Source organism: Burkholderia catarinensis, from assembly GCF_001883705.2.
GTDB classification, from domain to species: Bacteria; Pseudomonadota; Gammaproteobacteria; order Burkholderiales; family Burkholderiaceae; genus Burkholderia; species Burkholderia catarinensis.
The window spans coordinates 167,692-282,055 of the sequence record NZ_MDEQ02000005.1; the positions used below are offsets into that span (position 1 = coordinate 167,692).

The 114,364-nt window shown below is 68.3% G+C and carries 98 protein-coding genes and 1 pseudogene (2 of these 99 running past the window's edge); 51 read left to right on the forward strand and 48 right to left on the reverse strand.

What is annotated here, in order from left to right; genetic code table 11:
* Both BFF94_RS09940 and BFF94_RS09945 read left to right on the forward strand, forming a co-directional pair.
* Positions 1 to 940, forward strand: partial view of a purple acid phosphatase family protein gene (locus BFF94_RS09940; protein WP_128845451.1) — the 3' portion only. 746 nt of this gene lie to the left of the window's left edge; only the last 940 of its 1,686 coding nucleotides appear in the window; its start codon lies off the left edge, out of view; it ends in the stop codon at positions 938 to 940.
* Positions 941 to 1,041: 101 nt separating this feature from the next.
* Positions 1,042 to 1,323, forward strand: a complete 282-nt coding sequence (locus tag BFF94_RS09945) for a hypothetical protein (RefSeq protein ID WP_128845463.1) — start codon at positions 1,042 to 1,044, stop codon at positions 1,321 to 1,323.
* A 56-nt stretch (positions 1,324 to 1,379) separates the two neighbouring features.
* Here the strand turns inward: BFF94_RS09945 and BFF94_RS09950 are convergent, their stop codons facing one another.
* Both BFF94_RS09950 and BFF94_RS09955 read right to left on the reverse strand, forming a co-directional pair.
* Positions 1,380 to 2,012 (reverse strand): LysE family translocator, encoded by a 633-nt coding sequence (locus BFF94_RS09950; RefSeq protein ID WP_128845449.1) that lies wholly within the window; start codon positions 2,010 to 2,012, stop codon positions 1,380 to 1,382.
* Positions 2,013 to 2,138: 126 nt separating this feature from the next.
* Positions 2,139 to 3,035, reverse strand: a complete 897-nt coding sequence (locus BFF94_RS09955; RefSeq protein WP_128845447.1) for a LysR family transcriptional regulator — start codon at positions 3,033 to 3,035, stop codon at positions 2,139 to 2,141.
* Positions 3,036 to 3,467: 432 nt separating this feature from the next.
* Between BFF94_RS09955 and BFF94_RS09960 the strand changes: the two genes are divergently transcribed.
* Both BFF94_RS09960 and BFF94_RS09965 read left to right on the forward strand, forming a co-directional pair.
* On the forward strand, positions 3,468 to 4,316 hold the full coding sequence (locus tag BFF94_RS09960; RefSeq protein ID WP_128845445.1) for a sulfite exporter TauE/SafE family protein: 849 nt from the start codon (positions 3,468 to 3,470) through the stop codon (positions 4,314 to 4,316).
* A 125-nt stretch (positions 4,317 to 4,441) separates the two neighbouring features.
* Positions 4,442 to 4,579, forward strand: coding sequence for a hypothetical protein (locus tag BFF94_RS09965; protein WP_158062035.1), 138 nt, complete (start codon positions 4,442 to 4,444; stop codon positions 4,577 to 4,579).
* Between the two features lie 159 nt (positions 4,580 to 4,738).
* Here BFF94_RS09965 and BFF94_RS09970 read toward each other — a convergent pair whose 3' ends face one another.
* Positions 4,739 to 5,698, reverse strand: a complete 960-nt coding sequence (locus BFF94_RS09970; protein ID WP_164497752.1) for a LysR substrate-binding domain-containing protein — start codon at positions 5,696 to 5,698, stop codon at positions 4,739 to 4,741.
* 112 nt (positions 5,699 to 5,810) lie between these two features.
* Between BFF94_RS09970 and dsdA the strand changes: the two genes are divergently transcribed.
* The 3 genes from dsdA (at position 5,811) to BFF94_RS09985 (ending at position 8,045) form a co-directional block, all read left to right on the forward strand.
* Positions 5,811 to 7,127 (forward strand): D-serine ammonia-lyase, encoded by a 1,317-nt coding sequence (gene dsdA / locus BFF94_RS09975; protein WP_128845461.1) that lies wholly within the window; start codon positions 5,811 to 5,813, stop codon positions 7,125 to 7,127.
* A 72-nt stretch (positions 7,128 to 7,199) separates the two neighbouring features.
* On the forward strand, positions 7,200 to 7,457 hold the full coding sequence (locus BFF94_RS09980; RefSeq protein WP_128845441.1) for a hypothetical protein: 258 nt from the start codon (positions 7,200 to 7,202) through the stop codon (positions 7,455 to 7,457).
* A gap of 288 nt (positions 7,458 to 7,745) precedes the next feature.
* The gene (locus BFF94_RS09985) at positions 7,746 to 8,045 is read left to right on the forward strand and encodes a DUF4148 domain-containing protein (protein WP_128845439.1); all 300 of its coding nucleotides are present in this window, start codon (positions 7,746 to 7,748) and stop codon (positions 8,043 to 8,045) included.
* A 98-nt stretch (positions 8,046 to 8,143) separates the two neighbouring features.
* Here the strand turns inward: BFF94_RS09985 and BFF94_RS09990 are convergent, their stop codons facing one another.
* The 3 genes from BFF94_RS09990 to BFF94_RS10000 all read right to left on the reverse strand — a co-directional run bounded on the left by BFF94_RS09990 (position 8,144) and on the right by BFF94_RS10000 (position 11,324).
* Positions 8,144 to 9,919, reverse strand: coding sequence for a GGDEF domain-containing protein (locus tag BFF94_RS09990; protein ID WP_128845437.1), 1,776 nt, complete (start codon positions 9,917 to 9,919; stop codon positions 8,144 to 8,146).
* A complete protein-coding gene (locus BFF94_RS09995) occupies positions 9,916 to 11,046 on the reverse strand; it encodes an extracellular solute-binding protein (protein ID WP_128845435.1) in 1,131 nt (376 codons plus the stop codon). The genes BFF94_RS09990 and BFF94_RS09995 overlap by 4 nt, the downstream gene beginning before the upstream one ends.
* A gap of 137 nt (positions 11,047 to 11,183) precedes the next feature.
* The gene (locus BFF94_RS10000) at positions 11,184 to 11,324 is read right to left on the reverse strand and encodes a hypothetical protein (protein ID WP_158062032.1); all 141 of its coding nucleotides are present in this window, start codon (positions 11,322 to 11,324) and stop codon (positions 11,184 to 11,186) included.
* A gap of 65 nt (positions 11,325 to 11,389) precedes the next feature.
* On the opposite strand from BFF94_RS10000, the gene BFF94_RS10005 reads away from it, so the two are divergent.
* The 4 genes from BFF94_RS10005 (at position 11,390) to BFF94_RS10020 (ending at position 15,727) form a co-directional block, all read left to right on the forward strand.
* Positions 11,390 to 12,823, forward strand: a complete 1,434-nt coding sequence (locus BFF94_RS10005; RefSeq protein ID WP_128845433.1) for an aminotransferase-like domain-containing protein — start codon at positions 11,390 to 11,392, stop codon at positions 12,821 to 12,823.
* Positions 12,824 to 12,915: 92 nt separating this feature from the next.
* Complete coding sequence (locus BFF94_RS10010) at positions 12,916 to 13,305, forward strand: hypothetical protein (protein ID WP_128845431.1); 390 nt, start codon at positions 12,916 to 12,918, stop codon at positions 13,303 to 13,305.
* Between the two features lie 203 nt (positions 13,306 to 13,508).
* Positions 13,509 to 15,293 carry a nitrite/sulfite reductase gene (locus BFF94_RS10015; RefSeq protein ID WP_219139266.1) on the forward strand — a complete coding sequence of 595 codons (1,785 nt, stop codon included), beginning with the start codon at positions 13,509 to 13,511 and terminating at the stop codon, positions 15,291 to 15,293.
* Complete coding sequence (locus BFF94_RS10020) at positions 15,290 to 15,727, forward strand: DUF934 domain-containing protein (RefSeq protein WP_128845459.1); 438 nt, start codon at positions 15,290 to 15,292, stop codon at positions 15,725 to 15,727. Before BFF94_RS10015 ends, BFF94_RS10020 begins: the two co-directional genes overlap by 4 nt.
* Positions 15,728 to 15,809: 82 nt before the next feature.
* Here BFF94_RS10020 and BFF94_RS10025 read toward each other — a convergent pair whose 3' ends face one another.
* From BFF94_RS10025 to BFF94_RS10040, 4 genes are all read right to left on the reverse strand, one after another.
* Positions 15,810 to 17,090 (reverse strand): virulence factor family protein, encoded by a 1,281-nt coding sequence (locus BFF94_RS10025; RefSeq protein WP_128845429.1) that lies wholly within the window; start codon positions 17,088 to 17,090, stop codon positions 15,810 to 15,812.
* Positions 17,087 to 19,681 carry a bifunctional lysylphosphatidylglycerol flippase/synthetase MprF gene (gene mprF / locus BFF94_RS10030; RefSeq protein WP_219139267.1) on the reverse strand — a complete coding sequence of 865 codons (2,595 nt, stop codon included), beginning with the start codon at positions 19,679 to 19,681 and terminating at the stop codon, positions 17,087 to 17,089. Before mprF ends, BFF94_RS10025 begins: the two co-directional genes overlap by 4 nt.
* 425 nt (positions 19,682 to 20,106) lie before the next feature.
* Positions 20,107 to 20,541, reverse strand: coding sequence for a hypothetical protein (locus tag BFF94_RS10035; protein ID WP_128845427.1), 435 nt, complete (start codon positions 20,539 to 20,541; stop codon positions 20,107 to 20,109).
* Between the two features lie 80 nt (positions 20,542 to 20,621).
* Positions 20,622 to 21,536, reverse strand: a complete 915-nt coding sequence (locus BFF94_RS10040; RefSeq protein WP_128845457.1) for a LysR family transcriptional regulator — start codon at positions 21,534 to 21,536, stop codon at positions 20,622 to 20,624.
* Between the two features lie 95 nt (positions 21,537 to 21,631).
* On the opposite strand from BFF94_RS10040, the gene BFF94_RS10045 reads away from it, so the two are divergent.
* Together BFF94_RS10045 and BFF94_RS10050 are read left to right on the forward strand one after the other, a co-directional pair.
* Positions 21,632 to 22,069: a GlcG/HbpS family heme-binding protein gene (locus BFF94_RS10045; protein ID WP_128845425.1), complete on the forward strand. Its 438-nt coding sequence runs from the start codon at positions 21,632 to 21,634 to the stop codon at positions 22,067 to 22,069.
* 4 nt (positions 22,070 to 22,073) lie between these two features.
* Entirely contained in the window at positions 22,074 to 22,850 is a 777-nt protein-coding gene (locus tag BFF94_RS10050) for an SDR family oxidoreductase (protein ID WP_219139268.1), read from the forward strand.
* A gap of 49 nt (positions 22,851 to 22,899) precedes the next feature.
* Here BFF94_RS10050 and BFF94_RS10055 read toward each other — a convergent pair whose 3' ends face one another.
* From BFF94_RS10055 to BFF94_RS10070, 4 genes are read right to left on the reverse strand one after another with little or no spacing between them, the layout of a single operon-like run.
* Positions 22,900 to 27,087, reverse strand: coding sequence for a bifunctional nitrate reductase/sulfite reductase flavoprotein subunit alpha (locus tag BFF94_RS10055; protein ID WP_219139269.1), 4,188 nt, complete (start codon positions 27,085 to 27,087; stop codon positions 22,900 to 22,902).
* Positions 27,088 to 27,103: 16 nt separating this feature from the next.
* Positions 27,104 to 27,448, reverse strand: a complete 345-nt coding sequence (gene nirD, locus BFF94_RS10060; RefSeq protein WP_128845422.1) for a nitrite reductase small subunit NirD — start codon at positions 27,446 to 27,448, stop codon at positions 27,104 to 27,106.
* A gap of 38 nt (positions 27,449 to 27,486) precedes the next feature.
* On the reverse strand, positions 27,487 to 30,084 hold the full coding sequence (nirB, locus tag BFF94_RS10065; RefSeq protein ID WP_128845420.1) for a nitrite reductase large subunit NirB: 2,598 nt from the start codon (positions 30,082 to 30,084) through the stop codon (positions 27,487 to 27,489).
* Between the two features lie 21 nt (positions 30,085 to 30,105).
* Complete coding sequence (locus tag BFF94_RS10070) at positions 30,106 to 31,431, reverse strand: MFS transporter (RefSeq protein WP_128845417.1); 1,326 nt, start codon at positions 31,429 to 31,431, stop codon at positions 30,106 to 30,108.
* 631 nt (positions 31,432 to 32,062) lie between these two features.
* Between BFF94_RS10070 and cobA the strand changes: the two genes are divergently transcribed.
* The 7 genes from cobA to BFF94_RS10105 all read left to right on the forward strand — a co-directional run bounded on the left by cobA (position 32,063) and on the right by BFF94_RS10105 (position 38,098).
* A complete protein-coding gene (cobA, locus tag BFF94_RS10075) occupies positions 32,063 to 32,839 on the forward strand; it encodes a uroporphyrinogen-III C-methyltransferase (RefSeq protein WP_219139270.1) in 777 nt (258 codons plus the stop codon).
* A 165-nt stretch (positions 32,840 to 33,004) separates the two neighbouring features.
* On the forward strand, positions 33,005 to 33,601 hold the full coding sequence (locus tag BFF94_RS10080) for an ANTAR domain-containing response regulator (protein WP_128845413.1): 597 nt from the start codon (positions 33,005 to 33,007) through the stop codon (positions 33,599 to 33,601).
* Positions 33,602 to 33,606: 5 nt separating this feature from the next.
* Positions 33,607 to 34,659: a CmpA/NrtA family ABC transporter substrate-binding protein gene (locus tag BFF94_RS10085; protein WP_219139271.1), complete on the forward strand. Its 1,053-nt coding sequence runs from the start codon at positions 33,607 to 33,609 to the stop codon at positions 34,657 to 34,659.
* 111 nt (positions 34,660 to 34,770) lie between these two features.
* Positions 34,771 to 35,370, forward strand: a complete 600-nt coding sequence (locus tag BFF94_RS10090) for a uracil-DNA glycosylase family protein (protein WP_128845897.1) — start codon at positions 34,771 to 34,773, stop codon at positions 35,368 to 35,370.
* 61 nt (positions 35,371 to 35,431) lie between these two features.
* On the forward strand, positions 35,432 to 36,211 hold the full coding sequence (locus BFF94_RS10095; RefSeq protein ID WP_219139272.1) for a YkgJ family cysteine cluster protein: 780 nt from the start codon (positions 35,432 to 35,434) through the stop codon (positions 36,209 to 36,211).
* Positions 36,212 to 36,331: 120 nt separating this feature from the next.
* A complete protein-coding gene (locus BFF94_RS10100) occupies positions 36,332 to 37,273 on the forward strand; it encodes a helix-turn-helix transcriptional regulator (protein WP_089442303.1) in 942 nt (313 codons plus the stop codon).
* 126 nt (positions 37,274 to 37,399) lie between these two features.
* Positions 37,400 to 38,098, forward strand: a complete 699-nt coding sequence (locus BFF94_RS10105) for a fumarylacetoacetate hydrolase family protein (protein ID WP_219139273.1) — start codon at positions 37,400 to 37,402, stop codon at positions 38,096 to 38,098.
* 56 nt (positions 38,099 to 38,154) lie between these two features.
* On the opposite strand, the gene BFF94_RS10110 is transcribed toward BFF94_RS10105, so the two are convergent.
* The 3 genes from BFF94_RS10110 to BFF94_RS10120 form a co-directional block, all read right to left on the reverse strand.
* Complete coding sequence (locus BFF94_RS10110; RefSeq protein WP_128845900.1) at positions 38,155 to 38,700, reverse strand: DUF4303 domain-containing protein; 546 nt, start codon at positions 38,698 to 38,700, stop codon at positions 38,155 to 38,157.
* Positions 38,701 to 38,826: 126 nt separating this feature from the next.
* Positions 38,827 to 40,038: an MFS transporter gene (locus BFF94_RS10115; RefSeq protein WP_128845903.1), complete on the reverse strand. Its 1,212-nt coding sequence runs from the start codon at positions 40,036 to 40,038 to the stop codon at positions 38,827 to 38,829.
* Positions 40,039 to 40,277: 239 nt separating this feature from the next.
* Positions 40,278 to 41,864 carry a trypsin-like peptidase domain-containing protein gene (locus BFF94_RS10120; RefSeq protein WP_219139274.1) on the reverse strand — a complete coding sequence of 529 codons (1,587 nt, stop codon included), beginning with the start codon at positions 41,862 to 41,864 and terminating at the stop codon, positions 40,278 to 40,280.
* Between the two features lie 328 nt (positions 41,865 to 42,192).
* On the opposite strand from BFF94_RS10120, the gene BFF94_RS10125 reads away from it, so the two are divergent.
* Entirely contained in the window at positions 42,193 to 42,525 is a 333-nt protein-coding gene (locus BFF94_RS10125) for a GNAT family N-acetyltransferase (RefSeq protein ID WP_246637266.1), read from the forward strand.
* 387 nt (positions 42,526 to 42,912) lie between these two features.
* On the opposite strand, the gene pdxR is transcribed toward BFF94_RS10125, so the two are convergent.
* Positions 42,913 to 44,385, reverse strand: coding sequence for a MocR-like pyridoxine biosynthesis transcription factor PdxR (pdxR, locus tag BFF94_RS10130; protein ID WP_219139275.1), 1,473 nt, complete (start codon positions 44,383 to 44,385; stop codon positions 42,913 to 42,915).
* A 153-nt stretch (positions 44,386 to 44,538) separates the two neighbouring features.
* On the opposite strand from pdxR, the gene BFF94_RS10135 reads away from it, so the two are divergent.
* Positions 44,539 to 45,741: a GNAT family N-acetyltransferase gene (locus tag BFF94_RS10135; protein WP_219139276.1), complete on the forward strand. Its 1,203-nt coding sequence runs from the start codon at positions 44,539 to 44,541 to the stop codon at positions 45,739 to 45,741.
* Between the two features lie 24 nt (positions 45,742 to 45,765).
* On the opposite strand, the gene BFF94_RS10140 is transcribed toward BFF94_RS10135, so the two are convergent.
* Positions 45,766 to 46,242, reverse strand: a complete 477-nt coding sequence (locus BFF94_RS10140) for a DUF3331 domain-containing protein (protein ID WP_128848516.1) — start codon at positions 46,240 to 46,242, stop codon at positions 45,766 to 45,768.
* A 44-nt stretch (positions 46,243 to 46,286) separates the two neighbouring features.
* A complete protein-coding gene (locus tag BFF94_RS10145) occupies positions 46,287 to 47,498 on the reverse strand; it encodes an MFS transporter (RefSeq protein WP_219139277.1) in 1,212 nt (403 codons plus the stop codon).
* Positions 47,499 to 47,710: 212 nt separating this feature from the next.
* On the opposite strand from BFF94_RS10145, the gene BFF94_RS10150 reads away from it, so the two are divergent.
* From BFF94_RS10150 to BFF94_RS10165, 4 genes are all read left to right on the forward strand, one after another.
* On the forward strand, positions 47,711 to 48,451 hold the full coding sequence (locus BFF94_RS10150) for a GNAT family N-acetyltransferase (protein WP_128844835.1): 741 nt from the start codon (positions 47,711 to 47,713) through the stop codon (positions 48,449 to 48,451).
* A 348-nt stretch (positions 48,452 to 48,799) separates the two neighbouring features.
* On the forward strand, positions 48,800 to 49,864 hold the full coding sequence (locus BFF94_RS10155; RefSeq protein ID WP_128844830.1) for a 2,3-butanediol dehydrogenase: 1,065 nt from the start codon (positions 48,800 to 48,802) through the stop codon (positions 49,862 to 49,864).
* A gap of 286 nt (positions 49,865 to 50,150) precedes the next feature.
* Positions 50,151 to 50,807, forward strand: a complete 657-nt coding sequence (locus tag BFF94_RS10160) for a VC0807 family protein (RefSeq protein ID WP_128844828.1) — start codon at positions 50,151 to 50,153, stop codon at positions 50,805 to 50,807.
* A gap of 103 nt (positions 50,808 to 50,910) precedes the next feature.
* Entirely contained in the window at positions 50,911 to 51,777 is an 867-nt protein-coding gene (locus BFF94_RS10165) for a CPBP family intramembrane glutamic endopeptidase (RefSeq protein WP_219139278.1), read from the forward strand.
* 33 nt (positions 51,778 to 51,810) lie between these two features.
* Here BFF94_RS10165 and BFF94_RS10170 read toward each other — a convergent pair whose 3' ends face one another.
* The 5 genes from BFF94_RS10170 to BFF94_RS10190 form a co-directional block, all read right to left on the reverse strand.
* Entirely contained in the window at positions 51,811 to 52,791 is a 981-nt protein-coding gene (locus tag BFF94_RS10170) for an aldo/keto reductase (protein WP_128846617.1), read from the reverse strand.
* A 154-nt stretch (positions 52,792 to 52,945) separates the two neighbouring features.
* A complete protein-coding gene (locus BFF94_RS10175) occupies positions 52,946 to 53,617 on the reverse strand; it encodes a MarC family protein (RefSeq protein ID WP_128846620.1) in 672 nt (223 codons plus the stop codon).
* Between the two features lie 127 nt (positions 53,618 to 53,744).
* Positions 53,745 to 54,545 carry an enoyl-CoA hydratase-related protein gene (locus BFF94_RS10180; protein WP_219139279.1) on the reverse strand — a complete coding sequence of 267 codons (801 nt, stop codon included), beginning with the start codon at positions 54,543 to 54,545 and terminating at the stop codon, positions 53,745 to 53,747.
* 38 nt (positions 54,546 to 54,583) lie between these two features.
* Positions 54,584 to 55,906 carry a phenylacetate--CoA ligase PaaK gene (gene paaK, locus BFF94_RS10185; RefSeq protein ID WP_128846623.1) on the reverse strand — a complete coding sequence of 441 codons (1,323 nt, stop codon included), beginning with the start codon at positions 55,904 to 55,906 and terminating at the stop codon, positions 54,584 to 54,586.
* Between the two features lie 59 nt (positions 55,907 to 55,965).
* Complete coding sequence (locus BFF94_RS10190; RefSeq protein ID WP_219139280.1) at positions 55,966 to 57,522, reverse strand: 3-hydroxyacyl-CoA dehydrogenase; 1,557 nt, start codon at positions 57,520 to 57,522, stop codon at positions 55,966 to 55,968.
* Between the two features lie 550 nt (positions 57,523 to 58,072).
* Between BFF94_RS10190 and BFF94_RS10195 the strand changes: the two genes are divergently transcribed.
* Complete coding sequence (locus BFF94_RS10195; RefSeq protein WP_219139281.1) at positions 58,073 to 59,161, forward strand: calcium:cation antiporter; 1,089 nt, start codon at positions 58,073 to 58,075, stop codon at positions 59,159 to 59,161.
* A gap of 80 nt (positions 59,162 to 59,241) precedes the next feature.
* On the opposite strand, the gene BFF94_RS10200 is transcribed toward BFF94_RS10195, so the two are convergent.
* From BFF94_RS10200 to BFF94_RS10215, 4 genes are all read right to left on the reverse strand, one after another.
* Positions 59,242 to 60,378, reverse strand: coding sequence for a transporter substrate-binding and LysM peptidoglycan-binding domain-containing protein (locus tag BFF94_RS10200; protein ID WP_128844236.1), 1,137 nt, complete (start codon positions 60,376 to 60,378; stop codon positions 59,242 to 59,244).
* A gap of 20 nt (positions 60,379 to 60,398) precedes the next feature.
* On the reverse strand, positions 60,399 to 61,169 hold the full coding sequence (locus BFF94_RS10205; protein ID WP_128844233.1) for a hypothetical protein: 771 nt from the start codon (positions 61,167 to 61,169) through the stop codon (positions 60,399 to 60,401).
* A gap of 657 nt (positions 61,170 to 61,826) precedes the next feature.
* A complete protein-coding gene (locus BFF94_RS10210; protein ID WP_128844231.1) occupies positions 61,827 to 62,738 on the reverse strand; it encodes a LysR family transcriptional regulator in 912 nt (303 codons plus the stop codon).
* A 147-nt stretch (positions 62,739 to 62,885) separates the two neighbouring features.
* The gene (locus BFF94_RS10215) at positions 62,886 to 63,854 is read right to left on the reverse strand and encodes a LysR family transcriptional regulator (RefSeq protein ID WP_128844228.1); all 969 of its coding nucleotides are present in this window, start codon (positions 63,852 to 63,854) and stop codon (positions 62,886 to 62,888) included.
* A 367-nt stretch (positions 63,855 to 64,221) separates the two neighbouring features.
* Between BFF94_RS10215 and BFF94_RS10220 the strand changes: the two genes are divergently transcribed.
* The 4 genes and pseudogenes from BFF94_RS10220 to BFF94_RS10235 all read left to right on the forward strand — a co-directional run bounded on the left by BFF94_RS10220 (position 64,222) and on the right by BFF94_RS10235 (position 66,949).
* Complete coding sequence (locus BFF94_RS10220; RefSeq protein WP_219139282.1) at positions 64,222 to 65,397, forward strand: HPP family protein; 1,176 nt, start codon at positions 64,222 to 64,224, stop codon at positions 65,395 to 65,397.
* A gap of 125 nt (positions 65,398 to 65,522) precedes the next feature.
* Positions 65,523 to 65,936: a MarR family winged helix-turn-helix transcriptional regulator gene (locus BFF94_RS10225; RefSeq protein WP_128841369.1), complete on the forward strand. Its 414-nt coding sequence runs from the start codon at positions 65,523 to 65,525 to the stop codon at positions 65,934 to 65,936.
* Between the two features lie 66 nt (positions 65,937 to 66,002).
* Positions 66,003 to 66,209: pseudogene (locus BFF94_RS10230) on the forward strand (chloride channel protein); the annotation flags it as partial.
* A gap of 404 nt (positions 66,210 to 66,613) precedes the next feature.
* Positions 66,614 to 66,949 carry a hypothetical protein gene (locus BFF94_RS10235; protein WP_021162025.1) on the forward strand — a complete coding sequence of 112 codons (336 nt, stop codon included), beginning with the start codon at positions 66,614 to 66,616 and terminating at the stop codon, positions 66,947 to 66,949.
* An 87-nt stretch (positions 66,950 to 67,036) separates the two neighbouring features.
* On the opposite strand, the gene ppnP is transcribed toward BFF94_RS10235, so the two are convergent.
* Together ppnP and BFF94_RS10245 are read right to left on the reverse strand one after the other, a co-directional pair.
* Entirely contained in the window at positions 67,037 to 67,357 is a 321-nt protein-coding gene (gene ppnP / locus BFF94_RS10240; protein ID WP_006478890.1) for a pyrimidine/purine nucleoside phosphorylase, read from the reverse strand.
* Between the two features lie 182 nt (positions 67,358 to 67,539).
* A complete protein-coding gene (locus BFF94_RS10245; RefSeq protein ID WP_128841370.1) occupies positions 67,540 to 68,442 on the reverse strand; it encodes a LysR substrate-binding domain-containing protein in 903 nt (300 codons plus the stop codon).
* 182 nt (positions 68,443 to 68,624) lie between these two features.
* On the opposite strand from BFF94_RS10245, the gene BFF94_RS10250 reads away from it, so the two are divergent.
* From BFF94_RS10250 to BFF94_RS10260, 3 genes are all read left to right on the forward strand, one after another.
* Positions 68,625 to 69,809: a M20 aminoacylase family protein gene (locus BFF94_RS10250; RefSeq protein ID WP_128841371.1), complete on the forward strand. Its 1,185-nt coding sequence runs from the start codon at positions 68,625 to 68,627 to the stop codon at positions 69,807 to 69,809.
* A gap of 42 nt (positions 69,810 to 69,851) precedes the next feature.
* Positions 69,852 to 71,171, forward strand: coding sequence for an MFS transporter (locus BFF94_RS10255; RefSeq protein WP_128841372.1), 1,320 nt, complete (start codon positions 69,852 to 69,854; stop codon positions 71,169 to 71,171).
* 231 nt (positions 71,172 to 71,402) lie between these two features.
* Positions 71,403 to 71,945: a cysteine hydrolase family protein gene (locus tag BFF94_RS10260; protein ID WP_128841373.1), complete on the forward strand. Its 543-nt coding sequence runs from the start codon at positions 71,403 to 71,405 to the stop codon at positions 71,943 to 71,945.
* An 84-nt stretch (positions 71,946 to 72,029) separates the two neighbouring features.
* On the opposite strand, the gene BFF94_RS10265 is transcribed toward BFF94_RS10260, so the two are convergent.
* The 6 genes from BFF94_RS10265 to BFF94_RS10290 all read right to left on the reverse strand — a co-directional run bounded on the left by BFF94_RS10265 (position 72,030) and on the right by BFF94_RS10290 (position 78,733).
* Positions 72,030 to 73,136 carry a porin gene (locus tag BFF94_RS10265; protein ID WP_128841374.1) on the reverse strand — a complete coding sequence of 369 codons (1,107 nt, stop codon included), beginning with the start codon at positions 73,134 to 73,136 and terminating at the stop codon, positions 72,030 to 72,032.
* 63 nt (positions 73,137 to 73,199) lie between these two features.
* Positions 73,200 to 73,619 (reverse strand): DoxX family protein, encoded by a 420-nt coding sequence (locus BFF94_RS10270; RefSeq protein WP_128841375.1) that lies wholly within the window; start codon positions 73,617 to 73,619, stop codon positions 73,200 to 73,202.
* A gap of 204 nt (positions 73,620 to 73,823) precedes the next feature.
* Positions 73,824 to 75,101: a c-type cytochrome gene (locus BFF94_RS10275; RefSeq protein ID WP_128841376.1), complete on the reverse strand. Its 1,278-nt coding sequence runs from the start codon at positions 75,099 to 75,101 to the stop codon at positions 73,824 to 73,826.
* A gap of 2 nt (positions 75,102 to 75,103) precedes the next feature.
* A complete protein-coding gene (locus tag BFF94_RS10280; RefSeq protein ID WP_128841377.1) occupies positions 75,104 to 76,723 on the reverse strand; it encodes a GMC family oxidoreductase in 1,620 nt (539 codons plus the stop codon).
* A complete protein-coding gene (locus tag BFF94_RS10285) occupies positions 76,723 to 77,229 on the reverse strand; it encodes a sugar dehydrogenase complex small subunit (RefSeq protein ID WP_128841380.1) in 507 nt (168 codons plus the stop codon). Before BFF94_RS10285 ends, BFF94_RS10280 begins: the two co-directional genes overlap by 1 nt.
* 343 nt (positions 77,230 to 77,572) lie before the next feature.
* The gene (locus tag BFF94_RS10290; RefSeq protein ID WP_128841378.1) at positions 77,573 to 78,733 is read right to left on the reverse strand and encodes an RNA-guided endonuclease InsQ/TnpB family protein; all 1,161 of its coding nucleotides are present in this window, start codon (positions 78,731 to 78,733) and stop codon (positions 77,573 to 77,575) included.
* 112 nt (positions 78,734 to 78,845) lie between these two features.
* Between BFF94_RS10290 and BFF94_RS10295 the strand changes: the two genes are divergently transcribed.
* The 3 genes from BFF94_RS10295 to BFF94_RS10305 all read left to right on the forward strand — a co-directional run bounded on the left by BFF94_RS10295 (position 78,846) and on the right by BFF94_RS10305 (position 88,038).
* Complete coding sequence (locus BFF94_RS10295) at positions 78,846 to 84,881, forward strand: alpha-2-macroglobulin family protein (RefSeq protein ID WP_219139283.1); 6,036 nt, start codon at positions 78,846 to 78,848, stop codon at positions 84,879 to 84,881.
* Positions 84,882 to 84,891: 10 nt separating this feature from the next.
* Complete coding sequence (gene pbpC / locus BFF94_RS10300) at positions 84,892 to 87,135, forward strand: penicillin-binding protein 1C (protein ID WP_219139284.1); 2,244 nt, start codon at positions 84,892 to 84,894, stop codon at positions 87,133 to 87,135.
* Between the two features lie 213 nt (positions 87,136 to 87,348).
* Positions 87,349 to 88,038 (forward strand): hypothetical protein, encoded by a 690-nt coding sequence (locus tag BFF94_RS10305; protein ID WP_128844500.1) that lies wholly within the window; start codon positions 87,349 to 87,351, stop codon positions 88,036 to 88,038.
* Positions 88,039 to 88,077: 39 nt separating this feature from the next.
* Here the strand turns inward: BFF94_RS10305 and BFF94_RS10310 are convergent, their stop codons facing one another.
* Together BFF94_RS10310 and BFF94_RS10315 are read right to left on the reverse strand one after the other, a co-directional pair.
* A complete protein-coding gene (locus tag BFF94_RS10310) occupies positions 88,078 to 88,599 on the reverse strand; it encodes a GNAT family N-acetyltransferase (RefSeq protein WP_128844497.1) in 522 nt (173 codons plus the stop codon).
* Positions 88,600 to 88,620: 21 nt separating this feature from the next.
* Positions 88,621 to 89,874 carry a multidrug effflux MFS transporter gene (locus tag BFF94_RS10315; RefSeq protein WP_219139285.1) on the reverse strand — a complete coding sequence of 418 codons (1,254 nt, stop codon included), beginning with the start codon at positions 89,872 to 89,874 and terminating at the stop codon, positions 88,621 to 88,623.
* Positions 89,875 to 90,263: 389 nt separating this feature from the next.
* On the opposite strand from BFF94_RS10315, the gene BFF94_RS10320 reads away from it, so the two are divergent.
* On the forward strand, positions 90,264 to 91,124 hold the full coding sequence (locus tag BFF94_RS10320) for an urea carboxylase-associated family protein (RefSeq protein WP_128844492.1): 861 nt from the start codon (positions 90,264 to 90,266) through the stop codon (positions 91,122 to 91,124).
* A 78-nt stretch (positions 91,125 to 91,202) separates the two neighbouring features.
* Positions 91,203 to 91,877 (forward strand): GntR family transcriptional regulator, encoded by a 675-nt coding sequence (locus BFF94_RS10325; protein WP_128844489.1) that lies wholly within the window; start codon positions 91,203 to 91,205, stop codon positions 91,875 to 91,877.
* A 67-nt stretch (positions 91,878 to 91,944) separates the two neighbouring features.
* Here BFF94_RS10325 and BFF94_RS10330 read toward each other — a convergent pair whose 3' ends face one another.
* The 5 genes from BFF94_RS10330 to BFF94_RS10350 all read right to left on the reverse strand — a co-directional run bounded on the left by BFF94_RS10330 (position 91,945) and on the right by BFF94_RS10350 (position 97,562).
* The gene (locus BFF94_RS10330; RefSeq protein WP_128844486.1) at positions 91,945 to 92,343 is read right to left on the reverse strand and encodes an ectoine synthase; all 399 of its coding nucleotides are present in this window, start codon (positions 92,341 to 92,343) and stop codon (positions 91,945 to 91,947) included.
* Positions 92,344 to 92,404: 61 nt separating this feature from the next.
* On the reverse strand, positions 92,405 to 93,742 hold the full coding sequence (locus tag BFF94_RS10335) for an amidase family protein (protein WP_219139286.1): 1,338 nt from the start codon (positions 93,740 to 93,742) through the stop codon (positions 92,405 to 92,407).
* 34 nt (positions 93,743 to 93,776) lie between these two features.
* The gene (locus tag BFF94_RS10340) at positions 93,777 to 95,279 is read right to left on the reverse strand and encodes an amino acid ABC transporter permease/ATP-binding protein (protein WP_128847093.1); all 1,503 of its coding nucleotides are present in this window, start codon (positions 95,277 to 95,279) and stop codon (positions 93,777 to 93,779) included.
* A gap of 102 nt (positions 95,280 to 95,381) precedes the next feature.
* Positions 95,382 to 96,224: an ABC transporter substrate-binding protein gene (locus BFF94_RS10345; protein ID WP_128847090.1), complete on the reverse strand. Its 843-nt coding sequence runs from the start codon at positions 96,222 to 96,224 to the stop codon at positions 95,382 to 95,384.
* A 441-nt stretch (positions 96,225 to 96,665) separates the two neighbouring features.
* Positions 96,666 to 97,562 (reverse strand): glutamate/aspartate ABC transporter substrate-binding protein, encoded by an 897-nt coding sequence (locus tag BFF94_RS10350; RefSeq protein WP_128847087.1) that lies wholly within the window; start codon positions 97,560 to 97,562, stop codon positions 96,666 to 96,668.
* A gap of 422 nt (positions 97,563 to 97,984) precedes the next feature.
* Between BFF94_RS10350 and BFF94_RS10355 the strand changes: the two genes are divergently transcribed.
* The 4 genes from BFF94_RS10355 to BFF94_RS10370 all read left to right on the forward strand — a co-directional run bounded on the left by BFF94_RS10355 (position 97,985) and on the right by BFF94_RS10370 (position 103,941).
* The gene (locus BFF94_RS10355; protein WP_219139287.1) at positions 97,985 to 99,643 is read left to right on the forward strand and encodes a S8 family peptidase; all 1,659 of its coding nucleotides are present in this window, start codon (positions 97,985 to 97,987) and stop codon (positions 99,641 to 99,643) included.
* A 508-nt stretch (positions 99,644 to 100,151) separates the two neighbouring features.
* Complete coding sequence (locus tag BFF94_RS10360; protein ID WP_164497733.1) at positions 100,152 to 100,310, forward strand: hypothetical protein; 159 nt, start codon at positions 100,152 to 100,154, stop codon at positions 100,308 to 100,310.
* 47 nt (positions 100,311 to 100,357) lie between these two features.
* A complete protein-coding gene (gene mgtA / locus BFF94_RS10365) occupies positions 100,358 to 103,120 on the forward strand; it encodes a magnesium-translocating P-type ATPase (RefSeq protein WP_128843206.1) in 2,763 nt (920 codons plus the stop codon).
* A gap of 77 nt (positions 103,121 to 103,197) precedes the next feature.
* Positions 103,198 to 103,941, forward strand: coding sequence for a transporter (locus BFF94_RS10370; RefSeq protein ID WP_128843207.1), 744 nt, complete (start codon positions 103,198 to 103,200; stop codon positions 103,939 to 103,941).
* Between the two features lie 68 nt (positions 103,942 to 104,009).
* On the opposite strand, the gene BFF94_RS10375 is transcribed toward BFF94_RS10370, so the two are convergent.
* Both BFF94_RS10375 and BFF94_RS10380 read right to left on the reverse strand, forming a co-directional pair.
* Positions 104,010 to 104,294 (reverse strand): transcriptional regulator, encoded by a 285-nt coding sequence (locus BFF94_RS10375; protein WP_128843208.1) that lies wholly within the window; start codon positions 104,292 to 104,294, stop codon positions 104,010 to 104,012.
* A 71-nt stretch (positions 104,295 to 104,365) separates the two neighbouring features.
* Positions 104,366 to 105,241 (reverse strand): LysR family transcriptional regulator, encoded by an 876-nt coding sequence (locus BFF94_RS10380; protein ID WP_128843209.1) that lies wholly within the window; start codon positions 105,239 to 105,241, stop codon positions 104,366 to 104,368.
* A gap of 51 nt (positions 105,242 to 105,292) precedes the next feature.
* On the opposite strand from BFF94_RS10380, the gene BFF94_RS10385 reads away from it, so the two are divergent.
* The 6 genes from BFF94_RS10385 to BFF94_RS10410 all read left to right on the forward strand — a co-directional run bounded on the left by BFF94_RS10385 (position 105,293) and on the right by BFF94_RS10410 (position 109,881).
* Positions 105,293 to 105,637 carry a hypothetical protein gene (locus tag BFF94_RS10385; protein ID WP_128843210.1) on the forward strand — a complete coding sequence of 115 codons (345 nt, stop codon included), beginning with the start codon at positions 105,293 to 105,295 and terminating at the stop codon, positions 105,635 to 105,637.
* Between the two features lie 252 nt (positions 105,638 to 105,889).
* On the forward strand, positions 105,890 to 106,984 hold the full coding sequence (locus BFF94_RS10390; protein ID WP_128843211.1) for a serine hydrolase family protein: 1,095 nt from the start codon (positions 105,890 to 105,892) through the stop codon (positions 106,982 to 106,984).
* A gap of 42 nt (positions 106,985 to 107,026) precedes the next feature.
* Complete coding sequence (locus BFF94_RS10395; protein WP_128843212.1) at positions 107,027 to 107,260, forward strand: DUF7661 family protein; 234 nt, start codon at positions 107,027 to 107,029, stop codon at positions 107,258 to 107,260.
* An 89-nt stretch (positions 107,261 to 107,349) separates the two neighbouring features.
* Positions 107,350 to 107,793: a MarR family winged helix-turn-helix transcriptional regulator gene (locus BFF94_RS10400; protein ID WP_128843213.1), complete on the forward strand. Its 444-nt coding sequence runs from the start codon at positions 107,350 to 107,352 to the stop codon at positions 107,791 to 107,793.
* 67 nt (positions 107,794 to 107,860) lie between these two features.
* Entirely contained in the window at positions 107,861 to 108,424 is a 564-nt protein-coding gene (locus BFF94_RS10405; protein ID WP_128843214.1) for a cysteine hydrolase family protein, read from the forward strand.
* Positions 108,421 to 109,881, forward strand: coding sequence for a DHA2 family efflux MFS transporter permease subunit (locus BFF94_RS10410; RefSeq protein ID WP_219139288.1), 1,461 nt, complete (start codon positions 108,421 to 108,423; stop codon positions 109,879 to 109,881). Before BFF94_RS10405 ends, BFF94_RS10410 begins: the two co-directional genes overlap by 4 nt.
* Before the next feature lie 46 nt (positions 109,882 to 109,927).
* On the opposite strand, the gene BFF94_RS10415 is transcribed toward BFF94_RS10410, so the two are convergent.
* Entirely contained in the window at positions 109,928 to 110,581 is a 654-nt protein-coding gene (locus BFF94_RS10415) for a LysE family translocator (protein WP_219139289.1), read from the reverse strand.
* Between the two features lie 42 nt (positions 110,582 to 110,623).
* Between BFF94_RS10415 and BFF94_RS10420 the strand changes: the two genes are divergently transcribed.
* Positions 110,624 to 111,499, forward strand: a complete 876-nt coding sequence (locus BFF94_RS10420) for a LysR substrate-binding domain-containing protein (protein WP_219139290.1) — start codon at positions 110,624 to 110,626, stop codon at positions 111,497 to 111,499.
* A gap of 12 nt (positions 111,500 to 111,511) precedes the next feature.
* Here the strand turns inward: BFF94_RS10420 and BFF94_RS10425 are convergent, their stop codons facing one another.
* Entirely contained in the window at positions 111,512 to 113,230 is a 1,719-nt protein-coding gene (locus tag BFF94_RS10425; protein ID WP_219139291.1) for a SulP family inorganic anion transporter, read from the reverse strand.
* A 493-nt stretch (positions 113,231 to 113,723) separates the two neighbouring features.
* On the opposite strand from BFF94_RS10425, the gene BFF94_RS10430 reads away from it, so the two are divergent.
* Positions 113,724 to 114,364, forward strand: the 5' portion of a protein-coding gene (locus BFF94_RS10430; RefSeq protein WP_128843937.1) for a mechanosensitive ion channel family protein. Its footprint extends 601 nt past the window's final position; the window shows 641 of its 1,242 coding nt (coding positions 1–641); the start codon lies at positions 113,724 to 113,726; the stop codon falls past the right edge of the window.

The window sequence follows — 114,364 nt, forward strand, 5'->3', positions numbered from 1 at the left end:
CTCGTATCTCGCGCGCTATACGCTGCCCGAGAACGGCACGCGCTTCCCGGGCCGCTGGTACAGCTTCCGCGTGAGCTCGGTGCTGTTTGTATCGCTCGACGCCGACGACATCGTGTACCAGGACGCCGCCGCATTCGTCGGCGGCCCGGCTCCGCTCGTGCCGGCCGCGAGCACGGGCCACCCGCCGATCGAACCCGGCACATCGTTCTACGTGCGCGGCTACAGCAACGGCGAGCAGACGCGCTGGCTCGAACACACGCTGCGCCATGCGTCGCATGACGACGACATCGACTGGATCGTCGTGCAGATGCACCAGGACGCGCTCAGTTCGTCGAAGACGGGCAACGGCTCCGACAAGGGCATCCGCGAAGCGTGGCTGCCGCTGTTCGACCGCTACGGCGTCGACCTCGTGCTGTGCGGCCACGATCACGACTACGAGCGCAGCTACCCGGTGCGCGGCTGCAATCATCGCGCGGGCGTCGACGCGGCGACCGGCGAAGTGGTCGAGACGCTGCAGCCGCGTCCGGTCGGATCGAACGACCCGGACCGCACGAAGTTCGACACGAGCCACGGCACGATCCACCTGATCCTCGGCGGCGGCGGCACCAGCGCGCCGCTCGACGTGTACGGCGAGAACCCGTCGACCGGCTTTGCGCGGGCGAAGGTGTTCACGAAGCCGAACCGGCCGGTGCCGGGCACCGCGCCGAACACGTTCGTGCGCCAGCCGGCCGATGCGCTCGAGGATGCGATCTGGTCCGCGCGCCGCGATACGGGCACCGGGTACGGGATCGCCGTGTTCGATCACGACCCGGGCAAGCCGGGCGAGCACACGACGATCACGATGCGCTACTACCACGCGCCCGGCGCCGACCAGCACCCGACCGCGGAGTACGAGCTGTTCGAGACGATCGAGCTGAGCAAGAAGCGGCACGAGCGGTGATCGGGCGGGCGCCCGCTGCGGCGGGCGCCTGTTGCATTGCCATCGACGGATGGGATGCCATTGCCCTAGACTGCCCGCGTCGCACACACCAGCCCAGGAAGATGAGTTTCGAATACCGCATCCACACGATCCCGTCTGCCGGCGCATTCGATGCAATCGCGCGAGCGCTACGGCAAGCGCACGGCGACATCGCCGTCGATCCGGACCGGCGGCAACTTGAAGTTCGGGACGACACCGGCGGCTGGCCGGTGATCGGCCTGTCGACCGACGAAGACGGATTCTTCCTGGTCACGACGCTCGGGCCGACGCGGGACGCCATGCTCGACTCGATCGGACGCGCATTGTCGGCGATCGGCGCAGCATGGCACATCGACGACGCATGACGCAGACGAAACGCGGGGTCGCTGCCGGCCGTGCTGCAAACCGCCAGCCACCCGCTCTAGCCTCCCGACTCGAGCGCGATACGCACGGCCAGCCCGGCCAGCACCGTGCCCATCAACCAGCGCTGCACCGACGCCCAGACCGGCCGGCCCGCGAGAAAACCCGCGATGGAACCGGCCATGCAGGCAATCAGCGCGTTGACGCTGACGCTCACCGCGATCTGCACGCAGCCGAGCGCCAGCGATTGCGCGAGCACGCTGCCGTGTCCCGGTGCAATGAACTGCGGCAACAGCGACAGATACATCACCGCGATCTTCGGATTCGCGAGGTTCGTGACGAAGCCCATCGTGAAGAGCCTGACGCGGCTGTCGTGCGGCAACTGCCGGACCTGGAACGCGGAGCGACCGCCCGGCTTCAGCGCCTGCCACGCAAGATACGACAGGTATAGCGCGCCCGAAAAGCGCAGCACGTCGTACGCATACGGCACGGTCAGCACCAGCGCGGTGATGCCCAGCGCCGCGCAAAACATGTAGAAAACGAACCCCAGCGCGACGCCGCCGAGCGACACCAGCCCGGCACGGCGGCCCTGGCAGATCGAGCGCGAAACCAGGTAGATCATGTTCGGTCCGGGCGTCAGCACCATGCCGAGCGATACGAGTCCGAACGCAAACAGGGTGGGCAAGGCCGGCACGGCTATCTCCTTCGCGGCAGCGCAGTCGGGGAAACGAGGTCAGAACAATATATTGCATCTCGACTGCCATCAGCATGAATAAACTGCAAGCCGCCCATGAGCGCCGTTCATCGCGCCGGCCGCTCGTTACCTGCCCTTTTTCGCGCGTGTCCGGATCGCCTTCCCTGCGCTGGCTCGTTGCGCGTCGACGAGCCGCACGAATGCATCGGCGACCGCGTTGCCGGCCGTGTTCCATGCCAACCGCACGGAGCGATGCAGCCTGGGCGACAGTTCCAGCACGCGGCCGCCGAACGGCGTGTACGTGAGCGTGATGCGCGGAACGATCGACACGCCCATGCCGGCCTCCGCCATCGACAGAATGGTGCGCATCTCGACCACGTTGAACGCGGCCCGAAGCGGCGCGCCGCCACGCGCGAAGTAATCCGCGATCACCGGCCCGCATCCTCCCTTCGAAAAAATGAACGGCGCCGCGGACAACTGTTTTGCTGACACGCTCTTGCGGCCGGCGAACATGCCGTCTGCCGCCACCGCGACAAAATCCTCGTCGAGCAGCGGCAGATTGTTCGCGAACGTCTTCGTGCCCGCCACCACGCCGACGTCCGCGGTACCGTCTTCGATCCACCCTTCGACCTCGCTGTCCGTGCCTTCGAGCAGCACCGCCGATACGCCCTGGTGCATCTCCTTCAACGCCTCGAGCGCGGGGACGACGAACGCCAGCGAGACGCTCGGCAGCGACGCGACCACCAGCTTTCCTTCGAGCTTGCCGCGCGACAGGCTGAACTGCTGGCGCAACATCTGCGCTTCGCGCACCACGTTCTGGACGTAAGGCCACAGGCGTTCGCCGGCCGCCGTCAGCACGACCGGCTGCCGGTCGCGCCAGAGCAGCTTGACCTGCGTGATGTCCTCCAGTTCGGTCAGCGCATGACTGATCGCGGATTGACTGCGGCTGAGCCGGTCGGCCGCGGCCGTGAGCGAGCCGAGTTCGACTACGGCGGCCAGTGCCTGCAGCTGGGCAAGCGTCATCGAATCTCCTTGTTTCGGGATATGTAGGCTTCGCATGATACGGTGATGCATCATGAATTATATTGAATCAAGGCAGAGCGGCGGCACGGCAGACGGTGCCGCGCGTGGCCTCTGCGCTGCCTAGTCGTCAAGCCGAACGTCCTCGGCGGCGCTCGGGTAAGATGCACGCTCGATCCGACGCGTCGCTTGCATGCGCACCCGGCCGGCGGTCGAGCATTCATGTTGAATCACGCCGCCGCGTTGCTCATGCTGTCCGGCGCGACCTGCCGGCGTGAATCCGGGCCGCGCACCCGCCGGCCGCACACAAGGCGGCGCCATGCGATCGGACGACCGGTTCACGCCAGACCAAAACGAATGCGTGCAAAGCGCACGCGACCGCAGCGGGTTCCATCGACCGCGCTCGCTGCCGGATATGCCGCGACATGCCACCCCATGATTCATTTCAATCTGACTGAAGGCGTGCTGGTCTCCAGCCTGCAAGGGCTGACTCCGCTCGACCTGGCCGGCATCGCCGTTGCGCTGCTGCTCGGCGGCATGGCCAAGGGGATCACAGGCATCGGCGTGCCGCTGATCGCGATGCCGATACTCAGCCAGTTCCTGCCGATCCGGCATGCGGTGCTGCTGCTGTCGATGCCGATCATCCTCGGCAACATTCCGCAGGCGCTGGAAGGCGGCCAGGTGCTGGCGACGGCACGGAAGATCGCCGCGCCGATCGCGGGCACCGTGATCGGCAATATCGTCGGCGTGGCGATCCTGCTCTCGCTCAATCCGGGTCACGCGCAGGCGGCATCCGGCGCGCTGCTGATCGTGGCCGCGACGCTGATGCTCGCCGCGCCGAAGCTCAACCTGCCGGACGCGTGGCGCAAGCCGGTCGGTTTCGCGCTCGGCTTCGGGGCGGCGCTGATGGAAAGCATCGCGTCGGTTCCGGGCCCGCTGCTTGCCACCTACCTGATTTCGTCGGGCGCGACCGGCCGCGAATTCACGAAGCAGATCGCGATCATCCTGGTGGTATCGATCGTCACGCTGATCACGACGTTCAGCGGTGCCGCGCACGCGAGCGCCGCCGACCTGGCGATCTCGGCGGCGGCCAGCCTGCCGGCCCTTGCCGGCATGTGGCTCGTTCGCCCGCTGCGAGACAAGATGTCGCCCCGGATCTTCAGGATGGTCGTCCTGCTGTTCGTGCTCGCCGCGGCATCGCAGATGATCTGGAAATCGGGCGTGCTCCGGCACGGCGGATCGCACGTCGGTCAGATGGATGGCGCGCACACCGGCAAGAACTAGCAGTCGGCGCGCCGCCATCCATCGCGCATGCGTTCTGAAAGCTGCCAGGCGTAGTATTCGCGCACCCGGCGTATCGCCCCGCCCGACGCTACACCGTGAGACGGCGCGAACGATACGCTGCCGACATGGCTGTTCGCACGCTGATGCCGACGTCAGCGCTGCCCCGTTTTCAGGGACACGAAATGGAAACCTATGTATTGCTGGGCTGTGGACTCGGCCTTGGCCTGTTGATCGCGATCTGGGGCATCTGGTCGCTCAGATAAGCCGCGCAAGCCCCGTCCATGCGCAAGCAATCCGTATGGAGATGGATGGGGAATTGTAGTCTGCGGCGACGTTCTCCACGAATTGATTCGCACTCCGATTCAGCGAGCCGGAAACGACACTTCCACGAGGAAAGTGCCGGATGAATCCGGCGACATCGGTCACCTCATGTGCCGCTTCCCTTTAGAAAGCAGGCGCGACCGGGCATCACCGAATCGCGCGCACTCGGCCTTGAGCCAGTCCGAAAAGGCCACGGTACGCGGATCGTCCGGGTTGCGGGAAAGCAGCATGTAGCGCGCCGGCGCACGCACGTGCATTCCGAAGACATCGACCAGCCGTCCGCTCGCGATCTCGTCATGCACCAGCGCCGCGCGCCCCATCGCGACACCCTGATGGTTCAACGCGGCCGTGATGGCCAGGCTCGAGAAATTGAACTGAGGCCCGTCCAGATGCGCGATCCACGCCGGCCGGATTTCCTCCAGCCACGTGCGCCACTCGACGAATTCCGGTGCGCCGACCCACGGCGCGGCATCGTGCAGCAACACGACGCCGTCGAGCGACTCCCCGCTGGCGAACGACGGATGCTGCGCCAGATATGCAGGCGTGGCGACCGGAAACAGGATTTCGTCGAGGATGACGTCGGCATGCAGCCGACCATATTGCTCCGGGTCGTAGCGCACCGCCACGTCGATGTCGTCGGTCTCCATGGCCTGGCGGTCCAGCACCTGGAACTCGGCTTGCATGCGAACCGACACGCCCGGCTGTTGCCGGTGAAACTCGGTCAGGCGCGGCATCAGCCATTGCAGCGCGAGCGACGGGAGACAACTTACCTGGAGCGGCGCATCCGACATGCCGAGCGCCTGAAGCGTGCGATTGATGTCGATGAACGCGCTCGACATCGTCCCGAGCAGGATCGCGCCCTTCGCAGTCAGCTTCAGCCCGCGCGCCTGGCGCACGAACAGCGGATAACCCAGCCGGTCCTCCAGATGCCGGATCTGCTGGCTCACGGCGCTTTGCGTCAGGTTGAACGCCTGCGCCGTCTTCGTGAAGCTCAGCAGCCGGCCGGCGGTTTCAAAACAGAGCAAGGCACCGAGGATCGAACCGTCCAGTCGCATAGATATAAGTCGAACTAATGCATTCATTAGAAATCGGCGCTTTTGCGCAACTGTCGCGAATCGTAGCATTTCAGGCCTGTATTCCACTCAACGAACACAAGGCCGATCCGTGACCGCCATGCTCCAACCTGCCGATCTATTAGAAAAACTGCAATCACGCCACCCGCTGCTGTGGCTGAACCCCACTGCCGGCAGCCCGTTGCCGCCGGACGCACCCTCGTTCGACGCCATCGCGATGGCCGAAGCGAGGCTGGCGCGATGCGAACCGCTGATGGCCGAGCTGTTTCCCGAGCTCGCGGCAAGTGCGGGAAAAATCGAATCGCCGCTGATGCGTGCGGATAGCTTGCAGCGCGCGTTGTCGCACCCGGCCGACGCGCACGGCACCTGGTTCATCAAGCGCGACGACGCATTGCCGATCGCCGGTTCGATCAAGGCGCGCGGCGGCTTTCATGAAGTACTCGCGCTCGCGGAATCGATCGCGATCGAACACGGGCTGCTCGATCCTGCGGGAGACCGGCGCATCCTCGCGTCGAGCGCCGCTCGCGAGCTGTTTGCCGCGCACACCGTCATCGTGGGCAGCACCGGCAATCTTGGCCTGAGCATCGGTGTGATGGCCGCCGCGCTGGGGTTCGAGTCGGTCGTCCACATGTCGACCGATGCGAAGCCGTGGAAGAAGGCACGCCTGAGAAAACGCGGCGTTCGCGTGGTCGAGCACGACGGCGATTACGCGCAAGCCGTCGCGGCCGGACGATCGCAGGCGCACAATCGCCCACGCTGCCATTTCGTCGACGACGAAGGCTCGCTGATGCTGTTCCTCGGCTACGCCGCAAGCGCCCGGCATCTCGCCGCGCAGCTCGCCGAGTCGGGCCGCAGCGTGGACGCGGCGCATCCGCTCTTCGTCCATATCCCGTGCGGTGTCGGCGGCGCGCCGGGAGGAATCACGTATGGCCTCAAGGCGCTTTTCGGCGAGCACGTGCATTGCTTTTTTGCCGAGCCGGTCGCTTCGCCATGCATGCTGGTCCAGTTGGCCGCCGGTCCCCGGCAGCCGGTGTCCGTCTACGACGTCGGGCTCGACAACCGGACCGAGGCAGACGGCCTGGCCGTCGCGCAGGCATCGCATCTTGTCAGCCCGCTGATGGCCGCCCTGCTGTCCGGCGTCTTCACCGTCAGCGACGAGCAGCTCTACGCGCAACTGCTCGCGGTTCAGCGCGCCACCGGGGTGGAACTGGAGCCGTCCGCCGCCACTGCCGTCGGCGGCCCGGGCTGGCTGACCCGGTCGCCGGTCGGCCGTGACTACGTGCGTCGCCACGCGATCGACCTGCACCGATCGACGCACGTCATCTGGGCGACGGGCGGCTCGCTCGTTCCGCCGGAAGAACACCGCCGCTTCCAGTCGCATGCGAACGCGCTCGCCGGTGCCGCGCCCGGCGCGTGATGCGTGATGCGTGGCGTGATGCGTTCGGCCCCGTGTCCTGCCCTGTTCCCGAAGACGCGTTAGACTGTCCGGATGGAACAATGCCGTTATTGCCAGAGAATCCGCGATGATTGGGATTGCCACGGGGACGAATGCCGCCGGGCAATCGCCAAGGCGCTGCGCCGGCAGCGCGCGGGCCTGCCGATGGTGCCCGATCGCATCCGCAACGAACTGCCGTCCGGCGCGCCGACCCAGCAGGTGATCGCCGTCCTGTCGCGGCAGCGCCTGCGCGCGCGCCGCGGCAACGAGGAACGCCGGGAGCGCAAGGAAATCGACGACGACGGCGTCTGATCCGGCAACCTCGCAGCCCGCCCGCGTCATCCCCGCCCCCGTCTTCGCCCGCCGCCGCCGGGCACCCGCCCGTGCACGCCCTCGGCGCCGCTTGTACCGCCCCCTCTCCATGCGAATCCGGCAACACCGGATAGGGACGGAACACATTTATCGCGAAATTATTGCCTCGGCCGCAACGATCTTTCGCCAAATCTCACGTTTACCCTAGGTCAACCGACGCCTACGATGTAATCAACCGCTTACGACATGGTGTCGAACGCGGAAAGCCAATAAACATCGGAGGTCATCATGAAATCGCTCGTTTCCGCAGTCGTTGCCGCTGTTGCCCTGTCCGCCTCGTTCGGCGCATTCGCACAAAGCACCGTGACCCGCGCCCAGGTGCGCAACGAACTGATCCAGCTCGAAAACGCCGGCTACAAGCCGGCCGTGTCGAGCCCGCACTACCCGGCCGACATCGAGGCGGCACAAGCCCGCGTGCGCGGTGCCGACAATACCGGCTACGGTGCGCAACCGGCCGCGACCGTCGAGGGCGGCGCACCGGCCGCCAAGGTGCAAAGCCCGCGCGACTCGGTCTACTTCGGCCACTAAGCCCGCCGCTGCGCGCCCCGCGCGTAGTCCGCACCTGCAACGAGCCCGTCCCGCGACGGGCTCGTTGCGTTTGCACCGCTCGCGTCGGCAACCACCCGTCACCGGCTGCCGCCCGATGCGACGCAACCGGTTTCGTCCGTCGCGGTGCCGCCGCCGACCAGTTCCTGATAGCGCACGTACGCGCACTGCGCGGACGCCTTCGCCGCGTACATCGCCGCGTCGGCCTTGACGAGCAGTTCCTCGGCCGATGCGCCGTCGGCCGGAAACTCGCTGACGCCGATGCTCGCGCCGACGGCCACGCGCCGGTCGCCGAATTCCAGCTCCTCGGCCATCACGATCTGGATGCGCGACGCGACATCGCCGATCACCGCCGGTGAACGCACGTCCGAGATCAGCACGACGAATTCGTCGCCGCCGAGCCGCGCGACCATGTCGCCGCTGCGCAGCACGAGGCTCAGCCGCTTCGCGACCGCGACGAGCGTGCGGTCGCCGGCCGAGTGTCCGTGCTGGTCGTTGATCTGCTTGAAGCGGTCGAGATCGACGAACATCACCGCCAGCCCCTCGCCCACCGCGTCCGCATGCCGGATCGCGGCATCGAGATGCTCCATGAACAGCAGGCGATTCGGCAGCGCGGTCAGCGGATCGTGGCCGGCGAGGTGCGTAAGCTCCTGCTGCTTCGCGCGCAGCATCGCGACCTGCGTCCGGATCTCGACGCGCATGCTGTCGAAACAGCGCGCGAGCACGCCGATCTCGTCGGCGCGCCCGACCGGCAGCCGTTCGGCGGCCGGATCGTCGAACACGTGCGTCGCGGCGCGCGCGAGCGTCTGCAGCGGCCGCGTGATCGCGCGTGCGAACAGGATCGCGAGCACCACCGCCAGCACGCTCGACACGAGCACCATCCGGACGATCCGCTCGCCCAGCATGCCGGCCGGCGCCAGCACGTCCGCGAGCGGCCGCGCCATCCCGAGCACGACGAAGCGGTTGCCCTCGTCGTGCCCGAACGGCGTGCGCGAAAACGCAAACATCTGCCCCGGCGCCTGTTCGGGCTGCTCGAGGCCATTGAGCGTCACGTTCACGCGCGCGCTGTCGAACAGCGCGCGCGTGACGGCAAAGCGGTCCTGCATCAGCACGCGCCGGCCGCGATCGAAGCCGAACGCCTGCGCCGGATCGGGATGCACGAGGAAATCGCCCCACTCGTTCGCGAGATACACCGCATAGTCCTCCGGCAGATCGCGTTCGAGCCGGTCGAACACGCGCGACAGCTCGACATCGACGACGAGCGCGCCGACCGTCCGGCCCGAGGTGTCGACGACCGGCGTGCCCACGCGCAGGATCGGCAGCCCTTCGGCCGCGTGCGCCTCCGTCTCGTGGTTGATCGCGATTGGCGACAGGTAGATATGGCCGGGCGCCGTCGCGAGCGTATCGAATACATAGGATAACTGCCCTTTTTCCTGGAACGCGCTTTCGGGCAGCACGACGATGCCGTGCGCATCGCGATCGACGCGGACGTGTTCGAGCCCGAAATGCCCGCTCGCGATCAGGCGAACCTGCAGGTATTCCGGATGATTTCTCATGAAGCTGCAGTACACCTGCTCGAGTCGCGTGCGTCGCGCGCGGTCGGGGTTGTCGCTGCCCGCGACGAGCGCGGACGACGGCAACTGCGCGAGCACGAGCGCATCAGCGGCGACGTCGGCGAGCGCGGTCGTGAAGCGCAGCCCGAGCAGTTGCGTCGACATCAGCAGACTGTGCTGCGCCTCCTGCACGAGCATCGCGCGGTTCGCGCGATACGTGTAGTAGCCGGTCGTGCCGGACGCGATCACGCCGATGCACGCGAACAGCACCGACAGCTTCGACGTGAGCCCGAGCCGGATCATTTTCCGAACCACTCCGGCCGGTCGCCCGACACGATGCGGCTCCATAGCGATTCGCGCCGCGCGATGTCCTCGACAGGCTGGAGCCAAACGAGATGCTGGTGCCCGGTGTCGAGGCCCGGCGGCGGCTCGAGCGTGTTCGCGAGCCCCTGGCGGGCGGTCAGCAGCGCGCCGATCGCCGGTTCGAGCATGTAGTTGATCCACGCGAACGCGAGCTCGGGGCGTTGCGCGCCGCGCGTGACGGCCCAGCAGTCGAGCCACGCAAGCGCGCCTTCATCCGGGATCACGTAGCCGACGTCCGCGCCGGCGCGCCGCAACAGCTCGACCTGCTGCGTGCCGTAGTTGCCGAACATCAGCGCCGCGCGGTGCTGGACGAACAGCGCGGTCGCCTCTTCAGGAAGCGTGTAGTACGTCAGCAGGTTGCGGCGCAGTTCGATCAGCTTGCGCGCGACCGTGAGCGTCTGCGCGGGCGACAGGCGAAACGGATCGGGATAGCCGAGCGCCAGTGCGGTGAACGAGAAGTTGTGCTGCGCGCTGTTGAAGTCGAGCACCTTGCCGCGGTAGCGCGGATTCCAAAGCTCCCGCATCGAGCGCGGCGCGGCCGGAACCAGCTTGCGGTCGTAGATCAGCCCCATCGACGAATACGTGAACGGGATCGCGTAGGTCGCGCCGTCCCGCACGAGGCCGCCGATCGTCGCGAGCTGCTGGAAGTTCGGCAACTGCCGCCGGCGGTTCGGGATGCGCGACAGGTCGATCGACGCGAGCAGGCGTTCGTGCGCATAGCGCTGGATCTCTGCCGTGTTCGCGGCCAGCACGTCGTACGGCGGCGGCGCGGCGCTGTGCATCCGCGCCCACAGCGCTTCGTCGGAATCGACGAACGTCACTTCGACACGCGCATGAAACTGCGCCTCGAATGCGCTGACGATATCGCCGTCCGCATAACCGGGCCATGCCAGCACGCGCAGCACGTTGTCGTTGACGGTTTCGGGAGACGCGGCGAAGGCCGGCAGACCGGGCGCCAGTAAGCCCAATGTCAATATGACGAGCAGCCTGAGCACGGCGCCGCGAGCGCGCTCGCGTGCGCCGATTCCCCTGAACAATCGGACCCCGTGTGAATCGCCCGGCTGCATTCGACTTTCCTTTTTCGAGTCGATGCGATATCCCGCAACGAGACCATAAAACGTACGGTCGCGCAATCGGAAGAAGCCGTATACGGCGCGTGCGCAGCGCGGTCAGGCCGGCCCGCTTCCGTGCCGGGAAACGAACGTCAGCGCCAGGCCTGCGTGAATTCCGTGATCACGCGCGACAGGTGCGCCCGCATCGCCTCGCGCACCTGCGTGCGGCTCACGCCCGACACGCGGCGGGCCGACCCGGCCGCGCTTTCCTTTTCGGGCCGCGCATCGGACAATGGCCGCGCCCGCCGGCGCGGCGCCACTCCGGCCCGTGCGCGGTGACGGCGCTGCGCCCTCGCCGATGAAACGCTACGAAACCCTCGCCCATACGATCGCCGACGATATCCGCAACGGCAACCTCGCCGTCGGCACGCGCCTGCCGTCGCTGCGGCAGATCATCGCGCAACATGGCGTGAGCCAGTCGACGGTGTTTCGCGCGTATTACCTGCTCGAACAATGGGGGCTGATCCGCGCGCGCGAACGCTCGGGCTACTACGTCGCGCCGGGCGCAACACCGGAGGCGAGCCCGGCCGCGAAGCGTCGCGCAAGCCGGGCCGGCGCCACGCGCAAGGTCGACATCAGCAGCCTCGTGTTCTCCGTCCTCGATGCGGCCACGCAGCCCGGCATCGTGCCGCTCGGTTCCGCGTTCCCGGCGCCGCAACTGTTTCCGCTGCCGCGTCTCGCGAAATCGCTCGCGCAAGCCACGCGGCTCGTCAGCCCGTGGAGCACGGTCGTCGACCTGCCGCCCGGCAACGAGGCGCTGCGCCAGCAGATCGCGCGGCGCTATCTCGCGACGGGCATCTCGCAGCCCATCGACGAGATCGTCGTCACGAACGGCGCGCTCGAAGCACTGAACCTGTGCCTGATGGCCGTCACGCGGCCCGGCGACGTCGTCGCCGTCGAAGCGCCCGGCTTCTATGCGGCGCTGCAGGCGATCGAGCGGCTCGACCTGCGCGCGGTGGAGATTCCCGTCGATCCGCGCACGGGCCTCGATCTCGATGTGCTCGCGAACGCGCTCGACCGGCACGACATCCGCGCGTGCTGGTTCATGACCAATTTCCAGAATCCGACCGGCGTCACGCTGTCCGCCGAGAAAAAGCGCGCACTCGTTGCGTTGCTCGCGGCGCGCGAGGTGCCGCTGATCGAGGACGACGTGTACGGCGAGTTGCATTTCGGCCCCGACTATCCGCTGCCCGCGCGCGCGTTCGACCAGCACGGCCTCGTGATGCACTGCAGTTCGTTCTCGAAGACGCTCGCGCCCGGCTACCGGATCGGCTGGGCCGCCGCCGGCCGGTTCGCGGAGAAGGTGCAGCGGCTCAAGCTGATGACGACGCTGTCGGCCAGCATCCCCGCGCAGGCCGGCATCGCGAACTATCTCGAACACGGCGGCTACGACCGGCACTTGCGCAAGCTGCGCGGCGCGCTGCACACGCAGCTCGACCGGATGGACGACGCGTTGCGGCGCTGGCTGCCGGCCGGCGTCGAGTGGGTGCGGCCCGAAGGCGGGTATTTCCTGTGGCTCGCGTTTCCCGATGCGATCGACGCGATGGAACTGCATCGCCAGGCGATCGCACGCGGGATCAGCTTCGCGCCGGGGCCGCTGTTTTCGGCCGCGCACGGCTTCGAGCGCTGCGTGCGCGTGAACTTCGGCCATCCGTGGAGCCGCGACATCGAGCGCGCGATCCGCGTGCTAGGCGAACTGGTCGCGGAACCGTCGGTCCGCAAGGCAGGCTGATCGCGCCCGGTGCGCGCTGCCCGCGTCAAGGCCATGCAGGCAATCCGCACGCAGGTTAAATTGCAGGTCTTGCCGCCCGTTCACGATTTTCCATGAGCCAACTGCCCTACCTCGATCACGACGCGCTGTTGAAACTGACGGCCGAAGCGGCGCACGTCACGCAGCCGTGCACGTGCACCAAGACGTCGCTCGCCGGCTGGACGACCCTGCCGCTGTCGCTGCCGGACGCGCAATTGACCGAAGTGGCCACGCTCGCGCCGCCCGGCGATGCCGAGCCGACCTATGCGGAATTTCATCCGGCCGGCACGCGCTATGCGTCGGACGACGCGCCGATCGCGCTGCGCCATTTCCCGTACAACCGCTGCAACGTCAGCCGCTGCCGCCCGTGCGGCCGCCTGTTCCTGCGCTACCAGGAAGGCGGCGGATACTTCATCGACCAGCGCATCCGCGCACTCGATCCGGCGCTCGTCGTCGACGCATAAACCGGCCGCGGGCATCCCCGCCTGAACCGGCCCGCGCCGGCGCCTGCGGGTGGCCGGCCATCTGCTGCGCCTTTTTCGTCCCGATCTGCTGCTTGTCCCGCCGCACCGCGTTCCCTACGCTGTCTTCCGTTGCCTGACACCCGTCGCAACGTCTCTCCGGGCCGCGCGCAATCCGCGCCGCGACTCCTCTCGCGTATCACGTCATGTATCGATATACCGATTTCGACCGGGCGCTCGTGCACAGCCGCGCCGCCCAGTTCCGCGACCAGCTCGAACGCTGGCAGCACGGCACGCTCGGCGAGGACGCGTTCCGGCCGCTGCGCCTGCAGAACGGCTGGTATGTGCAACGCCACGCGCCGATGCTGCGCGTCGCCGTGCCGTACGGCGAGCTGTCGAGCGCGCAGCTTCGCGTGCTTGCGCGGATCGCGCGCGACTACGACGTGCCCGACGACGCCACCTACCGCGCCGCGTGCGACGCGCAGGCGCTGCTCGGCACGTTGCGCCTGCCGACCCGCAGCGCGCACTTCACGACGCGCACCAACGTGCAGTTCAACTGGATTCCGCTGGCGAAGGCGGCCGACGTGATGGACCTGCTCGCGACCGTCGACATGCACGGCATCCAGACGAGCGGCAACTGCATCCGCAACATTTCGTGCGACGAACGCGCGGGCGTCGCGCCGGACGAGATCGCCGACCCGCGCCCGTTCGCCGAAGTGATGCGCCAGTGGACGACGCTGCACCCCGAGTTCGCGTTCCTGCCGCGCAAGTTCAAGATCGCGATCACCGGTGCGGCCGAAGACCGCGCGGCGACCGACTGGCACGACGTCGGGCTGAAGCTCGTGCGCGACGACGCGGGCGAGCTCGGCTTTCGCGTGAGCGTCGGCGGCGGGATGGGCCGCACGCCGATGATCGCGACGCTGCTGCGCGCGTTCCTGCCGTGGCAGCACGTGATGAACTACATCGAGGCGATCGTGCGCGTGTACAACCGCTACGGGCGGCGCGACAACAAATACAAGGCGCGGATCAAGATCCTCGTGAAGACCGAGGGGCAACGCTATATCGACGACGTCGAGGAAGAGTTCCGCCAGATCGTCGTCCTCGACGGCGGCCCGCACACGATCCCGCAGGCCGAGTTCGAGCGCGTCGCCGCGTCGTTCGTCCCGCCGCGGCTCAAGCCGCGCACGCCCGGCGTGCCGGACGCGAATGCGCGCGTGGCCGCGCAGGCGGCCCGCCATCCGGCATTCGCGCGCTGGCTCGCCCGCAATGTCGCCGATCACCGAGATCCGGCGCTGCGCATCGTCACGCTGTCGTTCAAGCGCCGCCTGCAGGCACCCGGCGACGCGTCGCCGAGCCAGCTCGACGCGCTCGCCGATCTCGCCGACCGCTTCTCGGCCGGCGAGGCGCGCGTCACGCACACGCAGAACGTCGTGCTGCCGTGGGTGCACGTCGACGATCTGTTCCTGCTCTGGGAGAACGCGCGCGCGATCGGGCTCGCGAGCGCGAACGTCGGGCTGCTGACCGACATGATCGCGTGCCCGGGCGGCGATTTCTGCGCGCTCGCGAACGCGCGCTCGATCCCGATCGCCGACGCGATCGCCGAGCGCTTCCACGATCTCGACCTGCTGCACGACGTCGGCGACATCGACCTGCACATCAGCGGCTGCATCAACTCGTGCGGCCATCATCACAGCGGCCACCTCGGCATCCTCGGCGTCGACAAGGACGGCGCGGAGTGGTACCAGGTCACGCTCGGCGGGTCGGACGGCTCGACCGCGAGCGGCCCCGCGCGGCCGGGCAAGGTGATCGGCCCGTCGTTCTCGGCGGACGAGATCGTCGATGTCGTCGACGCGATCGTCAACGCGTATCTCGACGCGCGGATCGACGCGAACGGCCGCGGCGAACGATTCATCGACACGGTGCGCCGCATCGGCGCGGAGCCCTTCAAGGCCGCCGCGAACGCCGCGCGTCATCAGGCGGAGCCCGCATGAAGCAAGCGACCTCGAACGCAAACGCACGCATCCGGCTGCTGACGCCGGCCGAACACGCCGGCGGCACGCAGCAGCCCGACGCCGCGACGCTGACGATCGGCAACGACGAGGAGCTGCCGCCGCTTGCCGCGCGGATCGCACAAGCCACGCGCATCGACCTGCAGTTTCCGTCGTTCACCGACGGCCGCGCGTACAGCCAGGCTTACTTGCTGCGCAAACGCTACGGCTTCGCCGGCGACCTGCGCGCAACCGGCGACGTGCTGGTCGACCAGTTGCTGCTGATGGAACGCACGGGGTTTTCGAGCGCCGTGCTCGGCGACGACACCGATCTCGCGGCCGCACGGCGGCAGCTCGACCGGTTTCCGGGCTTCTATCAGCGCGATGCGAGAACGGCAATGCCGCCGCAGGACGCGGCAGCGCAGGCAGAAAATTGAAACGGGCGGCTCGCTGGCCGCCCGTACGATGAACCGGTAGCAAACCGGCGGGCACCCGCCGTCACGCGGGCGCCGCCGGCGTTCAGCGCGCCGCCGCCGGCTTGTCGAACGCGCCGAGAATCTTCTTCTCGAGCGCGATGTAGTCGCGGCCGAAGTGGTGATCGCCCTGCGTCTTGATCACGTCGGCGCCCGTATTCACGAGCGCCGGACACATCGTGTCCGTCTCCTCCGCGCCATAAAAGCACTGCACGAGCCGCGGCGGCACCTTCGCCAGTTCCGGCGCAACCTTCAGCGCGTTGTCGCTCGCGGGCATGCCGAGCCAGCCCGTCACGCGGATCTGGAAATCGGCGGACGGCGCGAAGCCGAGCAGCGACATCACCGTGACCTTGTCGCGCAGGTCGGCCGGCAGCCGGTTGTACGCGAACGGCATCACGTCGGCGCCGAACGAGTAGCCGACCAGCGCCACGCGGTTCGCATGCCAGCGCGCCATGTACGTGCGCATCACGCGAGCGAGATCGCGGCTCACCTGCGCGGGCGGCTTCTCGCTCCAGAAATAGCGCAGGCTGTCGATGCCGACCACCGACACGCCGTCGCGCTGCAGCGCCTCGGCGATCGTCTTGTCGAGATCGCGCCAGCCGCCGTCGCCCGAGATCACGATCGCGAGCCGGTCGCCGCCGCTCTTGCCCGGCAGCTCGACGAGCGGCAGGTCCGACACGTCGAGTTCGTCGCCGCTGCTGCTGTCGCGCAGGTGCGGCGTGACGAGCGACACGAGCTTCGCGGTATCGCCCGCGGCAGCCGTTTCGACGAAGCCCGGCATCGCGCGGCGCACGATCGTCGGATCGGGCGGGCACGGCTTGAAGCGCGGATCGAGCTTCGCGGCCGGGCCGACCGATACGACGCCGGCGATCGTGTTCTCCGGCGCCATCGACAGGATCTGCTTTGCGATCGCACCGCCCTGGCCCACGCCCGCGACGATCGGCGTGAAATAGCGCGACGACTGCGCGAGACGTTCGAGCTGGTGGCTGACCGCCTCGGCGTCGCCGTCGAGGTGATGGCAGGTCTCCTGCTTCGCGGCGAGATTCGCCGCATAACGCTCCGAATCGACGCCGACCGTCATCGCCCCCGCCTTCGCGAGCGCATCGGCGGCCTGCTGATCGGCGGCATTCCAGCCGGCCCCACGCGAGAACAGCACGACGAAGCCGCGCAGCGGCCCGCCGGGTTTGGTCACGGTGACGGGCCCGTAGCGGCCGCCCGACACGGTTTCGGCTTTCACCGCGGCCGGCTGCGTGGCGCACGCGGCGCCGGCCAGCATCATTCCCGCGCAGGCGGCTGCCGCCCGCGCGATTCTGCTCTTCAACATCATGAACGCCGACCTCCAGCCAGCAATGACAGATCCGCCAGCGTGACGAACACGCCCACCGTGCCCGAGGCCGCGAGGTAACGCGGCTCCCAGTGCGGTTCGAACTTGCTCTTGAATGCGCGCAAGCCGCGGAAGTTGTAGAAGCGGCCGCCGAAGCGCCAGACCATCAGGCCGAGCCGGTGCCACGGCGACGGCATCTTCGCCGCCCCCATCCCCGAGAACGGCGCGATGCCCAGGCTCAGCTTGCGGAAGCCCGCTTCCTTCAGATGCAGCGCGAGCTGCGTGAACAGGTACTCCATCGCGTACGGCGACGCGTCCGGCAGATGGCGCATCACGCCGACCGTCGCCTCGGTGTTGAGGTCGGTCGTCATGAACGTGACGAACGCGATCGGCTTGTCGGCCTGCCGCACGAGCATCACCGACTGCGTCGCGAGATAGCCGTCGTGGAACGCGGCGACCGAGAAGCTCTTCTCGCGCGCGTCGCGGCTGTCGAGCCAGCCGTCCGAGATGTCGCGCAGCGCCGGCAGCGCGGCCGGCACATCGCACGGCGCGATCACGTCGACCGTCAGCGCGTCCTTGTCGCCGCGGCGCAGCGCGTAGCGCAGGTGCGACCGGTTCGAACCCTTCAGGTCGAACCGGTCGAGCGCGATATGCGCTTCCTCGCCGAGCTTCATCAGCGTGAGCCCCGCGTCGAGATACAGCGGCAGCGCGTTCGCGCGCACCTGGTAGAACGCCGCGCGGCCGCTGTGCGCGTGCGCGAGCGCAATGAACTTGCCGATCAGCGCCGGCCATTCTTCGCGCGGCCCGACCGGGTCGTGCAGCGCGGCCCACGTGCGGCCGTTCTTCGCGTACATCAGGAACGCCTGGCGCGATTCCGAGAACAGGAACGACTTGTCGCCCATCAGCGCGAGGCCTGCATCGCTGCACTCCTGCGCGCGGATGATCCGTTCGGCGTCGAACAGGTCCTGCGGCACGGGCTTCACGAAACGGCCGGGCGCCGGGCGCAGCAGTTGCCACAGCGCGAACAGCGCGACGAACACGCCGGCCGCGAGCGTCGCGCGCAGCGCACGCGGCGCGCGCTCGTCGAACGAGAAATGCGACCACAGCTCGCGCGTGTACGGCACGTCGCGGAACGCGAAGAACAGCACCCACACGGCCAGCATCAGCACCATCGCCACCGAGACGAACCAGCTCACCGTGAAGCGCTCGGCGAGCAGCGACGAATGTCGGTTGAAGCGGCGGCGGCTGACGAGCAGCAGCACCAGCAGCGTGCCGAGCACGCCGGCCTCGACGAACGCGAGGCCCTTCGCCAGCGACAGCGCGAGGCTCGCGAGCGTCAGCGCAAAGGTCATCCACCAGGCGCCGTCGAGCCGGCGCAGCAGCCCGCGCGCGACGAACAGCAGCGCGACGCCGAGCACGCTGGCGATCACCTGCGAGCCTTCGAGCACCCACAGCGGCACGAGGTGGCGCAGGATCGCGATCCGGTGCCAGAACGCCGGCGTCGCGCTCGAGATCACCAGCATCCCGCCGACCGCGAACGTCACGAGGCTCAGGAACAGCGGTGCGAGCTGCGACACGCGCGCGGCCTGCCGCGTCACGAGGCGCCGCCGCAGCGCGCTGCCCTCGAAGCCGGCCAGCAGGCCGGCCGACAGCACGAGCGGCACGCCGAAGTAGATCGCGCGATACGCGATCAGCGCGGCGACCATCGCGTGCGCGGGCACTTCGCGGCCGAGCGTGAAAACCATCGCGGCTTCGAACACGCCGATCCCGCCCGGCGTGTGGCCGATCATCCCGAGCAGCAACGCCGCCGCGTAGACGGTAATGAAGGTCGGGAAGCCGACCGGCGCGGCCGGCAGCAATACCCACAGCGTCAGGCCCGCCGCGACCACGTCGAGCACCGCGTAGGCGACCTGCGCGACGAGATCGCGCCGCGCCGGCACGTCGAACGACAGCCACTTGAAACGCGTGACGACCGGGCGCGCGGTGTTGCCGCACATCACGGCCAGCGCGGCCAGCGCCGCGAGCAGCGCCGCGCCGGTCCATGTCAGCACGCCGGGTGCGACGTGCAGCATCGCGGCAAGCGCCTGCGGCACGCAGACCATGCCGACCGCCGTCATCAGCACCATCGCGAGCGCCAGCGTGCCGCTCGTGAATACCGTCATCCGGCCGATCTGCGCGGGCGTGACGCCCGACACGCCGTACACGCGGGCGCGAACCGCGCCGCCCGTCAACGCGCCGAAGCCGGTCGCGTTGCCGAGCGCGGATCCGGCGATCGCGCCGATCCACAGCGCGACGCGCGGCACCTTCGCGGCGACATAGCGCAGGCCGACCGCGTCGCGAGCGACGAGCGCGAGATAGCTGAGCGCCGTCGCGGCCAGCGACGCGCCCCACTCGCCGACGGACATGTGACGCAACTGGCGGATCACCGACCGGTAGTCGACGGATTCCGACAGGTGCTGGAAAACCACGATCAGCAGCAGGCCGATGCCGAGCGCGAGCAGCGGCGACAGCACGCGCTCATGGCGGATCAGCGCCCGGGCACGGGCGATCACCGCCGCGGCACGGCCGGGCGAACCAGAGTGGCGGGAAGACATAAGTTATTCAGTGGTGGTGCATAGCGTGTCGCGGCGCAAGGTGGCCATGCGGCGACGAATCGGGTTGTTCTGCGTGGGCGGTCGGCCGAAGACGGGGGCAGGCAGCGCCTGGATCAGAACTTTCAAGTATACGGAATTTATATTACAGAATCTTTCAAGGTCGCTTTGTGCGGTTTTGTGGCCCTTGCGTATCAACAACACATAAAAGCCGACGACCGATTTCGCGCAAGGTGCGCATCATACCGGGAACCGGAACGATTTTTTCATCGGATGAATGACTTGTGATGCATTTGGGAGAAATCTGCCGGACGAAGCGCGGCGGACGAGGACGAAAACGTGACGCGGCGGGTTTTTCGGGGATGGGGACAGGTCAATCCGGATCGCTCGCCTCTCTTTCCGCCGGCGCAGAAGCACACCGCGCCCCATTATTTCGCCCGCTCATGCTCGCCCAATCCGATCGCCTTGTAGTCGTATGTCGGATAGAACTCCGTCCGATAGGCGCCCCAGGCCGTATCCTCGAGCACGCGATTGACCTCGCGCAGCCGCGACGCCGGCAACCGCAGCACGACGATCTGCCCAATTCCCATCGTCACGGTCCAGCTCACCACTTCGACGCCCGGCGGCGGAAACGCCTTGTAGAACCCCTGCTTCGCGAGCTGCGCATTCAGCTCGGCGAGCGGGCGCGACTGGTCGTGCTTGAGGAAAACGGTCAGCAGCACCGCGTCGCCGGGCGTCGCGGCGGCCGTACCGGCCGGCACGGTCGACGTCTGGCCGGCGGCCGGCGCACTGCAGATCGCGGCGGCGGCCAGCGCTGCGGCGATCGCAAGGGTTCGAATCGGGAAATGCGGGAATGCCGTCATGACGCGACTCCATGGCTTCGTGGATGGAGCCGCCATCATGCGCCGCCGTGCGAATCGGCGCCGCCAGCCAACCGACGCGATTACGCCGCGTCCGCGCCGGCGCGCTCGCGCAGCACGTCGATGAACGCGCGCAGCTTGGCCGGCACGTGCTTGCGATTCACGTAGTACAGCCACATCGGCGGCAGCGTGCGGCACGCGCCCGGCAGCACCTCGACGAGCGCGCCGTCGCGCAAGTCCTGTTCGATGCGTTCGCGCATGAACGCAAACGCGATCCCGACGCCCGCGCGCGCCGCGTCGATCACCGCGTCGGCATCGTTCGTCACGAACACGCCTTCCGGATCGAGATCGACGTCGCGACGCCCGTCGTGCAGCAGCCATTTGTGCAGGCGCCCGCTCTCCGCGAACCGGAAACGGATGCAGGCATGACGCTCGAGCTCCGCAATCGACGCAGGCGCGCCATAGCGCGCCAGATAACCGGGCGACGCGACGAGCGCACACGACAGCGCGGGGGCGATCCGCACGCCGATCATGCCCGGCTGCAGCCGGTCGGCAAGGCGGATCCCCGCATCGAACCCGTCCTTCGCGATATCCACCAGCTCGTTCTCGTAGCGGATCTCGAGCCGGACTTTCGGATAGCGCTCGCGGAACGTGGCGAGCACCGGCGCGATCACGCGCTCGCGCGCGAGCGGCAGCGCGGTCACGCGCAACAGCCCGCCAGGCTCGCTGCGCACATCCTTCAGCTCGTCGCGCGCCTGCATGACCTGCCGGTACGCGGGCTCCGTCTGCCGCCAGTAGCGCTGACCGGCTTCCGTCAGGCTCACGCCGCGCGTGCTGCGATTGAACAGCTTCACGTTCAGCTCGCCCTCGAGCTGCCCGATCGCGAGGCTGACGGCGGCCGGCGTCAGGCCCAGCGCGGCGGCGGCCCGCGTGAAGTTGCCGGCCGTCGCGACGGTCATGAACACGTGCAGCCCGGCCATCGGATCGCGTCTTCCCATCATTAAAAAAACTTGAAACTCCTACGAGTGGAATACGGATTCTCCCATATACCGCAACTGCCTACACTGGCGCTGTCTTCCCACCGGAGCCTCGCATGGACTCGCCCACCGCCGCGCTGCCGCTCGCAGCCGCCCGCCGCACGATCGAAGCGGCACTCGCGCATGCCGCGTCGCTGCAGGTCGCCGGCATCGCGATCGCAATCGTCGACGCCGGCGCGAACCTGCTCGCGTTCGTGCGCACCGACGACTGTTTTCTCGGCGCGATCGATCTCGCGCAGCGCAAGGCGCTGACGGCGGTCCGCTTCCGCGCGTCGACCGGCGCGCTCGGCGCGATATCGGGCGACGGTCCGCTGCGCGGCATCGAACACAGTCACGGCGGGCTCGTCACGTTCGGCGGCGGCGAACCGCTCGTCGACGGCAACGGGCGCTGCGTCGGCGCGATCGGCGTATCGGGCGGCAGCGTCGACGAAGACACCGCGATCGCGCAGCACTGTCGCGACCGCTTTCCGGCAACCATCCCCTCCACAAGGTAAGCACATGGCACAGAAACGCATCCTCATCACCGGCGCGGGCACCGGCTTCGGCCGCGAAGTCGCGTTGCGGCTCGCCGAACGCGGTCACGACGTGACGGCCGGCGTGCGCGTCACGGCCGAGATCGACGAACTGGCGGCCGCCGCCGCGCAACGCGGCACCGCGCTGCGTGCGATCAAGCTCGACGTCACGTCGGCCCATGACCGCGCCCGCGCGGCCGATCTCGACATCGACGTGCTCGTGAACAACGCGGGCGTCGGCGAAGCCGGCGCGCTCGTCGACCTGCCGGTCGAGATCGTCCGCGAGCTGTTCGACGTCAACGTGTTCGGGCCGCTCGAACTCACGCAGCAGATCGCGCGCGGCATGCTCGCGCGCAAGCACGGCAGGATCGTGTTCGTGTCGTCGATCGCGGGGCTGATCACGGGGCCGTTCACGGGCGCTTACTGCGCATCGAAGCACGCGGTCGAATCGGTGGCCGAGGCGATGCAGGCGGAACTGGCGCCGCACGGGATTCGTGTCGCGGTCGTGAACCCCGGCCCGTACAGCACGGGCTTCAACGACCGGATGATGGAAACGACGCGGCGCTGGCACGATCCGGCCGTCCACACCGTGACGCCCGAGCGGCTGACGTTCCCGCTCGAGCAGCACGACCCGGAGGAAATGATCGCGAAGATGGTCGACGTGATCGACAGCGACGGCGGCGCGTTCCGCAACCTGCTGCCGACATCGTCGGAAGCGTTCGTGCGGGCCGAACAGGCGCGCGCGTGGGAGCGGCAGCAATAACGAGCCAGCCGCGCGGCGGACGCCGGATCGCAGCCCGCCGCTCGCGCGATCAGTACACGTCCCGCATGTAGCGCCGCGCCTTCGAAAGCCGCGCGACGTAGTCGTTCGCGGCTTCGTCCGACATACCGCCGTGCTCGGCGACGACGGCCTTCAGCGTCGTATCGACGTCCTTGGCCATGCGCGCGGCGTCGCCGCACACGTAGAAGTGCGCGCCTTCCTCGAGCCACGCGAACAGCTCGGCGCCCTGCTCGCGCATCCGGTCCTGCACGTAGATCTTGTCGGCCTGGTCGCGCGAGAACGCGAGATCGAGCCGCGTCAGGAAGCCGCTGTCGTGCATCGCGCCCAGCTCGTCGCCGTAGTAATAGTCGGTCTGCGCGTGCTGCTCGCCGAAGAACAGCCAGTTGCGCCCGCGTGCGCCGCGCGCCTGCCGCTCGTGCAGGAAGCCGCGGAACGGCGCGACGCCGGTGCCGGGGCCGACCATCACGATCGGCACGTCGCCGTTCACCGGTGGCCGGAAATGCGCGGACTTCTGCACGAACACCGGCACGCGGCCGTCGTCCGCGCGATCGGCGAGGAACGTCGACGCGACGCCTTTGCGCGCGCGCCGGCCATTGTGATAGCGCACGGCCGACACGGTCAGATGGATCTCGCCCCGGTGCGCGCTGGGGCTCGACGCGATCGAATAGAGACGCGGCTGCATGCGCTTCAGCATCCCGACCAGCTCCGTGCCCGACAGCTCGACCGGAAACTCGTGCAGCACGTCCGCGAGCTGCTGCCCCCACAGCCATTGCTTCAGGTCGCCCTTGCGATCGTCGCCGAGCAGCGACTTCAGCGCGCCGTTCGCGCTGCGCGACGCGATGAAGGCGAGCGTGTCCGGATGCGGGCGCGTGATGTCGAAGTGACGTGCGAGCGCATCGCCGAGGCGCACGTCGCCAACGCCCGCGACGGACACCGGCGCGTCGGCCTTCAGCGCGGTGACGGACAACAGCTCGTCGACCAGCTCCGGGCAGTTGGTCGGCCACACGCCGAGCGCGTCGCCGGTTTCGTATTCGAGGTTCGCGCCTTCGGTCGACAGCGACACATAGCGCGTGTCCTTCGCGGCGCCCGGACGGTTGAGCCGCAGGTTCGCGACGAGTTTCGACGGCGCCGGATGCGCCTTCGACGGCAGCAGCCCCGACGGGCTCATCCCGCCGGACGGCACCGCGTGCAGCGCGGCATCCGCCTCCTTGATCCGCGCGACGACGCGTTCGAGCCACTGGTCGGCATCGCGCTGGAATTCGACGTCGCAATCGACGCGCGCGCTCAGGCGCGCCGCGCCGAGTTCCGCGAGCCGCGCGTCGAGCCGGCGGCCGTGGCCGCAGAACTGGTCGTAGTTGCGATCGCCGAATGCGAGCACCGCGAAATGCACGCCGTCGAGGCGCGCGGCGCTGCCGGCCTGCAGCGCGTCCCAGAACTCGCTGCCGTTGTCGGGCGCATCGCCGTCGCCGAACGTGCTCGTCATCAGCAGCACGTATTGCGCGCCCGCGAGCGAAGCCACCGGATAGTCGGACATGCACGCGGTGCGGATCTCGAAGCCGGCGTTCATCAACTGCGTCGCGTAATCCTCGGTCAACGATTCGATGTTGCCGGTCTGCGAGGCCCACAGCAGCACGACCTTCGGCCGCGTGCGCACGATCCGCACGCCGCCGGACGCGACCGCGTTGGCCGGCAACGCCGGCGCCGCGCCTTCCTGGGTCCGCGCCGGCGTCGAGCGGCTGAAGAGACCGGCGAGCATCCCGTCGAGCCAGAACCGCACCGCCGGCGCGAGCGGCGCGCCGTCAGGCAGCACGGGCACGCTGCCGTCGCGCCGGCCGGCGCTCGCCTTCAGCCCGCTGACGAAACCGGCCACGTACAGCCGTTCGGTGTCGGTCAGCGGCGGCGGCGCGAGATCGGCGACGCCGAGCGCGGCCGCGAAAGTGTCGATGTCTGCCATGTCGGATTCCTGTGAAGCAGTGGCCTGCACCATCGCCGGCGCGGGCCGCGCGTCGTCGGCGCATGCCTCGGGTCGCGCCGTTTCATCGTCGGCGGACGCGAACGCATCCGTGTCGACGCGCCGCAGCACGACCGCACAATATTTCAGTTCGGGTTGCTGCGATTCGGGATCGATCGCGTCGTTCGTCACCGCGTTGATGCACAGGTCGTCGCCGTACACGTCGTTCCAGTGCATCGGCGCGAAGCAGTTGCCGCGCTGCACGCGCTCGGTCACGACGGCCGGCAGCACCGCGCGGCCGCGCGCCGAACGGATCTCGACGCTGTCCTTCGCGGCGATGCCGAGCGCGCTCGCATCGTCCGGGTGAAGCTCGACGAACGGGCGCGGGTTGAGCTTGTTCAGCATCGCGACCTTGCCCGTCTTCGTCATCGTGTGCCATTGATGCTGCAGCCGCCCGGTATTCAGCACGATCGGGAACGTGTCGTCGGGCAGCTCGGCCGGATCGACATGCGGCCGCGCGAAGAAGCGCGCCTTGCCCGACGGCGTCGGGAACGCGATGCGCGGTGCATCGTTGCCGTCGGCGGCCGGGCGCAGCGTCTGGCTCACGCCGTCGTTCAGGTAGCGGACCGGATGCCGCTCGCGCGCGGTGCCCGGCGCGACCGGCCACTGCACCGGAGCGTCGCGCAGCGCCGCATGGCTCGCGCCGCGCAGGTCGTAGCCCGTCGCCGGATTCGAGAAACGGACGATCTCGTCGAACACGTCGGCCGCCGACGCATAGTCGAACGCGTCGCCGAAGCCCATCGCGCGCGCGACTTCCGTGACGATGCGCCAGTCAGGCAGCGCGTCACCCGGCGGCGCGACCGCCGCGCGCATCAGCGTCATGTTGCGCTCGGAGTTGGTCATCACGCCGTCGCCCTCGGCCCACAGCGCGCCGGGCAGCAGGATGTCCGCGTAGCGGTTGGTCTCGGTATCGAGGAATGCGTCCTGCGCGATCACCAGCTCCGCCGCCTGCAGCCCGGAGATCACGTTCTGCCGGTTCGGCACGGTCGCGACCGGGTTCGTGCAGACGATCCAGCACGCCTTGATGTCGCCGGCCGCCATCCGCGAGAACAGGTCGACCGTGCCTTGCCCGGTCTCCTTGCGCAGCGTGCCGGCCGGCACGCGCCACAGGTTCTCGACGAAGCGCCGGTCGTCGTCGGACAGCACCGAGCGCTGGCCCGGCAGGCCGGGGCCCATGTAGCCCATCTCGCGCCCGCCCATCGCGTTCGGCTGGCCGGTCAGCGAGAACGGCCCGCTGCCGGGGCGGCAGATCCGGCCGGTCGCGAGGTGCAGGTTGCAGATCGCGTTGGTGTTCCACACGCCGTGCGTGCTCTGGTTGAGCCCCATCGTCCAGCAGCTCATCCACTCCTGCGCGTCGCCGATCCATTGCGCGGCCGTGCGGAGATCGGCTTCCGCGAGCCCCGTGATTGCCGCGACTCGCTCGGGCGTGTAGTCGGCGAGGAACGCGGGCATCGCGTCCCAGCCTTCGGTGTATGCGTCGATGAATGCGGCATCGGTGCGGCCGTTCGCATGCAGCAGGTGCAGCAGCCCGTTCGTCAGCGCGAGATCGGTGCCCGGCCGGATCTGCAGGAACAGGTCGGCCTTGTCGGCCGTGCCGGTGCGGCGCGGATCGACGACGATCAGCTTCGCGCCGGCCTTCACGCGATCCATCATCCGCAGGAACAGGATCGGGTGGCAGTCGGCCATGTTCGCGCCGATCACGAAGAACAGGTTCGCGCGATCGAAGTCCTGGTACGAGCCGGGCGGGCCGTCCGCGCCGAGCGACTGCTTGTAGCCGGTGCTCGCGCTCGCCATGCAGAGGCGCGAGTTCGACTCGATGTTGTTGGTACCGACAAAGCCCTTCGCGAGCTTGTTGACGAGGTATTGCGCCTCGATCGACATCTGCCCCGACACATAGAACGACAGCGCATCGGGCCCGTGCGCATCGAGCACCGCGCGCAGGCGGCGCGCGGTTTCGGCGATCGCATCGCGGGCCGGCAGCGGCACGAGATCGTCCTCACGCGCCCGGCGCACGAACGCGCGGTCGAGCCGCCCCGAACGGCGCAGCGCGACGTGCGCCGACGAGCCCTTCGTGCACAGCCGCCCGAAGTTGGCCGGATGGTCGGCGTCGCCGGACACCTTGACGACCTCGCCATCCTCGACGTGCAGCACCATCCCGCAGCCGACGCCGCAGTACGGACACACGCTCTTGACGGGGGTGGCGGTCATGCGCGCTCCGGGACGGTCAGGCCGCGATCCACACGAAACCGTCCTCGACCCGCGACGGATACGCGTTCACCGACTGTTCGGGCGCTTCGAGGCATTCGCCGGTGCGCAGGTCGAAATGCTGCTTGTACAGCGGCGACGCGACGACGACGCGCTCGCCGAGGCTGCCGATCAGCCCGCGCGACATCACGGCCGCGTGCGACACGGGATCGACGTTGTCGATCGCGAACACGCCGCCGTCGGCATGCGCGACATGAAACACCGCGACCTGCTCGCCGTTGACGAGTGCGCACACGCCGGTGTTCGGCACGATGTCGTCGAGCGGGCACACGCGGGTCCAGGACAGCGGAAGACGATCGTTCATGATGGGCTCCTTGGAAAAGACGCTGGTGTCGATCAGGGTCAGGCGGTTGCGGATTCGGTGACGGCTCGCGTCGCGCCAACGGCTACGACGGGGATCGACACGGGTTTGCCGCCCGCACGTTCGCCGGGCATCGCGGGACGGATCTGGCCGCGCGTCTCGACGAATTCGATGGTTGCATCCGGTGCATCGCTGTTCACGAAGTGGCGGAAGCGCTTGCGCGTGTCGGGATCGGTGACGGCCTTCTTCCATTCGCACTCGTAGGTGTCGACCACGTGCTGCAGGTCGGCCTCGAGTTCGGCGCCGATCCCGAGCCGGTCGTGCACGACGACGTCGATCAGGTAGTCGAGACCGCCTTCGAGGTTGTCGCGCCACACGCTGGTGCGTTGCAGCCGGTCGGCCGTGCGCACGTAGAACATCAGGAAGCGGTCGATGTAGCGGATCAGCGTGGCGCGGTCGAGGTCGGACGCGAGCAGTTCCGCGTGGCGCGGCTTCATCCCGCCGTTGCCGCACACGTACAGGTTCCAGCCCTTCTCGGTCGCGATGATGCCGACGTCCTTGCCCTGCGCTTCCGCGCACTCGCGCGTGCAGCCCGATACGCCGAACTTGATCTTGTGCGGCGTGCGCAGCCCCTTGTAGCGATTCTCCAGGTCGATCGCGAGGCCGACCGAATCGTCGACACCGTAGCGGCACCACGTCGACCCGACGCACGACTTCACGGTGCGCAGCGCCTTGCCGTATGCGTGACCCGATTCGAAGCCGGCCGCGATCAGTTCCTCCCAGATCGACGGCAGCTGCTCGACGCGCGCGCCGAACAGGTCGACGCGCTGGCCGCCCGTGATCTTCGTGTAAAGGCCGTACTTTTTAGCGACCTGGCCGACCGCGATCAGCCCTTCCGGCGTGACCTCGCCGCCCGGCATGCGCGGCACGACCGAGTACGTGCCGTCGCGCTGGATGTTCGCGAGGTAGTAGTCGTTCGAATCCTGCAGCCCCACGTGCTCCTTCTTCAGCACGAACTCGTTGAAGCACGACGCGAGGATGCCCGCGACGGCCGGCTTGCACACGTCGCAGCCAAGGCCGTGGCCGTGCTTCGCGAGCAGTGCGTCGAAGGTCGTGATGCGCTCGACGCGGATCAGGTGGAACAGCTCCTGGCGCGAATGCGGGAAGTGCTCGCACAGATGATTGTTGACCGCGAGGCCCTGTTTCTTCATCTCGGCCTTCATGATCTGCGTGACGAGCGGCACGCAGCCGCCGCACGACGTGCCGGCGCTCGTGCACGTCTTCAGCGCGCCGAGGCTCGTCGCGCCGTCGGCCACGGCCGTGCAGATCTGCGATTTCGACACGTTGTTGCACGAGCAGATCTGCGCGGCCGCAGGCAGCGCGTCGACGCCGATCGCCGGCTTTGCGACGCCGTCCGACGACGGCAGGATCAGGAACTCGGGCGACTCGGGCAGCTCGATGCGGTTCAGCATCATCTGCAGCAGCGTGCCGTACTCGGCCGCGTCGCCGACCATCACCGCACCGTGCAGGAACTTGCCGCAATCGGACACCACGAGCTTCTTGTAGATCTGGCGGCGCTCGTCCGCGTACTGGTAGGTACGGCTGCGGGCCGTCGTGCCGTGCGCGTCGCCGATGCTCGCGACGTCGACACCCATCAGCTTGAGCTTCGTGCTCATGTCGGCGCCCGCGAACGCGGCCCCGTCCTCGCCGTTCGTGTCGCCGCCGAGCTGCTTCGCAACCACGCGCGCCATGTCGTAGCCGGGTGCGACGAGGCCGTACACCATGCCGTTCCATGCCGCGCATTCGCCGATCGCGTAGATGTCGGCGTCGCTCGTGCGGCAGGCGTCGTCGATCGCGACGCCGCCCCGCGGGCCGGTTTCGAGCCCGCAGGCGCGCGCCAGCTCGTCGCGTGCGCGGATGCCGGCGGAGAACACGATCATGTCTGCGTCGAGGTGGGTGCCGTCGGCGAACGCCATCCGGTGCGTGCCTTCTTCGCCGTCGACGATCTCGAGCGTGTTCTTGCCCGTATGCACGGTCACGCCGAGCGCCTCGATCTTCGCGCGCAGCATCCGGCCGCCGCCGTCGTCGACCTGCACGGCCATCAGCCGCGGCGCGAATTCGACCACGTGCGTCTCGAGCCCCATGTCGCGCAGCGCCTTCGCGCATTCGAGGCCGAGCAGCCCGCCGCCGACCACGACGCCGCGCTTCGCATGCGTGCCGCACGCCTGCATCGCCTCGAGATCCTCGATCGTCCGGTACACGAAGCAGCCGGCGCGATCGTGGCCCGGCATCGGCGGCACGAACGGGCGCGAGCCCGTCGCGAGCACCAGCTTGTCGTACCCGAGCGTTTCGCCCGACGCGAGCGTGACCGTATGCGCGGCGCGGTCGATCGACGCGACGCACGTGTTCAGGCGCAGGTCGAACTGCGGATGCCGCTCGAAGAAGCCGGGTTCGACGAGCGACAGGTCGTCCGCCGACTTGCCCGCGAAGAATTCGGACAGGTGCACGCGATCGTAGGCCGGGCGCGGTTCCTCGCCGAGCACGGTGACCTGCAGCGCGCCCGCCGTCGCGGCGTGTGCCGCGACGCATTCGAGGAGCTTGTGGCCGACCATGCCGTGGCCGATGACGATGAGTTTCATGATGACGTTTCCTTCGGTCGATCAGTTCGCGACGCCGGCGGCAGCCAGTGCGCGGTCGCGCAGCTCGGCCTCGCGTGCCTTGTGCTCTTCGCTGAAGCGCACGGCCATCGCGCACAGCGCGGTCGCGGTGACGACGAGGCCGAGCAGGCTCAGCGTGTGCTGCACGTCGCCGACGCCCTTCAGCAGGAAGGCCGCGGCGACCGCGCCGACGTTGCCGCCCGCGCCGACGATCCCCGCGACGCCGCCGAGCGCCTTGCGGTCGATGAACGGCACCAGCGCGTAGGTCGCGCCGCAGGCCATGTGCGTGAAGAGGCCGAAGGTCAGCATCGCGACCAGTGCGATGCCGATGCTTTGCGCATGCGAGAACCAGATCAGCCCGAGCCCTTCGCCGATGATCAGCGCGCACAGCAGCGTCGCGCGCACGTCGAGGCTGCGCCGTGCGGCGATCTTGTCCGACAGCCAGCCGCCGAGCGCGCGGGCGAACAGCGCGAGCAGCCCGAACAGGCCGACCGCGAAGCCCGCGTCCTTCAGCGACAGGCTGAAGTGATCGACGTAGTACAGCGCGGCGATGTTGTGGATGAACACCTCGACGCCGAAGCACGCGCCGTACGTGACGAACAGCATCCACACGCGATAGTTGCCGCACGCGGCGAAGAAGCTCGCCCAGCCGCCCTTCTTGCCGCTGTCGACCGTCACGCCTTCCTTGCGCAGCGCGACGACATCGCCCTGCGGGCAATCCTGCGTGAAGCGCCAGTACGCCCAGGCCATCACGAGCATCGCGACGCCCGGCACGACCAGCGCGATGCGCCACGACGAATCCTCGCCGAAGCCGAGCATCAGGCCGGCGGCAACCAGCAGCGGCATCAGCGCCTGCGTCGCGCCCGCGCCGGCATTGCCCCAGCCTGCCGTCGTCGCGTTCGCGGTGCCGACCACGTTCGGCGCGAACATCACCGACGTGTGGTACTGCGTGATCACGAAGCCGGCGCCGATCGCGCCGATGCCGAGCCGGCAGATCAGGAACGACAGGTAGTCGTGCGTGAACGACACGGCGAACACGGGGATCGCGCCGAGCAGCAGCAGGCCGACGTAGACGCGGCGCGGGCCGAAGCGGTCGCACAGCGGGCCGACGAGCAGCCGCACGGCGATCGTCGCGGCCACCGCGGCGATGTTGATGTTGGCGACCTGTGCCGTGGTCAGGTGGAATTCGCGCGCGATCAGCGGCATCAACGGCGCGCAGGCGAACCACGCGAAGAAGCACACGAAGAACGCCATCCACGTCAGGTGGAACGCGCGCATCGGCGCGGTGCGGAAGCTGAAGAGATCGATACGGGTAGCTTTGTCGGTCATGTCATCCGCCAAACGAAAAACGGCGTCCTGCGCACCGGTCTCGTCGAGACCTGATGCGTAGGACGCCGTTGCCCATGAAGCCCGTTGCCGGGCGCGTCAGTAATCGGTACTGCGAGCGAATCGCCGTTGATCCGCCCGAACCAGCTTAGGCAAGCACCGTGCCATGTCGGCCCGCATCGGGCCGCCAGCCCCGCAGCGCAAGGCTCGCCGGGCAGCGCGCAACGCGCTCGGGCGGATGGCGCGCGACGCGTCATGATGCAATCAGGCACGGATGTGGTGCGCTGCAGCACTGTCGCCGTGCGACATCACGATCCGCGCTGGCGAGGCACGATGCATGCCGATGCGGCATCGCGGCTGCCCGCGCAGTGCATCGCGCCGCGCGCCCGCCGCGCCGACGCCGCACGTCATGCCGGTTGGCCCGGATATTGCTGAACCCCATTCATCACACCGGCAACGGCGCCGGTGGGCAGCCTCCGCAAACCATGCCCGTCGTTCACGACAGGCCGATCAGGACAACGGCGTCCTCCCCCCTGCGCGGCACGGCCGAATGCCGGTGCGCTTCGACCGCCCTGCGCCACCGCGCAGACAACGCGCTATCGACCGCCTCGCGCACGCGGTACTGGAACACGACATGACGACTGGCAAAGTCACGCTGCTGGGCGCCGGCCCCGGCGATCCCGAACTCCTCACGCTGAAGGCCGTGAAAGCGCTGGCCGCGGCCGACGTGCTGCTGCTCGACGATCTCGTCGCGCCCTGCATCGTCGAACTCGCGCCGCAAGCGCGCATCATCCGCGTCGGCAAGCGCGGCGGCTGCCGCTCCACGCCGCAGGCGTTCATCGAGAAGCTGATGCGCCGCCATGCGCTGCGGGGCGCGCACGTGGTGCGCGTGAAAGGCGGCGACGCGCTGCTGTTCGGGCGCGCCGGCGAAGAGCTCGCGACGCTGCGCGCCGCCGGGATTCCGGTCGAGATCGTCAACGGCATCTCGTCGGGATTCGCGGCCGCCGCGAGCCTCGGCATCTCGCTCACGCACCGCGAGCATTGCCAGGGCGTCACGTTCGTCACCGCGCACCGCCAGGACCACGGCGAGCCCGACTGGGCGCGACTCGCGGCCAGCGGCACCACGCTCGCGATCTACATGGGAATGAGCCGCGTCGACAGCATTGCGGCGGGCCTGCTCGCCGCGCTGCCGACGTCGACGCCGGCGGCGGTCGTGCAATGGGCCGGCACGCCCGACGAACGCCGCTGGACCGGCACGCTCGGCAATCTCGCGCGCGGCATCGACGAAGCGCGGCTCGGCAGCCCGGCCGTGATCCTCGTCGGCGGGGCGATCGGCGAAGCGGCCGCGCTGGACGCGCCGAACGCGAACGCGAACGCCGCGATCGAAACGACCTTGTCCCGGGCCGCATAGCATGCGCGACGCCGCGCGGCACCGGCCGCCCGCCTTTCATGAAGACAACGGCATCGCTCGCGCGGGCCGCCGTGCCGACACGCGCCGTGCCGACACGATGTTCCCGCGGGGCCGACGCCCCCGATCCGCGCATTGCGTCGCGGTTTCGCCGCCTCCGCTCGCATCATGAGTTCGTCCGTCCCGCCCCCGCGCCTGCGCGTGCTGCTCGTCACCGACACCGACAAGCCGATCGGCGAGCTCGGCGACGCGCTTGCGCGCCTCGGCTACGAGATGCTGAACGACGTCGCGACGCCCGCGCGCCTGCCGGCGGCCGTCGAGGAGCAGCGCCCCGACGTCGTGATCATCGATACCGATTCGCCGTCGCGCGACACGCTCGAGCAGCTCGCGGTGATGCACGCCACCGCGCCGCGCCCCGTGCTGATGTTCAGCCACGACGCCGACCAGGAACTGATCCGCGCGGCGGTCGGCGCGGGCGTCAGTGCCTATCTCGTCGAAGGGCTGTCGGCCGAGCGCCTCGCGCCGATTCTCGAAGTCGCGCTCGCGCGTTTCTCGCACGACGATGCGCTGCGCCGCCGGCTCGCCGACGTTGAACGCGAACTCGCGGAGCGCAAGCTGATCGACCGCGCGAAACGCATGCTGATGGACCAGCGCAAGCTGTCTGAGCACGACGCGTATGCGGCGCTGCGCAAGCGTGCGATGGATCAGGGCCTGCGCATCGTCGACCTCGCGCGGCAACTGCTCGACGCGCCACCCCAATCATGACTGCCATGGATACCTCCTCTCCCGCCGTACCGGAACGCGCGCATCTTCGCCTCGGGTTCGTCGCGCTGAGCGACGCGGCCCCGCTGATCGTCGCGCAGCACCTGAACCTCGGCGCGCGTCACGGCCTCACCCTCGAGTTGAGCCGCCAGCCGTCGTGGGCCGCCGTGCGCGACAAGCTGCTCAGCGGCGAACTCGACGCCGCGCATGCGCTGTACGGGCTCGTCTGCGGGCTGCAGCTCGGCATCGGCGGCCCGCAGGCCGACATGGCCGCGCTGATGGTGCTGAACCGCAACGGCCAGGCGATCTCGTTTTCGCGCGGCCTCGCCGACGCGTTCCGCGACAGCGGCAACGTGCGCGCCGCCCTCGCGACGCTCGGCCGCAAGCCGCTCCTCGCGCAGACGTTCCCGACCGGCACGCATGCGATGTGGCTGAACCACTGGCTCGCGTCGCACGGCGTCGATCCGCTGCGCGACGTGCGCAGCGTCGTGATCCCGCCGCCCGAGATGGTCGCCGCGCTCGCCAATGGCGAGCTCGACGGCTTCTGCGCGGGCGAGCCTTGGCATGCGGTGGCCGAGGCTTGCGGCGCGGGGCGGACCGTCGCGGTGACGAGCGAGATCTGGCCCGATCACCCGGAGAAGGTGCTCGCGGCCCGGCGCGACTTCGTCGCGCTGTATCCGGCAACCGCACGCGCGCTGATCCGCACGCTCGTCGATGCGTGCGAGTGGCTCGACAGCGCCGCGCACCGTCGCGAGGCGGCCGACTGGCTCGCGTCGCCCGACGCGCTCGGCGTGCCGGCCCGGCTGATCGCGCCGCGCCTGCTCGGCGACTACGGCGCGGGGCCGTTCGCCGAGCCGCCGCTGCCGATCCGCTTCCACGACGGCGGCGCCGTGAACCGGCCCGATCCGCTCGAAGGCCGGTGGTTCCTGTTGCAATACCGGCGCTGGGGCATGCTCGACGGAGCCCACGACGACGCGACGATCGCCGCGGCGATCGCGCAAACCGCGTTGTATGATGCTGCGGTCGCCGAAGGCGGCGCACCGGGCCCGTCGCTCGCATGATGCATGCGGCGCGCGCTCCGGCGTCGCGCCACGCCGATCCGGCCCCCGGCGGCTTCCCGCATGCGCCGCCCGGACGACACCGTATTGCCGCTCCGTCCCTGAACCGAATCGATGCCGAAACGAACGCGCGCGCCGCTCGACGTGCTGCTCACCGAAATCCGCGCGTGCCGTGCGTGCGAAGCCGACCTGCCGCTCGGCCCGCGCCCGGTCGTGCGCGCCCATCGCGACGCGCGCATCCTGATCGTCGGGCAGGCGCCCGGCACCAAGGTTCATGCGAGCGGCATCCCGTGGGACGACGCGAGCGGCAAGCGGCTGCGCACCTGGCTCGACGTCGACGCCGATACCTTCTACGACGAGACGCGCTTCGCAATCGTGCCGATGGGCTTCTGCTACCCGGGTCGCGGCGCAAGCGGCGACAACCCGCCGCGCCCCGAATGCGCGCCGCTGTGGATCGACCGGTTGCTCGCCGGGCTGCCGTCGATCCGGCTGACGCTGCTGGTCGGCCAGTACGCGCAGCGGCATTTCCTGCGCGATACGCGCAAGGCGACGTTGACCGACACCGTGCACGCGTGGCGCGACTACGGCCCCGGCGTGCTGCCGCTGCCGCATCCGTCGCCGCGCAACCAGGCGTGGTTCAAGCACCATCCGTGGTTCGACGCCGACGTCGTGCCCGAACTGCGGCGCCGGGTCGCGCCGCTGGCCGCCCGATAAACGACACCACCGGCGGCAGCGCGACGCGTCGCGACACCCCCGATATCCCGATCGAATCCGAATGAACGACACCCCCGCCGACATCGACTTTTCCTGCAACGGCTGCGGCGAATGCTGCCGCGACCTGCGTATTCCCCTGACGATCGACGAGGCGATCGCGTGGCTGCAGCGCGGCGGCCACGTGGAGCTGCTGTGCGATGCGATGCCGTGGCTCGTCGAGCCCGAGCCCGACAACGCGTTCGCCGCGTACAAGCGCGCCCGGTCGACCGCCACGCTCAGCGGCTCGCTGCCGGTACGCGTCACGGTCATGCTCACCGCGTCCCATGCCGGGCCTTGCCCGAACCTGCGCGACGACCTGCGTTGCGCGATCTACGACGAGCGCCCGCTCGTGTGCCGGATCTACCCGGCCGAAGTGAATCCGTTCGTGCCGCTGGCCCCGGGCGGCAAGCAATGCCCGCCGGACGTGTGGCAGCAGGCGCCGTTCGTCCGCGGCGGCACGATCGTCGATGCGGCCACCCGCGAGAACATCGCGCGCTCGCGTGCGGCGAGCGAGACCGAGACGCCGCTGCGGGCGCGGTTGTGCGCGATGCTGGAGATCGACACCGCGGCCGTCGCCAACGAAGGGTTCGCGATTCATGCGCCGCCGGCCGCCGTGCTGCTCGCCGCGCTGACGGACCTGCGCGGGTCGGCACCGGTCAGCGCCGGCGACGCCATCGCATGGACGCTGATCTCGAACCGCGCGACGACGATGGATGCACTCGCTTCGGTCGGCGCGGCGAGCCGGCTCGCCGGCGGCGACGGCCCGCATGCCCGTTATCTCGGCTTCCATCCGGACGCGTGAGCGCCGCGCGGCACGCCGCGAGCGAAACCGGGCAAACGCCATGCGGCCGCGCCCATCCCCGGCGCGCCCGGTTCGCTGTACCATCGCGGCTCAACCGCGTCACGAACAGCAGAATCCTTCATGCCCTCCACCGCCCCGCCGCGCCTGTACGGGATGCCCGAACGCAGCGACCGGCTCGATTTCTACATCCGCGACCAGGCGTCGCGCCAGGCGATCACCGAGCCGCACCGGCACGCGTATTTCCAGATCCAGTTCAACCTCGGCGGCGACACCGAGCAGCGGATCGGCGGCGTCACGCGGCCGTTTCCGCGCGGCGCGCTCGCCTTCGTGCTGCCGCACCGCGAGCACCTGATCCCGCATCCGGAAGGCGCGCACTTCATCGTGATCAACTTCAGCCAGGCATTCCTGCGCGCCGATCTCGACGTCGACCCGCTCGATCTCGAGGACGTGCCCGCGCACCGCTTTCCCGAGCTGACGCCGTTCCGCTTCCAGGAGCATCTCGACTTCATCCTGACCGGCGACACGTACGAGGAAGCGCGCCGCCTCGCGCTGTGCATGCTCGACACCGATCGCGTGCGCACATTCGGCTCCACCACGTTGCTGCGCGGCTACCTGCTGCAACTGATCGGGCTCGTCTGCACGCAGTACGCGGGTGCGCTCGACAAGCTCGCGCAGCGCGGCGCCCAGCGGGCGGGCCGGCGCGACGCGCTCGCGCGCGTGTTGCGGCACGTGCGGGCGAACCTGACCCGCGAGGACCTGACGCTCGCCGCGACCGCCGAGGCCGCGTTCCTGTCGCCCAACTACCTCGCGCACCTGGTCCGCAAGGAAACCGGCAGCACGTTCACCGATCTCGTGACCGAGCGCCGGATCGCACTCGCGCAGTCGCTGCTGGCGCATACGAGCCGGCGCATCGCGGACATCGCGCGCTCGGTCGGCTTCCGCGACGAAGGATATTTCGCGCGGCGCTTCCGTGCGCGGGTCGGCGTGTCGCCGAAGGCCTACCGCGACGCGAACGCCGCGCTGCCGGACGGCGACGATGCGCCGGCGGCGGCCGACGCGTAGTTTTGTCCCGGTAAAACGCAGTTGCGTCGCATCCGGGCGCATGCGCGTCGGGTATCGTTGCACGCATGCCGGCCCGTGCGCCGCACAGGCGCCGGCATCCGTCTTCCTACCGAACGAGGCCATCCGATGTCCGCCTATGTCATCGACGCTGCCGAGCGTCCTTCCGTCGAAGTCGAACAGTCGTCCGCGCGCTTTCCGGTGCGCCGCGTCTTCTGCGTCGGCCGCAACTATGCCGACCACGCGCGCGAAATGGGCGCCGATCCCGACCGCGAGCCGCCGTTCTTCTTTACGAAGCCGGCCGACGCGATCGTCCCGGCAGGCGGCACCGTCCCCTATCCGCCGCTGACGAACGACCTCCATCATGAAATCGAGCTGGTCGTCGCGATCGGCAAGGACGGCCGGTCGATCGACCCGGCCGATGCGCTGTCGCACGTGTGGGGCTACGGCGTCGGCGTCGACCTCACGCGCCGCGACCTGCAGGCCGAAGCGAAGAAGCTGAGCCGTCCGTGGGACTGGGCGAAGGGCTTCGACGCGTCGGGCCCCGTGACCGCGCTGCGCGCGACGGCGGCCACCGGCCACCCGGCAGCGGGCCGCATCTGGCTCGCGGTCAACGGCGAAACGCGCCAGCAAGGCGACCTGGCCGACATGATCTGGGCCGTGCCCGACGTCATCGCGTACGTGTCGCGCTCGGTCGAGCTGAAGGCCGGCGACCTGATCTTCACCGGCACGCCCGCCGGCGTCGGCGCGCTGCAGCCGGGCGACCGCGTGACGGGCGGCGTCGACGGCATCGCGGCGTTCGAGTTCGTCATGGGCGCGAAGCCGTAACGAAGCAGCCATGGCGGCCGCCTCTCCGGGGCCGCCGTGCGACATCCCGATTCCGGTCAGTCGTAACGGCGCAGGAATGCTGCGGCGACGGCCGGCGGATTCAGCACCTTCGCCGATTCGTTTTCCAGCGCCTCGGCCGCGTCGTCGTCGCTGATCGACACGAACAGCGTGATGGCCGCCCGCTCCTCGCCCGTGCCGAACAGGCCGTCGCGATCGAGCAGCCGCAATGCCTCGATCATGTCGGCGTGCAGTTGCCGGGAAAATTCCGCGAATCGCGACCGGACGAACTGCGGGCTCAGCACTTCGTCGGCCAGCCTGCCGCAGATCTCATTGAACGGCGAAGCCTCCGCCGCCGCGTACGCCCACTCGGAAAAGCCCCACACATACCACGGGTCCGGATCGTCGTCCGCGATCGCCTGTTGCGCGCGGACGCGGCGCAGTCCTTCGACCGAATTGGCTGCCGGCACCACCGTCATCGCACCGCTGTCGGTGTACAACGCGAACGCGTAGAAATGCTCGTCCGGGTGCAATGCCCGCAGCGCCCTGAAGGTTGCCCGCGCGGCGTCGGCAATGTCCCGCTGGAAATCTGAAAAATCGCTCATCGCATCCTCGCCCAGTCACCCTTTGCGCTCGTCGGGGAACACGGCTCGCGGATGGTGCGCCGTCTCCCGGCATGCGACGGATTGTCCGTCATTCGGCCGCGCCACGGTACCGGGGCGCACCCGCGTTCACCGTCCGGCGTCCCGCGCATCGAACACCCGCACGCAGACGGCGGCCGCCAGCGCGATCGCCGCCGACAGCAGCATCATCGCGAGCGGCATATAGCCCGCGTTGCCGACGCTCAGCACCGCGCCCGTCAGCGACGACAGCGCCGCGCCGCCGCCGATCGTCATCGCCCCGGCCAGCCCCGACGCGCTGCCCGCCAGCTCCGGGCGCACCGACACCGCGCCGGCATGCGCGCCGGGGTTGGTCAGCCCGTTGCCGATGCCGACCAGCACGCACGGCCCGAACCATGCGAGCGCATGCGTCGCGCCGCCGAACACGAGCAAGAGACCGATCAGCGGGCCCGCGCACGCGACGACCCGCCCGCACAGGATCGTCGTGGCCAGCGCATGGCGGCGCGCGTAACGCGCGGCGAGAAAGCTGCCGCACACGAAACCGGCCGTGATCGTTCCCATGTAGAAGCCGATTTCCGCCGGCGCGATGCCGAATACCGCTTTCGCAGCGAGCGGCGCGCCGGCCAGGAACGCGTAGAACGAGCCCGTCGAAAACGCCATGCAAAGTGCATAGGCCCAGAAACGGCGCGCCCGGAGCAGCGCCGGATACGCGCGAAGCTGCTGCCCCAGGCTCGATGACCGGTTCGTATGGGTTTCGACGAGATCGAACGCACACCAGACGAACAGCGCAATCCCGGCCGCGCCGAGCAGCCAGAAGCTCGCGCGCCAGCCGCCCGTCTGGTCGAGCACGCCGCCGAGCGTCGGGCCAAGCATCGGCGCGAACGCGGCCGCCATCGCCGCATAGCCGATCCGGCTCGCCGTGCGCGCACCGCCGCCGGTGTCGCGGATCGTCGCCATCGACACCGGATAGACCGACGTGATCGCCGCCTGCATCAGCCGGCACGCGAGAAACGCGCGGATATCGGTTGCCATCGCGCAGCCGAGCGAGCCGAGCGCGAATACGCCGACGCTCGCCAGCACGATCGGCCGCCGCCCGAACCGGTCCGACAGCGGCCCCATCACGAACTCGAGCGACGCGGCCACCGCGGCGTAACCGCCGAGCGACAGCGCGACGAGCGCATAGTCGGCGCGCAGGTCGCGCGCGATCGCCGGCAGCGACGGCAGGAACAGGCTCAGCGGCAGCACCGAGAACGCGCACAGCAGGATCAGCGTCGCGTGTCTCGGCGACGCCGGTTCGGCAGCGGTCGACAGGTCCGGTTGCAAGCGGATGCCCTCCGCGCACGCGCCGCACGGCCGTGCGCAATGCAAAAAAAAGCCCCCGAACGAGTCGGGGGCGCATGGGTGCCGGCGCGGTGCCGCTACCGGACCCTGCGCCTGTGGACGACTACGATGAAGCAAGCTGCTTTCATGCCGAATGGCTCCTGAATGCGTGGCTGACTGCGTGACTGACCGCGAGCGATACCGGACGATGTTAGGCGGATGACGCCAACCGCGTCAACGCCTTAACGCGCGCGCACCGACACGAACTTCCGTGCATTGTTGCGCTGGATCAGCACGGCGATCACGCTGCCGCCGTTCGCTTCGAGCGACTGCACGTCGTCCGGCGTCTCGAGCAGCGTGTCGTTGAGCTCCAGCACGACGTCGCCCGGCTGGATGCCCGCGCGTGCCGCCGGGCCGCGCACCGCGTCCACCATCATCCCGACCGCGAGCCCCGTCGAACGGCGCTCGTCGTCGCTCAGCGCGTGCATCGTCAGCCCGAGGCGGTCGCCGCCTTCGCCCGCCCCCGGCCCCGGCCCCGGCCCCGGTCGCGCAGCGGCCTTCGGCGCGGCCATGCCGGCCGGCGCGCCCGCGTTGCCGGCCGCCTCGTCGGCGCCCGTGATCGTCAGCATCACCGGCGCGCGGTTGCGGATCACGCGCAGCGACACCTTCTCGCCGGGCGACAGCGCGGCGGCCAGGTCGTCCAGTTCGACCGAGCGGCCGATCGTCTTGTCGCCCACGCGCACGATCACGTCTCCGGGCTTCAAGCCGGCGGCTGCGGCCGGCGAGCCCGGCGCGACACCGTTGACGAGCGCGCCTGCCGGACGCGGCAGCCCGAATGCCGCGGCCAGCCCGGCGCCGACGTCCTGAACGTCGACGCCGAGTGCATTGCCGGACGACGCGCCCGGCGTCGGCGCCTGAGCCGGCTGCGCCCGCATCTGTGCCTGCTGTTGCGCCTGCAACTGCGCGCGTACCTTTGCCGCGAATGCGATCGGGATCGCGAACGTCATGCTCGCGTAGCGGTCGGCGCCCGTATAGACCTGCACCGCGATGCCGATCACGTCGCCCGCGCGATTGAACACCGGGCCGCCCGAGTTGTCCGGATTCGGCGCGATGTCGGTCTCGAAGAACGGAAACGCGCTACCGTCCGGCAACCGGTGCGACGTTGCGCTGACGATGCCGGCCGTGACCGTGTTGCCCGATCCGTCCGGCGCGCCGATCGTCATCACCGGTTCGCCTGCGCGAACTTTCGACGAATCGCCGATGCGCACGAACGGCAGCTTCTTCGCGTTGACGCGCAGCACGGCGACGTCGCTTTGCGGATCGACGGCCAGGACCGTCGCCTTGAATTCGCGGCGGTCGGTGAGCCGCACCGTCACGTCGGTTGCCTCGTCGACCACATGGGCCGACGTGAGGATCAGGCCGTCGGCGCTGACGATGAAGCCCGAACCGCTGCCGGACACCGCACGGGGCGGCGTCATATCGGGCGCCGGTGCCTGCGGGTCCTGCGCGGGCGGCGGCGCGCCGTGCCGGAAGAACGCGGCGAGCGGATCGTCGGAATCGAGGAGTGCAAAGGCCGGGCCGCCGGTTTGCGGGTCGGGCGTGGCGGCCATGATGGTCACGACCGCCGGACCGTAGCGGTCGACGATCGCCGGAAAGTCGACCGGCATCGCGTAACGCGCGGCGGATGGCCTTGGCTTCATCCCGGGTGACGTAGCGGGCGGCGCGAGGGTTCCGGCCATGGCGGCCGGCGGGGGCAACAAACAGCCGGCAAACACGCCCCCGATCAACGCGGTGCGAAGCACGGCGCGAGCAAGCGTCAGGCGAACCACGGTGCACCTCCCCCGGCAGTCGCGGCGCCAACCTGCGCGAGACGCGCAGGCGCCCGACAAGCACCGGTACACGCATCCATTTATAGCGCACACGCGGGTTGGAACATACGAATCGAAACCCGTATGCCGGGGTGGCACGGTAGCTGCGGAGCCGTGATGGCGTTCGTTCCGAACAAAGTGGGCGGTTCGTCAATCCGCACAAGTCCGATTGTCCCGCGCGGCGTCGTGCGGTCCGGTCCGGTTCGGCGTCCGGCGCATCGGCGGTTGGCGCAATGTAAGCGCGCGTTGCTAACCTTCGCTCTCGGACAAACGGTGAAGGGATGAAGCGATGACAGGCATGGTCGTCCGCAGGGCAGGTGAACCGGACATAGCGGCCCTGATGCAGATCCGCAACGATGCGCACGCTAGGAAGGTGGCGCATCGCGACTACGCGTGGGGCAAGGAAGGCGACGGATTTTCCGAACGGTGGGTGCGCAACAACATCGCCGAAAAGGACGTGTATGTCGTCGAGCAGGACGGCGTTGCGGTCGGAACGTTTTCGCTGCGCCTGGATGTCGACGATCACTGGGGGCCGCAGGAACCGGTCGCCGGTTACGTGCACGGGCTTTGCGTGCGGGACGGCTTCAACGGTCACGGACTCGGCGGCCTCATGCTGGATTGATGCGCCGACAAGGTGAGCAAACTGAACCGGCGTTTCGTCCGACTCGACTGCGCCGCTCACAACGCGAAGTTATGCGCGTACTACGAGTCGCTCGGCTTTGTCCGCGCCGGACTTTACCCGGAGCCGGGACCCGGCGGCCATGTCTGGTCGCTGTACGAAAAACCGGCCTGCTGACGGCTGCGGACTTGCCGCTTCCGACCGTCGAAAGGCGGCATCGCGTCAAAGGTTGGCAGCCTCCTCCACCGCGAACGCCGCAGCCAGCGGCTGCGGCAACGATCTCCGCCGGGAAGGCGGGCAGTTTGCCCTTACCTGTCCTGCGCAACGCTTCCACGGCAGCGAAAATCACCGGCGACGGGTTGGGTTGCCCGCGCGCGCTGCCAGCCGCCGTCAATCGCCGCCCACCCGCTGCGCGATCGTCGACAACATCCGTAACATCGGCTCGAACGCATCGGCCGACGTATTGCCGAAGCCGAGCACGAGCCCGTTGCCCGCCCGTGCCGCGTCGATCGAAAAACCCGACAGCGGGAACGGCCCGATGCCGTGCGCGCGCGCCGCTTCGACGATCGAGCGATCGCGATAGCGCGCCGGCATCCGCAACGCGAGATGCAGCCCGCACGGGCCGCCCTCGACCTGGTGCGGCACGCTCAGGTTGCCGTCGAGCGCGGCGAGCAGCGACCGCCGCCGGTCGCGGTACAACCGGCGCATCCGCCCGAGATGGCGGCCGTATTCGCCCGTCTCGATGAAATCGGCCAGCGCGAGCTGCACATGGCGCGTCCCGCCGCGCAGCATCTCCGGCAACACCGGCCGCACGGCGGCCAGCAGCGCCTCGGGCAGCACGAGAAAGCCGATCCGCAGCGCCGGAAACATCGTCTTGCTGAACGAGCCGAGATAGACAACCGGCGAATCGGGCGCGAGCCCGTGCATCGCGCCGATCGGCTCGCCGGTATGACGGAATTCGCTGTCGTAGTCGTCCTCGATGATCCACGCGCGATGCCGGCGCGCCGCATCGATCAGTGCGAGCCGGCGCGAGATCGACAGCACCGCGCCGGTCGGGAACTGGTTCGACGGCGTCGTGTAGACGAGGCGCGGCGTCCGCTCGCGCCAGTCGTCCTCATCCGCGCGCAGCCCTTCCGCGTCGACCGGCATCGGCACGACGTCGAGGTCGGCCGCCTGCATCGCGGTGCGCGCGCCGCGATAGCCGGGCTCCTCGACCCACACCGTATCGCCCGGGTTCGTCAGCAGCTGCGCGCACAGCGCGATCGCGCCCTGTGCGCCTTCGGTGATCACGATCTGCTCGGGATCGCAGCGCACGCCGCGCGTCACGGCCAGGTGGCGCGCGATCGATTCGCGCAGCGCGCGCTCGCCGAGCGGGTCGCCATACGCGAGCAGGTCGCGGCCGGTGCGACGCATCGCGCGGTCGATCGCGTGCCGCCACGCATCCACCGGGAAATGGGCCAGCGCGGGCACGCCCGGCCGGAAGCCCTCCGATTCGCCGGTGCCGACGAGGCTCGGGCGAATCCGGCCGAGCCGCTGCGCGACGGCCGGCGGCGCGGCCCGCCGGCGCGGCGGCGCCGGCCGCGACAGCCCGACGACGCGCGTGCCTCGCCGGTCGGACTGCAGGAAACCTTCCGCAACGAGCTGCTCGTAGACGGCGGCCGTCGTGTTGCGCGACACGCCGAGCGTCTCGGCGAGCGCACGCGTGCCGGGCAGCCGCGTGCCGGCCGGCATCGCGCCGCCGAGAATCGCGTCGCGCACGCGGCGCAGCAACTGGCGCTGCAGCGAAGGCGCGCCCGGCGTGCGCGCCAGCGGCGCGTCGAGCGGCAGCAACGGCGCGTCGCCGGAAGGAAAGGCAGTCGTCATCGGAACATCGCAGCGTGAAAGTGTCGGAACATGGCGCATGGCTCGTGGCACCATAAATTTGCCGATCCATGGCGCTTCTCATGGTACCTCGCCGCGACTACGATCGTCTGCATGCCGGCATGTCGCCGGCCGCCAACCGAAGCGAGATCGACCTTGTCCACGCTCACCAACGCTTTCCAGCAGCCCATCGGCCACCCCGTTCCCGACTGGTCCGCGCGCCCGCGCCCGGAGCGCATCGTGCTCGAAGGCCGCTACTGCCGGCTCGAACCGCTCGACGCCGAGCGCCATGCGGCCGACCTGTACGCCGCCTACGCACAGGCGCCCGACGGCAGCGACTGGACCTATCTCGCGCACGGCCCGTACACCGACGAGTCGAGCTATCGCGACTACGCGCGCGGCGCGCAGGCGAGCGCCGATCCGCTGCACTACACGGTGATCGATCGCGCCACGGGCCGCGCGGTCGGCACGCTCGCGCTGATGCGCATCGATCCGGCCAACGGCGTGATCGAAGTCGGCTCCGTCACGTTCTCGCCGCTGCTCAAGCGCACGCCCGTGTCGACCGAAGCGCAGTTCCTGCTGATGAAGTACGCGTTCGACACGCTCGGCTACCGGCGCTACGAATGGAAGTGCGACGACCTGAACGCGCCGTCGCGCAAGGCGGCCGCGCGGCTCGGCTTCCGTTACGAAGGCACGTTCCGGCAGGCGATCATCTACCGCGGCCGCAATCGCGACACCGCGTGGTTCTCGATCATCGACGGCGAATGGCCGGACGTCCGCGCCGCGTTCGACGCGTGGCTCGCGCCGGAGAACTTCGACGCGCAGGGCGAGCAGCGCCGGTCGCTCACAGCGATCCGCCACGCGCAGGCGAGCGCCCGCGATGCGGCCGGCCGCGCGAACGACGCGACACGCGTCACGGTGCGCCCGCTCGTCGCCGCCGACGAAGCCGCGTGGCGCCCGCTGTGGGCGAGTTACCAGAAGTTCTACGACACCGCGCTGAGCGACGCGGTGTTCGCGACGACGTGGGGCCGCCTGATGGATCCCGCCGAACCGATGTTCGTGCTCGGCGCCTTCGACGCATCGGGCGCGCTGGTCGGGATCGTGCATTCGATCTACCACCGCTCGTGCTGGACCGAAGGGCCGTACTGCTACCTGCAGGACCTGTACACCGCAGCGGACGCACGCGGGCAAGGCGCGGGCGGCGCGCTGATCGAGGCCGTGTACGAACATGCCCGCAACGCCGGCGCGAGCCGCGTGTACTGGCTCACGCACGAAACCAACACGACCGCGCGCGCGCTGTACGACAAGCTCGCGAACAATGCCGGGTTCATCCAGTACCGGCACGACCTGAAGAAGTAACGTCGGTCCGCCGCCGGCCGATGTTCAGCCACGAACATCGGCCGGATCGCGTGCGTCGTCGTCCTCCGGCACGCCGTCCCGCATCGCGCCCGCCGCACCCGGCACCGATGCCGGGCAGATCATCTCGTCGCCGTTGGCGGGCACGGGCCGCCGTACCGGCCGGAACACCGGCTCGCCCGGCTCGATCGGCCGCCCCGAGATCGCGCAGCGGCCCGGCTGCAACGCGACGCGCAGGCGCCAGCGTTGCTCGCCGTAATGGCAACGGCCGCTCTCGACCCATCGAATCAGCAGCCCCTCGTCGCCGGCCTCCAGCACCGTGACGAACAGTTGCGGCCGCAACGGCGAAGCCGCGGCGTGTTCCGGAACCAGCACGCGGCCGATCGTCACGAGCGGATGCGCGACGCCCCCACCGCGCGACGGCGTCTCATCGTGTTCGCCCGATGCCGGCGCATCGCACGACACGTCTTCTTCGCAGATCAGGCTTTCCATGGTGTTGAGCATGCTTGACGGATTTCCGTGCAGGTTGAACGGCGCCGGCGCCGCGTTCAGCGCCGGCCCATCGGTTCGCGCGGCAGCGACAGGCCGATCGCCGCGCCGGCGACGGCGGCCGCGAGCATCAGCCCGATGCCGCCCGACCAGCCGAACGCGCCGACGATCGCGCCGATCGTCAGCGGCCCGATCACCTGTCCGAGATAGTTGCCCTGCACGACCCAGCCGATGCTGAGCGGCGCCAGCGACGGCGAAGGCGCCGAGCCCGGCGCGCACGCGAGGATCGTCGCGGGCAGCATCCCGGCCATGGCCGAGAAGGCGAACCCCAGCGCGACCGCGAGCGGCGCGGGCGTCGCCGCGCTGAAGAGCCCTGCGCCGGCCGCGCCGATCGCGACCGACGTCGCGGCCATCACGATCCCCGGCCGCGCGCCGCGCGACAGCAGCCAGCCGGCCGTCAGGTTGCCGATCACGCACGCGGCGACGATCGCCGCGCTGATCAGCCCCGCCGCGCCGACCGCGACGCCGAGGCGCTGCATCAAGAACACCGGCAGGAACGTCATCACCGCGAAGAACTGCACGTTGTAGGTTGCGAACCCCAGTGCCAGGAGCGTGGTCGAGCGCGACGCGAGCACGTCGCGCAGCGCGGGCCCGATGCGGGTCGCGGCTGCCTGCCGCGACGGCGCGCCGGCGGGCGTCGTGACGGGTACCGCGGCCGCCGCGACGAGCGTCAGCGCCGCGGCCGCGAGCCAGCCGCTGCGCCAGCCGCCGAGCAACGGCCCGACGAGCATCGACAGCGCCATGCCGGCCGGCATGAAGGTGCTCCACAGGCCGAACGCGAGATTGCGCCGCTCGGGTGGCGTCACGCGATTCAGCACGGCCGGCGCGGCGACCACCACGATCACGAAACCGAGCCCTTCGGCGAAGCGCGTGGCCAGCAGCAGCGCGAAGCTGCCTGCCCATGCACCGGCGACACTCGACAGGCCGAGGATGACGAGGCCCGTCACCAGCAGCAGCCGGTCGCCCCAGCGCCGCACCAGCAGGCCGGCGGCGATCCCGCCGAACACGCCGACGAACGGAAACACCGACATGATCCCGCTCAGCGACGCGAGCGAGCCGCCGAACTCGTGCTGGAGCGACGGCAATGCGATCGTCGCCTTGCCGACGTGCAACGCCGACACGATGCTCGCCAGCACGACGTTCGCGACGGCGGCCCGGTCGCTGCGCGACGGCAGCGCGGCGGCATCGGCCGCGACAGGCGATTCGGTCATCCCTACCCCCGTTGAAACGGCCGCGCGCAACGGGATGTCTCACGCAGCCGCGATCGGACTGGCGCACATGATACAAATTGAAGTTCACTTTAAGTAAAGGGGTAACGTGCGCAACGATCCGTTTCGGCGATCGCGGCAATGAGCCGGCGCGACAGCGACGGCATCCTGATCTAAGCTGTCGGCTTTGCCCCGACAACGCTGCGCACCCGCCCATGCCGACCGCCTCTCCCGCACCGGCCGCCCTGTTCCCGCTCGACGAAGCCTGGTCCGCCTTCTCCCGCCGCAAGGCCGCCGTGCGCACCTTCATCGCCGGGTACTGCGCCGCGCGCGACCAGCGCGATGCGCCGCTGCACGACAGCCCGGACGGCCACGTCGTGCAGTTCGACGGCGACATGGGCCGGCCTGTCGAGCATTTCATGATCGAGGGTGCGCCCGTGTCCGGCGATGGCACGTTTGCCGTCGGCGCGTGGCTCACGCGCTACGGCGCTGCACCACTGGCGCCCGCGCTGCACGGCAGGACGCGCCGGCTGGCGGACGAGCATTTCATGGCCGCCGATATCGGCGTGCTGCAGGGCGACGACGCGCTCGCCCAGGCGCTTGCCTGCGACACGCCGAACGACATCGACGCATTCAACGCCAGCGACGCATTCCCGCCGTTCCAGCCGAATCCGGCCGCATTCCTGTTCGCGCACCGGTTCGGCGGGCAGATCGCGGCCACCGCGCGCTACGGCTTCGCGTCACCGCGCGATATCGTCGTCGACCGCGTCGGGACGGCGCACGCATACCGGCGCCGCGGCCTGGCGACGCAACTGCTCGCCGCGATCGTCGCGCACGCGAGCCAACGTGGCGCGCAGCGCGTGTGGCTCATGTCGACCGAGGCCGGTCGGCCGCTGTACCGCGCCGCCGGATTTACAGCGCTCGCCCCGGTCGCCGTGGACGAAGTCGTCGCCTGAACGCGAATCGAACCACGCCGCCCATTGCCGTTCGTCTCAGGATTCGTCTCATTGCGCTGAGACGAACGTCCCAACGTCTCACCCGATCCGCCGTTTCGCAGCCGCAGCAAACGCCTCGCACGCTTCCTGCCAGATCGTTTCCTGTCGCTGCAAAGCGAAATGGTGCATCGCATCCCGCCCACCCTGTCCGGTCACAACACACCGCGCCGATTCACGCTGGCCCCGTTCCTGCATACCGGTCGATCGCGCAATCGCGCGACGGGCGCACCGGCAGCCATGCCTCGCGCCCGACGACAACCTGACGGAGACAGCAACGTGAGTACACCGGCACCGACCACCGCCCCCAGCATGAAGGCCGCCGTCTGGCATGGCCGCCACGACATCCGCGTCGAACAGGTTCCCGTTCCGGAACGCCCGCCGGCAGGCTGGGTCACGATTCGCGTGCACTGGTGCGGGATATGCGGCTCCGACCTGCACGAATACGTCGCGGGCCCCGTATTCATCCCGGTCGATGCGCCGCATCCGCTGACGGGCCTGAAGGGCCAGTGCATCCTCGGCCACGAGTTCAGCGGCGAGATCGCCGAACTCGGTGCGGGTGTGACCGGCTTCGCGGTCGGCGACCGCGTGACGGCCGACGCATGCCAGCATTGCGGCACCTGCTGGTATTGCCGACACGGGCTGTACAACATCTGCGAGAACCTCGCGTTTACCGGGCTGATGAACAACGGCGCGTTCGCCGAATACGTGAACGTGCCGGCCGAACTGCTGTACAAGCTGCCGGACAACTTCCCGACCGAGGCCGGCGCGCTGATCGAGCCGCTCGCGGTCGGGCTGCATGCGGTGAAGAAGGCCGGCAACATCGTCGGGCAGACCGTCGTTGTGGTCGGCGCGGGCACGATCGGCCTGTGCACGATCATGTGCGCGAAGGCCGCGGGCGCCGGGCGCGTGATCGCGCTGGAAATGTCGGCCGCGCGCAAGCAGAAGGCGCTGGAAGTCGGCGCGAGCGTCGTCATCGATCCGAAGACGTCCGACGCGATCGCGGAAGTCAAGGCGCTGACCGGCGGCTATGGCGCCGACGTGTCGTTCGAGTGCATCGGGCACACGGCCACCGCGAAGCTCGCGATCGACGTGATCCGCAAGGCCGGCAAGTCGGTGATGGTCGGCATTTTCGAGGAGCCCACGCCGTTCAACTTCTTCGACATCGTATCGACCGAAAAGGAAGTGATCGGCTCGCTCGCGTACAACGGCGAATTCGCGGACGTGATCCGCTTCATCGCGGACGGCCGCATCGACGTGCAGCCGCTGATCACCGGGCGCATCGCGCTCGGCGACATCGTCGCGCACGGCTTCGAGGAACTGGTCAACCACAAGGACCGGAACGTGAAGATCATCGTTCAGCCCGCCGTCTCGTGACGGCACGAGCGACTGCGGCGGCCATTCGCGCCGCGGTACGCTTGCCGCTGTTCCGCCGCTGAGCGTCGCCCGCGCACGGGCGACGCGTCTGCCCGCGATTCCCCCGGCGCCTTTTTCTCCTTCCCTGCTGCCGTCGTCCGAAGCGGACCTGATGGCGCGTGCCGGCCGGATACGACACCGCAACCCCGCACGATTCTTCGATATACTGGACCGAACCCTTTTCGGGGCAACCCCGGGCAACCACACCCTTCGCACGTTCGCCCCAACCTGCGTGGAATGGCGCACCGTGAAACCGCGAGCCGGACTGATTCTCGAACTCTTCGTCAACCTGGCGCTGCCGTGGGTGGCCTACCGGGCCGCGCATCCGTATTTCGGCGAAACCGGCGCGCTGTACGCGTCGGCGATTCCGCCGATCATCTGGTCGATCGTCGAATTCATCCGCTCGCGCCGCGTCGACGCGGTGGCGGCCATCGTGCTGCTCGGCATCGCGCTGTCGATCATCGGGATGGCGCTTGGCGGCAGCCCGCGCACGCTGCTGATGCGCGAATCGCTCGCGTCGGGCACGATCGGCGTCGTGTTCCTGCTGTCGCTGTTCCGCGAACGCCCGCTGATCTTCTATCTCGCCCGCGCCACCGTGGCCCGCGAGATGGACGGCGGCGCCGCACATTTCGAAGCGGTCTGGGATACGCAGCCGGGGTTGCGGCAGATGCTGCGGCTGATGACGTTCGTCTGGGGCGCCGTCATGACGCTCGAGATGCTGCTGCGCTGCTGGATGGTCATCACCTGGCCGGTCGAGCGCGTGCTGGTCGTGTCGCCAATCATGGGCTACACGGTATTCGGCTGCCTGCTGCTGTGGACGTTCTGGTACCGGCGGCGGATGCGCGTGCGCAACAGCGTCCACATCCCGGGCCGCGACGGCATCACCGAAACCGCCGGCCGCTGACGCCCGGCCGGCCTGCCGCCCGTTCCCCGCCGGCCCCCGGCGGGGTGTCACGGCGGCTGCTGTATGATGCGCGGCGTCCCGTCCCGCGCACGCCTTTTCCGTCATGTCCCTTTCGCTCCTTCCGTGTGCCACGATCTGGCTCGCCCTGTTCGCGGCCGCCGCATTCGCGTGGGATCGCCCGCTGCACGGCCTCAGCATCGGCCTCGCCGCGCTCGGCTATGCGGGCGCACTGGCGTTCGGCCAGATCGCGCCGGTCACGCTGGTGCCGCTCGCGCTGCTGGCCGCGGCCGCCTGGGGCGTATTGCCCGAGCGCCCGCTCGCGGTGCGCATCGCCGCGCACATCGTCTTTGCGGCACTGGCGATCACGCTGAGCCTGCACCTGATTCCCGGCTTCCATAATCCGCGCGTGATCGCCCCGACGCGCTTCACGCCGGACGCCGTGCCGTTCACGATGTACCTGAATTTCGACAAGCCGCTCGTCGGCCTGTGGCTGCTGTGGGCGCTGCCGTGGGTCGCCCCCGACGTCGCGCCGTCGCGCGCGCTGCGCACCGGCGTGGCGGCGGCCGTCGCGACGGCTGCCGCGTGCCTGGCCGGCGCGCTCGCGTTCGGGATGGTCGGCTGGGCGCCCAAATGGCCGTCGTCGGGCTGGCTGTGGCTCGTGAACAACCTGCTGCTCGTGACGCTCGCCGAGGAAGCGCTGTTCCGCGGCTACGTGCAAGGCGGGCTGACGCGTGCGCTGCGCGCGTACTCATGGGGACCGTGGGCCGCGCTCGCGACCGGCGCGGTGCTGTTCGGCGCCGCGCACGCGGCCGGCGGCTGGCCGTGGATCGTGCTCGGCACGGTGGCCGGCATCGGCTACGGCCTCGCGTACCGACGCGGCGGGCTGCTCGCATCCGCGCTCGCGCATGCGGGGCTGAACGTCGTCCACTTCGGCCTGTTCACCTACCCGATGCTCGCCGCCGCGCACTGAGCGCGGCGCATGGTGCCGCCCGCGATATGCCGCTCAGTTGAACCCGGCGACCGCGTGCGGCACGTACGGGCCTTCGAGCGTGGCGATTTCGTCGTCCGTCAGCTTCAACTGGAGCGCGCCGAGCGCATCGTCGAGTTGTTGCGGCTTCGAGATGCCGACGATCGGCGCGGTGACGCCGCGCTTTTGCGCGACCCACGCGAGCGCGACCTGCGCGCGCGGCACGTTGCGCGCGGCGGCGATCGCCGCGACGGCCTCGACGACCGCCTTGTCCGCATCGGCCGTCGCGTCGTACAGCCGCTGGCCGACGTCGTCCTTCTGCTGCCGTTCCGACGATTCGTCCCAGCCGCGCGTCAGGCGGCCGCGTGCGAGCGGGCTCCACGGAATCACCGCGATGCCCTCGTCCTCGCACAGCGGCAGCATCTCCCGCTCTTCTTCCCGATACAGCAGGTTCAGGTGGTTCTGCATGCTGACGAAGCGGGTCCAGCCGTTCTGCTTCGACGTGTGCAGCGCCTTCGCGAACTGCCACGCGAACATCGACGATGCGCCGATATAGCGCGCCTTGCCGGCCTTCACGACGTCGTGCAGCGCCTCGAGCGTCTCCTCGATCGGCGTGCCGTCATCCCAGCGGTGAATCTGGTAGAGGTCGACGTAGTCGGTGCCGAGCCGCGTCAGGCTCTGGTCGATGTCGGTCATGATCGCCTTGCGCGACAGGCCCGCGCCGTTCGGCCCCGGCCGCATCCGGTAGAACACCTTGGTCGCGATCACGACGTCGTCGCGCTGCGTGAAATCGCGCAGCGCGCGGCCGACGATCTCCTCCGACGTGCCGTCCGAATACATGTTCGCGGTATCGAAGAAGTTGATGCCGGCTTCGACCGCCCGCTGGATGATCGGGCGGCTCTCCGCTTCCGGCAGCGTCCACGGGTGCGTGCCGCGCGACGGCTCGCCGAACGTCATGCAACCCAGCACCAGCTTCGACACTTCCAGCCCGGTCGACCCGAATTTCACGTATTCCATCGCACGCCTCGCCACTCAAGTTGGGATTGCGGCCGGATGCGCGTCGCGCATCCGCCGGACGTCGCATGTTATCCCGCACGGCGCAAACGCGTATGGCACGCGCTCGCGTGCAGGCTGCGGAAAGGACGAACGAGAACGAACGAGGACGAACCGGTTACTTGGCCTGGTCGGCGAGCGGCTGCAGGAACGCGGAGAAACCGGTCAGCATGATCTGCACGCCGATACACAGCAGCAGGAACGCCGACACGCGCTTCGCGACCTTGGTCCCTTCGCTGCCGAGGTAGCGCGCGAGCAGCGCGGAGCGGCTGTAGACCTGCCAGATCACGACCGCGACCAGCACCGAGACGGCGATCGACACGATGCTCGACAGCATGAACTCCGACAACTTGTGCGTGCGGTTCGCGTTCAGCGCGATCGCGGTCGCGATCGAGCCGGGACCGACCGTCAGCGGCATCGTCAACGGGAAGAACGCGCGCGTCATGATCGCGTTCGCGTCGATCGGCTTGACCGGCGTGTCGCCGCCGCCCGGCCCGTCGGGTTCGTTCAGCATCTGCCAGCCGGCCACGGCAACCGCGAAGCCGCCGCCGATCCGCAGCGCTTCCATCGAGATCCCGAAGAAATGCAGCACGGGCGTGCCGGCGAAGAACGCGACCATCAGCACGACGAACGCGTTGAACGCGACCTTCCTCGCGAGCAGATCCCGTTCGTGCTCGGTAAGCGCCTCGGTCCGTTCGAGAAACAGGAACGCGATGCCGATCGGATTGATGATGCCGATCAGGCCGGTAAAGCCGAACAGGATCTCGGAGACAAGGCGGTTGACGATCATCGTGTGAAGCATCGGTCGGGGCTGGGCCGGCAGCGCGCCGGAGGTCACGCATTGTAGAGCAAGCGCCCGCGCCCGAGACGCAAAATGCGGCCGGGCCCGTTTTGCCGTCGATCGTCGCCGTTCGGCCTTACTCGGCGCCGGCCTCCCAGGCCGGCGGCCGCTTCGCGAAGAATGCCGCGAAGCCCTCCTTCGCCTCCGGCGTCGCCCGCACGCGGGAGATCGTCTGCGCGGTGAACGCCGCGCGCTCGCCCGACGGCGGATACTCGCCGATCGCGTCGAAAAAGCGCTTGATCTCCATCAGCGCATTCGGGCCGTTGCGGCCCAGTTCGGCGAGCGTCTTGTCGAGCGTTTCGTCGAGCGCGTCGAGCGGCACGGCCTGGTGGACCAGGCCGATCGCGACGGCTTCGGCGGCCGCGAGCTGCGTCGCGGTCAGCGCGAGCCGGCGTGCCTGGCGCTGGCCGACCGCCTCGACCAGATACGGGCCGATCACGGCCGGCAGGATCCCGAAACGCGCCTCACTGACCGAAAAGCGCGCGTGATCGCTCGCGATCACGATGTCGCAGGCCGCGCACAGGCCGACGCCGCCGCCGAACGCGTGGCCCTGCACGCGCGCGACCGTCGGTTTCGGGCACTGCCGGATCGCGCGCATCATCGCGGCGAACCGCTCGGCGTCGCGCAGGTTCGCGGCCGCGTCGTTCGCGCTCGCACGCTGCATCCACTGCAGGTCGGCGCCCGCGCAGAACGCGCGGCCTTCCGAGCGCAGCACGATCGCGCGAACGTCATCGCGCTGGCCGAGCGCCGTGAATGCGTCGGTCAGCTCGGCGATCATCGTCTCGTCGAACGCGTTCAGCACGTCGCCGCGCTGCAGCGCGACGGTCGCGATGCCGCGCGCATCGACCGTGACGGCCAGGGTCTTCAATCCATCCATCGAACAGGTTTCCTCGGGTAGAACGGCAAATATCGAAATCAGGCGGCCTGGCGGCGGTCGATCACGCGCCGCGCCTTGCCGGTCGCGGTCGCGGGAATGCCGCCGGCCGCCAGCACCGTCACGCCGGACGACACGCCGACCATCGTCTTGATCCGGTGCTGCAGCTCGCGCGCGAGTGCCGCGCGATCGCTGTCGGTGACCGACGCGGCAGCCTCGGAACGCAACTCGACCGCGAGGTCGAGCCGGTCCATGTGACCGTCGCGCGACAGCGTGATCTGGAACTGGCCCGACAGCAGCGGCAGCGCGACGACGATCTCCTCGATCTGGCTCGGGAACACGTTCACGCCGCGCACGATCAGCATGTCGTCGGAGCGGCCCGTGATTTTCGCGAGACGGCGCATCGCGCGCGCGGTCGGCGGCAGCAGCGCGGTGAGGTCGCGCGTGCGGTAGCGGATCACCGGCATCGCTTCCTTCGTCAGCGACGTGAACACGAGCTCGCCCGGGCTGCCGTCGGGCAGCACCTCGCCCGTGACGGGATCGATGATCTCCGGATAGAATTGGTCTTCCCAGATCACCGGGCCGTCCTTCGTCTCGACGCATTCGCACGCGACACCCGGGCCCATCACTTCCGACAGCCCGTAGATGTCGAGCGCGTCGATGCCCACGCGCGTCTCCACTTCCTCACGCAACGCCTGCGTCCACGGCTCGGCGCCGAAGATGCCGATCTTCAGCGACGACTCGGCCGGGTCCATCCCCTGCCGCACCATCTCGTCGATCAGGTTCAGCATGTACGACGGCGTGACCAGGATGATCTTCGGCTCGAAATCGCGGATCAGCTGCACCTGCTTCTCGGTCTGCCCGCCCGACATCGGCACGACCATGCAGCCGAGCCGTTCCGCGCCGTAATGAATCCCGAGGCCGCCCGTGAACAGCCCGTAGCCGAACGCGTTGTGCAGCGTGTCGCCCGGGCGGCCGCCGGCCGCGCGGATCGAGCGTGCGGTCACGTTCGCCCACGTGTCGATGTCGCGCGCGGTGTAGCCGACCACGGTCGGCTTGCCGGTCGTGCCGCTCGACGCGTGCACGCGCACGACCTGCTCGCGCGGCACCGCGAACAGCCCGAACGGATAGTTGTCGCGCAGGTCGTTCTTCGTCGAGAACGGGAATTTCGCGAGATCGGAGAGCGATTTCAGGTCGTCCGGATGCACGCCCGCCGCATCGAACGTGCGCCGATAGTGCGGGACGTTGTCGTACGCGTGGCGCAGCGACCACTTGAGGCGTTCGAGCTGCAGCGCCTGCAGTTCGTCGCGGCTGGCGGTCTCGATCGGCTCGAGGGCGGCGGCGGGATGCGTCGGGTGAGTCATCGGGGTGCTCCTCCAATGGAGTGATGTCGTTATCGTGATCGGGGTAACGGGGCCGGCGGCTACGACCGGAACGTGCGGCCGGCCGCATGCAGCGCGGCGATGCGCGGCGACACGCGATAGCGGTCCTCGCCGTAGCTCGCCGCCAGGTTCGACAGCACGCGATGCACGCGGCCGATGCCGATCGCATCGGCCCACGCGAGCGGGCCGCACGGGTAATTCACGCCCTTCTCCATCGCGAGATCGAGATCGGCGGGCGAACACACGCCCTGGTTCACCGTGTCGGCCGCCTCGTTCGCGAGCATCGCCACGGTGCGCATCGCGACCATCCCCGGCACGTCCGCGACGCCGACGACGCGAAAGCCCGCCTGCTGGAACAAGCCGACCGCATCCGCGTAGGCCGCATCGCTGCACTGGAGCGCGCGCGTCAGCGCGACGAGCCCGGCCTGCGCGTAATCGCGCGCAAGATCGACCAGCACGAGATCGGCCACGCCCGTTTGCGCGGCGCGCGCGGTTGCCGTTCGGCCGTCGGTCAGCGCGATCGATGCACGGCCGGCCATCGCGAGCAGGTCGTCCGGGTGCGCGCCGGCCTGCCGGGCACCCGCGATGCGCTCGACGAAGCGCGCGTGCAGCGCGGCGGCCGGGCCGTCCTGCGCATGCAACACGACGTCGGCCGGCGCGTCGCGCGCCGGTTCGAGATCGGGCGCGGGCGGCGTCGCGCCGTGCGCATACGAATAGAAGCCGCGCCCCGACTTGCGCCCGAGAAAGCCCGCGTTCACGAGTTCCTGCTGGATCAGCGACGGCGTGTAGCGCGGATCGTTGAAGGTCGCGCGGAACACCGATTCGGTCACCGCGAAGTTCACGTCGTGGCCGATCAGGTCCATCAGCTCGAACGGCCCCATGCGGAAGCCGCCGGCCTCGCGCATCACCGCGTCGATCGAGGCCGGCGCGCCGCCCTGCTCGTTCAGCACGCGCAGCGCCTCCGCGTAATACGGCCGCGCGACGCGGTTCACGATGAAGCCCGGCGTCGATTTCGCCATCACGGGTTGCTTGCCCCACGCGGCGGCGGTCGCATGGAGCACCTGCGCGACATCGGGTGCGGTCGCGAGCCCGCTGACCACTTCGACGAGCGCCATCAGCGGCGCCGGGTTGAAGAAATGCAGGCCGGCGACGCGCTGCGGCACGCGCAGCCCGGCCGCGATCGACGTGATCGAGATCGACGACGTGTTGGTCGACAGCAGGCACGCGTCGTCGACATGGCGCTCGAGGGTCGCGAAGATCTCGCGCTTCACGTCGAGCCGCTCCGCCGCCGCCTCGACGATCAGCGCGGCGCCCGCGAAGTCGGCCAGCGCGCGCACCGCGCGGATCCTGCCGCCGGCCGCGTCGGCCTGGGCCGGTTCGAGCCGGCCTTTCTCCGCGAGCCGCGCGAACTGCGCGCGAATGCCGGCCAGCGCCTTGTCGCAGGCCGCTTCGTTCAGGTCGTACAGCAGCACCGTGTGGCCGGCCGCCGCCGCAACCTGCGCAATGCCCGCGCCCATCGCGCCGGCGCCGATCACGCCGACGACGGCCGACGGCGCCAGCGCGCCCGAGTTCACCGAATGTGCAGAGGAAACAGCCATCGCTTGCGATCCGTCATGAAGTGGAAGTGCGAGCGATTATAAACCGACCGGTCGGTAGATTTATGTCAGGGCGAGCCCGAATTTGTCGTGCAAGAGACCGTTACGGGAACTGCAAAGACAAAAAAATGACGGATTAGGGCACTTTTTGTAAACCGAAAGGTCAATGAAAGGGTTCGAATATGAGATAGCGGCCCCCAAACGCCTGATAAAATTCGACAAACTGTCGGATTCCGGGGGGAAACCGCGTGTCACGCCGCCACCGCTGTCCATCGTCCGCCACTCTTTCGGGGTCAGAACCGAGCCGCCGGCCGGCACGGCGTCACGACCGTTCGTCCCGCCATCGGCGGCCGGCCGCATCGAACCGTTTCACCCAGCGACGGGCTCCGGCCCGCCCGCGCCCCTCGCCGCCTCACGGCGGCGAACGCCAGGCAGCGCCGTTGCGCGCTGCCACCTTTCGGTTTCATCGTTCTCGTTCGGCGGATCGTACGGCCGGGCTTCGTCACCCCGTGACGGCGCGTCGCGCGCCGCCACTCGCATAAGGAAACCCTCCATGCCGCTCTCGTCCAACCAGCTCCCGCGCTGGACCCTCTGGGCCCCGCTTGCCGCATGGCTGGTACTCGCGCTGTCGCGCGTCGTGCCGGCCGAAGGCCTCGTCATCGCGGTGCTCGCCGCCGCGCTCGCCGGCGCCGTGTTCGCCGCCGTCCACCATGCGGAAGTCGTCGCGCACCGCGTCGGCGAACCGTTCGGCACGCTCGTGCTCGCGGTCGCCGTGACCGTCATCGAAGTCGCGCTGATCGTGTCGGTCATGCTCGGCGCGGGCCCCGAGAAATCGGGCCTCGCGCGCGACACCGTGTTCGCCGCCGTGATGATCATCTGCAACGGCATCGTGGGCATCTGCCTGCTGGTCGGCGCGTGGAAGCACGGCGAGCAGGACTTCCAGGGGCGCGGCGCAAGCAAGGCGCTCGCGGTACTCGCGTCGCTGTCGGTGCTGTCGCTCGTGATGCCGAACTACCTGAGCGCCGCGCCGGGCCCGTTCTTTTCGAAATCGCAGCTCGCGTTTGCCGGCGTGTCGTCGCTCGTGCTGTACGGCGCATTCGTATTCGTGCAGACCGTGCGCCACCGCGACTACTTCCTCACCGAGCACGACAGCGCGAACGAATCGGTACACGCGGCGCCGCCGAGTAGCCGCACCGCGCTGATCAGCCTGGTGCTGCTGTTCGTGAGCCTCGTCGCGGTCGTGCTGCTCGCGAAGCTGCTGTCGCCGGCCGTCGAGCATGCGGTGCTGAAGCTCGGCGCGCCCGAAGCCGCGGTCGGCATCGTGATCGCCGCGCTCGTGCTGCTGCCGGAAGGGCTCGCGGCCGTCACCGCCGCGCGCGCAAACCGCCTGCAGACCAGCATGAACCTCGCGCTCGGTTCGGCGCTCGCGAGCATCGGGCTCACGATCCCGACGGTTGCGGCCGTGTTCATCTGGGTCGGCCAGCCGCTCACGCTCGGCATCGGCGCAATGGAAACGGTACTGCTGGCGCTGACGCTGCTGGTCAGCACGCTCACGCTCAGCCAGGGGCGCACGACGGTGCTGCACGGTGTCGTGCATCTGTCGCTGTTCGCCGCGTACCTGTTCCTGTCGATCACCCACTGACGCCAACCTGCGCGCGGCCCGGCGGATCATCTCCGCCGGGCCGCGCGCCGTCTTTCACCCCCCTTCATTTCAAGCCGCCGCTACCGGACCGGAATCACGAGATGCTGGCCCGCCAGGATCAGGTTCGGGTTGGCGAGGTTGTTGCGGCGCTGGATCTCGCGAAAACGCTGGCCGCTGCCGAGCTTGCTCGCCGCGATCATGTTCAGCGTGTCGCCCGCCTTCACCACGTACGTGTGTTCGCCCGACGCGGCCGCGGTCGTCACCGCCTGGTCGCTGACGAAGTACTTGCGCAGCAGGTCCAGATACTGCGGCGACTGCTTGAGCTTCGCGATCGCGGCATTCAGGTAGATCAGCAGGTCCTGGTCGTCGGCGCGCACGCCGATCTTGTACGCGATGTTCGAGCCGTCGAGCTTGGTCACCGCGAACTTCAGGTCGGTGTCCTTGATCGAGCTGACCGCGAACGGATAGTCGTAGATGAACGCGTCGACCGTATGGCCGTCGATGCTCTTCGCGATGAACGCCGGATCGGAATCGTCGACCTCGACGAACCGCACGTTCGGGTACTGGCGCGTGACGAATGCGCGCACGTCGGGGTCGCCCTTCAGGATGCCGACCGTCTTGCCCGCGAGATCGTCGGTCGAGCGGATCGCCGAGCCTTGCCGCACGATCAGCGAATAGCCGAAATCGTCGACATACGGCACCGAATAGACGACGCCCGCCGGCGTGTTGTCCGCGAATGTCAGCCCGTCCATCGCCACGTCGACGACGTGGTTCCCCTTCGCGTCCGTGTCGAGCAGTTGCTTCGGCACGCCCGGGTACGTGTCGACCTCGTGACGCGTATCGACGACGACCGGCTTGCCGCCGTGCGAGAACGACGGGTCCGCGAACAGCAGCCGCGCGAATTCGACGTTGAAGCCGTGCGGCGCGCCCTTGCTCTCGCCGAAGAACGGCTCGCTCGGGTTCTGCACCGAGATCCGCACGATGCCGTTTTCGGCAATCGATTTCAGCGTGCTGGCCTGCGGCGTGAAGCCGGCCGGCAACACGTTGGCGGAAGGCGGCGGCTGCGTGGCCGGCTGGCCGCTGTCACCTGTCTGCGCGGACGTCGCGCCCGGGGCCGCGTCATGCGCGGGAATCAGCGTCGACAGGCCGCCCTGATGCACGATCCATACGCCGACGAGCACTACCAGAAACGCGACTGCGCCAAGAAGTTTTTTCATGGTTGCGTGCCTGCAGGAAGTTATTGTTGTTTCGACGGCAACTGCGCAGGGTTCGCCGCATCGGGCCCGGGCGCGTGGCTGCCGTTCATCACCGCCTGCTGCTGTGCCTGCTTGACCTCGGGGTTATCCATCAGCGACGTCTCCATTTCGGAGAATGCCTTGTTGACCGAGCGCATCACCGAATCGACGGCCACGTCGGTCTTGATCTGTTCGAACGTGTCGGACGCCTGCCGGCCTGCGAGCTTGTTCATCTGCTGCGCCGCCTGCGACATGTCCCACATCGCCTTCGCGCGATCGATCGCCGACGCGAAATTCTTCAGCTCGGCCTGTACCTGCTTGTAGCGGCCTTCGCGAAACGCGAGGAGCTGCTTCATCGTGTCGAGCTGCGACCGGAAGCGCGGCGCGTCGTCCGGATACTGCTTCTCGAACAGTTCCGTCTTGTTCTCGAAGTTCTTCACCTCGGTGCGGAACGCGGTGATGCTGTCCGCAAATTTCTGTGCTGCCTGGCGCTTTTCCGCGAGCTGGTTGATCAGCGTCTCGATCGGATTCGACTGCGCCTCCTCGACGATCATCCTCACCTTCTGGTTCGCGAACTTCATCGCGACGACCGGCGCGAAATAGATCGCGCCGAGACCGATCACGCCCGCCGTGACCAGCGCGATCATCCCCTTCAGGATGAACAGCGCGGCCGGTGCCGCGATTGCGACACCGGCGATGATGATCGCCCACTTGATCAGCTTGACCTTGCCACTCCCCGAACTGCCGTTTGCTTCATTCGAAAGCTGCGACATGAGTTTTTCTCCTTGAACCTCGAACCGAACTGCTTGCGTTTGCCTTTTTCAAGCTCAATCGAAATGCTTCGGACTCCGGTGCCGCCGGGCAGTCAGGAAAGCCGGCGGCGCAATACAAGGACGGGCGCGACGGGCGTCACGAGACGCCGGTGTAGGCGCCGTTCAGGATGCGGTGATCGGGGGCGGCAGGCGGCGGCGCGATGTGGCGGGCCGGATCGGCGCCGTTCATCGTCGCGGCCATCGCGCGGACGGGGAAGTGTACCGATGCACGGTACGAAACGGGATGACGGATACGTGACGCGACGGGCGTCGGGAGAATCGTTGCTCCGGCGGGCCGACAGACGCGGGGCCGGTGTTCCGGTACGAGTGCGTAAAGGCTCATCGTTGTTCTTTTGCGTATCGCGGGTGCAGGAACCGCGCGGCCGGCGCGTCCCGCTCCAAATGCACGGACGTATCCTGCGCCGACCGGCATGCAGCGTCAAGCGGTTGTCGCAGTGCAGCGAACCGTCTTGTTCCGCCGTTGAAACGCCGGCCCCGATGCAGCTTTCATTACAGTAAGAAGCCGCGTGGCGCCGGCTGGCCGCGCTCGATCAGGATTGCTTGCCATCGCCCGTGTCGAGCTTCCGGATTGAAAGCTTGTGACAGGGTGCGGGTGTCTCACGCTGCTGCCGCGCCGCCCTGCTCCTGCGCGAGAAACCGCTCGACCATCGCGTTGAACACCGGCAGCGCCGGATTGTCGTTGTCCGCCCGCCACGCGAGATACAGCTCGGCTGCCACGTTCGCACCCGCCAGCGGCCGGAACACCACGCCGTCGACGTGCAGTTCGCGCGCCGACGCCGGCACGAGCGCCGCGCCAAGCCCCGCGCGCACGAGGCCGAGGATCGTATGCGTCTGCCCGACGTAGTGCAGGTAGTTCGGCAGCCGCCCGGCGCCCGCGAACATCCCCGAGATCATGTCGTGGAAGTACTTGCCCTCGTTCGGCGAATACGCGATGAACGGCTGCCGGTCGAGCTCGTCGGGGCCGATCCGCTCGTACGCGGCGAGCGGCGCGCCTTCCGCGACCGCGACGAGCATCGGCTCGCGCTGCACGAGCCGGTATTCGAGCGGCTGGCGCGCGGCGCGCTGGCGCACGAAACCCGCGTCGAGCATCCGCGACGCGAGCGCGTCGATCTGCACGGTCGACACCATCTCGCGCAATTCGACATCGACGTCCGGCAGCGCATGCGCGGCATGCGCGAGCAGCACCGGAATCATCCGGTACGCGCTGACGGCCGTGAAGCCGAGCGTGATGCGGCCGGCGCCGCCATGCGCGACACGCTGCGCGGCCTGCTCGGCCCGTGCGGAGAATTCGAGGATGTGCCGCGCGTCGCGCAGGAAGCGCTCGCCGGCCGCGGTCAGGCTGACCTGCCGGCTGCTGCGTTCGAGCAGCGCGATGCCGAGCGCGTGCTCGAGCAGCTGGATCTGCCGGCTGAGCGGCGGCTGGGTCATGAAGAGCCGCCTGGCCGCGCGACCGAAATGCAGTTCCTCGGCGACCGCGACGAAGCAGCGAAGCTGGTGCAGTTCAATCATTCAAATCTTGAATCAATCAATATCTTTTGATGTTAGACCGATATCGATACGATTTCCATACTCGGTCGCACCTGATGCGTGGCCCGCGCCGCACATGAGCATCGGTGCGGAGCACGCGGTTCGGCCGGCGCGCACCCGTGCGTGCCCTCAGGCGCGCTTGCGGCCGCCCGGCGTCCGTCCGGTCGTCAACCCGTCGAGTTCGTGCAGGTCGTTCTCCAGCGCGGGCGTGAGCGTCGTGCGCAGGTGATCGAGGAACGTGCGGATCTTCGCGTCGAGATAGCGGCGTGTCGCGTAGACGGCATACACGCTCACCGTCTGCAGCCGGTACTCGGGCAGCACGCGGATCAGCCGCCCCTCGCGGATATCGTCGAGCACCGTATACAACGCGACGCACGCGATCCCGCGCCCGGCGCGCACCGCGACGCACAACGCGTCCGGCACATTGACCTGGAACGGCGCCGGTTGCAGCGCGTAGACGGTCTCCTCGCCATCGTTGCGCTCGAGCCGCCATTCGCCGGCCGGCGATGCGGGCGTATCGAGGCGCAGGCATACGTGGTTCGGCAATTCGCCGGGCGTCTGCGGCGTGCCATGGCGGGCCAGGTATTCGCGCGACGCGACGAGCACGCTGCAGCTCGTGCCGCAGGTCTGTGCGACATAGCCCGAATCGGGCAGCTGCGACGCCGTCACGATCGATACGTCGTAACCCTCCTCGACGAGATTCGGCATCCGCTGCGCGAGCGTCAGTTCGACCGACACGTCGGGGTTGTCCTCCTGGTAGCGGACGATCGACGACACGACATGACTCTGCCCGAGCCCCGTCATCGCATGGATGCGCATCTTGCCGCTCGGCCGCAGCAGCGCGTTGCGCGCTTCCGCGTTCGCATAGTCGAGTTCCGCGAGGATCGATTTCGCTCGCTCGAAATAACGCTCGCCGCTTTCGGTGAGACCGAGGTGGCGCGTCGTGCGGTGCAGCAGGCGCGTCTGTACGTGCGCTTCGAGGTTCGATACCGCGCGCGACACCTGCGCGGTGGTCGCGTCGATTTCCTTCGCGACCGCAGTAAAACTGCCGGCTTCGACAACGCGCACGAACAGGCGCATGTTTTCGAGCATGTCCATTGAATTGGCTTGGGGAGAGTCAGTGGGGAGACGTCGGCGGCGCTCGCGTCAGGTGGGGAACGGAACGCGGCCGCGAACCACGACGAATCGATCACCGTGCCGGGGGAAAGGCGGGAGAGCGGGCATCGCGTACGTGGTTCGGGCATGACGGGGGAATTCAGTGGCCCGAATTGTACGCCGCCGCAGACAAATTTGCGCTATGGCCCGGCCCGCAAGCTCCCATCCGACGAAAGGATTTTGCAAGGCATCTACGTCGTGTGCGTCCAACGGCTTGATGCAGCGCGGCAATTTATATCACAACGAGATATAATTCCACCCTTGTCGCCGCGCGCACCTGCGCTGTCATTTTTACCGCCCACCACCGTCCATGTCGCCAGGCACCTCTCCATCGCGCCGCACGTTGCGGCAATGGCTGCACAGCTTCATTCCCCATCCGATGTCGCTTGACTGGCGCGAACGCCTGCGTTCATGCACGGGCGCGCTCGTCGGCATCGCGACGGTCGGCGTCACGATGCGGCTGCTGCCCGGCGTGCCGGGCCTCGTGCCGCTGCTCGTCGCGCCGATGGGGGCGTCGGCCGTGCTGCTGTTCGCGGTGCCGGCGAGCCCGCTCGCGCAGCCGTGGTCGATCATCGGCGGCAATCTCGTCGCGGCGACGGTCGGCGTCGCGTGCGCGCACTGGATCGCCGATCCGATCACGGCCGCCGCGGTCGCGATCGCGTGTGCGATCGGCGGCATGTTCGTGCTGCGCTGCGTGCACCCGCCGTCGGGCGCGGTCGCGCTCACGGCCGTGCTGGGCGGCCCGGCCATCCACTCGCTCGGCTTCGGCTTCGTGGTCGAGCCGATCGCGCTGCAATCGGCGATCCTGCTGTCGGCCGCGCTCGTGTACCACGCGCTGACGGGCCACCGCTACCCGCACGGCGGTGTGCGCGCCGACGCGAAACCGCAGGCTGGCGGCTCCGCGCCGGCGCGCGGCGGCTTCACGCGCCGCGACCTCGACGCGGTGCTGAAGCGCCGCGGCGAATGGCTCGACGTCGATCCGGACGACCTCGAAACGCTGCTGCGCGAAACCGAGATGCAGGCTTATACGCGCACGTTCGGCCAGCTCACGTGCGCCGACCTGATGACGAAGAATGCGATGGAAGTCGCCCCATCGACATCGGTGACGGCCGCGCTCACGCTGCTCGACCGTCACCGCGTGAAGGCGCTGCCCGTCGTCGACGGCGAAGGCCGCCTGACCGGTATCGTCACGCGCGCCGACCTCACGCGCCAGTGGCGCCGCCCGACGCCGCTGCGGCAACGCCTGTCCGCGCGGCTGCCGCAATCGTTCGGCGGCCAGCCAGCAAGCGTCGCCTCCGTGATGACGCGCGACGTCGCGTGCGTGCCGGAAACGATGCCGATCACGGCGCTCGTGCCGCTGTTTGCGCATTCGGGCCACCACCACATTCCGGTCGTCGATGCATCGCGCCGGCTCGTCGGGATCATTACGCAGACGGATCTCGTCACGGGGCTTTATCAGCAGACGCAGATGCTCGAGGCCGCGTAACGGCACATTACGTCACGCAACGGCCGACGCCACCCGGAATGCAGCCTTTTTCGCCATAATTCGGCCATTTATATCATATTGTGATACATTAGTCGGTACCGAAACAAATTGCCCGACCGACCTCGATGAGCGATTCCCGACGCGCACTGACGAAAAGCGATTTCCAGCAACTGTCCGAGTTCCGCTACCAGATGCGCCGCTTCGAGCGCTTCTCCGAACGCGCCGCGCAAAGCGAAGGCGTGACGCCGCTGCAATACCTGCTGCTGCTGCACATCAAGGGCTATCCGCATCGCGAATGGGCGACCATCGGCGAAATCGCGGAACGCCTGCAGGCGCAGCATCACGGCGTCGTCGCGCTGGTGACGCGCTGCGAAGCGCTCGGGCTCGTGAAGCGCAAGACGAGCGAAGCGGACCGCCGCCAGGTCGAGGTCCACCTCGAGCAAGCTGGCGAGACACTGCTCGCCCGCCTCGCGGCCATGCATCGCGCGGAGCTGAAGTCGCTCAAGGACGCGTTCCAGGTTCCCCAGATCGATTACTGACCCTGGCTTTCGCCACTCCGACGAACGCCCCACACAAACGCGATTTCTCGGCCAACGAACGCTACCTTTGCGAAGCTGCCCGTGCACTGGATGTGGTGGCCCGCGCGCGGCGCGATCGTGATCGGCAGCGGCGGCTGTCTTGAACCCCGCGCGCTCGGCGTCGGCTACGACGTGATCGCGCTGCTGCACCTGCACATCGCGCTGAAGATCGCGCTCACGCTGCTGATCGTGAAAGCCGTGATGGGGGTGATCGCGCTCGGCTCGCGCACCTCGCGCGCTGCATCGCATTGCGCCGCTTCCCGCGTTTAAAGTTGGTTGACAATCCAACCGACGAAAGTTTGTCATCATGGTCCCCATGCGACGGGGCCACCCTATTCAGCCATTCCAATTCGCGATCAGATAAAGAGTCGCGGCACGGCATGCAGACACATGCCGCCGCCGCGGCCGTCACCTCACCACACGACCGGGCAGCGCGCCGACCGCGCATCGCATGACGTCGAGCCGCACACGACGCATGCCGTGCCGCAGCAAAGTACAAAGCACCGGAGCCGCTGTTTGGCAAGCGCGCTAACAACTTGTTTCGGAATTGCCGGAACCGTGCGTGTCCGATGCGATCTCACTTGTACGCAGTACTGCTGCGCATCCCACCCAATCAATCACGACTCGAGGGAGATAACGTGAACGCGAAATACTTACCGCTCATCGCATTGACCGTGGCATTTTCCGCTCATGCAGCCGATTCTGCCCTGCAGAACGTGGGACAAAGCCAGAAACCCGCCGACCAGGTGGCGCAATGCATCGCCAAGACCTGGGCCGACAAGTCGCAGCAACAGGTGACGTCGCAGTATGAACTGGCGAATGGCCTCGCGATGGCCGTTTATGCGCCGGGCCAGCAGCCGCCGAACGGCGCCGCTGCCGTGGTGCGCCCGGCCAACGCCGCAAACGCGAAGACCTGGGTCGGTTTCCGCGGCGGCGATGCGTCGTCGGCCGGCGACATCAACGCCTGCCTGTAACGAGAACAGGCGCTCCGGATGGCCTTGCGCCATCCGCTTGCTACAAGCCCCGCTTCGGCGGGGTTTTTCTTTTTCTGCCGCCCGCGCTTACAGGTAGCTGCAGACGTAATCGAGCGTCTCGAGCACTTCGATGTCGAAGCGGCTCTTGCCCGGCACCGAGAACGACTCGCCGGCGCCGTAGGTCTGCCATTCGCTGCTGCCGTCGAGCTTCACGCGGCACTTGCCGGCCTGCACTTCCATCAATTCGGGCGCGTCCGTGCCGAAGTTGAGCGCGCACGGCAGGATCACGCCGAGCGTCTTGCGCGTGCCGTCCGGGAAAAGCACGGTATGCGACACGCACTTGCCGTCGAAATAGACGTTCGCGCGCTTGACGACCGATACGTTGTCGAATTGGGTTGCACTGGTCATGTGATGCCTCTGATTGCTGGATGCCGGATGGCGAAGTTGTTGGAGGCCGGCCGGAGCGGCGGGCCGGCCGCTATGATACCGGCTCCCGTGGCCCGCGCCGATCTGCGTGCCGCCGGCCGGGTGTCGGGGTCACAATGATCAGGATGACTACCTGACTATTGCGGCGTGCCGCCCGCAGCGGCTCACCGCAACCCCTTGCGCCGGGCGGAATCGCGCAGGCAGTCGAGCAGCATCACCGCGGCCGGCGTCAGCGGGCTGTCGCGGCGCGTGATGACCTGCACCGAGACGCCCGGCAGACGCTCCCGGATCGGCAGCACCGCGAGCTGGTCGCGCGCCCACTCGCCCTGCAGCAATTGCTCGGGCATCGATGCGATCAGGTCGCAGCCGGTCATCAGGCTGTGCGCGAGCCCGAAGCTCGGGCATTCGACGACGCGCGCCGGCACCGGCAGCCCATAAGCGACAAACGAGTTGAACAGCACCTGCGTGGAGCTTTCCGGCGACGGGTTCATCAGCCAGTCGGCCTCGACGAGATCCGCGAGCGACGTGGCCGATGCGAGCGGGTGCCCCTTGCGCGCGACGATCAGCGAACGGCTCGCATAGAGTTCCGCATGATCGAACTCGGCCGCCAGCAGTTCGGGCACGACGACGGCCACCGCGAAATCGAGCGAGCCGTCGTGCAGGCGCGGCAGCGCGACGCCCGGAAACCCTTCGATCAGGTTGACGCGCGCCACCGGAAAGCGGCGCCGGAACGCGCGAAACGCATCGGGCAGGATCGTCACCGCGGCGGCCGGCGTGATCGCCGCCGCGACGGAGCCCGTCATCGCGCCCTGCGCCTGCTCGATGTCGTCGCGGGCGCGCTGCATTTCGGCGACGATCAGCCGTGCGCGCACCTGCAACTGCTGGCCGAACGCGGTGAGCTGAACACCGCGCGCGGTGCGCACGACGAGCGACACGCCAAGCGCGATCTCCAGCTCCTTGACCGCCTTCGTCAACGCCGCCGGCGATACGTTCAGGCGCCGTGCGGCCGCGCGAATGCTCCCTTCTTCCGCGACGGTGACGAACGCTTTCAACTGATGGTATTTCATGGCGGCAATGCGTGATCCGTGGAAACCCTGTGCGTCGCGACACGTGCAGGCTCAGGGTATTCCCGAGCGGCAACCGGTGGTGTGCACCAAAGCAATTTAGCAGCTTCTGGTACGCAAAAGAAATTTATATGCTTGCTCGTCATATGCGCGTCAAACGCCCTATCGGCCCCACAGGAGACACCATGCTGCAAGCCGTGAACCCCGTCATCCCCGGCATCGCCGCGATCGCCCCCGAGCTGGTCGAGGTGCGCCGCCGCATCCACGCTCACCCCGAACTCGCGTTCGAAGAAACGCTCACGAGCGATCTCGTCGCCGAACTGCTCACCGGCTGGGGCTATGAAGTGCATCGCGGCATCGGCAAGACGGGGGTGGTCGGCGTGCTGCGCGAAGGGCAAGGCACGCGCACGGTCGGGCTGCGCGCCGACATGGATGCGCTGCCGCTCGCGGAAGCCACGGGCCTGCCGTACGCGAGCCGCCATGCGAACAAGATGCATGCATGCGGCCACGACGGCCATACGGCAATGCTGCTGTGCGCGGCGCGCCACCTCGCGGCGACGCGCCAGTTCTCCGGCACGCTGAACCTGATCTTCCAGCCCGCCGAGGAAAACTTCGGCGGCGCGAAGGCGATGATGGACGACGGCCTGTTCGACCGCTTCCCGTGCGACGCGATCTTCGCGATCCACAACATGCCGGGCCGAGCGGCCGGCGACATGGCGTTCCGCACCGGCGCCGCGATGGCATCGGCCGACCGCGTGACGATCACGCTGCGCGGCGTCGGCGGTCACGGCGCGATGCCACATTTCGCGCGCGATCCGATGTCGGCCGCGGGCAGCATCATGGTCGCGCTGCAGACGATCGTCGCACGCGAGGTCGATGCGCAGCATGCGGCCGTGATCACGGTCGGCAGCGTGCAGGCCGGCGAAACCTTCAACATCATTCCGGAAACCGTCGTGATGAAGCTGTCGGTGCGCGCGCTGAACGCCGACGTGCGCGCGCTGCTCGCGCGCCGTATCGAAGCGCTCGTGAAAGGCCAGGCGGAGAGCTTCGGCGTCACGGCGGAAGTCGACTACGACTACGGCTACCCGGTGCTCGTCAATCACGCGGAGCCGACCGCGTTCGCGGCCGACATCGCGCGCCGGATGCTCGGCGCCGAGCGCGTCGAAACCGAAGCCGCGCCGCTGATGGGCAGCGAGGATTTCGCGTTCATGCTCGAGGCGCGCCCCGGCTGCTATGCGTTCATCGGCAACGGGATCGGCAGCAAGGGCGGCTGCATGGTGCACAACCCCGGCTACGACTTCAACGACGACATCCTCGCGATCGGCGCGAGCTACTGGGTTCGCGTCGCCGAAGCCTGGCTCGCGGCCTGACGGCCCTTCATCACGCAGTTTCGCGCTCACCGGGGGAACCCCATGGAAACGTCCGCCCTTTCGTTCGCCGGCTCGCCGGCCGATGCACGCGCCGCCGCGAAGAAACGCCGGCTGATCGCGGCCGCCGCCGTCGGCAACGCGCTCGAGTTCTACGACTTCACGGTCTACAGCTTCTTCGCGATCCTGATCGGCAAGCTGTTCTTTCCCGTGCATTCGCCGTTCGGGCAGTTGATGCTCGCGGTCGCGAGCTTCGGCGTCGGCTTCGTCACGCGTCCGCTCGGCGGGCTCGTGATCGGCATGTACGCCGACCGCGCCGGCCGCAAGAAGGCGATGATCCTCACGCTGCTGCTGATGGCGCTCGGCACCGCGATGATCGCGGTCGCGCCGACCTTCGCGCAGATCGGCCTCGCCGCACCGCTGCTGCTCGTGCTCGCGCGCCTGCTGCAAGGGTTCGCGTCGGGCGGTGAAGTCGGCGCGTCGACGACGCTGCTGCTCGAACAGGCGCCGCAGCATCGTCGCGGCTTCTACGCATCGTTCCAGTTCTCGAGCCAGGGGCTCGCCGCGCTCGCGGGCGCGCTCACCGGCGTCGCGCTGACGTCGATGCTGACTGCCGCGCAGCTCGAAAGCTGGGGCTGGCGCGTGCCGTTCATCATCGGCACACTGTTCGTGCCGATCGGCTACTGGCTGCGCCGTACCGTCGAGGAAGTGCCCGCTGCCGCGCCTGCCGCCGGGCATGACGAGCCGGTCGCGTCACTGCCGCTCGCCGACGTGCTGCGCCATCACGGCAAGGCCGTGTTCGCAGGCCTCGGCGTGACGATCGGCGGCACGTCGATCCACTACATCATCGTGTTCTACATGGCGATCTACGGCGTGCAGGTGCTGCACCTGCCGACCTGGCTGTCGATGACGGCCGGCTGCGTCGCCGGCGCGATCCTGATGCTCGTGACGCCGATCGGCGGCCACCTGTCCGACGTCTACGGGCGCAACCGGATCGTCTGGTGGACCCGCATCGTGCTGATGGTCGCGATCTACCCAGCGTTCATCGCGCTGAATCGCTGGCCGGGCGCCGCGTCGCTGCTGTCGATCATCGCCGCGCTGTCGATCGTGCACGCGATCAACATCGGCGCGACCGGCGCGATGCTCGGCGAGCTGTTCCCGCGTGCGGTGCGCGCGACCGGCGGCGCGCTCGTGTACAGCGTCGGCGTCGCGATCTTCGGCGGCTTCGCTCAATTCTTCGTCACGTGGCTGATCGCGGCAACCGGCAATCCGAACGCGCCCGCGTGGTATGCGATCGGGTGTGGCGTGATGACGCTGCTTGCGATTCGTTGTATGGACGAGAAGGCGGGGAAAGCGCTCGACTGACGGCGGCCGATGCGCGGCACGCGATTGACGCGACGCGCGCGCATCGGGCATGATCGTTCCATGCACCTCGCCACGACCACCCTTTCGACGACCACGCGCACGACCGCCTTCGGCGTGCCCGTGCGGCGAGTGCGCGCAAAGTCGTAGCGTCACCGATTCCCGCAGGCCCCGCCGGTTCCGGACGGGGTCTCATCGTTTCTCCGTCCGCGCCGGCCATTCAGGAGAAACGTAATGTCCGAAGCCCCTTCCCCCAAACGTGCGCTGCTCGTCGTCGACATGCAGGTCGGGCTGTTTCATGGCCCCGAGCGACCGTACGACGGCGAGCGCGTGCTCGCGAACGTCAACCGGCTGATCGATCGCGCGCATGAAGCCGGTGCGCCGGTATTCGCGGCGCGCCACACCGGGCCCGCCGGCTCGCCGATCGCTCCCGATGCGCCGCTGGCCGCGCTATTGCCGGAACTCGCCATCGATACGGCACGCGACATCGTATTCGACAAAACCCGGTCGAGCTGCTTCGCGGGCACACCGCTCGCCGAATGGCTGCGCGAGGCCGGCATCGGCGAGATCATCATCGCCGGAATGAAGACCCAGTACTGCGTCGACACGGCATGTCGCGCGGCCGCCGATCACGGCTTTCGTGCGGTGCTCGTGGCCGACGCGCACACCTGTATGGACACGCCGGCACTGCCGGCCGAACGGATCGTCGCGCATCACAATGCGACGCTTGGCGGGCCGTTCGCGACGCTGACGACGACGGACGCTTGCGTGTTCTGACCGGCACCGATCACGCGCCGTAAACGCAACAACGCACGGGCGGCCACCGCCCGTGCGTTGCGTACAAGTCGCGTAACCGCGCCGTCAGAACGTATGCATCATCCCCACATACGCGCCCGTCTGCGACTCGCCCGTTATCGGGCTCGTCCCCGACGTCGCGTCGCGCGGCGTCGCGAGCAGCGAGAAGTTCGAGTTGCCGCCGTTGCGCACATACGCGACCGTGCCGTACAGGAACGTGCGCTTCGACAGGTTGTACGTGGTGCCGAGCACGTACATCATCGCGTGGCCCGATGGATCGTGCGACGCATCACCGCCGCCGTCGCCGACCTTCACGTAGTACCCGCCGCCCGTCACGGCCCATTGCGGCGTCGCGGTGTAGGTCGCACCGAGCCAGTAGTGATCGGCGCGATCGGCGACACCGGCCGGGCTGTCCGGGGCCTGGTAGTGCGTATACGCGCCCTGGATCTTGAACTTCGACACCTTCACGTTCGCGCCGACGAAATACTCGCGCGACGCCGTGAAGATGTTGCTGAACTTGCCGTTGTTGTCGCGCAGCTCGTCATAGATGCCGCGCACGTCGAGCACCGGCGAGTGGTACGAGATCATGATCCCGTCCGAGCGGCCGAAATCGTCGGCCGCGCCGTAGTTGAAGCCGCGCGACTGGTTGCCGAACGCGTATTGCGCCTGCACGTCGAAGCCGCCGATCACCGGGCTGTGATACTCGATGTTGTTGCTGGTCTGCTGCCAGTTGCGGCCGCGCACGAGCGAGGCCGACGAAAACGCCTGCTGCACGAACGGATCGAATTCCCACACGCCGTCGCTGTCGATGAACAGGTTGCGGCCGGCCTGCAGCTGGCCCCACGTGTCGCTCTTCAGCCCGACGTACGCGCGCCGCGACCACATGCGCCCGCCGCCCGTCTGGCCGTTCATCACCTGGAACGCGGTTTCGAGGTTGAAGACCGTCGACAGCCCGCCGCCCAAATCCTCGATGCCCTTCAGCCCGAACATGCTGGTGCCCCAGTCGCCGCTTTCGGCGCTCCAGCGTGACGCGCTGCCGCCGTTCGGCTTCGCGATGTGGTTCAGGTACTCGACGCCGCCGTCGATACGGCCGTACAGCGTCACGCTCGTCTGCGCGAATGCGCCCGCCGGTGCGGCGGCCGCGATCAGCCATGCGAAGTGTTTGAGTCGCAAAATGATGCCCCCTCGGAGTCTCGACCGTCCGGCGCACGCCCCATGCGCGCGCCCGGGGTCGGCTTATCCGCGATCGATCGAAAAACGCCCGGGCCCCGCCGCGCACAGCGCAAGCAGGCCGCCCGAGATCGCGATGTTCTTGTAGAAATGAATCATGTTGTTGATCTGCTCGCCGCCCGTCATCGTCCAGTAGTGGTGGCCGATGATGCCGGTGCCGATCGTATACAGCGCAAGCAGCAGCGCGAGCGGCCGCGCCTGGAAACCGACGAGGATCGCAATGCCGACGAAGAGCTCCATCACGACGGAGATCGCGGCGGAGATGATCGGCGCGGGTGCGCCTTCCGAACCCATGAACGCGATCGTACCGGGGAAGTCGACAATCTTCTTCCAGCCGAACATCACGAACAGGATCACGAGCAGGATCCGGGCAAGCAGCAGCAGCACATCGCGCTGGGACGCGAGAAACGGTTGATTCGGTGTCATGGTGTCGATCAACGAAAACGATACGCGTAGCGGGAACAAACCCTGGCGCACCGGATTGCCAATGAACCAGGACGGGCGACCGCCTGCGCCGCCCGCCCCGCTCTGCAACAACCGGCATCGAGCCCGGCCCGATGTGCTGTGCTCCTCCTGTTGTTCGATGCTGCTCTTCTTCGATATTGCGCTGCTGCTCGGTCGCGCGCCGCGTCAGCGCAGCTTCGCGACGTCCTGCTCGGTCATCTTCGCGGCCGGATTGCCGAACTGCCCGGTCAGGTAGTTCGTCAGCGCGGCGATCTGCGCATCCGACAGCTCGTGGCGGAACGCCGGCATCCCGACGTCCTCGCTGCCGGTCTTGCGCTCCACGCCGTTCAGGATCACCTGCACGAGGTTGGTCGGATTCGGTGCGCCGACCGTCGAGTTGTGGAACAGCGGCGGGTAATAGCCGTCCGGCGTGCCCTTGCCCTGCATCTGGTGGCAGGTCGCGCAGTTGCCGAGATACAGCCGCGCCGGATCGATGCCCGACGCTGCGAGCGCGACGCCGCGCAGCTTCAGGCCGTCCTCGGCCGGCTTGCCCCACGACGAGCGCGACTGCTTCGCGTCGCCGCCGGCAACGGCCGGCACCGTGCGAATGTACGTCGAGATCGCGCCGATGTCGGCTTCCGTCATCTTCGAGAAGCTGTGCTCGATCGCCTCGGCCATCGGGCCGGCCGCCTGCGCGAGGCCCGGCACGCTGCCGGTGCGCAGATACTGGACGAGCTGCTGCTGCGTCCAGCCGCCGATCCCCGCATTCGGGTCGGACGTGATGTTGTAGCCGTCCCAGCCCGCGAGCACCGAGCCCGACAGGAAGCTGCCGCCCGTCTCGTCGAGCGATTTCTCCTGCATCGCGATACCGCGCGGCGTGTGGCACGTGCTGCAGTGCGCGAGCCCCTGCACGAGATACGCGCCGCGGTTCCATTCGGCGCTCTGCGCCGGCTTCGGCTCGTACGCGCCGTCCTTCAGGAACAGCCAGTTCCAGATCTTCAGCGGCCAGCGCATGCTCAGCAGCGCGGGGATTTCGTTCTTCGGCGGCGCCTGCTTGACCGGCTCGACGCCGTGCATGAAGTACGCATACAGCGCCTGCACGTCGCCGTCGTTGATCTTCGCGTACGACACGTACGGCATCGCCGGATACAGGTTGTCGCCGTTCTTCGAAACCCCGTGGCGCACCGCGCGCTCGAAGTCCTCGGCCGTCCAGTTGCCGATGCCCGTCTCGGGATCGGGCGTGATGTTGCTCGTGTAGATCTTGCCGAGCATCGGAATCGGCATGCCGAGGCCGCCCGCGAACGACTTGCCGCCCTTCGCGGTATGGCACGCCATGCAGTCGCCCGCGACCGCGAGGTATTCGCCGCGCTTGACGAGCGCCGGATCGGCCGCGTCGGCCGCGCGTGCGAAGCCCGGCAGCGCGAGGCAGCCGGCGACGAGGAAAGTGAGAGTAGATTTCCGCACGGTCAGACTTCCTTCTTCAGCGTGTCCGACATCCGCAGCGCGAGCGCCGCGATCGTCAGCGTCACGTTCACCGTACCGACGGTCGGCATCGTCGAGCTGCTCGAGATGAACAGGTTCGGATGGTCGAACGTGCGGCAGTCCTTGTCGACGACCGAGTCGCGTGCATCCGCGCCCATGATCGTCGCGCCCGTGATGTGGTTGTTCGGCGCGAACTCGTCGTTGAAGACGACCTCCGTGCCGCCCAGCACCTTCGCGGCGGTCGCGTAGACCTCGCGCGTGTGCACGGCGCCGCGCTTCACGTAATCGTCGATCGCATACGTGATCTCGGGGCGCGGGATGCCGATCGCGTCGGTGGCCGTCTTGCTCGGCACGATGCGGTTCTCGGGCTGCGGCAGGATTTCGTGGAAACAGTCGAACTGCACGTAGCGCGCGGAACGGTCGCGGATCTGCGCGTCGAGTTCTTCGTGCTTCACCAGCTTGCCGCCCTTGAAGATCTTCTGCGTCTCCTGGTTGATGCGCGACATGTTCGACAGGTGGATCTTCTTCGCGGCTTCGGTCGCGCGGAACGGGCCGTCGCGGAAACCGATCAGCGACGTCATCTCCTGCGGGCCGCGGCCCGGCCACAGCTTGTCGTTCGCGTAGAACGACACGCCGGTGCCCGGGTGGTCCATCAGGTTGCGGCCGACCATGTCCGAGCTGTTCGCGACACCGTTCGGGAAATCGCGGTTCGCGGACATCAGCAGGATCTTCGGCGTCTCGATACCGTTCGCGGCGAGCACGAAGTACTTGCCTTCGACGCGATGGTCGGCGCCCGTCTTGTCCTTGTAGATCGCGGCGACGATGCGCTTGTTCGGCCCGGTCTCGAGCTTGTAGACGACCGCGTTCTCGATCAGCTTCGCGCCGGCCTGCTCGGCCTTCTCGACGTGCACGATGCCGTTGTACATTGCACCGATCGGGCAGATCGGCATGCAATTGTTGTTCCCGCAACAGGTCGGCCGGCCGTCGTACGGGCGGCTGTTGCGCGCGACGGGCTCGGTCACCACGTGGAACTTCGGGTCATGGCCGTTGAGCGCGCTCTTGATCGTCTGCTCGTTGAACGACAACGGCAGCGGCGGCATCGGGTACGGCTCCTTGCGCGGCGAGTACAGGTCTTCCTCGGGGCCCGGGCCCCACACGCCCAGTTCTTCCTCGGCACGCTGGTAGTAATGCTCGATGTCGTCGTACTGGATCGGCCAGTCGCGGCCGACGCCGTATACGGTCTTCATCTTGAAGTCGTTCGGGATGAAGCGCCACGCCGACGCAGCCCAGTGCCACGTCGTGCCGCCCACCGCGCGGATGTACTGCGAGTTGAACTTGTGCTCGCCCTTCAGGACCAGGTAGTCGTTCGGCGGGCCGTATTCCGGATGCGGCGCCCACGGGCTCGACGGGTACGGCGCCATGAAATCGGTCTTGTCGGGCTGGTTGCGAAAGCGCTCGACGATTTCCCAGCGCGGCATGCGCGGGCCGGCTTCCAGCAGGATCACGGACTTGCCCGCCATCGCGAGCTGGTGTGCAACGATCGCACCTGCGACACCCGATCCGACGACCACGACGTCGGCTTTTTGCGTATCGGTATCGGCCATCAGGCTTGCCTCTCGATCGGTTTTTCGGCCCAGAAGCCGGGTTTGTTGGGGCAATACGAAGGGATCACGAGCGTATCCGACACGACGCCGAACATTAATGCCTCTTCGTAGGTAATCACGACGTTGTCGACGATGCCGAGATACCACGCTTCGAGAATCTTGAGCGCGGCTGCTTCCTGATCGGGATTCAGCGAGCCGGACGCGAGCGCGCCGGCGAGTTGCGGCAAGCCGTCGGCCGTCTTGAACGAACCCTTCTGCAGTGCTTGCAGGAAGCGTTCGCCGAGCACGCGGCTCAGCCCTTTCTTGCCTGTCACTGCTTCGGAGAGCGTCATGAACGTATCGAGCGGCGCGGTGCCGGGATTATCGGCCAGGGCCCGCAACGCCAGCGAGCCGGTAAGGCCCGCCGCCGTCAGCGCCAGTGCGCCCTGCAGCCATTGACGCCGCGTGATGCCGGTTGCGGCTGCGTCGCTTGCGCGACGCGAGTGGGGAGTGTTGTCGTTGTGCATGTTTCCTTCTCTCGAACACAGGATTCGGGAAAACCACGCTTGATATTTATCAAACTTTCGCGCGGCCCTGAAATGTACGCGCACAATTCGGATCGGACAATGCTTTTATAGTCCATTAAATGTTCCACAATCCGAGACAATCGACATTTCGCTGCATTTTTGTGTCGCCGACGCGACAAATCTGCGGCAAGCACACCCGTGTCGCATGCCGGCGACACACTGCGCGCCGCGATGTGCGCGCATGACGGTCGGTTAGAATCGCGTGCAATCAAACAGAAAGCTTCCCTCCGAGGGCAAATCGAGCGTTGACTGCTCCCCTTCCTGGTGGAAGGCGATTCCCACTTCACTGAATGCAACCCGACATCGCCTCGCAAAGAGACATGGGATTTACGCTTTCTCCATGGGCTGACACCGCCAGTCCAGCGGCCAAAACGTTACGCGCGGCGTTGATGTCGCGGTCGTGCGACGTTTCGCATCCTGGGCAGACCCATACACGCACCTTCAACGGCAGCGTGGCGACGGTATGCCCGCAATCAGCGCATCGCTTGCTGGACGGATACCAACGATCGATGCCGATCAGCGTACGGCCGTACCACGCGGCCTTGTACGTCAACTGCCGCACGAATTCCGACCAACTTGCGTCACTGATCGATTTCGCGAGTCTTCGGTTCTTCTGCATGCTTCTGACAGCAAGGCTTTCGATGGCGATCACTTGGTTTTCGTTGATCAACCGAGTCGAGAGTTTTTGCAGGAAATCCCTGCGGATGTCTGCTATCCGGGCATGCATGCGTGCGACTTTGAATCTCGCCTTTCTGCGATTGGCAGAACCCATCTGCTTCTTTGCCAGCCGCCGTTGCAATTTGGCGAGCATGGCCTCGTTCTTGCGAAACGCGTTCGGCGCAGCGATCTTCTCGCCGGTCGAAAGAACGACAAAATCTGTCAACCCGAAGTCGATACCAACCTTGCTAGTTGATGCGGATTTGCTAGAAACCACATCATCACAAAGCATCGATACATGGTATCGACCTGCCGTGTCTTTCGAGACCGTGACAGTTGTCACCCTTGCGCCTTTAGGGATCGTGCGCGACCAGCGGATCGCAAGTGGCGCATCCATCTTTGCCAGCTTTAGCGCAGTGCCGTCCCACCTGAAGGCGCTTGCCGTGTATTCGGCGGATTGCGTGCCATCCTTGCGTCGGAAGTTTGGATACTTCGCGCGTTTGGTAAAAAAATTCGTGAACGCCGTCTGCAAGTGGCGCAGCGCCTGCTGGAGCGGAACCGAACTGACCTCATTCAGCCATGCATGCTCAGGGGTTTTCTTCAGCGCGGTAAGCGCAGCGGAGGTTTCGTGATAACCGATACTCGCCTGGTGGTGCTGCCATGCATCGCTGCGCATCCGCAGCATGTGGTTGTACGCAAAGCGCGCGCACCCAAACGTCCTGGCAAGCATCGCTGCTTGCTCGGACGTCGGGTAGAACCGGAATCGGTACGCGCGCTTGATATCCATATCTCGCACCATGTCATAGGCTGGCGTCGACCTCAAGCTTTGACGCATTAGCCAATCGGCCGCACCCCTTTCAGCCCCAACCTGAAGGACAGGGTTTCCCGGAGCAAACCTGATGAAGCAGCACGACAAACACAATAAAGCGAATCTAACCAACCACACCACCCGGCTGCTCTGGCGCATCGGCGCCGTCGCAGTGCTCGGCACTGCCGCGGCCCTGTCGCTGCATGCGGGCGCGGCGCGCACGGTGAGCGTAACGCCGCAAGGCACCGTCACCGAAGTCAGGCAGACGGTCGTCAAGTTCGACGAGCCGATGGTTGCATTCGGCTCGGCCTCCGCGCCGAATCCCGCGCGCGTGACGTGCAACGATTCGACCGCCGCGCGCGGCCAGGGTCACTGGGTCGACGACAAGACCTGGGCTTACGATTTCGAGAACGACCTGCCGCCCGGCGTACGCTGCTCGGTCGCGCTCAACGACGCGCTGCGCTCGGTCGCGGGCAATGCGGCGAGCGGCCCGCGCCGCTTCACGTTCCAGACGGGCGGCCCGTTCCCGGTGAACGTGCGCCCCGGCTCGCGCGAGATCGAGGAACGGCAGGTATTCGTAATGAAGCTGAACGGCCCGGCCGAACCGCGCTCGGCGCTCGCGAACATCTGGTGCGAAGCGGCCGGCATCGGCAACCGCATTCCCGTCACGGCCGTCGACGACGACGCGCGCAACGCGCTGCTCGACCACTTCGGGCTGAAGAAGGACGCCGCGCGCGTGCTGACGCTGTCGTGCGCACAGGCGCTGCCGGCGAGCGCAAAGATGCAGCTCGTGTACGGCAAGGGCGTCGCGAGCCCGAGCGGCATCGCGAACGAAACGGAACGGCGCTTCGATTTCACCGTGCGCGAGCCGTTCGCCGCGAGCTTCTCGTGCGAACGCGAGAACGCGAAAGCGCCCTGCACGCCGCTGCGCCCGCTCACGCTGACGTTCAACGCGCCGATCTCGCGCAAGAACGCCGACGCGATCAAGCTGCGCGGCCCCGACGGTTCGCTGTCGCCGACCTTTGCGGCCGACGACAAGAGCGAGGAAGTGACGACCGTCACGTTCAACCCGCCGCTGCCGGCGCAGGCCGGCCTGACGATCGAATTGCCGTCGGGCCTGCGCGACGTGACCGACCGCTCGCTCTCCAACGCCGACCTGTTCCCGCTCGCGACGCGCACCGCACCGATGCCGCCGCTCGCGAAATTCTCGTCGGGCACCTTCGGGATCGTCGAGCGCTTCGCCGAACCCGATACGCCCGCGCTCGTGCCGGTCACGCTGCGCAACGTCGAGGCCGACCTGCATATCGACGGGCTCAACACCCGGGGCGCGCAATTCTCGAACCTGAAGGTCGACGACGACACCGCGATCCGCCAGTGGATGCGCACCGTCGAGCGCTTCGACAACTGGTCGATGACGGCCGGGTCGATCGACAGCCAGATTTCCGGCCTGCTCGAGCGCAAGGGCCAGCACCCGGTCTACGTGCCGCTCGAGGCCGGCGAAAAACAGCCCGCGCCGAAGAACCGCCGCATCGACGTGCGCTCGCTGACGCTGCTCAAGGGCCAGCCCGGCGTGCAGGCGCTGACGCTGCCGCAGGCCGACCCGAAGACGCTGCGCCCGTTCGAGATCGTCGGCGTGCCGATCGACAAGCCCGGCTTCTATGTGCTCGAACTCGCGTCGCCCGCGCTCGGCCGCTCGCTGCTCGCGAAGCCGTCGAGCATGTACGTGCGTACCACCGTGCTCGTCACGAACCTCGGCGTGCACCTGAAACAGGGCCGCGAGAACAACCTCGTGTGGGTCACGACGCTCGACAAGGGCAAGCCGGTGCCGAACGCGCAGATCCGCGTGTCCGACTGCAACGGCGACGAGATCGCGGCCGGCAAGACCGACGCGCAAGGCCTGCTGAAGATCGACGGGCCGTTCGAGCCGAAGCACGCATGCAGTTCGTCGGAACAGCGCTACGAAGACTACTTCGTGTCGGCGCGCGTCAACGATCCGAAGACGGGCCCCGACATGGCATTCGTCAGCTCGGGCTGGAACCGCGGGATCGAATCGTGGCGCTTCAACGTGCCGACCGACGCCGACAGCGCGCCGACCGTGCGCGCGCATACGGTGTTCGACCGCACGCTGCTGCGCGCGGGCGAAACCGTGTCGATGAAGCATTTCATCCGGACCGAGACGCTGCAGAGCCTCGCGTTCCCGTCGCAATACCCGACGCGCGTGACGATCCGCCATCTCGGCACGGGCCAGACCTACAAGCTGCCGCTCACGTGGGCGGCCGACCACAGCGCGGACTCGCAGTTCACGCTGCCGGCCGCCGCGAAGCTCGGCGAATACAGCGTCGAGCTCGAAGGCGGCCCGGAAGACGCGCCGACCGCCACCTATTACAGCGGCAGCTTCCGCGTCGAGGCGTTCCGCCTGCCGGTGCTGAAAGGATCGATCGGCGCGCGCGACGCGCAGAAAAGCCCGCTCGTCGCCGTCAAGGAAGCACCGCTCGCGGTGCAGATCGACTACGTGTCGGGCGGCGGCGCATCGAACCTGCCCGTGCAGGTGTCGGCGCTGATGAAGTGGGCGTCGCCGCCGTTCGCGGATCGCTTCGAGGACTTCAGCTTCACGCCGTATCGTCCCGACACGAGCGACGGCAACGCGGACGACGATTCGCAGGACGGCGACAACGCGGCGGCGTCGAACCACGATCCCGACGCGACGAAGCTGATCGCCGACAAGCTGCCGCTGACGCTCGACCGCAACGGCGCGGGCGCCGTCACGCTCAAGGGCCTGCCCGACGTCGACGCTCCGAAGCGCATCGCGCTCGAGGCAACGTTCGCGGACCCGAACGGCGAAGTGCAGACGATCCGCGGCGACACGATCCTGTGGCCGGCCGCGGTGGTGGCCGGCGTCAAGGCCGGCCGCTGGGTGTCGGTCGGCCAGCGCGTGCCCGTGCAGGCGCTGGCGGTCGACCTGCAGGGCAAGCCGCGCGCATCGGTGCCGATCGAGATCAAGGGTGTCGCGCACATCACGACGTCGTCGCGCAAGCGGATGGTCGGCGGCTTCTATGCGTACGACAACAAGAGCGACACGCGCGACCTCGGCGTGCTGTGCTCGGGCAAGACCGACGACAAGGGCCGCATGGCCTGCGACGCGACGCTCGAACAGGCCGGCAACGTGCAGTTGATCGCGGTCGCGAAGGATGGCGACGGCCGCACGTCGAACGCGTCGACGTCGGTGTGGGTCACGCGCGAGGACGAACTCTGGTTCGGCGGCGACAACACCGACCGGATCGACGTGATCCCGGAGAAGACCTCGTACGAACCGGGCGAAACGGCCCGCTTCCAGGTGCGGATGCCGTTCCGCTACGCGACCGCGCTCGTCGCGGTCGAGCGCGGCGGCGTGATGGAAACGCACATCGTCGAACTGAACGGCAAGAACCCGACGGTCGACCTGAAGGTCGGCGAATCGTGGGGGCCGAACGTCTACGTGTCGGTGCTCGCGCTGCGCGGCCGGATTCGCGAAGTGCCGTGGTACTCGTTCTTCACGTGGGGCTGGAAGGCGCCGGTCGAATGGGCGCGCGCGTTCTGGCGCGAAGGCCGCCACTATGAAGCGCCGACCGCGTTCGTCGACCTGTCGAAACCCGCGTTCCGCTACGGCCTCGGCGAAATCAAGGTCGGCACGGGCGTCCATCGTCTCGGCGTGACCGTGACGACCGATGCGACGCGCTACACGGTGCGCAGCAAGGCGCAGGCGCACGTGAAGGTCACGCTGCCGAACGGCCAGCCCGCACCGGCCGGCACGCAGATCGCGGTCGCGGCCGTCGACGAGGCGCTGCTCGAACTGATGCCGAACAACAGCTGGGACCTGCTCGACGCGATGCTGCGACGGCGTGCGTACGGCGTCGAGACGGCCACCGCGCAGATGGAAATCGTCGGCCGCCGCCACTTCGGCCGCAAGGCCGTGCCGGCCGGCGGCGGCGGCGGCGGCGCGCCGACGCGCGAGCTGTTCGACACGCTGCTGCTGTGGAATCCGCACGTGACGCTGGATGCCAACGGCAGCGCGACCGTCGAAGTGCCGCTGAACGACGCGCTCACGCGCTTCCGGATCGTCGCGATCGCGGCGGTCGGCCCCGACCGTTTCGGCACGGGCAGCACGTCGATCCGCAGCACGCAGGATCTTCAACTGATCTCCGGCCTGCCGCCGCTCGTGCGCGAAGGCGACGCGTTCCGCGCGCAGGTCACGCTGCGCAACACGACCGACCGCGCGATGCAGGTAGTCGTCACGCCGCGCGTGACGGGCCTCGACGTCGCGCCGCAAACCGTGTCGCTCGCGGCCAATACGGCGACCGAGGTCGCGTGGACCATCACCGTGCCCGAGCAGGCGCTCGACGCGGCCGGTGCGCTGAACTGGCGCATCGAAGCGGCCGAGCAAGGCGGCAAGCGCGCATCCGACGCGCTGGCGGTCGCGCAGAAGGTCGTGCCCGCGCTGCCGGTGACCGTGCAGCAGGCGACGCTCGCGCAGGTCGACGGCACGCTGACGGTGCCCGTGTCCGCGCCGGCCGGCTCCGCAAGCAACGCACAGGGCGCACCGCGCGGCGGCATCGCCGTGTCGCTGCAGTCGAAGCTCGCCGACGGCCTGCCCGGCGTGAAACGCTGGTTCGAGCGCTATCCGTATCGCTGCCTCGAACAGCAGACCTCGCGCGCGATCGGCCTGCGCGACCCCGCGCAATGGCAGGCGCTGGTCGCACGCATGCCCGTCTACCTCGACAGCGACGGGCTCGCGAGCTACTTCCCGCCGTCGTCCGACGATTCGCACCATGGCAGCCCGACGCTGTCGTCGTACCTGCTCGTGGTGTCCGACGAGGCCAGCCGTCTCGACTCGCGCTTCGCGCTGCCGGAAGACCTGCGCACGCAGCTCGAAACCGGGCTCGCGCGCTTCGTCGACGGCCGCATCGAGCGCAACGCGTGGGCGCCGCGCCAGGATCGCGACCTGCGCAAGCTCGCCGCGATCGAGGCGCTGTCGCGCTACGGCGCCGCACAGGGCCGCATGCTCGGCTCGATCGAGATCGCGCCGAACCAGTGGCCGACGTCGGCGGTGATCGACTATCACGCGATCCTGACGCGCGTGAAGGACATCCCGCAACGCGACGAGAAACGCGCGCAGGTCGAACAGATCCTGCGTGCGCGCCTCACGTACCAGGGCACGCAGCTCGTGTTCTCGACCGCGCGCGACGACGACCTGTGGTGGCTGATGACCAGCAACGAGACCAACGCCGCCCGTCTCGCGCTGGAATTCGCGGGCGACCCGGCGTGGAAGGACGAGATGCCGCGCGTGACGGCCGGCCTGCTCGCACTGCAGCGCCAGGGCGCGTGGCAGACGACCACGTCGAACGCGCTCGGCCTGCTCGCGGTCGAGCGCTTCTCGCGCACCTACGAGAGCACGCCGGTTGCCGGCGCGACGAAGGTCGCGCTCGGCGGCGACGAACGCACGATCGCGTGGTCGCAGGCGCCGGCGCCCGCCGACACGCCCGCATCGGCCACGGCCGCCACCCGCGCCGCCGCGGCCCGCAGCGTGATGCTGCCGTGGCCGCGTGCGTCGCAGGGGCCGGCCACGCTGTCCGTCACGCAGGACGGTACGGGCCGCCCGTGGGCGACGATCGAAAGCCTCGCGGCGGTGCCGCTGCGCGCGCCGTTCGCGGCCGGCTACCGGATCACGAAGACCGTCACGCCCGTGTCGCCCGCCGTCAAGGGCGTGCTGACGCGCGGCGACGTCGTGCGCGTGCATCTCGACATCGATGCGCAGAGCGACATGACCTGGGTCGTCGTCAACGATCCGATCCCGTCCGGCGCGACGATCCTCGGTTCGGGCCTCGGCCGTGATTCCGAAGCCGCGACGCAGGGCGAGAAGACGCCGGACGGCGCGTGGCCCGCGTTCATCGAGCGCGACTTCGACGGCTACCGCGCGTACTACGACTATTTGCCGAAGGGCAAACTCTCGGTCGAGTACACGGTGCGGCTGAACAACGTCGGCACCTTCGGGCTGCCGCCGACGCGCGTCGAGGCGCTGTACGCGCCGTCCGTATACGGCCTGTGGCCGAATCCGCCGATGACCGTGAAGCCGGCCGACGCGGGCAAGTAACGAGACCGTGATGATCGATCCGGTATTGCCGCGGCCGGGGCGTTTCGCCGGCCGCGTATTCGTCGCCGTCGTGCTGGCCGTGCCGCTCGTCGCGCATGCGCTGCCCGGCTACGACGACGTGCGCCGCAACTGGCGCAGTTCCGACTGGGTGCTGCTCGCGCGCGACGGCACGCCGCTGCAGCGCACGCGCGTCGACCTCACCGAACGGCGCGGCGACTGGGTATCGCTCGCCGACGTCTCGCCCGCGTTTCGCGAGGCGATCGTCGTGTCCGAGGACAAGCGCTTCTACGAACACAGCGGCGTCGACTGGCGCGGGATCGCCGGCGCCGCATGGGGCAACCTGTGGAACGAGCGCACGCGCGGCGCGTCGACCGTCACGATGCAGCTCGCCGGGCTGCTCAGCGATTCGCCGCGCCGCTCGGGCCAGCGCTCGCTGCCGCAGAAGGCCACGCAGGCGGTGAACGCGCTGCTGCTCGAACGCGGCTGGCGCAAGGACCGGATCCTCGAGGCCTACCTGAACCTGGTGCCGTTCCGCGGCGAGACGGTCGGGCTCGGCGCGCTGTCGCAGGTGCTGTTCGGCAAGGCGCCGTCGGGCCTCGACACCCGCGAAGCCGCGATCGCGGCCGCGCTCGTGCGCGCGCCCAATGCAACGCCCGCGAAAATCGCCGAGCGCGCGTGCCGGATCCTGCGCGACATGCATGCCGAACAGGCGTGCGCATCGCTCGACGGCTACGTGCAGCTCGTCACAGCGCGCCCGGCCAACGCCGTGCGCGACGACGGCGCCGCCCTCGCCCCGCACTTCGCGCGGCGCATCGCGGCCGAGGTCAGGCCGGCGGCCGGCGCGCAGGTCCGCACGACGCTGGATGCGCCGCTGCAACGCTTCGCGCGCGACACGCTGATGCGCGCGCTGACCGAGCTCAACGCGCCCGCGCACCGGCGCAACGTGCAGGACGGCGCGGTGGTCGTGATCGACAATGCAACCGGCGAGATTCGCGCGTGGGTCGGCTCGTCGGGTGCGTTGTCGAGCGCGCGCGAGGTGGACGCCGTGCTCGCGCCGCGCCAGGCCGGCTCGACGCTCAAGCCGTTCCTCTATGCACAGGCGCTCGACGAAAGGCGGCTGACGGCCGCGTCGCTGCTCGACGACGCGCCGATCAACCTCGCCGCCGGCGGCGGCCTGTACATTCCGCAGAACTACGACAAGGATTTCAAGGGCTGGGTGAGCGTGCGCAGCGCGCTCGGCGGCTCGCTGAACGTGCCGGCCGTGCGCACGCTCGTGCTCGTCACGCCGCACCGCTTCGCGCGCACGCTCACCGCGCTCGGCCTGCCGCTCGCGCAGGAAGGCGACTACTATGGCTTCAGCCTCGCGCTCGGCAGCGCGGACGTCACGCTGCTGTCCCTGACCAACGCGTATCGCGCGCTCGCGAACGGCGGCGTCGCACGCAAGGTCGTCGACCTGCCCGCATCGGCACCGGCGTCCGGTGCGCCGGCCCCCGCGAATGCGCAAGCGGACGGCGGCACGCGCGTGTTTAGCGAGGCAGCCAGCTTCGTCGTCACCGACATCCTGTCCGACAACAACGCGCGCGTACGCACGTTCGGCTTCGACAACCCGCTCGCGACACGCTTCTTCTCGGCGGTCAAGACCGGCACGAGCAAGGACATGCGCGACAACTGGACCGTCGGCTTCACGTCGCGCTATACGGTCGGCGTGTGGGTCGGCAATGCGGACGGTTCGCCGATGTGGGACGTGTCGGGCGTCACGGGCGCGTCGCCCGTGTGGTCGGCCGTCGTCGGCTACCTGCACCGCGACCTGCCGAGCCGCGCGCCGCGCGCGCCGGCCGGCGTCGAGACGCGTCGCATCGCGTTCGAACGCGATATCGAGCCTGCGCGCAACGAGTGGTTCCTCTCGGGGACGGCGGTCGACACGATCCGGCTCGCCGCCCCCGTCACGCCGGGCAAGGACGGCGCGCGCGCACCGCTGACGATCGGCGCGCCGACCGACGGCACGATCTTCGCGATCGACCCGGACATTCCGCCGAAGAACCAGCGGATCTGGTTCGAGCGCTCGGCCGGGCGCGCCGCGCGGTTCGCGTGGCGGCTCGACGACAAGGTGATCGGGCATACCGACCGCATCGCATGGATGCCGTGGCCGGGCCGGCACCGGCTCGAACTCGTCGACGCACGCGGCAACGTCGCGGATGCGATCAGCTTCGAGGTGCGCGGCGCATTCGCGAAGACGGCCGCGCGCAAGCCCTGAGGGCATGAGCCGGCCGCGTTCGCGGTCGGCGGCTGGGCGGCTGGGCGGCTGGGCGGCTGGGCGGCTGGGCGGGAAATCGATTGCCGGTGCGGCTGAAAATGCGCGCTCCCGCGGCAAACGGGCAAGCAACGCCCCGATTCGGGACCTAGAATGTGAGCAGCGTCGCATTCCCGACGCTCACCGGTTGCCTCCTTATCCCGATCGCCCGCGACCATGAACATTCGCCCTACGCACTTCACCCGCCCCGCGCTGGGCGCCCTTTGCATCGCCACCCTCGCGACGCTTCAGGCGTGCAACGGCGATGCCTGCTTCGGCGTGGATGTCTGCATCAACAACAACACGCAGACGGTCGCGCTGTCGGGCACGGCCGCCACGGGCGGCGCGCTCGCGAGCGCGCAGGTAACGGTCAGTTGCGCGGTGGGCTCGGCGACGACGCTGACGGACGGCGGCGGCAACTACCGTGTGACGGTCAACGCCGCGCTGCCGTGCGTGATCGCCGTGACGTCGGGCGGCACGAGCCTGCATTCGCTCGCCTACGCGGGCGGCACCTTCAATACGACGCCCGAAACCGAGCTGATGCTGGTCTATCTCGCGGCACAGCTCGGCACGAACATGGCCGGATTGATCGGCAATTTCCAGGGCAGTCTGCGCTACCAGCAGGCGATGAACAGCCCGAACGCCGTGCAGGCCGCGCAATCGGCCGTGGTGACGAACCTGCAGCAGCGCTATGCGGTCACGCTCGCGACGCCGGCGTTCCTGACCACATCGTTCGTGGTCGGGCAACCGGGCGTCGACGGCGATCTCGTCGCGCTCGCGAAGGCCGGCGCGATCGACTCGAACGGGATGCCGGATCCGGTTGCCGTTTCGCTATTGACGCAGGCGGGCGCGGCGCATCCGCTGTGAGCGGCCTGCAGCGGGAAAGAAATCGCCCGGTATCAAGCGTCAGCCGCCCGCTTCGTTCTCGCCGTCGGCCAGCAGCGCCCACCGTTCGTGGTCGCGCCACTCGCCGCCGATGCGCAGATAGCGCGGCGAAAATCCCTCGTTCCGGAAACCGAGCCGCCGAACCAGTGCGATCGACGCATGGTTTCCGGGCTGGATGTTCGCTTCGAGCCGATGCAGCCCCAGTTCGCCGAACGCGACGCCGATCGCCGCGCGCAGCGCATCCGTCATCAGCCCCTTGCGGCTGAACTCCAGCATTCCGTAGTACCCGAGATACGCGCTCTGAAACACGCCGCCGACGATCTCGTTGAGGTTCACCACGCCAACCACCGCCCCGGACGCCCGCTCCCGCGCGACGAAGCCGACGTTCGGCCCCGTCAGGCAGCGGGTGAACCATTGGTCGAATCCCGCCTGGTCGATGAACGAGTCGACCCACGGCAGATGGTGGCTCCGGCTCGCACGGTTGGCGGCGATCAGGTCGGCGGCATCGGATCGGACGACGCGGTTCAGCAGGATCAGGCTCATGATTTTGTCGACAGGCGGCGCTTACGCGGCCTCCCCGCTCCCGCACACGACAGGCGCGGCCTGGGCCTGCTGCTGCGACAGGTACCGCAGCAGCTTGGTGACCATCCATACGACGATGAACGACAGCGCGACGAAGAACACCGCGAGCGGCGTCAGCACGTGAATCGACACGAAACCGGCCAGGCCCATCATCGCGGACGACACGAGCAGCAGCGCGCATCCGAGGATCGCGCTGGTCAGGCCCGCGATATGCGGAAACAGCGAGTTGCCCTTGGCCATCAGCGTCGGATACATCGCGCCCGCGCAGAAGCCCATCACGAGCACCGGCGTGGCGAGCGTCCATACGCGCAGCCCGACCGTCAGCCCGAGCACCAGCATCGCGACCGACGCGCCGGCCATCACGCGCGCGCCGATGCGCAGCCGTTGCTCGGCGCTCGGCAGCCCGCGCCCGTGAATCCGGTTCGACAGGCCGCCGAGGAAATACATCAGCCCGATCCCGAGCGCGAGGTAGCCGAAGAAAGTCGGCGGCTTGTGCAGCGTGGTCTGCACCATGAACGGCCCGACGATATTGAACACGAGCAGGATGCTGTAGCACAGCCCCTGCGCAAGGAAGCAGCTCTGGAACACGGGGCTCGCCAGCACCTTGCCCGCGTTCGCCATCAGCGTGCGCGGCTCGAGATGCACCGGTTTCGGCAAGGTTTCGCGGTAGCGCCACAGCAGCGCCCACATCACCAGCGAGTACACCAGCAGAAACACGAGGCACGCGCGCCAGCCGAACCATTCCTGCAGATGCGCGCCGATCACCGGCGCGACGATCGGCGCGAGCCCCCACGCGATCGACATGTACGTGAACGCGTGCAGCAGCGCCTGGCCGGAGAACGAATCGGTGATGATCGCCTTCGCGAGCAGGTTGGTGGTCGCGATCCCGAAGCCCTGCAGGCAGCGCGCCAGCACGAACGTCTCGAGATTCTGCGCGCCGAGCGACAGCAGGCAGCCGATCGTGTAGATCACGAGCCCGAACGCGAGCACGCGCTTGCGCCCGTATGCATCGGCGATCGGGCCGAAGATCAGCTGGCCGAGCGCGTAGGCCGCCATGTAGCCGGACACGCTCGACTGGATCGCCTGCGGCGTCGTCGCGAACGAGCGCGCCATGTCGGGCAGCGCGGGCACGTAGATGTCGATCGCCAACTGGCCAGCGGAAGCGAACAGGCAGATCAGGAACAGCAGGAAGCGCGGCGAATTCGACTCGCGCGCGGGGGCAAGTGTGGCGTTCATGACGACGGGGATGGATTCGGACGGCGGCGACGCGGCAACCTGCGCGTTCGGATCACGAACACACGTGCGCAATGCATCGAATGGCACATTGTGCCTGTTGTTGCGCGACTCGACAGGATTCCCCTGGCACGGGCGCGGTTGAACGCCGGTGAACGCCGGTTGCGAGCGGACAGGGAATCCAGCACGCGGCCCCTCGCAACATCGACCCTCCCCCTCCGGCCGCTCTCCGTATTTTCCACCCATTGACACGCCTCCCCGCCTTCGCCCTATACTCCCGAAGCGTCAAAATTGTTGAACAATTCAGCATGTCAATTGATGCCAGACCGGCCACTACCAAGGCTTTCGGCCGGATATCCGTGTCTGCCAACCTTCCTCGAGGGCACCGCGTCATGTCGAACTATCCCGCCGCCTACCAGGTCACCAAGGGCTCCGTCCTGAACGTCGACCGGTCCTTCTATTCCGCGATCTCGCAGCGCCAGGACGCGCGCCAACGCATCGAATCGCACGTCGTGCCGATCCGCAGCGGCTTCGCGTGGACGGTGCCGGCCGGCCACGTGTTCCGCATCGTTACGCTGGAAGGCCCGCAGGTCGCCGACTTCAACATGTGGAACCTGCACAATCCGCGCGAACGCATGTGGGCGTCGCGCACGCGCCAGTTGCAGGCCGCGCACGTGACGACGTTCGACCGCATCTGGTCGACGCTGCCCTACCTGCGCCCGATGGTCACGATCACGGACGACACGCTGGCCGGCTACGGCGTCGACGGCGACGGCGGCCGCGTGCACGACCTGCTCGGCACGCGCTGCGATCCGTATGTGAACAAGCTGCTGACCGGCGAGGATTTCCATTTCCACTGCCACTCGAACCTCGTGCGCGCGGTCGCGCCGTACGGGCTGACCGAATTCGACGTGCACGACGTGCTCAACGTGTTCCAGTGCACGGGCCTGAACGACGACGACAAGTACTTCATGAAGGCGTGCCCCGCGAAGCCTGGTGACTACCTCGAGTTCTTCGCGGAAATCGACCTGCTGTGCGCGATGTCGACTTGTCCGGGCGGCGACCTGTCGGTCCCGATGTGGGGGCCCGACGCACGCGACCCGATCGACGTGTGCCGGCCGCTCGGCGTCGAGGTGTACCGGCTCGATCCTGGCCTGCTCGACGGCTGGTCGTCGCCGCCCGTCGCGCCGTACAAGGGCCTGCATGGGATGCAGCCGCCGCAGGCCGACTGGCGGCACGACAAGACTGCGTGACAAAGCCCGTAGAATGACGCCACGCCGCCGGCCGGCCACGCCGGCGGCGCACGATCAGGAGAGGAGCGAACGAACAGCATGGCAAGCGAAAAAGCGAGAGGACAATCGGTCGCCGACCGGATCAGCCATCAACTGCGCGAGCACATCATCAGCGGCAAGCTGCCGCCCGGCACCTCGCTGATCGAGATGGACCTCGCGGCCGAATACGACACGTCGCGCAACTCGCTTCGCGAAGTCCTGCATCAGCTCGGCCGCGAAGGGCTCGTCACGTTCGTGCGGCACAAGGGTGTCGTCGTGCGCACGCTCAATCGTCAGGACGTGCGCGACCTTTATGTCGCGCGCCGCACGCTCGAACTGCATGCGCTGAATACGGCCGAACTCGCACAGCCTGCGCTGCTCGAGAAAATGCAGTCGGCGATTCGCGCGGCCGAACGAGAACTCGAGAAAGAGAACTGGCAGGCCGTCGGCACGCACAGCCTGAGGTTTCACCAGCATATCGTCGCATTGCAGAAGTCCGCGCTGCTCGACGAATTCTTCCGCACCATCTCGGCGCAGCTGCGCCTCGTGTTCGCGGCCGATCCCGACGAACGGCGCGTGCAGACGCCCGACTGGATCCAGCGCGAGTACCAGATCTACGACCTGCTCACGCAGAACCGCCGAAGCGAAGCCGTCACCACGCTCTCGCGCTACCTCGACGATTCCGAGCGGATGCTCCTCGAAGCGATCAGGCGCAGCCAGCGCGAGGCGGCCTGAGCGAACCGCCGCTCGCCTCGCACGCGTGCCGCATGACGCGGCACGCACGGCCCGATCTCTAACGTCGTCAGGCCTCCTCACCCGCCGGCAGCGCATAGCTGCCGTCTTCCCGGTGCGTCTCGAGCCCCGTCAGCGGCGGATTGAACACGCACACGAGATGCAGGTCGCCGCGCGTCGCGCGCAGGATGTGCGGATCGTTCAGGTTCAGCGCATAGATCGTGCCGGGCGCAATCCGGTGCACCTTGCCGGTCGCCGTTTCGACGACTTCCCCTTCGCCCGCCACGCAATAGTTGGTTTCGAAGTGGTGCTTGTAGTGCAGATGCAGTTCCGAGCCTTCATGCACGCGTGTCTCGTGAACGGAATAGCCGACGCCGTCCTGCTTGACGATCATGCGCTTGCTGTCCCAGCCCGGGCCGTGCGCGTGGCGTTCGGTATGGGCGATATCGGCCGATCTTACGACGATCATGAGCACCTCTGAATAATGACGATGAAAAATGGCAAGACGATGCCTGCCGCCTGAAATCGGTTCAATCGGAATCGGCCAGCGCGTGTTCGACCAGCACGGCCATATCGAGCAGCCGCGCGTCGTCATTGCGACGCCCCGTCAGCAGCAGGCCGATCGGCTGCTTGCGCCGACGGTCGCCCGGTACGCTGATGCTCGGCAGGTCGAGCCGGTTCGCGAATTCGGTCAGCCGGAACGAGCGCGCGTTCGCCGCCAGATACACGGTCTCGTCAGCCAGATCGGCGATCCGCGGCGGCAGCATCGGCACGGTCGGCGTCAGCACCGCATGCGCATCGCCGAGTTGCGCGTGGTACGCATCGGCCAGCGCCGCCAAGCGCAGCAGCGCGGCCGCATAGTCGTGCGCGAGCACGTGTTCGCCGGCCGCGATGCGCGGGCCGACGAGCGGATCGTAGCGATCGGCGGCCGTTTCCAGCAACGCGCGATGCAGCATGAACGCCTCGGCCGCGATGATGCCGCCCGCGCGCGCGACGGCGCCAGCCTCGGCCAGGCAATCGAGCCGCTTGCGCTCGATGCGCGCGCCGTGCGCGGACAGCCGCGACAGCCACGCGTCGAACGCGTGCCCGACGGCCGGGTCGACGTCGCCAGTCGCGAAGCGCTCGGGGACGACGAAATGCAGATCCTTCACGCTGACGGGCGCGGGCCGGCCCGCGGCGCGACCGTGCAGCGCCGCATCGACCCGCCGGCACAGGTCGGCCGTCGCCGCCAGCATCCCCGGCACGTCGAACGTCGTCGACAGAAAACGCATGCCCGCATCGGGATAGCGGCCGCGCGACGGCTTGAATCCGGCCACGCCGCAGAACGCGGCCGGAATGCGCGCCGATCCGCTCGTGTCGGAACCGAGCGACAGATCGGCCACACCGAGCGCCACCGACACCGCCGCGCCCGAACTCGATCCGCCGGCCACGCGCTCGCGTCGCGCATCGAGCGGCGTCGCCGGCGTGCCGTAGGCACGATTCACGCCGAGCGCGCCGTAGGCGAACTCGGTCATCGCGGTTTGCGCGACCGGCACGGCACCCACGCGCCGCAACGCCGCCACGAGCGCGGCGTCGGCACGCGCAGGCGGCGCGTCGGCCAGCACGCGCGAGCCCGCATGCGTGACCCAGCCCTCGCAATCGAAGCAGGCCTTGACCGTCAGCACCGTGCCGACGAGCGGTGCAGCGGCCGCGCGCCCCGCCGGCGCGTCCCATGCGCGCGCTTCGGCCAGCGCCGCCGCATCGCGGCGCGCGAGCCATGCGGTGCCGATGTCGCCGGGCACGTGGTCGGCACGGGCGAGGCAGTCGCGCAACCGGTCGACGCACGTCGCCACCTGCGCCTCGGGTTGCCGGAATTCAGACAGGTTCATGCCGGTTCCTCGTCGATCGATCGTTCGTTGCGGGTCAGGCGAAATGAACATGCCGCAGGAAATCCTTCACGCGCGCGTCCGCGCTGCCGCGAATCCGCTCGGGCGGCACGTCGTACAGGATCCGGCCGTTCTCCATGAAGACGATCCGGTCGGACACCTTGAACGCGAAGTTCATCTCGTGGGTCACGATGATCATCGTCATCCCCTCCTTCGCGAGCGTCTCGACCACTTTCAGCACTTCGCCCACGAGCTCCGGGTCGAGTGCCGACGTCGGCTCGTCGAACAGCATGATCGACGGCCGCGTGGCGAGCGCCCGCGCGATCGCCACGCGCTGCTGCTGGCCGCCCGACAGCTGATGCGGGTACTTGTTCGCGTGTTCGAGCATCCCGACCTTCGACAGCATTGACAGCGCCTGCAGGCGGATTGCCCCGGCGTCGGCCTGCCGGTGATAGCACGGCGCCATCATCACGTTCTGTAGCGCCGTGCGATGCGGGAACAGGTTGAAACTCTGGAACACCATGCCGATATCGAGGATGCGATCGTGCGGCACGCGCGGCGGATGCGCGCCCGCCGCGCGGATGAACGGCTCGCCGTACAGGTCGATCTCGCCCGCGTTCACCGGCGCGAGGCCGTTGACCGTGCGGATCAGCGACGTCTTGCCCGAACCCGACGGGCCGATGATCGACACGACCTGCCCCGGCGCGACATCGAGATGAATGTCCTTCAGCACCTCGTGACGGCCGTAGCGCTGCTGGATGCCTTTCAGCCTCAGCGCGAATTCGGCGCTCGCACGCGGCCGCGGCGCGACGGCCGGCGTAGACAGCGTCAGCGCGAGATCGACATGGCCGGCCAGAGCGGGAATACGGCGGGTGACGTCGAGGTGCCGCTCGAGATAGCCAAGCAGCCGGCTGAACACGGTAACGATCAACACGTAGTAGAACGCGACGGCCAGCATCGTTTCGAACACCAGGAAATTCTGCGTGTACAGCCGCTGTCCGACGAGCAGGATCTCGGCCAGCGAAATCACAGACACGAGCGACGTCAGCTTCACGATCGTGATGAACTCGTTCGCGAGCGCCGGCAATGCGATACGGATCGCCTGCGGCATCACGATCATCCGCTGGATGCCCGTGAAGCGGATGCCGAGCGCGCGGCCGGCCTCGAGTTGCCCGCGCGGCACGGACAGGATCCCGCCGCGATGGATCTCCGCGAAATACGCGGTCTCGCTCAGCACCATCGCGATCAGGCCGGCCGTGAACGGATCGGACAACACCGCGCTGGTCGAGGGGAAGACCTGCGGCAGGTTGTAGATGAAGACCAGCAGCACGAGCAGCGGCAGGCTGCGGAAAAACCAGATGTAGACAGCCGCCGCCCGCTTCAGCAGCGGCTGGTGCGACTGGCGCGCGAGCGCCACCGGGAAGCCGAGCAGCACGCCAAGCAGCCAGACCGAAACGCTCAGCTCGACGACGACGACGCAGGCGCGCCAGAAATCCTTGTCCCACAAGAGTTGCAACACGTAGTGCCAATCGAACTGCATCGATGACTCCTCGACCCGGGATGAGTGATGCGGCCACCCGGCGCGTGCCGCGCAACCGGACAGGCCGGCGCGCCGGCATGGCGCGCAGTTGCTGCGTCGTGGTTACTTCGCCGTGCCGAGCGCGTTGACGATGTCGGCCGCCGTGGGCTCCTGCAGCCCGTATTTCTTCACGAGGCCGCCGTACTCGCCGCTGCGCTTCGCGTCGTTCAGCGCACCCTCGAGCGCGCCCTGCAGTCCGCCCTCGCCCTTCGTCACACCGAGGCCGATCACGATCGGATACAGCAGCGTCGTCGAACTGATTTCGATGCGCCCGTTCGTCTGCTTCGGCATCCCCTGCGCGACGGCCGCGTCCTCGATCTGGACATCGACCGCCTTCGACATCAGCGCGGACGTCGCTTCCGGCGACGTCGGGAATTCGAGGATCGCGATCTCGCCGCGCCCAGCTGCCTTGCAGGTGTCCTGCGACACCGCACGCAGCTTCGGCGTCCACGACGCGCCCTTGATCGAGCCGACCCGCTTGCCGCACAGGTCCTGCGGCGTCTTCGGCTGGAACGCGCTGCCCTTTGCGACCAGCAGCGACGCGCCCGTCTTCAGGTACGGCACGAAATCGACCTGCTTCACGCGATCGGGCGTCACGTACAGCGCGGACGCGACGACGTCGAAGCGGCGCGCCTTCATCCCGAGGATCAGGTCGGGAAAGCGCGTGTCGAGGAACACCGGCTCGAGCTTCAGATGGCGCGCCAGCATCCGCGAGAACTCGGCGTCGAAGCCGGCCGGCTTGCCGCCGTCCAGATACGCATAAGGCGGATACGTGAGGTCGGAACCGACCAGGAGCGTGCCGGGCCGCACCGTCTGCAGCGGCGCCGCCGATGCGAGCGAGCAGGCACAAGCCAGCGGCACGAGCGCGCCGCGGAGGAAACGTCGAAACGAAAACTGACCGGACATGGCGTGGCTCCTGAGGTTTTTCGGCGCCGGCGCGAAAAACGCCGCAACGCCTCCCGCGCGCCGCCACATGCGGCTTCGCAAGATTTTACGCAGAAAATTGTTGAACAATTTCGGCCGATTCTGACCAGTTCAAATTGATATCTGAATCCGGGTTTACGCGGAAACTGGCCACACCGCGCGCATGCATGCGCCGCGGTCCGGCGCCGGACGCGGGTTTCAAAAAAGGGGGGAAACGGCGGAAGGGGGAAGCGGCGCCCCGGACGGAGCGCCGATGAGGGTCGCGTGGCGATGCCAGGCGTTACGGTTTCTGAAATGCAGCCGACGCGAAGCCGGAATGACAGCCGGGATGGCAGCCGGAACCCGGGCCGGCATCAGCGGCACATATTGATTGCGCGGGCCGCGCCGGACAACGCCGGCCCGCGCTACGCCGCCCGGAGGCGATCAATACTGCGCCTGATCCGTCGGATTCCTGAACAACTGTTTCATCTCCACCGACAGCGGATAGCCGAGACTCACGCCCTTCGGCGGAATCGGCTGCGTGAACCACTGGTTGTAGAGCTTCTCGGCCGCGCCCGACGTCTGCATCTTCGCAATCACGCCGTCGACGACATGCTTGAACGCCGGGTCGTCCCTGCGCATCATGCACGCGTAGTTTTCGTGGACGAGCGGCGTGCCCGCCACCGTATACGCGCCGGGGTTGCGGTCCTTCGCAATCTCGCCGTACAGCAGCGGCTCGTCCATCACGAATGCAACCGCGCGTCCGGTCGTGACGTTCATGAACGCTTCGGCGTGATCCTTCGCGCTGATGATCGTCATGTTCATCGCCTTCTCTTCGTTGAGCTTGCGCAGCAGGCGCTCGTCCGACGTGCCGGCCGTCGTCGCGACCGTCTTGCCGGCCAGGTCCGCGAAGTCCTTCACGCCCGAGTCCTTGCGCGTGCTGAAGCGGATGCCATACAGAAAGATGCTGTTCGAGAACGCGGCCTGCTTCTGCCGCTCGAGCGTGTTCGTCGTCGATCCGCATTCGAAATCGATCGTCCCGTTCTGCAGCAGCGGAATCCGGTTCTGCGACGTGATCGGAATTTCCTTCACCGCGAGGGTCGGCAGGTTCAGTTCCGTCTTCAACTGGTCGATGATGCGCGACGCGATGTCCCGCGAATAGCCGATGTTCTTCTGCTGGTTGTCCGAATATGAGAACGGCACCGACGATTCGCGAATGCCCAGCGACACGATGCCCGTGTCCTTGATCTTCTTCAGCGTGCCGGTAAGGGCCTGCGCATGCGCGGCACCCGCCAGCGCACAGGACAACGCGACAACCAGCCAACGGACGCGGCGATTCATGCTTTTCTCCTGACGAAACGTTGATCGAATCGCGATCGTACGCCCGACAAAATTCGCACCGTATCAGGGAAAGTGTCAGGCGCCCTCCGCGGCGGCTACGCCGCGGGCGACCGCTTTCCGTGGCGCGCAAAAGCGCTCGTGCAGCGCCTTTCGCTCGACCGGCCGCCTGCTGTCTCGCTCCGCGCGCGCAGTCGCCGTTTCCAAACGCGCGTTCATGCTGCGATGCCGCAACGAAATCGTTTGCGTCCCGCTCTTTTTTCACACAAAACATACTCAAGAAGCCGCCACAGCGGCCGTTACCCAGTGCATGGCGCGTCGCAGCACCCCTGCCGCGACCACCAGACAAAAACGACACGGTCCGGTTTTCGCCGAACCGAGCACACCGCCGGCACGACGGTTATATTTGAGGGTCGACTTTCAACATGAAAGCCAAACGTTTCAATTTCGCGCTGGCGCGCCCCGCACACGCGCGCATGCTCGCCGGCATGCTGTCCGCCGCGGCCCTCCTGCCCCTCGCCGGTTGCGGCGGCGGAGGAGGCGACGGCAGCAACCCGTCTTCCTCCAACGCGGCACCCGCGCCGACACCGTCCCCCGCGCCCGCCCCCACGCCCGCCCCCCCCGCGACCCCGCCCGCCACGAGCGGCAGCAACGCGTGCACGACGCAGCAGGCCGCCGTGCAGATGGCTGCGCAGACCGCGCCGGTCGAAGCGCCGGTCGATCACCTGATCGTGAAGCTGAAGACGCTGACGGCCGCGCGCGCGATGGCGACCATCGACAACGGGACGCGACTCGACGCGGTGATCCAGCGCTCGATGACGCGCTGGACGGCACCGGTAACCGGCAGCGCACGCGCCTACGCGAGCACGGTTGCGCAGACGCCGCTCAGCGTGCAGGTCGAACGGACGATTTCGAACGGCGCGGCCGTGCTGTCGCTCGGCCAGCGCATCGCGGCCGCCGATGCGACCGCACTCGCGCAGGCGTTCGCAGCCGATGCCGACGTCGACTACGCGGAACCGGATCACCCGATGACGATCCGCGACACGCCGAGCGACCCGCTCTACAACCAGCAGTGGTACCTGTCCGACCCGGGCGCCGGCGTCGACCTGCCGCCCGCCTGGAACGTGACCAAGGGTTCGCCGACCGTCGTCACGGCCGTGCTCGACACCGGCTACCGGCCGCATGCCGACCTCGTCGGCAACCTGCTGCCCGGCTACAGCTTCATCACCAGCGTCAACACCAGCAACAACGGCCTGTCGCGCGGCTCCGACGCAACCGATCCGGGCGACTGGGTCACGCAGCAGGATCTCGACAACGCAAACGGCCCGTACTATCACTGCGCAAGCGAACCGAGCAGCAGCAGCTGGCACGGCACGCGCGTGATGGGCGTGATCGGCGCGACCGCCAACAACGGCACCGGCGTCGCCGGCATATCGTGGCTCGGCCGGATCCTGCCGGTGCGCGTGCTCGGCAAGTGCGGCGGCGTGACGAGCGATATCGCCGACGCAATGCGCTGGGCCGCCGGCATCTCCGTGAACGGCGTACCGACGAACCCGACGCCGGCCAAGGTCATCAACCTGAGCCTTGGCGGCGTCGGCGCGTGCAGCACGACGTTCCAGCAGGCGATCGACGATGTGACCGCGAAGGGCGTGACCGTGATCGTCGCCGCCGGCAACGACGGCCTGTCGACCGGGCTCGACCAGCCGGCGAACTGCCGCGGCGTGATCAGCGTCGGCGCGACCGACACGGCGGGCCGACGCGCGTCGTTCAGCAACTTCGGCGCCGATGTCGCGCTGAGCGCGCCGGGCGTCAACATCCTGTCGACGTCGAACACCGGCACGACGACGCCGGGCTCGGACACCTACGGCCCGGCGAGCGGCACCAGCCTCGCGACGCCGCAGGTGACGGGTGTCGCCGCGCTGATGCTGTCGGTGAACGGCAACCTCACGCCCGCGCAAATCCAGCAGAAGCTGCAAGGCGGCACGCGCGCGGCCAAGCTGGCGGCCGGCACGTCGTGCACCGCGATGCCGGCGGGCTCGGGCATCCTCGATGCAGGGGCCGCCGTCGCGTCAGCCAACCCGTAACCGGCACCCTGCTTCGACGCGGCCGCGCGCATGCCGACATGGCATGCGCGCGGCCGTTTCGTTGCGGGCAATCCGGCGCCGCGTCGAGCGCGCATCGATCCGATTACATGTCTCGAAATAACGCCTGACAAAAGGGTTGACGCTTCGCACAGCGAGCCATTACCATCGCTCCCGTCTAATTACATGGAGTGTTCTGTGAACACCGATGCGAGTTGTAGTTGGTGCTTGACCAACTCGACTGCTGCCTGAGGAAAACGCGCAGAGCCTCGTCTTCTGCCGCATCCCGGGAAGCAGGATGCGGCGCCCTTCCGGCCTGACCGGCCAGATCTCCCGCCGAATTTTCAATATTGTCGAATGCACGCGACGCGCTGTCGCGCGCGTGCGTTCGTGTTGCGCGCAGCGTCAGCCGCGTGCGCCTTCCGTTCGCGTGCCATCCGGCCCGCGCGCCCTCGTGCGTGCGCCGCTGCCGATCGCCCGTGCCGACTATCCGCAACCGACAGGAGTGCAGATGAACTCAGACGACAGTAGTCGATTACCGCTCGCCGGTGCGCTGCCGCGCATCGACACGCCGACCGCACCACGCGTACCGGCGAGCGGTCCCACCTTCACCGATCCACATCCGATCGCGCCTGACGCGACGCGGCAGGGAGCGTTCGTGCGTCGATAACGTCACGGCCGCTCCCCGCCCGCCGCCTCGTGCGCAAGGAGCGACTCATGACACGACACAACACATCGCAAAAGAAACAGCGCGGCTTCATCAAGGCCGGCGCCGGCCAGCAGAACGACCCGCACATCATGCGCGCCGCGCAGGAAGCGGCCCGTCCGCTCGAGGACACGCTGAAGTCGCTGCACACCAGCACGCGCGGCCTCACCTACGACCAGGCCGCCGACCGCCTGCAGCACCACGGCCCGAACGAAATCGCGCACGACAAACCGCCGCACTGGACCCGCCAGTTGCTGCTCTCGTTCCACAACCCGTTCGTCTACGTGCTGCTGGTGCTGGCTGCCATCAGCTTCTGCACCGACGTCTACTTTGCGGCGCCCGACGATCGCAGCTATGTCGGCATGACGATCCTGCTGACGATGGTCACGATCAGCGCGCTGCTGCGCTTCGTGCAGGAATTCCGTTCGCTGCGCGCGGCCGAGAAGCTCAAGGCGATGGTCCGCACGACGGCGACCGTACAGCGCTCGGTGACCGACACGTCCGAGCCGGCGCGCCGCGAGGTGCCGATGCGCGAAGTCGTGACCGGCGACATCGTGCACCTGTCGGCCGGCGACATGATCCCTGCGGACGTGCGCCTGCTCGCGTCGCGCGACCTGTTCATCAGCCAGGCCGTGCTGACCGGCGAGGCGCTGCCCGTCGAGAAGTACGACACGCTCGGCGCGGTTGCCGGCAAATCCGCCGGCACGCAAGCGGCCGACGCGGCGGCCGACACGTCGGCATCGCTGCTCGATCTCGAGAACGTCTGCTTCATGGGCACCAACGTCGTCAGCGGCACGGCGACGGCCGTCGTCGTCGCGACCGGCGAAGACACGTACTTCGGCTCGCTCGCGCGCAACGTCGTGAGCCACAAGCGCATCGAGACGAGCTTCGACCGCGGCGTCTCGAGCGTGAGCTGGCTGCTGATCAAGTTCATGTTCGTGATGGTGCCGATCGTGTTCATGATCAACGGGCTGACCAAGGGCGACTGGCTGAGCGCGCTCACGTTCGCTCTCGCGGTGGCCGTCGGCCTGACGCCCGAGATGCTGCCGATGATCGTCAGCGCGAACCTCGCGCGCGGCGCGATCGCGATGGCGCGCCGCAAGGTCGTCGTCAAGCGGCTGAACTCGGTGCAGAACTTCGGCGCGATGGACGTGCTGTGCACCGACAAGACCGGCACGCTCACGCAGGACAAGATCATCCTCGAACACCACCTCGACCTCTCCGGTCACAAGGACGAGGAAATCCTGCGGCTCGGCTGGCTCAACAGCTTCCACCAGAGCGGCCAGAAGAACCTGATCGACATCGCGGTCGTCGCGCGCGCCGACGAGATCGGCGAACGCGTGAAACCGCAGGGCTACAAGAAGATCGACGAACTGCCGTTCGACTTCGTGCGGCGCCGCCTGTCGGTCGTCGTCGAGGATACGCGCGGCACGCACCTGCTGATCTGCAAGGGCGCGGTCGAGGAAATGCTGGCTGTATCGACCCACGTGTACGATGAAGACGGCGTGCGCCCGCTCGACTTCGTCGCGCGCAAGCGGCTGCTCGAACAGGCCACCGCGTACAACGAGGACGGCTTCCGCGTGCTGGTGGTCGCGACCCGCACGATCCCGCGCGGCGACGAACGCGAACAGTACCGCACCGCCGACGAACACGACCTCGTCGTGCGCGGCTTCCTGACCTTCCTCGATCCGCCGAAGGAATCGGCCGCGCCGGCGCTCGCCGCGCTGCGCGAAAACGGCGTCGCGGTGAAGGTGCTGACGGGCGACAACGCGACCGTCACGATGAAGGTGTGCCGCCAGGTCGGCCTCGAACCCGGCAAGCCGATCGTCGGCGCGGAAATCGAAGCGCTCGACGACGCGACGCTTGCGCAGGTCGTCGAACGCACGACCGTGTTCGCGAAGCTCACGCCGCTGCAGAAGGCGCGCATCGTCAAGGCGCTGCAGGCGAACGGCCACACGGTCGGCTTCCTCGGCGACGGCATCAACGATGCGCCCGCGCTGCGCGACGCCGACGTCGGCATCTCGGTCGACAGCGGCGCCGACATCGCGAAGGAAACCGCCGACATCATCCTGCTCGAAAAGAGCCTGATGGTGCTCGAGGAAGGCGTGATCAAGGGCCGCGAGACGTTCGGCAACATCCTCAAGTACCTGAACATGACCGCGAGCTCGAACTTCGGCAACGTGTTCTCGGTGCTCGTCGCCAGCGCGTTCCTGCCGTGGGAGCCGATGCTCGCGATGCAGTTGCTCGTGCTGAACCTGATCTACGACACGTCGCAGATGCTGCTGCCGTGGGACAAGATGGATCCCGAATTCCTGAAGAAGCCGCGCAAGTGGGAAGCCGGCAACATCAGCCGCTTCATGCTGTGGGTCGGGCCGACGTCATCGGTGTTCGACATCACGACGTACATCCTGATGTGGACGGTGTTCGGCGCGGGTGCGATGTATCACCTCAACGGCGGAACGGGCGGCCAGATCGTGATGAACTCGGGCTGGTTCATCGAGAGCCTCGTGTCGCAAACGCTCGTCGTGCACCTGCTGCGCACGCAGAAGATCCCGTTCCTGCAGAGCACGGCCGCGCTGCCGGTGCTGCTGTCGACGTTCACCGCGATCGCGATCGGCTGCTGGCTGCCGTTCTCGCCGTTCGCGGAGTCCCTCGGCTTCATGCACCTGCCGAACGCCTTCTGGCTGTGGCTCGCCGCGACGATGGTCGGCTACATCCTGCTCGCGCAGATCGTCAAGACGATCTACGTACGCCGCTACAAGCAGTGGTTCTGAGGCCGCTCCGATAACGACGTGCCGGCCCGTGCCATGCGTGCGGGCCGGCACGCCCAAGACGCTTTACGGGTAATCCGATGAAAAGAATCCTTCCGCTCGCCGCCGCGAGCGCCCTCCTCGCGCCGCTCGACGCGTACGCAGCCCATCCGCTCGTCAGCGACGATACGGGCACGCAGGGCAATGCGAACTGGCAGTTCGAGTTCAACGGCGAGGAAACCTCGAAACAGGAAGACAACGGCCGCCACCAGCTGTGGAACGCGACGCTCACGCGCGGGTTCGGCGAAAACGTCGACCTGTACGTCAACGCGCCCTACACGCATCTGCAAACGCGGACCGACGAGAACGGTGCCGGCATCGGCGATGTCGAAATCGGCATGAAATGGCGCTTCGTCGAACGCGGGCCGCTGTCGCTCGCGCTGAAACCGAAGGTGACGATGCCGACCGGCAACGACGATCGCGGGCTCGGCACGGGCCGTGTCGGCACCGGCGCGACGCTGCTCGCGCAGGCCGATGTCGCACGGTTTTCGTTTCTCGCGAACGCAGGCCTCACGTACCAGCCGAACCGCCAGGGGGATCTCACCTCGGTCTGGGCGGTGTCGGGCGCGGCCATCTACAAGGCGACCGACCGGCTGCAGCTCGTGGCCGACATCGGCATGTCGCGCAACACCGAAAGCACCGCCGGTGCGAATCCGGCGTTCGTGCTCGCGGGTGCGATCTATTCGCCGAAACGCTGGCTCGATCTCGACGTCGGCTACCGGCACGGGCTGAACGACCAGACCTATCGTCATTCGGTGATGGGCGGCGTGACTGCGCGCTGGTGATGAACGGGCCGGCGCGGGGTACGCGTCGGCCAACACACGACGGGCCGCATCAGCGGCCCGTTTTTCGTTCATCCGGCGTCGTTCGCACCGAACAGCTGCGCGCACACGGCGCGTCCTTCGTCGGTCAGCGCGGCGCTGCCGGTGCCATCCTCGTTCAGCGTCGTCGCGCTCAGACCCGCGGCGTCGAGCTGCGTCAGCACGCGGCGCAGCGTGCTCATCGGCAGTTGCGCGCGCTTCGCGATCTTCGGCAGCGACCACGTCTTGCCGGCCGGATCGCTCGCGGCCTCGTTCAGCGTCGCGAGCGTCGCAACGAGTGCGGGATCGAGCGGGGATTCGTCGGATTCTGAAGTCATCGGTTCTGTTTCGTGAGCCGGTGCCGGGCCGGCATTCATTCAGGATGCAATCGCGGACACTATACGCCGCGTCACGCGCCCTTGATCGCGGCGCGCATGAACGACACGAAACGCGTCGTGACGGGATCGTCGCGATCCGACAGCCACGCGAGCCCCACGCGCCACTTCGCGTCCCGGCCGTCGAGCGGCAGCACCGTCGCATCGCGCAGCAGATACTGCGCGCGCGACGGGATGAACGCAACGCCGACACCGGCCGCGACCGACGTCAGCACCGACTGCACATCCTCCGCCTGCTGCATCACGTGCGGCACGAAACGGCGCTCGACGCACCACCGGTCGATCTGTGCGGCGAGCCCCGGGCCGCGCGCACGCTGCAGCGCGATGAAGCCGATCTCGTTGAGCACGTCGAGGTCGGCCGGCACGCGCTTGAAGCCGAGGTGCGGCGGCACCGCGAGCGCGAGCCCTTCGTCGATCACCTTGAACGACGACAATCCTTCGTCGGAAGGCAGGCGCAGGAAACCCGCATCGAGCTTGCCGGCGCGCAGCCGGCGCGTCTGCTCGGACGACGACAGGTCGCTCAGCGTGACGGCGATGCCCGGATTGCGGCGACGAAATTCCGCGACGAGTTTCGGCACGAGCGTCAGCACGGACAGGCAGATGCCGAGCCGCAGATGCCCGCGCTGCCCGCTGGTCGCCTCCCGCGCACGCGCGAGGATCTCGTCGGCATCGCGCACGAGCGCCTGCGCGTCGGGCAGGAAGCGTTCCCCGAACGGCGTCAGCTCCGCGCCGTGCCGGCCGCGCTCGAACAGCTTGCCGCCGAGGCTCGCCTCGAGCGCGCCGATCTGCTTGCTCAGTGCCGGCTGGCTCACGTGCAGCGCATCGGCCGCGCGGCTGAAATGGCACAGCTCGGTGACCGTCAAGAAGGTTCGCAGCAGTTTCAGTTCCATTCTTCAAGGGAATCGTATCGATCGAAATATTCATTTTACTGATCGATTACGATGACGTTCAATACGGGCATGCCCTTTCCGGAAATGACTCTCATGTCCCTGCTCCCCGCATGCGAATGCCCTGCCGACACCGCATCGTGCGAGCCGGCCGCCATCGACGAACGCGCCGCGACGGCCGATGCGCAAGCACCGAAGCGTCGTGCCGAACGTACCGAACGTACCGAACGCACCGAACGCACCGAACGCACCGAACGCACCGAACGCGCGGACGGCCGCAGCCGGCGCTTTCGCTTCGGCGATGCGATGGACGCGATGAACGACGCGCCGCCACGCCCCATGACCGGCTCGATCGCGATCAGTTTCGCGGTGGTGTCGCGGCGGAACTGGCCGCGTTGAGCATCGGCGCGATCGATCCACGATCGCGCCGCATACCGCTTCAACCACCTCATCTATAGAGCGACCGCTTGCGCGCGCGCCGCCGCGCATGCCCGTCCGAACGGCAGCAAGAACGTTCGACAATCGCCGAATCGCGCATCTTTTCCCGCTTTCCGTCGTCATCGCGCCGCGATCGACCGTATAATTTTCCGCATCCCCTGACCGCCCATGCATTCCACGCAGCCTCATCACGCGTGAAAAGGAGACTTTCGCTTGACCGGCCTCATCGCGCGCCTGCCTCTCGCCCGGACCACCCTGCTCGTCGCCCTGTCGATCCTGACGCTCGCGTTCTCGGCGAACGCGTCGTCCACGCCACGCAACCCGCCGCAGCGCGCCGCGCACGCGCATGCGCCTGCAAAGGCCGTCAAGAAAACCGTCAGGAAAAAGCCCGCCCAGCGTAACAAGAAGGCCGTCAAGCATCGCCGCCCGCGCGTGAAGCACCATGCGGTCAAGCGTCACGCCGCGCCGGCCCCGCAGCATCGCCGCGCAAAGCGCACGACCGCCGTGCGCCCGCGCCCGGCCGCCAAACCGCGCCTGATGGCGAGCTGCGGCTACAGCCCGCGCGCCGTCAATACGCTCCATTCACGCGCGGCCTACGTGCTCGACGTCGACTCCGGCACGCCACTGCTGGCCCGCAACGCGCGCACCGTGCGGCCGATCGCGTCGATCTCTAAACTGATGACGGCCGTCGTCGCGCGCGACGCCGATCGTCCGCTGAACGGCGTGCTGCGCGTCACCGCGCGCGATCGCGACACGATCAAGTTCACCGGATCGCGCCTGCAGGTCGGCTCGGAGCTGTCGCGCCGCGACATGTTCCATATCGCGCTGATGTCGTCGGAAAACCGCGCGGCCGCCGCGCTGAGCCGCGACTATCCGGGCGGGCGCGCCGCGTTCGTCAACGCGATGAACCGCGAAGCGCGCCGCCTCGGCATGCACCGTACGCACTTCCGGGAGCCGACCGGGCTGTCGCCGCACAACGTGTCGACGGCCGAGGATCTCGCGAAGCTCGTCGGCGCCGCGGCGCAGGATCCGCTGATCCGCTATTTCTCGACGGATACGTCGACCACCGTGCGCCCCGGCGACGGCGAACTCGTGTACGTGAATTCCGACCCGCTCGTCCGCTACCGCCGCCTGCCGATCCGGCTGCAGAAGACCGGCTTCATCAACGAGTCGGGGCACGGCGTCGTGATGCGCATGCGCGTGAAGGGCCGCCGCGAAACGGTCGTGCTGCTCGGCGCAGCGACGCGTGCCGGCGTATCGAGCGATGCGCTCAAGATCCATCGCTGGCTGACCTGCTCGATCCAGTAAGCGCGCGGGCGGCCGGCGCGTTCACCCGACGGGAGCGATGCCATGCAGGACGAATACCGCTTCAACGCATTTGGCCGGCTACTCGCCGTCGTCCGCAAGAACGACCGCTGGATCGTGTTTGTTCTCGGCGCCGAAGGCAAGCGGCGCCCGGCTGACCTGCACATTCCGTCCACGCTCGCCGCGGACGAACTCGCGCAATACCTCGGCGACCTGCTGCACGAGGCCGCGACCCCGAGATACAACGAGGTCGTACCAATCCCGCTCCGCGACGAGTAACCACGCACGCACCCGGCTCCACCTCGATCCGGCGATCAATTCGACAGTTAAACTTGCAAGTTTAACTGTCGTGTTCTAAGATCCGCCGCATGAACCCGCCACGCAAACCCGGCGTTTCCGCCGACATCGTCGCCGCCGACCTGACCCTCGCGGTCGGCCAGCTCATCCGCCGGCTCCGCTCGGAGATCGAATCCGAAGGGCTCGGCATGTCCCAGACCAGCGCGCTCGCGCGGCTCGAACGGCACGGGCCGATGACGACCGCCGATCTCGCGCGCGCCGAGGCGATGAAGCCGCAGTCGATGAAGGCGATTCTCGCGAGCCTCGAGGAAGACGGTCTCGTCGAGCGCGAACCGCATCCGACCGACGGACGCCAGATCCTCTTCATGCTGACCGCGGCCGGCCTCGACGCGCGACGCAAGCGCAACGCCGCGAAGCACAAGTGGCTCGGCGCCGCGATCGAGAAACTCGATCCGGACGACATCGACACGCTCGCCGCCGCGATCCCGCTGATCCGCCGCGTCGGCGAACAATGAATCCGGCCCGCGCGCCACGCGGCATTCGCGCGCACGGCTTTCCCCGCCCTTTTCAAGGAGTCCCATCATGAGCGCAACCCGTCTCGACACGAACACGGCACTCGTCGTCATCGACCTGCAGAAAGGCATTGTCGCCCTCCCCACCGCGCACCCGGTCGCACCGGTGATCGGGCACACCCGCGAACTGCTCGACGCATTCCGCAGCCGCGGGCTGCCGGTCGTGCTCGTCAACGTCGCCGGCGGCGCAGCGGGCCGCACGGAGCAACCGCCGCGCACGGCGCAGCTCCCCGCCGACTGGGCCGAACTCGTGCCCGAACTGAACCGCCAGCCTGGCGACCATATCGTGACCAAGAAGACCTGGGGCGCGTTCACCGGCACGGATCTCGACGCGCACCTGAAGGCGGCCGGCGTCACGCAGATCGTGCTGACCGGCGTCGCGACGAGCATCGGTGTCGAATCGACCGCCCGGCAGGCGCACGAACTCGGTTACAACGTGACGCTCGCCGTCGACGCGATGACCGACCTCAACCCGGATGCGCACGTCAACAGCGTCGAACGCCTGTTCCCGCGCCTCGGCGAAACCGGCTCGACGCAGGACATCGTCGCGCTGCTCGACCGGCGCGGCGCGTGAGCGACGAACGCACGCGGCCGGCGCCGGATCGCTCGGCCGACCGGCTCGATCCGGCGATCTGGAAGGTCAGCGCGGTCGCGATGCTCGGCTCGCTGCTGTCGCAGCTCGACGCGACGATCGTCAACGTGTCGCTGTCGAGCCTCGCGACGGACCTGCACGCGAGCCTGTCGACGATCCAGTGGGTGACGAGCGGCTACCTGCTCGCGCTCACGCTGGTGCTGCCGTTGAACGGCTGGCTCGTCGACCGCATCGGCGCGAAGGCGCTGTACCTGTGGTGCTTCTCGGCGTTCACGCTGAGTTCGGCGCTGTGCGGGCTCGCATGGTCCGCGCCGTCGCTGATCGCGTTCCGCGTGCTGCAAGGCGTCAGCGGCGGGCTGCTCGCGCCGATGGCGCAGATGATGATCGCGCGGGTCGCCGGCCAGCAGATGGCGCGCGTGATCGGCTATGCGGCCGTGCCCGTGCTGCTCGCGCCGCTCCTCGGCCCCGTCGTCGCCGGCGCGATCCTGCAGCACGCGTCGTGGCGCTGGCTGTTTCTCGTGAACCTGCCCGTCGGCGTGCTGGCGCTCGCGCTGGCCGCGTGGTTCCTGCCCGGCGACCGCGAGGACACGCAGCGGCGCGCGCTCGACTGGGTCGGCCTGGCGCTGCTGTCGCCGGGGCTCGTGCTGTTCCTGTACGGCGTCGAGCGGATCAATGAAGCGCCCGGCATCGCGGCGATCGTCGCTTCGGCGCTGCTGCTCGCGGCATTCCTGCGGGTCGAGACGCGCAAGGGCGACCGTGCGCTGATCGACGTCGCGCTGTTTCGCCGCAAGGTGTTCGGCGCGGCCGCGTCCACCCAGTTCCTGTCGAACGGCGCGTTGTTCGCGGGCCAGATGCTGATTCCGGTGTTCCTGATCCAGGCCTGCGGCCGCACGCCCGGCGAGATGGGCTGGCTGCTCGCGCCGATGGGCCTCGGCATGCTCGTCACCTACCCGGCGACGGGCGCGCTGATGGGCCGGTTCGGCGTGCGCCGGCTGGCCGCGGCCGGCGCGCTGCTCGCACTGCTCGCGACGCTGCCGTTCGTGTATCTCGCGCTGCACAGCTACGATCCCGTCGTGCTGGTGTCCGCGCTGTTCCTGCGCGGGATCGGCCAGAGCGGGATCGGCGCGCCGTCGATCGTGGCCGCGTATGCGTCGGTCGAGCGCCGCAACCTGCCGATGGCGACGACGTCGCTCAACATCGTCCAGCGCCTCGGCGGCCCGACCTTCACGACGATATGCGCGCTGCTTCTCGCCTGGCGGCTGCAGGCCGATCAGGCGATGGGCAGCGGCGGGCACGAGAGCGCCTATGCGTGGGCGTTCGGCCTGCTGTGCGCGCTGCACGCGGCAAGCTTCGTCACGACGCTGCGGCTGCCGTTGTGGTCGGCCGGTGCGGGCGCCCGGCGCGCGACGGCGGCGGCGACGCCGGCAGGCTCACGCTGAACGCGGCGGCCGCGCGTGCATCAGGTGCGCGTGCGGCCTCGCGTCGCTACGGCAGCCACATCGGCACGATCGACACCACGAGCAGCACGCCCAGCCCGGCATTCAGGCAGCGCCACTGCCGCTCCGTACGCAACACGCGCGCAAACAGCAACCCGGCGAAACACCACAGCGACAGCGACGCCATCGCGGCCACGCCGAACGCCAGCCCGAGCAAGACGCCGAGCCGCGCCGGGCCGGGCGCGAGCGCCGCGAATGACGCGGCCGCGCCGAGCGTCATCGCCCAGCCCTTCGGGTTGTGCCAGAGCATCCACACCCCGCTGACGAACCCTTGCGGCCGGTGCACGGCGGCATCGAGCCGCGGCTTGCCGCCGCGCCCGATGCGCACGGCCAGCCATACGAGGTACAACGAGCCGGCCGCCTTCATCGCGAACTGCAGTGCGGGCAGCGCGAGCAGCACGCCGCCGAGCCCGGCCGCGGCCGCGGCGGCCATCGACGCCAGGCCGGCCGCGATGCCCGCCATCAGCGGCAGCGAACGCCGATAGCCGAAATGAGCGCCCGATGCGGTCGCGAGCGTCGTCGCGCCGCCGGGCGTCACGGTGGATACGATCACGAACAGCATCAGCGGCAGGTAGTCGCGAAGCGGCACGCTGGCTCCCGATTGTCGTCGTCGAAGCCCCGTTTTTACCCGCGATCCTTCCATCACGACAGCGAAAGCTTTTTATGCCTGCCATTAGCATTCATAATGCGACGCATGGCACGCAATCTCGACATCGCGCTGCTGCGCGCATTCGTCTCGGTCGCCGATCATCGCAGCATGACGGCGGCCGGCCACGCGCTGCACCTCACGCAAGGCGCGATCAGCCAGCAGGTCGCGCGGCTCGAAACGCTGTCCGGCCCGCTGTTCGTCCGCGAGCATCGCAACCTGCCGCTCACGGCGGCCGGCGAGCAGTTGCTCGAGCAGGCGCGCCGGCTGCTCGCCGTACACGATGCGCTGCTGACCGACATGACGGCCGGCGCGATCGAAGGCGCCGTTCGGCTCGGCGCGCCGCAGGATCTGGTCGGCACCTGTCTCGCGCCGATCCTGAAAGGCTATGCGCACGCGCATCCGCAGGTCGCGCTCACGCTCGTGTGCGCGGCGTCGCCGGAGCTGCGCCGGGGGCTCGCGCAGGGCGATCTCGACGTCGCGCTGATTGAAGCGCCGGTCGGGCCGGCGCGCGGCGAATGCATCGCGGTCGACCGCCTGGTCTGGGTCGGCGCGAAAGGCGGCACCGCGTACCGGAACACGCCGCTGCCGGTGTCGATGGTCGCGCGGGCCTGCGCGTTCCGCCCGACGGTGCTCGACGCGCTGCGCGGCTGCGATCGCGCGTGGCGCACCGTGTTCGAGAACGGCAGCATCGATGCGACGGCCGCGACCGTGCGCGCCGATCTCGCCGTGACCGTCTGGCTCGCGTCCACCGTGCCGGCCGACCTCGACATCCTGCCGGCCGGCGGCGGCCTGCCCGCGCTGCCGAACTTCGCGGTCAACCTGCATCTGCCGCGCGGCCAGCGCACGCCGGCCGCGACGGAGCTGGCGCGCCACCTGCGCAACGGCTTCGCGCGCTTGCGCGCGGCCGCGTAGGGCCGGCTCCCGCTACACCATGCCCGGCTCCTGCGGCGCCGGCGTCGTACCGGCGGCTTCGAGCGCCAGGTGCAGCGTCGGGAAAATGCACGCCGCGCCGACGATCTCCGTGATCCCGTGACGATCCATGTCCGCGCGCAGGTAGCGGTTGACGCGCCCGAACAGCACGCCGATCCCGCGCGCGTGCAGCGTCCTGACGAGATCGGTCAACGTCCGTGCGGCCGAATAGTCGACATCGGTGATCGCGCCCGCATCGACGACGAACCAGCGCGGCGGCACCGGCGCGGCATCGACGAGCTCGGTCACTTCGGCGGCGAACAGGTGGTCGTTCGCGAAGAACAGGTCGGAGCCGAACCGGTAGACGATCAGCCCGGGCGCCGTCATCGCGCCCCGCCGCGCGGGTACCGGCTGCCACCGCCCGTTGCCTGCGACGGGTTCGAGCACCATCGTGTGCGGCTGGTAGCTGTGGCGCACGTGCCGCATCAGCGACAGCGCGACGGCCAGCAGGATGCCCTGCTCGACACCGACCGTCACGACGGCCGCGGCCGTCACCAGCGCGAGCGTGAATTCGCCGGGGCTTTCCTTGCGGATCGCCGCGAGGCTGCGCACGTTGACCAGCCCGAGCGCGATCGTGAACACGATGCCGGCCAGCACCGCGTGCGGCAGATACTGCAAATACGTGCCGAGGAACAGCAGTACGACGACCACGACAGCGGCGAACGCGAGCTGCCCGATCTGGCTGCGCACGCCCGCGCCGTCGGCCATCGCCGTCTGCGTCGGGCTGCCGTTGACGACGAACGCGCCGCCCACCGCCGCAGCCGCATTCGCGGCCGCGAGGCCGAGGATGTCGGCGTTGGTATCGACGTCCTCGCCATACTGCTGCGCGAACACGCGCGCGGCGGCCGCGCTCTGCGCGATGATCATCACGAAGCACGACGCGGCGACCGGCACGAGATCGAGGAATTGCTGCCACGTGACGGACGGCCAGCGCAGCGGCGGCAGCCCGCCCGCGACGGGCCCGAGCACCGCGATGCCGTGCGCGGCGAAGCCGAACGCGTTGCTCGCGGCGATGCTGCCCGCGACCGCGATCATCGGCATCGGCACGCGCGGCAGGAACCGCTTGCACGCGAGAATCGCGACGACGACGAGCGCCGCGAGCGCGAGCGTCGGCCGGTTTGTGTGGACGAGATGCGTGACGACATAGCCGAGCTGCGCAAGGCTGCGCGACGCCTGGTACGGCACCGACAGGCCGAGCATGTCGCCGAGCATCGCGATCGACACCTGCACGCCGACGCCGGCGAGAAAGCCGACCAGCACCGTGCGCGACAGGAAATCGGCGAGAAAGCCGAGCTTGAAGATGCGCGCGAGCAGCAGCATCGCAGCGGTCAGCAACGCGACCATGCCGGCCAGCGCCGCATAGTCGGCGCTGCCGGCCGGTGCCATCGACGAAAGCCGGCTCGCGAAAATCGTCGCGGTCGCGGAATCGGCCGCGACCACGAGATGGCGCGACGCGCCGAAGCACGCGAACGCAATCAGCGGCAGGAAGACCGTATAGAGGCCCGTGACGGCCGGCATGCCGGCGATGCGTGCGTAGCCGAGCACCTGCGGGATATCCATCGACGCGAGCGAAATGCCCGCGAATACGTCGCGGATGGCCGTCGCGCGGCGGATCGGAAGGATGCCTTTCAGCAGCCGCACGCGTGACGGGCGGCTTTCGTTGGAATCTTGCATGCGTGAAATGCGTGAAGACGAAGTGATGGGGTTCGCGAAGCCGTTCGCGCATCGTGCCCCGGGCAGGCCTCGCATGGCAAGTGAGCGAACGCGGTGCGTGCCGTTCACCGTCGGCGGATGAGCCGCACGCAACCGCGAGCGACGCAACGACAACGCATGCGACGCCCGCATGATTGCATGGATCGCCGTTCAAGCGCCTTCACGCGCGAAGGCCCGCCGTAGCGACGTCGAGCCGCTCGCTGGCCTGCGTGCCGCGCATCCGGCAACATGCGCGCGCGCCGGCCTGCGGTGATGCGGTTTCGCCATTCCTCCTCACCCGATTGCAGAGGACACCTGCACAATGGTGAGGAAGTTCGGGAGCCGCGCGGCATACATTCACGGCACGCGCCCGGAACCCGATGGCACAATCACGGTCCCTTTCATGTGCCCTTCACCGGGCGCGCGCCGCGTCGCGGCGCCGATTCAACGCACAAGAAGGCCCCTGTCTGCCCCTATGACCCTGAACGAATCCTGGTTTGCGCCGCTCGTCGGCATCCTCGTCCTGCTCGCCGCCGCCGGCGCGATCACCGCCCTAGTTCATTTCCTGCTGTTTCGCGTCGTGGCGCGGCTCGCGCGGCTTTCCGCCACGCGCGTCGACGACGCGCTGTTCGAGTTCGGCGCATTCAAGTGGCTGAACCGGATCGTCCCGTTCGTCGTGATCAAGCTCGGGCTCGGCGCGGTGCCCGGCATGCCGGACACGGCCGTGCAGGCCGCCGACAAGGTGCTGTTCGCGCTGATCGTGTTCCTCGTGACGATGACCATCAGCGCGACGCTGTCCGCGCTCGAACACGCGCACCGCACGCACCAGCGCGACCAGCCGCGCCTGTCGCTGAAAGGCGCGATGCAGCTCGTCAAGCTCGTGATGTTCATCACGGCCGCGCTCGTCGTGATCGGCGATGCGACCGGCAAGCAGATCGGCCTGCTGCTGTCCGGCATCGGCGCGATGTCCGCGGTACTGATGCTGATCTTCAAGGACACGCTGCTCGGCCTCGTCGCCGGCGTGCAGCTGTCGTCGAACGACATGCTGCGGATCGGCGACTGGATCACGATGCCGTCGGCCGGCGCGGACGGCACGGTCATCGACATCACGCTGAA

What these genes read in the sequence shown, in the direction of transcription:
- BFF94_RS09945 (WP_128845463.1), top strand. Translation starts at nt 1,042, where the DNA reads ATGAGTTTCGAATACCGCATCCACACGATCCCGTCTGCCGGCGCATTC.
- BFF94_RS09955 (WP_128845447.1), bottom strand. Translation starts at nt 3,035, where the DNA reads ATGACGCTTGCCCAGCTGCAGGCACTGGCCGCCGTAGTCGAACTCGGC.
- BFF94_RS09960 (WP_128845445.1), top strand. Translation starts at nt 3,468, where the DNA reads ATGATTCATTTCAATCTGACTGAAGGCGTGCTGGTCTCCAGCCTGCAA.
- BFF94_RS09965 (WP_158062035.1), top strand. Translation starts at nt 4,442, where the DNA reads ATGGCTGTTCGCACGCTGATGCCGACGTCAGCGCTGCCCCGTTTTCAG.
- dsdA (WP_128845461.1), top strand. Translation starts at nt 5,811, where the DNA reads ATGCTCCAACCTGCCGATCTATTAGAAAAACTGCAATCACGCCACCCG.
- BFF94_RS09980 (WP_128845441.1), top strand. Translation starts at nt 7,200, where the DNA reads ATGGAACAATGCCGTTATTGCCAGAGAATCCGCGATGATTGGGATTGC.
- BFF94_RS09985 (WP_128845439.1), top strand. Translation starts at nt 7,746, where the DNA reads ATGAAATCGCTCGTTTCCGCAGTCGTTGCCGCTGTTGCCCTGTCCGCC.
- BFF94_RS09990 (WP_128845437.1), bottom strand. Translation starts at nt 9,919, where the DNA reads ATGATCCGGCTCGGGCTCACGTCGAAGCTGTCGGTGCTGTTCGCGTGC.
- BFF94_RS09995 (WP_128845435.1), bottom strand. Translation starts at nt 11,046, where the DNA reads ATGCAGCCGGGCGATTCACACGGGGTCCGATTGTTCAGGGGAATCGGC.
- BFF94_RS10005 (WP_128845433.1), top strand. Translation starts at nt 11,390, where the DNA reads ATGAAACGCTACGAAACCCTCGCCCATACGATCGCCGACGATATCCGC.
- BFF94_RS10010 (WP_128845431.1), top strand. Translation starts at nt 12,916, where the DNA reads ATGAGCCAACTGCCCTACCTCGATCACGACGCGCTGTTGAAACTGACG.
- BFF94_RS10015 (WP_219139266.1), top strand. Translation starts at nt 13,509, where the DNA reads ATGTATCGATATACCGATTTCGACCGGGCGCTCGTGCACAGCCGCGCC.
- BFF94_RS10020 (WP_128845459.1), top strand. Translation starts at nt 15,290, where the DNA reads ATGAAGCAAGCGACCTCGAACGCAAACGCACGCATCCGGCTGCTGACG.
- BFF94_RS10025 (WP_128845429.1), bottom strand. Translation starts at nt 17,090, where the DNA reads ATGATGTTGAAGAGCAGAATCGCGCGGGCGGCAGCCGCCTGCGCGGGA.
- mprF (WP_219139267.1), bottom strand. Translation starts at nt 19,681, where the DNA reads ATGTCTTCCCGCCACTCTGGTTCGCCCGGCCGTGCCGCGGCGGTGATC.
- BFF94_RS10035 (WP_128845427.1), bottom strand. Translation starts at nt 20,541, where the DNA reads ATGACGGCATTCCCGCATTTCCCGATTCGAACCCTTGCGATCGCCGCA.
- BFF94_RS10040 (WP_128845457.1), bottom strand. Translation starts at nt 21,536, where the DNA reads ATGGGAAGACGCGATCCGATGGCCGGGCTGCACGTGTTCATGACCGTC.
- BFF94_RS10045 (WP_128845425.1), top strand. Translation starts at nt 21,632, where the DNA reads ATGGACTCGCCCACCGCCGCGCTGCCGCTCGCAGCCGCCCGCCGCACG.
- BFF94_RS10050 (WP_219139268.1), top strand. Translation starts at nt 22,074, where the DNA reads ATGGCACAGAAACGCATCCTCATCACCGGCGCGGGCACCGGCTTCGGC.
- BFF94_RS10055 (WP_219139269.1), bottom strand. Translation starts at nt 27,087, where the DNA reads ATGACCGCCACCCCCGTCAAGAGCGTGTGTCCGTACTGCGGCGTCGGC.
- nirD (WP_128845422.1), bottom strand. Translation starts at nt 27,448, where the DNA reads ATGAACGATCGTCTTCCGCTGTCCTGGACCCGCGTGTGCCCGCTCGAC.
- nirB (WP_128845420.1), bottom strand. Translation starts at nt 30,084, where the DNA reads ATGAAACTCATCGTCATCGGCCACGGCATGGTCGGCCACAAGCTCCTC.
- BFF94_RS10070 (WP_128845417.1), bottom strand. Translation starts at nt 31,431, where the DNA reads ATGACCGACAAAGCTACCCGTATCGATCTCTTCAGCTTCCGCACCGCG.
- cobA (WP_219139270.1), top strand. Translation starts at nt 32,063, where the DNA reads ATGACGACTGGCAAAGTCACGCTGCTGGGCGCCGGCCCCGGCGATCCC.
- BFF94_RS10080 (WP_128845413.1), top strand. Translation starts at nt 33,005, where the DNA reads ATGAGTTCGTCCGTCCCGCCCCCGCGCCTGCGCGTGCTGCTCGTCACC.
- BFF94_RS10085 (WP_219139271.1), top strand. Translation starts at nt 33,607, where the DNA reads ATGGATACCTCCTCTCCCGCCGTACCGGAACGCGCGCATCTTCGCCTC.
- BFF94_RS10090 (WP_128845897.1), top strand. Translation starts at nt 34,771, where the DNA reads ATGCCGAAACGAACGCGCGCGCCGCTCGACGTGCTGCTCACCGAAATC.
- BFF94_RS10095 (WP_219139272.1), top strand. Translation starts at nt 35,432, where the DNA reads ATGAACGACACCCCCGCCGACATCGACTTTTCCTGCAACGGCTGCGGC.
- BFF94_RS10100 (WP_089442303.1), top strand. Translation starts at nt 36,332, where the DNA reads ATGCCCTCCACCGCCCCGCCGCGCCTGTACGGGATGCCCGAACGCAGC.
- BFF94_RS10105 (WP_219139273.1), top strand. Translation starts at nt 37,400, where the DNA reads ATGTCCGCCTATGTCATCGACGCTGCCGAGCGTCCTTCCGTCGAAGTC.
- BFF94_RS10110 (WP_128845900.1), bottom strand. Translation starts at nt 38,700, where the DNA reads ATGAGCGATTTTTCAGATTTCCAGCGGGACATTGCCGACGCCGCGCGG.
- BFF94_RS10125 (WP_246637266.1), top strand. Translation starts at nt 42,193, where the DNA reads ATGACAGGCATGGTCGTCCGCAGGGCAGGTGAACCGGACATAGCGGCC.
- pdxR (WP_219139275.1), bottom strand. Translation starts at nt 44,385, where the DNA reads ATGACGACTGCCTTTCCTTCCGGCGACGCGCCGTTGCTGCCGCTCGAC.
- BFF94_RS10140 (WP_128848516.1), bottom strand. Translation starts at nt 46,242, where the DNA reads ATGCTCAACACCATGGAAAGCCTGATCTGCGAAGAAGACGTGTCGTGC.
- BFF94_RS10145 (WP_219139277.1), bottom strand. Translation starts at nt 47,498, where the DNA reads ATGACCGAATCGCCTGTCGCGGCCGATGCCGCCGCGCTGCCGTCGCGC.
- BFF94_RS10150 (WP_128844835.1), top strand. Translation starts at nt 47,711, where the DNA reads ATGCCGACCGCCTCTCCCGCACCGGCCGCCCTGTTCCCGCTCGACGAA.
- BFF94_RS10155 (WP_128844830.1), top strand. Translation starts at nt 48,800, where the DNA reads ATGAAGGCCGCCGTCTGGCATGGCCGCCACGACATCCGCGTCGAACAG.
- BFF94_RS10165 (WP_219139278.1), top strand. Translation starts at nt 50,911, where the DNA reads ATGTCCCTTTCGCTCCTTCCGTGTGCCACGATCTGGCTCGCCCTGTTC.
- BFF94_RS10170 (WP_128846617.1), bottom strand. Translation starts at nt 52,791, where the DNA reads ATGGAATACGTGAAATTCGGGTCGACCGGGCTGGAAGTGTCGAAGCTG.
- BFF94_RS10175 (WP_128846620.1), bottom strand. Translation starts at nt 53,617, where the DNA reads ATGATCGTCAACCGCCTTGTCTCCGAGATCCTGTTCGGCTTTACCGGC.
- BFF94_RS10180 (WP_219139279.1), bottom strand. Translation starts at nt 54,545, where the DNA reads ATGGATGGATTGAAGACCCTGGCCGTCACGGTCGATGCGCGCGGCATC.
- paaK (WP_128846623.1), bottom strand. Translation starts at nt 55,906, where the DNA reads ATGACTCACCCGACGCATCCCGCCGCCGCCCTCGAGCCGATCGAGACC.
- BFF94_RS10190 (WP_219139280.1), bottom strand. Translation starts at nt 57,522, where the DNA reads ATGGCTGTTTCCTCTGCACATTCGGTGAACTCGGGCGCGCTGGCGCCG.
- BFF94_RS10195 (WP_219139281.1), top strand. Translation starts at nt 58,073, where the DNA reads ATGCCGCTCTCGTCCAACCAGCTCCCGCGCTGGACCCTCTGGGCCCCG.
- BFF94_RS10200 (WP_128844236.1), bottom strand. Translation starts at nt 60,378, where the DNA reads ATGAAAAAACTTCTTGGCGCAGTCGCGTTTCTGGTAGTGCTCGTCGGC.
- BFF94_RS10205 (WP_128844233.1), bottom strand. Translation starts at nt 61,169, where the DNA reads ATGTCGCAGCTTTCGAATGAAGCAAACGGCAGTTCGGGGAGTGGCAAG.
- BFF94_RS10210 (WP_128844231.1), bottom strand. Translation starts at nt 62,738, where the DNA reads ATGATTGAACTGCACCAGCTTCGCTGCTTCGTCGCGGTCGCCGAGGAA.
- BFF94_RS10215 (WP_128844228.1), bottom strand. Translation starts at nt 63,854, where the DNA reads ATGGACATGCTCGAAAACATGCGCCTGTTCGTGCGCGTTGTCGAAGCC.
- BFF94_RS10220 (WP_219139282.1), top strand. Translation starts at nt 64,222, where the DNA reads ATGTCGCCAGGCACCTCTCCATCGCGCCGCACGTTGCGGCAATGGCTG.
- BFF94_RS10225 (WP_128841369.1), top strand. Translation starts at nt 65,523, where the DNA reads ATGAGCGATTCCCGACGCGCACTGACGAAAAGCGATTTCCAGCAACTG.
- ppnP (WP_006478890.1), bottom strand. Translation starts at nt 67,357, where the DNA reads ATGACCAGTGCAACCCAATTCGACAACGTATCGGTCGTCAAGCGCGCG.
- BFF94_RS10245 (WP_128841370.1), bottom strand. Translation starts at nt 68,442, where the DNA reads ATGAAATACCATCAGTTGAAAGCGTTCGTCACCGTCGCGGAAGAAGGG.
- BFF94_RS10250 (WP_128841371.1), top strand. Translation starts at nt 68,625, where the DNA reads ATGCTGCAAGCCGTGAACCCCGTCATCCCCGGCATCGCCGCGATCGCC.
- BFF94_RS10255 (WP_128841372.1), top strand. Translation starts at nt 69,852, where the DNA reads ATGGAAACGTCCGCCCTTTCGTTCGCCGGCTCGCCGGCCGATGCACGC.
- BFF94_RS10260 (WP_128841373.1), top strand. Translation starts at nt 71,403, where the DNA reads ATGTCCGAAGCCCCTTCCCCCAAACGTGCGCTGCTCGTCGTCGACATG.
- BFF94_RS10270 (WP_128841375.1), bottom strand. Translation starts at nt 73,619, where the DNA reads ATGACACCGAATCAACCGTTTCTCGCGTCCCAGCGCGATGTGCTGCTG.
- BFF94_RS10280 (WP_128841377.1), bottom strand. Translation starts at nt 76,723, where the DNA reads ATGGCCGATACCGATACGCAAAAAGCCGACGTCGTGGTCGTCGGATCG.
- BFF94_RS10285 (WP_128841380.1), bottom strand. Translation starts at nt 77,229, where the DNA reads ATGCACAACGACAACACTCCCCACTCGCGTCGCGCAAGCGACGCAGCC.
- BFF94_RS10290 (WP_128841378.1), bottom strand. Translation starts at nt 78,733, where the DNA reads ATGGATATCAAGCGCGCGTACCGATTCCGGTTCTACCCGACGTCCGAG.
- BFF94_RS10295 (WP_219139283.1), top strand. Translation starts at nt 78,846, where the DNA reads ATGAAGCAGCACGACAAACACAATAAAGCGAATCTAACCAACCACACC.
- pbpC (WP_219139284.1), top strand. Translation starts at nt 84,892, where the DNA reads ATGATCGATCCGGTATTGCCGCGGCCGGGGCGTTTCGCCGGCCGCGTA.
- BFF94_RS10305 (WP_128844500.1), top strand. Translation starts at nt 87,349, where the DNA reads ATGAACATTCGCCCTACGCACTTCACCCGCCCCGCGCTGGGCGCCCTT.
- BFF94_RS10310 (WP_128844497.1), bottom strand. Translation starts at nt 88,599, where the DNA reads ATGAGCCTGATCCTGCTGAACCGCGTCGTCCGATCCGATGCCGCCGAC.
- BFF94_RS10315 (WP_219139285.1), bottom strand. Translation starts at nt 89,874, where the DNA reads ATGAACGCCACACTTGCCCCCGCGCGCGAGTCGAATTCGCCGCGCTTC.
- BFF94_RS10320 (WP_128844492.1), top strand. Translation starts at nt 90,264, where the DNA reads ATGTCGAACTATCCCGCCGCCTACCAGGTCACCAAGGGCTCCGTCCTG.
- BFF94_RS10325 (WP_128844489.1), top strand. Translation starts at nt 91,203, where the DNA reads ATGGCAAGCGAAAAAGCGAGAGGACAATCGGTCGCCGACCGGATCAGC.
- BFF94_RS10330 (WP_128844486.1), bottom strand. Translation starts at nt 92,343, where the DNA reads ATGATCGTCGTAAGATCGGCCGATATCGCCCATACCGAACGCCACGCG.
- BFF94_RS10335 (WP_219139286.1), bottom strand. Translation starts at nt 93,742, where the DNA reads ATGAACCTGTCTGAATTCCGGCAACCCGAGGCGCAGGTGGCGACGTGC.
- BFF94_RS10340 (WP_128847093.1), bottom strand. Translation starts at nt 95,279, where the DNA reads ATGCAGTTCGATTGGCACTACGTGTTGCAACTCTTGTGGGACAAGGAT.
- BFF94_RS10345 (WP_128847090.1), bottom strand. Translation starts at nt 96,224, where the DNA reads ATGTCCGGTCAGTTTTCGTTTCGACGTTTCCTCCGCGGCGCGCTCGTG.
- BFF94_RS10350 (WP_128847087.1), bottom strand. Translation starts at nt 97,562, where the DNA reads ATGAATCGCCGCGTCCGTTGGCTGGTTGTCGCGTTGTCCTGTGCGCTG.
- BFF94_RS10355 (WP_219139287.1), top strand. Translation starts at nt 97,985, where the DNA reads ATGAAAGCCAAACGTTTCAATTTCGCGCTGGCGCGCCCCGCACACGCG.
- BFF94_RS10360 (WP_164497733.1), top strand. Translation starts at nt 100,152, where the DNA reads ATGAACTCAGACGACAGTAGTCGATTACCGCTCGCCGGTGCGCTGCCG.
- mgtA (WP_128843206.1), top strand. Translation starts at nt 100,358, where the DNA reads ATGACACGACACAACACATCGCAAAAGAAACAGCGCGGCTTCATCAAG.
- BFF94_RS10370 (WP_128843207.1), top strand. Translation starts at nt 103,198, where the DNA reads ATGAAAAGAATCCTTCCGCTCGCCGCCGCGAGCGCCCTCCTCGCGCCG.
- BFF94_RS10375 (WP_128843208.1), bottom strand. Translation starts at nt 104,294, where the DNA reads ATGACTTCAGAATCCGACGAATCCCCGCTCGATCCCGCACTCGTTGCG.
- BFF94_RS10380 (WP_128843209.1), bottom strand. Translation starts at nt 105,241, where the DNA reads ATGGAACTGAAACTGCTGCGAACCTTCTTGACGGTCACCGAGCTGTGC.
- BFF94_RS10385 (WP_128843210.1), top strand. Translation starts at nt 105,293, where the DNA reads ATGACGTTCAATACGGGCATGCCCTTTCCGGAAATGACTCTCATGTCC.
- BFF94_RS10395 (WP_128843212.1), top strand. Translation starts at nt 107,027, where the DNA reads ATGCAGGACGAATACCGCTTCAACGCATTTGGCCGGCTACTCGCCGTC.
- BFF94_RS10400 (WP_128843213.1), top strand. Translation starts at nt 107,350, where the DNA reads ATGAACCCGCCACGCAAACCCGGCGTTTCCGCCGACATCGTCGCCGCC.
- BFF94_RS10405 (WP_128843214.1), top strand. Translation starts at nt 107,861, where the DNA reads ATGAGCGCAACCCGTCTCGACACGAACACGGCACTCGTCGTCATCGAC.
- BFF94_RS10415 (WP_219139289.1), bottom strand. Translation starts at nt 110,581, where the DNA reads ATGGAAGGATCGCGGGTAAAAACGGGGCTTCGACGACGACAATCGGGA.
- BFF94_RS10420 (WP_219139290.1), top strand. Translation starts at nt 110,624, where the DNA reads ATGCGACGCATGGCACGCAATCTCGACATCGCGCTGCTGCGCGCATTC.
- BFF94_RS10425 (WP_219139291.1), bottom strand. Translation starts at nt 113,230, where the DNA reads ATGCAAGATTCCAACGAAAGCCGCCCGTCACGCGTGCGGCTGCTGAAA.